The sequence below is a fragment of the Pseudomonas sp. A-RE-19 genome (assembly GCF_019956555.1).
Classification (GTDB): Bacteria; Pseudomonadota; Gammaproteobacteria; order Pseudomonadales; family Pseudomonadaceae; genus Aquipseudomonas.
The window spans coordinates 1-95,486 of sequence record NZ_JAHBDQ010000023.1 but is presented as its reverse complement, the minus strand read 5'-3'; the positions used below and the strand labels follow the sequence as shown (position 1 = coordinate 95,486).

The window sequence follows — 95,486 nt, the reverse complement described above, 5'->3', positions numbered from 1 at the left end:
GGCTTAACCAATGGACTGTGGGGGCGGGCAAGGGTTCTATTTTCGCTTGCGATGGGGGGAAAGATTTTTCCGGGAGGCAGGTGCGAAAAAGGGACAAGAAACGCCTGATGCCAGCCAGTTAAGGTGCGCAACTTGTGGGAGCGAGCCTGCTCGCGATGACGGCGGTACATTCAGCATCAATGTTGCCTGTCCCGCCACTATCGCGAGCAGGCTCGCTCCCACAGGGACTGTGGCGTCCTTAACTGACTGGCATTAGCCAAAATGCCCTTCTTTTTTTGCCGCGGTGTCAGACCGCTCTGGCCTGGGTCACCCGATCCACCAGATAGACCAGCCCGTGATAATCAATTCCACCGTGTTGCGTCAGACCAATCTCACAAGTACGACTGGTAGAAATCCCCTCACTGCATTGCTGTACCGCGTCCTTGAGCGTGCGTAACGAATGGGCATTCAACTCCGGGGTGGTGAAGCCCTTGTCACCGGCAAAACCGCAGCAGTGAATCCCTTCTGGAATGACCACGTTGTTACTGCACTTGCGCGCCAGATCGATCAACGCCTGGCTCTCGCCGAGATGCTGAGTGCTGCAGGTGACATGCACCGCGATGGGCGCTTGCTGGGGCGTGAAATCCAGACGATCCATCAAGTGAGTGCGGATGAAACGCACCGGGTCGTACAGGTCCAGCCGCACGTCGCCCAAATCCTGAACCAGCCGCAAGGTGCAGGGGCTGGTGTCGCAGTAGATTGGATCGAGGCCGCCACGACTGGCGTGCAGCAGCGCGCCAATCAGCTCCTGGCGTTTGTGTTCGGCCTGTTCGGCATAGCCTTTGGAGGCGAATGGCTGACCGCAGCAGAGGTTGTCCTGATTGTCTGGAAAAACTACCTGGTAACCGGCCTTTTCCAACAGGCCACGGGTTTTGTCGTACAGCGACATTTGCTCTTTATCCCCCGCCGCCGGCCCCATGACCCGCGACACGCAGGCCGCCAGGTACACCACCCGAGGTCGCTCATCCGACACCGTCGGGCTGAAGCGAATGGCTTTTTCCGGCTGCGGCATGGCGTTGGTCCATTGCGGAACCTGACCCTTGGACAACCGCGTCAGCGATGCCGAAAGCTTCGCCAGGCGTGGCGCTCCCAACAGCATCCGCGCACCGTTGGCCACATGCAGGGTGAAGCGCGCGCCTTGCAACGCGGTGGCGAAATTTCCTTCAAGCCAGTTAGCGGTTTTCGTATGCGTTGCCTTACGGCCGCGGAGCTTTTTCACCAGCTCACCGGTGTTGATGCCTACAGGACAGCGTTGTGCACACAGGCCGGTGGCGGCGCACGTATCGATGCCTTGGTATTCGTAGGCCTGTTCCAGTTCGGCGGTGTCTGTGCCAGCGCGTTTCTTCGCCTGGATGTCACGCCAGATCACGATGCGTTGGCGTGGGCTCAAGGTCAGGCCTTTGGACGGGCACACCGGTTCGCAAAAGCCACACTCAATGCACTTATCCACAATTTCATCGGCAGCGGGCAGTGGCTTCAGATGTTTGAGGTGGATCTGTGGGTCGTCGCTGAGCACCACATCCGGGTTGAGAATGCCGTTAGGGTCGAGCAGGCGTTTGAGCTGCCACATCAACTGGTAAGCATCGCTACCCCATTCCAGTTCGACGAAGGGCGCCATGTTGCGACCGGTGCCGTGTTCAGCCTTCAGCGAGCCGCCAAATTCAACGGCCACCAACTGCGCCACGTCGTCCATGAACGCCTGGTAGCGTGCGACTTCTTCCGCACTGTTGAAGCCTTGGGTGAAGACGAAGTGCAGATTGCCTTCCAGGGCGTGTCCGAAAAGGATCGCTTCGTCGTAGTGATGTTTGTCGAACAGCTCGATCAGGCGGTTGACGCCGCTGGCCAGTTGTTCCACCGGGAAGGTCACGTCTTCGATGATCACCGTGGTGCCGGTTTTGCGCACCGCGCCGACGGCGGGGAAGGTGTCCTTGCGGATCGCCCAGAGCCGGGCGTTTTCCACCGGGTCTTCGGTGAAGTCGACTTGTTTCTCCACCGGGAAACCCGTCAGTGACGCCATGATTTGCGCCAGTTGTTCCTGGAGCAAAGTGGAAGAGGCGGCGCGGGATTCGATCAGCAGGGCGCAGGCATTGGCCGACAGTTGTTGTACGAAAGCCGGCATGCCGGGCTTGTCCTGCACCGAGCGCAGGCTACGACGGTCCAGCAGTTCCACCGCCGACACTGGCTGGCTTTTCAGCACGGTGACGGCGTTGCAGCAGGTTTCCACATCCGGGAACACGATCAGCGCCGACGCCTTGTTCGGATGGTCGATCACCGTGTCGTAGGTCACCGTGCTGATGAACCCCAGCGTGCCTTCGGAGCCCACCAGCAAGTGGCTCAAGATATCCACAGGCTCGTCGAAATCCACCAGCGCATTGAGTGACAGGCCAGTGGTATTTTTCAGACGGTATTTGTGGCGAATTTTCGCAGCCAGTTCGACATTGGCGCGGGTCTCGCGGCCCAATGTCGCCAGACGCTCCAGCAGCTCGGCATGGCTCTCACGGAACGCCGCCACACTGGTGGCATCTTCGGTATCGAGACGGCTGCCATCGGCCAGCACCAGACGAATCCCGGCCAGCGTGTGATAGGTGTTCTGCGCCGTGCCGCAGCACATGCCGCTGGCATTGTTGGCGACGATGCCGCCGATTTTGCAGGCGTTGATCGACGCCGGGTCTGGGCCGATCTTGCGTCCGAACGGTGTCAGCCAGGCGTTGGCCTGGGCGCCGATCACGCCTGGTTGCAGGCGGATTTGCGTCCCCTGACCACGGATCTCGTGACCGTTCCAGTTGTCTCCCAGCACGATCAGTACTGAATCGCTGATGGCCTGGCCAGACAGGCTGGTACCGGCGGCGCGGAAGGTCACCGGGACCTGATCCCGTTGCGCCAGTTTGAGCAGCGCCACCACTTCATCTTCGGACTCGACGCGAATCACCAGCTTCGGAATCAGCCGGTAGAAACTGGCGTCGGTGCCGAAGGCCAACGTCGACAACGGGTCATCGAAACGTCGCGCTGCTGGAATCAGTTGCTGCGCATCTCGCAGAAAAGCCACAGGTAGACTCATTGGTCCTCCAGGATCAGAACCACCAGGTCTTTCGGGCCGTGGGCGCCGTAGGCCAGTATTTGTTCGATGTCGGCAGTCTTCGACGGGCCGGACACCAGCAAGGCGTTGGTCGGCATGCCTTGAGCCCATTCGAACTCTTGCTGCACCTGATAGAAGTTGTCGCGGATTTCACTGGCCTTGAGCAGGGCGAAATGCACCGGCGGCACCAGGCTCATCAAGCGCGGTTCTTCCCGCGTCGGCCAGAGAATCAGGCTACCTGTCGCGGCGATTGCGCCGAGGGTGGTGGTCAGGCTGGCCGGGGTGTCGTTGAACAACTCGGCTTTCCATTCCTCGACCGGACGGTCGTAGGCTTTGAGTGTCGGCAGAGCAGGATTTTTCGCCCAATGCTGAGTGACACGTTGACCGTGGGGTGTTGTCGGCGCAATCAACAGGCTCGGCAACTGGCGATCCCGCAGCAGTTGCGCCAGCAATTCGGGCCAGCCTTCTTTGGAGGTCAGATGAATTTCGGTGTGCACCGCTTCCATCAGTTTGCGCAGCTGCGGGATGCGTTGTTCTGGCGTGTAGGTGTAGGGCTCGGTCACCAGTTCGACATCGAAGTTGTCAGCCACCGGCGTGGTGCCCGTCAGACTGTTACGCAATTTGGCGAGGATGTTTTGCTTGGCGCTCATCAACGGTCTCCCTGTTTGGCCAAATGTTCGCGGGCCATGTCATGCAGTGAGCGGGCGGCGGGTTTCGGTGCGCTGTGGTTCTGGGTCCACGGGCCGACATTGCTCGGCGTCAGCGCGCGCAGGCGGGTGGCGAAGAAACCGAACAAGCGATAGAGCGTTGGCGAGCTGTTGAGCTTCGCCCAGGCGTTCCAGATAAACCGTTCTTTGCGCGAGAACTTGCTGCCCTGGCCGCGCATGACTTGATGCGGGCTGTCCGGCGCTTTGACGTTCTCTTCCCGTAGGCGACGCAGCAATGCGGGGATCGGAATTTTTACCGGGCAGACTTCACCGCAAGCGCCGCATAACGAAGACGCACTCGGGTGGTCGGGGACTTTTGCCAGGCCGACCATGTGCGGGGTGATGATTTTTCCGATAGGCCCAGGGTAAACCTCCCCATAGGCATGGCCGCCGATTCGGGTGTAGACCGGGCAATGATTCATACAGGCGCCGCAACGGATGCAGTTCAGGGTCTGGCGCAGTTCGCTGTCGGCAAACGCCTGGCTGCGACCGTTGTCGAGCAGTACCAGGTGCACTTCCTGCGGGCCGTCGAGCTCATGCTCCTTGCGCGGGCCGGAGATCATGTTGACGTAGGTGGTGATCGGTTGGCCGAGAGCAGAACGGGTCAGCAGCGATAACAGCGGTACGACGTCGCGCAGGTTTTCGACGACTTTCTCGATGCCCGTAACGGCAATGTGTACGGGGGGCACGGTGGTTGACATGCGCCCGTTGCCTTCGTTTTCCACCAGCAGCAGGGTGCCGGTTTCGGCCACGGCGAAGTTGACGCCGGAGACGCCGATGTCTGCTTCGAAGAATTTCTGCCGCAAGACTTTGCGACCGATCTGAATGAGTTGGTCAACGTCCTTGGTGTACTCCACGCCAAGTTTGTCGTGGAACAAGGACGCGACCTGACCGGCATTCTTGTGGATCGCCGGCATAATGATGTGTGAAGGCTTCTCGTGGTCGAGCTGGACGATGTATTCGCCCATGTCCGACTCCAGGCATTCAATGCCTTGAGCTTCGAGGACATGGTTCATCTCCATCTCTTCGCTGACCATCGATTTGCCCTTGATCACTTGCCGCCCCTCGTGAGCGCGGATGATCGATAAGACGATGCCATTGGCCTCGTCCACCGTTTCCGCCCAGTGCACTGTCACACCGTTGCGGGTCAGGTTCTGTTCAAGCTGCTCGAGCAAGTCGGGCAGCTTTGATAACGCACGGGCGCGGACAGCATTGCCCAGCACTCGCAAATGTTCTCTTTCATGGGCATCGCTGAAAGACGCTGCCCGTTTGCTCATCAGTGAATCCATCGCCGTGCGAAAGTTGTTTCGCAGTTGCGTGTCGGCCAAAGCCTTGTGAGCCCGGGCGCGAAAATCTTCTTCTACGGCAACCGTAGGAATAATCGTGGAAGTGCTCATCGGGCACCTCCGGTACGCTGCCACAGGAAACTGGCCAGATGCTGACCGCGTAACGCTTCCTGCTGTTTCTCCAACGAGCCATTGATGTTCATCAGGCAGCCGCAGTCGGCACTGAGTACCTTGTGTGCGCCGGATTCCTTCAACGCTCGGGTCTTGTCAGCCACCATTGCGCCGGAAATGTCTGGCATACGGACGCTGAAAGTCCCACCAAAGCCACAGCATTCACTTTCGTGGCTGTGGTCGACTCGCTCCACATTGCTCAACTGCGCCAACAACTCACGGCCATGCAGGTGGGTATTCATTTCACGGCGTGCCGAGCACGACGTGTGCAGCGCCACTTTGACCGGTTCGCCGCTGTCCTTGAGCTGCACCTTGCAGACAAACAGCAGGAACTCGGCCAGCTCATACGTCCGGGCGGCCAGGGTCTGAACCTGTTTCAGCGTTTGCGGTTCGTCCTTGAACAAGTCGGCGTAGTGCTCGCGCAACATGCCCGCGCAAGAACCCGATGGCACCACCACCGGATAATCCCCGGCAAACAGCGCCAGTTGCGAGCGCGCCACGGTCCGGGCCTGTTCGGTGTAACCCGAGGTGTAGGCCGGTTGCCCGCAGCAGCTCTGCCCTTGCGGGTATTCGACACGAATGCCTTCGCGTTCCAGCAGGTGGATCGCGTCCATCCCGGCTTCGGGGTAGAACAGATCCACCACGCAGGTCCCGAACAAATAGACCCGTGACGGTTTTTCGCTGGGGTATTGCCGAGGCTCGGGCAGTGGCGGGGCGACGCGGGTCGCATTCGGCACAGCGTTGTAAAAAAGCTCGCTCATCAGGCGTGTCTCCGGGTGGTCCCGGTTATCCGTCCGCTGAGGCTGCTGAATATAGAGAGGGAAGCTTTCAGCAGCCTTGCAGACCCGGTTGTGAATAGCGGACGCCGGGGGCGTAACCCGGCGTCGGTTTTTTCCGTATTGCGTGTAGTTCTTAGTGCACCAGCATGCCGGTGAACCAGTAAGCCTGAGCCAACGTGATCAGGCCGACGATCGTTGCAAAGAATAGGCTGTGCTTGAGGGTGAAGCGGAACAGATCCGATTCCTTGCCCACCAGACCGGTCGCGGCGCAGGCCACGGCGATCGATTGCGGCGAGATCATCTTGCCGGTCACGCCGCCGCTGGTGTTTGCTGCCACCAACAAGGTGTCGTTAACGCCGATCTGGTGCGCGGTGGTCGCTTGCAGCGAACTGAACAGCGCGTTGGACGAGGTATCGGAGCCGGTCAGGAACACACCGAGCCAGCCGAGGAATGGCGAAAAGAACGGGAACGCCGCGCCAGTGGCTGCCAGTACCAACGCCATGGTCGATGACATACCCGAGTAGTTGGTGACGAAGGCGAAGGCCAGCACCATGCCGATGGACAAAATCGGCCAGCGCAGCTCGTAGAACGTTTCTTTTAAAGTGGTAAGACCAGTTTTTATATTGATCTTCAGCACCAGCATCGAGATCAGCGCGGAGAAGAAAATCGCCGTGCCGGTCGCGGAAACCGGATCGAGTTTGAACACCGCCGGCATCGCCGTCGGGGCCGTCACGATCGGGGCGACCTTGATCACCATTTGATCCAGATGCGGGATGGCGAAGTTGAACACCCAGCTATACATCGAGCCGCCTGCGGCAAACATGGCCTTGAACGGTTTCAGCGTCCAGATGGTGACCAAAACGGTGAGGATCAGGAACGGCGACCAGGCTTTGAAAATTTCCCCCAGGCTGTATGGCGAGGCCACGGTGGTGCGCGGTTGGCCGAAACCACCGGCGCTGGCCACCACGGAAGCCGAGACGGCACCGACGATGTGCGCGCCTGCAGCGCGTTTTGGCTGCCAGATTTTCAAGAACAGGGTCAGGGAAATCAGGCTGACCAGTGCCGAGGTGATGTCCGGCAGTTCCGGGCCGATGAAGTTCGAGGTGAAGTACTGGGTGACGGCGAAGCTCAAGCCGGCCACCAGTGCCGCCGGCCAGGTTTCACGGACGCCGCGCAGGCCATCCATCATGAACACCAGCCAGAACGGCACGAACAGCGACAGCAATGGCAGCTGGCGACCGGTCATGGCGCCGATCTTGAACGCGTCGATGCCGGTGACTTGCCCGGCGACGATGATCGGAATCCCCAATGCACCGAAGGCTACCGGCGCGGTGTTGGCAATCAGGCACAGGCCGGCGGCGTACAGCGGGTTGAAGCCCAGCCCTACCAGCAGCGCGGCGGTAATCGCTACCGGTGCGCCGAAACCGGCTGCACCTTCCAGGAATGCGCCGAAGCAGAAGCCGATCAGCAACACTTGCAGGCGCTGGTCGTCGGTGATCGACAGCACCGAGCTGCGGATCACTTCGAACTGGCCACTTTTGACCGTCAGTTTGTAGAGGAACACCGCTGCCACGATGATCCAGGCAATCGGCCACAAGCCGTAGGCGAAGCCGTATCCGGCTGCCGCGAAGGCCATATCGACCGGCATCTGGAACGCAAAGATTGCCACGGCAATCGACAGCGCCAGGGTAATGCTGCCGGCCACGTGGCCTTTGAGGCGGAACACGGCCAAAGCCAGGAAGAAAAATACGATGGGGATGACGGCCGCGAGTGCGGACACGCCGAGACTGCCGAGCGGGCTGTAGAGCTGTTGCCAGGTTTGCATATGGGGTGGCCCCTAATTGTTGTTGGTCAGGCACTGGTCAGCGTTCTTGGATAATTGGTAATACCAATTTACAATCGCTGTTGGCTAGGGTAAAAGCCTTGGAGGCGGTGTGTCAATTTGCCGCCCTAAAACTTTTGTCGAATGAGCGGTGCAGAACGCATCTGATCTGTTCGATCAAACGTCGCCTGGCAGGTGCTGGCTCAGCGCTGATAGGCCAGAATAGAGAGCCCGGCGAGCCGCCGGGATCGTGGAGAATTGAGTGATGGGGTTTGATCAGATTCGGCAGCGCCGTTTGTCTGACGATATTGTCGAGCAGCTCGAAGGGATGATTCTCGAGGGCACGTTGAAGGCCGGCGAACGTCTGCCGGCAGAGCGAGCATTGGCTGAGCAGTTCGGCGTGTCACGCCCTTCGTTGCGCGAAGCGATTCAGAAACTGGCGGCCAAAGGGCTGCTGGTCAGCCGTCAGGGCGGTGGCAACTACGTGGTGGAATCTCTGGGTTCGACATTCAGCGATCCACTGTTGCATCTGCTGGAAAGCAACCCCGAGGCCCAGCGCGATTTGCTGGAGTTTCGCCATACCCTGGAGGCCTCTTGTGCTTACTACGCGGCATTGCGTGCCACGGACGTGGATCGCGAGCGCCTGACCGCAGCCTTCGATGAACTGCAGGATTGCTATACACGGCATGACGAAGTGAGTCGGGTGGAAGAAGGCGCGGCGGATGCGAAATTTCATTTGGCGATCGCCGAGGCCAGTCATAACGCAGTATTGCTGCACACCATTCGCGGCCTCTTCGACCTGCTCAAGCGCAACGTGGTGACCAACATCGGTGGCATGTACAAACAGCGTTCCGAAACCCGCGACATGCTGATCGCGCAGCATCGGGAGTTGTATCTGGCGATTATCGAGGGCAGGGCAGAGCAGGCGCGGGAAGTTTCCAGTCGGCACATTTTGTATGTGCAGGAAGTGCTGGAGGAGGTGCGTCAGGAAGTGCAGCGAATGGCTCGGGCCGAGCGGCGCAAGGGGATGTGATCGTTTTTAATGCAAAAGATCGCAGCCTGCGGCAGCTCCTGCATCGATCGCGTTTCAACCCGATTCATCGGGTGTACACAACTTCGTAGGAGCTGCCGCAGGCTGCGATCTTTTCGCTGACGCCACAAAACTCAGGCCGAAAGATTAATCTTCCTTGCCCTTGTTTCGCACCGCACGCTGCAACTCGCGACCGGCATCGCGCTCGCGTTCGGTATCACGCTTGTCGTATTCCTTCTTGCCCTTGCCCAGAGCAATCTCGCACTTGACCATGTGCTTGCTCCAGTACCAGGACAGGCACACGCAGGCGTAGCCTTTTTGCTGCACGGCGGCGGCCAGCTTTTCCAGCTCGCGCCGGTTGAGCAGCAATTTTCGGGTGCGGGTCGGATCAGCGATGACGTGGGTGCTGGCGGTCATCAGTGGCGTAATGTGGCTGCCGAGCAGCCAGGCTTCGCCATCCTTGAGCAGTACGTAGCTGTCAACCAGTTGCAGCTTGCTTGCCCGCAAACTTTTTACTTCCCAGCCGGCCAGGACCAGACCAGCCTCGAACTTATGCTCGATGAAGTAATCGTGTCGCGCCTTTTTGTTTTGCGCGATGGTCCCTGTTGGGTGTTTCTTCTGTTTAGCCATAGGGGCGGCATTATAGGGAGTTGCACGCGAGTCGGCTACGGTGATGCTGCGTGCTTGAGCAGGTTGATTGAATCCCGGACAATGCGGCCTCTTTTTTGAACGCTTGGGCGTGATAACGATGTCGACAGACAAGGTTTCTGTCCACGGCAGTTGGGCTAGCCGCTGGGTCTTCATACTCGCCGCGACCGGTTCGGCCGTGGGGCTGGGTAGTATCTGGAAATTCCCCTACATGGTCGGCGTCTACGGTGGCGGAGCCTTCGTGCTGATGTTCCTGGCCTGTATCGCGCTGATCGGTATGCCCGTGATGCTGGCCGAAACCCTGATCGGCCGTCGCGCACGGCAGAGCCCGGCCAACGCCTTGAAGGTTCTGGCGCTGGAAGCGGGGCATTCGGCGAAATGGTCCTGGGGCGCATTTGCCGGGATGATCACGGCGTTGCTGATCCTGTCTTTCTATAGTGTGGTCGGCGGTTGGTCGCTGGATTACATCATTGATATGGGACGCGGCGACTTTCAGGGTGTGACACCTGATCAGGTTGGCGCCTACTTTGGTGGTGTGATTGCCGATCCATGGCGTCTGACACTTTGGCATACAGTTTTTATGCTGCTATCGGCCGTGGTGATCGCCAAGGGTGTGGTCGCCGGGCTTGAGCGCAGCTTGCGAATCATGATGCCGCTGCTGTTCGTGATGATCCTTGTTCTGCTGGGCTACAGCATGACCACGGGCCATTTCATGGAAGGCGTGCATTTCATGTTCGACTTTCATCCGGAAAAAGTGCTCGACGGCTTGCTGCCGGCGATGGGGCACGCTTTCTTTTCTCTGAGCGTGGGCGTCGGTTCGATCATGATCTACGGTGCTTACATGCCGAAGAGTTCGTCGATTTCCGGGACCGTGGTTGGCGTGGCACTGCTCGATACCTTTGTTTCCCTGGTGGCGGGTCTGGCATTGTTTCCGATTGTGTTCGCTGCCGGCTTGAACCCGAGCGAAGGCCCTGGCCTGATGTTTGTCAGTCTGCCATTTGCCTTTGGTAACGTAGCGTTCGGCCAGTTGATGGGCGTAGTGTTTTTTGTACTGGTAGCGATTGCGGCCTGGAGTTCGGCGATTTCCCTGCTCGAACCGATGGTGGCTTACCTGGTCGAGCGCACGAAGATCAGCCGCGCCTGGATCACCTTCTGGCTGGCATTCACTTGCTGGTTTTTCGGTTTGGGTACCGTGTTTTCCTTCAATATCTGGAAACAAGCCAAGTTTTTCGTGAACGAAGGCGGGTTGTTCCACCTCTACCAATGGGGGGCAACCGGTGGCCTGGATTTCTTTGGTGTGATCGATTTCTTCACCTCGCGGATCATGCTGCCACTCGGTGGTTTGTGTTTCGTGGTGTTTGCGGGTTGGGTGATGGGGCGTGAAGCGGTACGCGACGAGTTGTCGATCCGCCGTCCGGTGCTGTTCGCCCTGTCCCTGTTCTTGATGCGCTATGTGGCGCCCATCGGCATTCTCGTAGTGTTTGCCGCCCAGCTGTGGAAGTGACGCTGACATGACGACACACATTCAACGTTCGGCCCTGCTGCCGTATCCGGCACAAGCGCTTTATGACCTGGTCAACGACGTGGCCCGCTATCCGGAATTCCTGCCGTGGTGCTCATCGGCCGAAGTTCTGGAAAGCTCGCCTGAACAAATGCGCGCGAGCCTCGGTATCGCCAAGGCGGGTCTCAGTCAGCATTTCGTGACGCGTAACGCCCTGGTGCCCGGGCAATCGATCGAGATGAACCTTGAGGCGGGTCCGTTCAATCAGTTGCACGGTATATGGGTATTCAAGCCGTTGGGCGAGAAGGCCTGCAAGATCACTCTGGACTTGTCGTTCGACTACGCCGGGCCGCTGGTGCGTGCGACGCTGGGACCTTTGTTCAATCAGGCCGTAAATACGCTGGTGGACGCATTCTGCCAGCGCGCCAAACAGATGTATGGTTGAGGTCATGATCGAGATTGAGGTGGTGTATGCCGCGGTGGATCGTCAGGTGCTGCGGACAGTGGCCGTGTCGATGGGCACGACGGTGCGGGATGCTCTGCTTAAGTCCGGTTTGAACGCCGAATTTCCCGAGTTGGATTTGGCCAGTTGTCCTGCAGGGATCTTCGGCAAAGTGATCGCTGAGCCGGCCATTCGCCCGGTCCAGGCTGGGGATCGTATCGAGATTTACCGGCCGCTGCTCGCCGATCCAAAAGAGGTTCGGCGATTACGCGCTGCCAAGGCTGCCGAGGCTAAAGCCCGGAATCAGTGATTCGGTAAACGCCAGACGATAAAAAACCCGGACATGCCGGGTTTTTTATTGCGTCGCAAATTATTGCGGCGAGGTTTCCAGCGGTTCTGGTGTCGGGACTGGAACGGTTTCTACGTTGTCCACGTCCTTCTGGATCTGGTCCAGCAACGAACCTGGCTTGACCGGTTTTTCTGGCTTCGGCTTCTCGGCGTTTTCTGCAGGCGCAGTCACGGTAGTGCCGCCTTCCTTACCGAGAATGGCCTCGTCACGGCTCACGCCCGGCATGAAATCGCCAGAGAGGCTGACAAGTTGGTCATTTGGGTTGAAGATAACGCTAATGCGTTCCTGTTGGCGTTCACCACCACCTGGTTGCAGGCTATACAGGTAATCCCAGCGATCGGCATGGAACGTGTCGGTCAGCAGAGGGTTGCCCATGATAAACCGTACTTGCCGGCGGGTCATTCCCGGGCGTAACTGGTCTATCATGTCCTGCGTGACGACATTGCCCTGCTGGATGTCGATTTTGTAAACCCCGGGGAATGAACAACCGGCGAGTGCGAGCAGTCCCACAAAGGTGAAACTGGTTAGCAAGAGCTTGGTGTTTTGCATCGGTGGGCGACTTCCACTATCTTGGCTGGGACAACGTAAACGCCGATCATACCCGCATTAAGAGAAGCTGCGAAGCAGCATCGCGAGAAAGCTGACCATGGTTGAAAATAGCGAACTACGCAAAGCCGGCCTCAAAGTGACCCTTCCACGGGTCAAGATTCTGCAAATGCTCGATTCCGCCGAGCAACGCCACATGAGTGCCGAGGACGTCTACAAGGCGCTAATGGAGGCTGGTGAGGACGTCGGTCTGGCCACGGTTTACCGTGTTCTGACTCAGTTCGAGGCAGCTGGCCTTGTGGTGCGGCACAACTTCGACGGAGGCCATGCGGTCTTCGAGCTGGACGACGGCAAGCATCACGACCATATGGTCAATGTCGAGACCAGTGAAGTGATCGAATTCTTCGACGAAGAGATCGAGCGGCTGCAGAAGGCAATCGTCGACAAGTATGGCTTCGAGATGGTTGATCACAATCTTGTGCTGTACGTGCGCAAGAAAAAGTAAGCATGTCGCGCGAACTTCAGGTTCGCGAAACGAACGAAGGCGACCCCAGGGTCGCCTTCGTGCTTTCTGCCGTTCTTAAGTTTTCGCGGTAACGACCATTTTCTTCGCGTGCGCCAGCGATTCCTTGGTGAGGTCGATGCCGCCCAGCATCCGTGCCACTTCTTCGACACGATCAGTCTTGCTCAGTTTGGAGACGGCCGTATGCGTGGCGTCTTCGCCGCGGACCTTGTGTACAAATAGATGTTGATGCCCCTGCGCCGCCACTTGTGGCAAGTGAGTCACGGTCAGAACCTGCCCGCGTTCGCCGAGGCGTCGCAGCAACTGGCCGACAATCTCGGCGGTAGGGCCACCGATGCCCACGTCCACTTCGTCGAATACCAGGGTCGGTACGCGTGAGGTCTGTGCGGTGATCACCTGAATCGCCAGGCTGATGCGCGACAGCTCGCCGCCCGATGCCACTTTTGCCAGGGCTTTCAAGGGTTGCCCCGGGTTGGCGCTCACCAGCAGTTCGACCTGTTCGAGTCCGTTAGGCAGCAGTTCATCGCTGCTGTTGGGGCGCAGCTCAATACTGAAGCGGCCACCGGGCATTCCCAGGCGCTGGATTTCCTGTTCCACGGCGCTGGCCAGACTGCTTGAGGCTTGATGACGCAGGTCGCTCAGTTCCCGAGCCTTCTCCTGATAATGCCGGGCGTAGGAGGCCAGTTCGTCGCTCAGTCGTTCGATGGATTCATCGTTGGCATTCAGGCTTTCGATTTCATCGAGTAGCTTCTGCTGCATCTCGGCGACTTCGGTTGGCTGGATGCGGTGTTTGCGTGCCAGGGTGTAGATGGCGTCGAGGCGCTCTTCCAGGTACTGAAGGCGTGCCGGGTCGGCGTCGAAGTTGTCGAGAAAGCGGTTCAGCTCGCCCACGGCTTCTTCAACCTGAATTTGCGCGCTGGTCAGCAGGCTGCTGGCTTCACCCAGGGCGCCGATCGAGTTGTTCACGCTCGATAAGCGGTTGAGGCTGGCAGTCAGTGCGTTCAATACATTGCCGGAATCACTTTCGCTGCATTGTTCGACGACTTGTCGGCAAATGCCCAGCAGGGTTTCGGCGTTGGTCAGGTTCTTGTGTTCCTGTTCCAGCTGCTCCAGCTCGTTTTCACCAAGGCCGAGGTTTTCCAGTTCTTCGAGTTGATAGCTGAGCAACTGATGACGAGCACGCTGTTCGTCGCCGGAGTTGGATAGGCGTTCCAGTTCCTGGCGGGTCTGGCGCCAGCGTTGGGCGGCCAGTTGCACCTGGCGGGCCAGGTCCGTGGCACCGGCGTATTCGTCGAGCAGGCGGCGGTGAGTATCGGTTTTGAGCAGCGATTGGTGTTCGTGCTGGCTGTGGATGTCGATCAGCAGCTCGCCCAGGGCCTTCAGGTCGCCGAGGGGGCAGGGGGTGCCATTGATGTAGCCGCGTGAGCGTCCTTCGGCGGTGATCACTCGACGCAGAATGCACGGCCCGTCGCTCTCGAGGTCGCGCTCGGCCAGCCAGGCGCTGGCTTCCGGAATGTCGATCAGGTCGAAAGTGGCCAGGATATCGGCCTTGTCGGCACCCGGGCGGACCACGCCGTTGTCGGCGCGATCGCCCAGGGTCAGGCCAAGGGCGTCGAGCATGATCGACTTGCCGGCGCCGGTTTCCCCTGTGATCACACTCATCCCGCGATCGAGTTCGAGATCGAGATGTTCAACGATGGCGTAGTTGTGTACGGACAGGTGCACCAGCATAAAGGCCGCTCCCAGGCTTTAGGTCTGGTTATTTATACAGTGTTTTGTTTCTGGCTGACAATGCCTCCTCTTAGGTCGATTTGCTTGAGAGAAAGAAATTCTTAGCGCGGCAAGGAATGACAATGCAGCTGTTTTTTGTAGGGTTAATCATCAAATAGCCCTTGAAGCTGAAATTTGCGGCCCCATATACCGGGGCAGAAGCGCGAGTTGAGCTCGCGGACGATATTGGAAGGAGAAATCTATGGCTGACGAACAGACAGTGGATACGCAAAATCTAGACGCCAACCAGGGCCCCGAGGCTTCGGGTGAAGACCTGGCGGCTCGTGTACAAGTGCTCGAAGAGCAATTGGCTGGTGCGCAGGATCAGGCTTTGCGTGTAGCCGCCGATCTGCAGAACGTCCGCCGTCGTGCCGAGCAGGACGTTGAAAAGGCTCACAAATTCGCCCTGGAAAAGTTCGCTGGCGACCTGCTGCCGATCATTGACAGCCTGGAGCGCGGCCTGGAGCTGTCCAGCCCTGACGACGAAAACATTCGTCCGATGCGTGAAGGGATCGAACTGACCCTGAAGATGTTCCAGGACACCCTGAAGCGTTATCACCTGGAAGCGATCGACCCTGAAGGCGAACCCTTCAATGCTTCGCACCATCAGGCGATGGCCATGCAGGAGAGTGCCGACGTCGAACCCAACAGCGTGCTCAAGGTGTTTCAGAAGGGCTACCAGCTCCACGGTCGCCTGTTGCGCCCGGCCATGGTCGTGGTCAGCAAGGCACCTGCTCCGGTTTCGCCTTCGATTGACGAGCAGGCTTGAAATTAGCCGCAAGGCCCCCATTTAGAAGTCAAGCGTTTAAGTGCTACCGCAGTTAGCCACCACTGCTGCGGCATCCAAATCCAAAGTTTCGGGAGAGTGAACATGGGCAAAATTATCGGTATCGACCTGGGGACTACCAACTCCTGCGTCTCCGTGCTGGAAAACGGCAAAGCCAAAGTTATTGAAAACGCTGAAGGCGCGCGTACCACGCCGTCGATCATCGCTTACGCCAACGACGGTGAAATCCTGGTTGGCCAGTCGGCCAAGCGTCAGGCAGTGACCAATCCGCATAACACCCTGTACGCGGTGAAGCGTCTGATCGGTCGTCGTTTCGACGAAGAAGTCGTACAGAAAGACATCCAGATGGTCCCTTACAAGATCGTCAAGGCTGACAACAGCGACGCCTGGGTTGAAGTGAACGGCCAGAAAATGGCGCCGCCACAAATCTCGGCCGAAATTCTGAAGAAGATGAAGAAGACCGCCGAAGACTACCTCGGCGAGCCAGTGACCGAAGCGGTAATCACCGTTCCGGCCTACTTCAACGACAGCCAGCGTCAAGCCACCAAAGATGCCGGTCGCATCGCGGGCCTGGACGTTAAACGTATCATCAACGAACCAACCGCGGCCGCATTGGCCTACGGTATGGACAAGGCCAAGGGCGATCACACCGTGATCGTTTACGACTTGGGCGGCGGTACTTTCGACGTTTCCGTGATCGAAATCGCAGAAGTCGATGGCGAGCACCAGTTCGAAGTGTTGGCCACCAACGGTGACACTTTCCTGGGCGGTGAAGACTTTGACATTCGTCTGATCGACTACCTCGTCGACGAATTCAAGAAAGAAAGCGGCATGAACCTCAAGGGTGACCCGCTGGCCATGCAGCGCCTGAAAGAAGCCGCTGAGAAAGCCAAGATCGAACTGTCCTCGAGCCAGTCGACCGACGTGAACCTGCCGTACATCACTGCAGACGCTACCGGTCCTAAGCACTTGAACGTGAAAATCTCCCGCGCCAAGCTCGAAGCGCTGGTGGAAGATCTGGTTCAGCGCACCATCGAACCTTGCCGTATCGCCATGAAAGATGCCGGTATCGAAATTGGTGCGATCAACGACGTGATCCTGGTCGGCGGTCAGACCCGTATGCCACTGGTTCAGAAACTGGTGACTGACTTCTTCGGTAAAGAAGCCCGTAAAGACGTCAACCCTGACGAAGCTGTTGCCATGGGTGCTGCTATCCAGGGCGCGGTATTGGCTGGTGACGTGAAAGACGTCCTGCTGCTCGACGTCAGCCCGCTGACCCTGGGTATCGAAACCATGGGCGGCGTGATGACCGCGCTGATCGAGAAGAACACCACGATTCCTACCAAGAAATCGCAAGTGTTCTCGACTGCCGACGACAATCAGGGCGCAGTGACCATTCACGTCCTGCAAGGTGAGCGTAAGCAAGCCGCACAGAACAAGTCCCTGGGCAAGTTCGACCTGGCCGAGATTCCACCAGCACCACGTGGCGTGCCACAAATCGAAGTGACCTTTGACATCGACGCCAACGGCATTCTGCACGTAGGCGCCAAAGACAAGGCCACCGGCAAGACTCAGTCGATCGTGATCAAGGCCAACTCCGGTCTGTCCGAGGAAGAAATTCAGCAGATGGTTCGCGATGCTGAAGTGAACGCTGAAGAAGACCGCAAGTTCGAAGAGCTGGCCAGTGCCCGTAACCAGGGCGATGCTTTGGTTCACTCGACGCGCAAAATGGTCGCTGATGCTGGCGACAAAGTGAGCGCTGAAGAGAAGACTGCAATCGAAGCCGCTGTCGTTGCCCTGGAAACCGCCATCAAAGGCGACGACAAGGCCGCTATCGAAGCCAAGGTTGAAGAGCTGTCCAAGGTCTCTGCGCCAGTCGCTCAGAAAATGTACGCTGACCAGGCTCAACCAGCTGAAGGCGCGGCACCGAAAGGTGAATCGGCTGAAAAGGCTGACGATGTTGTCGATGCCGAGTTCGAAGAAGTCAAAGACCACAAGTAAGTTGTTGGTCGCCCGGTTGACTGCCTTCAGGCGGTGACTGGTAGGATGTCGCCGCGCGGGAGCTTGCTCCCGCGTTGGCGTGTCTGGAGTAAGCGAATTTTTACAGCATGCGACAACGCTCGGATGCTGGCGGTACGGTCGGGAATGCTCCTGCTTTTCGGCCCACGGATACCGCATCGAATCAAAGACCAGGATCGTTGAATTGACGTGAGTTGGGTCCGGGCCTGTATTGGGGCTCAACGAGTTTGGCGAGGCTCAGGAGAGGTTTGCCGAACGTCCTTAAGAGTGCAAAGACTTATGGCAAAGCGTGACTATTACGAAGTATTGGGTGTTGAGCGTGGTTCAAGCGAAGCGGACCTGAAAAAGGCCTACCGTCGCCTGGCGATGAAGCACCACCCGGACCGTAATCCCGATGACAAAGCGTCGGAAGATATGTTCAAAGAGGCCAACGAGGCCTATGAAGTGCTGTCCGATTCCAGCAAGCGCGCAGCCTATGACCAATACGGTCATGCCGGTGTCGACCCAAGCATGGGTGGCGGCGGTGCCGGATTTGGCGGTCAGAACTTCTCCGACATCTTTGGCGATGTCTTCAGCGACTTCTTCGGTGGTGGTCGCGGCGGTGCCCGTGGTGGTGCCCAGCGTGGCAGCGATCTGCGTTACACCCTGGAGCTGAACCTGGAAGAGGCGGTGCGCGGCACGACCGTCAATATCCGGGTTCCGACACTGGTCAACTGCAAACCGTGCGACGGCTCGGGTGCCAAGAAAGGCTCTTCGCCGATCACTTGCCCGACCTGTGGTGGTATCGGTCAGGTGCGCATGCAGCAGGGCTTCTTCTCGGTGCAGCAAACCTGCCCGCGCTGCCATGGTCAGGGCAAGATCATCTCCGACCCATGCGATTCCTGCCACGGCGAAGGCCGTGTCGAAGAGTACAAGACCCTGTCGGTGAAAGTGCCGGCCGGTGTCGATACCGGTGATCGTATTCGTCTGTCTGGCGAAGGCGAGGCGGGTGCGCAGGGTGGTCCGACTGGCGATCTGTATGTGGTGATCAATGTGCGCGAGCACGCGATCTTCCAGCGTGACGGCAAGCATCTGTTCTGCGAGGTGCCGATCAGCTTCGTCGACGCAGCGCTGGGTGGCGAGCTGGAGATTCCGACCCTTGATGGTCGGGTCAAACTGAAAATCCCTGAAGGGACTCAGACCGGCAAGCAGTTCCGTGTTCGCGGCAAAGGCGTTGCGCCGGTACGCGGCGGTGGCGCTGGCGACCTGATGTGCCGCGTGGCGGTCGAAACCCCGGTCAACCTGGGTCGTCGTCAGCGCGAATTGCTGGAAGAGTTGCGTAGCTCCCTGGCGGGCGACAACAGCCATTCTCCGAAAACCACCGGTTGGTTCGAAGGCGTGAAACGCTTCTTCGGCGATTTGTAAGGAGTCGGCATGCGACGTATAGCTGTGATGGGCGCTGCCGGGCGCATGGGCAAGATTCTGGTCGAGGCGGTGCAGCAGCGCGCGCCGCTTACCGGTCTGACGGCTGCCATTGTGCGTCCTGGCAGCACGTTGATTGGCGTGGATGCCGGTGAGCTGGCGTCGCTGGGGCGAATCGGTGTGCCGTTGTCCGGTAAGCTGGATGCGGTGGCTGATGAGTTCGATGTGCTGATCGACTTCACGCTCCCTGAAGTCATGCTGAAAAACCTGGCGTTCTGCCGTAAGGCGGGCAAGGCCATGGTGATCGGCACGACGGGATTGGACGCCGCGCAGAAGCAGTTGCTGGTCGAGGCGAGCAAAGATATTGCGATTGTGTTCGCGGCCAATTTCAGTGTCGGTGTAAACCTGTCGCTGAAGCTGCTCGATATGGCGGCTCGTGTGCTGGGTGATGACGCGGATATCGAAATCATCGAGGCCCATCATCGGCACAAGATCGATGCGCCTTCAGGTACGGCCCTGCGCATGGGTGAAGTGATCGCCAATGCGCTGGATCGTGATCTGCAGAAGGTCGCGGTCTATGGCCGTGAAGGTCATACCGGAGTGCGCGAGCGTGAAACGATCGGTTTTGCCACGGTTCGCGGTGGTGATGTGGTCGGTGATCATACGGTGCTGTTTGCCTGTGAGGGCGAGCGACTGGAAATCACGCACAAAGCCTCCAGTCGCATGACCTTTGCCAAGGGCGCGGTACGTGCAGCTTTGTGGCTGGACGGTCGCGAGCCAGGCCTCTACGACATGCAAGACGTACTCGAACTGCGTTAAGATGCCCCCGAAACCGGGTTCAAACATAGCTTTGAGCCCGGTTTTAAACCGCCAAGCGACGTCCTGTCGCATTCTCCGGCCTTTAGGGCTCATTGGCGGTAGACCAAAATTGCCTTTTTCTGTAAGCTACAGCTTTAGTGTGTCCACTAAAAGCGCGCAGAATAATTCGGTGAAGAAGCGGGGTGACGTGTCCATACGTCACTCCGCTTTTTTACAACCTGCGATCGCCCTTTCAGGCTTTATTTACGGGAGGTCTTCTTGACTAAGCCAGCCATACTCGCCCTTGCTGATGGCAGCATTTTTCGCGGCGAAGCCATTGGAGCCGACGGTCAAACCGTTGGTGAGGTGGTGTTCAACACCGCAATGACCGGCTATCAGGAAATCCTTACCGATCCTTCCTACGCCCAACAGATCGTTACCCTGACTTACCCGCACATCGGCAACACCGGCACCACGCCGGAAGACGCCGAGTCCGACCGCGTCTGGTCCGCTGGCCTGGTCATTCGTGACCTGCCGCTGGTTGCGAGCAACTGGCGCAACACGATGTCACTGTCCGATTACCTGAAAGCCAACAATGTGGTGGCAATCGCCGGTATCGACACCCGCCGCCTGACACGCATCCTGCGTGAGAAAGGCGCACAGAACGGCTGCATCATGGCCGGTGACAACATCTCCGAAGAAGCCGCCATCGCCGCCGCTCGGGGCTTCCCTGGCCTCAAAGGCATGGACCTGGCAAAAGTCGTCAGCACCAAAGAGAAGTACGAATGGCGCTCGACTGTCTGGGATCTGAAAACCGACAGCCACGCAACCATCGAAGCCTCCGAGTTGCCGTACCACGTGGTGGCCTACGACTACGGCGTCAAGCTGAACATCCTGCGCATGCTGGTCGAGCGCGGTTGCCGCGTGACCGTGGTGCCTGCTCAGACTCCGGCCGCCGAAGCGCTGGCACTGAAGCCGGACGGCGTGTTCCTGTCCAACGGCCCGGGTGACCCTGAGCCTTGCGACTACGCGATCCAGGCCATCAAGGACGTGCTGGAAACCGAGATTCCGGTATTCGGTATCTGTCTCGGCCACCAGCTGCTGGCTTTGGCTTCCGGCGCCAAGACCCTGAAAATGGGTCATGGCCACCACGGTGCCAACCACCCGGTCCAGGATCTGGATACCGGTGTAGTGATGATCACCAGCCAGAACCACGGTTTTGCGGTAGACGAAGCGACCTTGCCAGCCAACGTCCGGGCGACCCACAAATCGCTGTTCGATGGCACCTTGCAAGGCATCGAGCGTACCGACAAGAGCGCCTTCAGCTTCCAGGGTCACCCTGAAGCCAGCCCTGGCCCGAACGACGTAGCGCCACTGTTTGATCGCTTCATCAACGAAATGGCCAAGCGACGCTAATCGCTCGCCCTGATGTAGCGAAGCCTGAGGGCGGTCCCGAAACCGGCGGCCCCCTCAAGGCTTCAGAGATTGAACAAGACGGCTTGCCGACTGACCTGCGGATTTGAGTGACAACCCATGCCAAAACGTACAGACATTAAAAGCATCCTGATTCTCGGCGCTGGCCCGATCGTGATCGGCCAGGCCTGCGAATTCGACTACTCCGGCGCCCAGGCCTGCAAAGCCCTGCGCGAGGAGGGTTACCGCGTCATCCTGGTGAACTCCAACCCGGCGACCATCATGACCGACCCGGCCATGGCCGACGCCACTTACATCGAGCCGATCAAGTGGCAGACCGTTGCCAAGATCATCGAAAAAGAACGCCCGGACGCGCTGCTGCCAACCATGGGCGGCCAGACCGCTCTGAACTGCGCCCTGGACCTGGAGCGCGAAGGCGTTCTGGAGAAGTTCGGCGTAGAAATGATCGGTGCCAACGCTGACACCATCGACAAGGCCGAAGACCGTTCGCGCTTCGACAAGGCGATGAAATCCATCGGCCTGGACTGCCCGCGTTCGGGTATCGCCCACAGCATGGAAGAGGCCAACGCGGTTCTCGAGCGTCTGGGCTTCCCGTGCATCATTCGTCCGTCCTTCACCATGGGCGGCACGGGTGGCGGTATCGCTTACAACCGTGAAGAGTTCGAAGAAATCTGCGCCCGCGGTCTGGACCTGTCGCCGACCAAAGAGCTGCTGATCGACGAATCCCTGATCGGCTGGAAAGAGTACGAGATGGAGGTTGTCCGCGATAAAAAGGACAACTGCATCATCGTCTGCTCCATCGAAAACTTTGACCCGATGGGCGTGCACACCGGTGACTCGATCACTGTTGCGCCAGCACAGACCCTGACCGACAAGGAATACCAGATCCTGCGTAACGCCTCCCTGGCGGTATTGCGCGAGATCGGCGTGGAAACCGGCGGCTCCAACGTCCAGTTCGGTATCTGCCCGGACACTGGCCGCATGGTCGTGATCGAGATGAACCCGCGGGTATCCCGTTCTTCGGCCCTGGCGTCGAAAGCCACCGGCTTCCCGATCGCCAAGGTCGCGGCGAAACTGGCCGTCGGCTACACCCTCGACGAGCTGTCGAACGACATCACCGGTGGCAAGACCCCGGCGTCCTTCGAGCCGTCCATCGACTACGTCGTCACCAAGCTGCCACGCTTCGCCTTCGAGAAATTCCCGAAAGCCGACGCACGCCTGACCACTCAAATGAAGTCGGTCGGTGAAGTCATGGCCATCGGCCGGACCTTCCAGGAATCCCTGCAGAAAGCCCTGCGCGGCCTGGAAGTGGGCGTTTGCGGCCTGGACGAGAAGCTCGATCTGAGCAACCCGGAAAGCATGAGCATCCTCAAGCGCGAACTGACCGTGCCGGGCGCCGAGCGTATCTGGTACGTCGCTGACGCGTTCCGCGCCGGTCTGTCGGTCGAAGACATCTTCGGCATGAACATGATCGACCCGTGGTTCCTGGTGCAGATCGAAGACCTGATCAAGGACGAAGAGAAGGTCAAGACCCTGGGTCTGGCCAGCATCGACCGCGACATGATGTTCCGCCTCAAGCGCAAGGGCTTCTCCGACATGCGTCTGGCCAAGCTGCTGGGCGTGACCGAGAAGGCCCTGCGTCGCCACCGTCACAAGCTCGAGGTTTACCCGGTCTACAAGCGCGTTGACACCTGCGCGGCCGAGTTCGCCACCGACACCGCCTACCTCTACTCGACATACGAGGAAGAGTGCGAAGCAGCGCCATCGGGCCGCGACAAGATCATGATCCTCGGCGGCGGTCCAAACCGTATCGGCCAGGGCATCGAGTTCGACTACTGCTGCGTACACGCGGCACTGGCCCTGCGCGAAGACGGTTACGAGACCATCATGGTCAACTGCAACCCGGAAACCGTTTCCACCGACTACGACACCTCCGATCGCCTGTACTTCGAACCAGTGACCCTGGAAGACGTACTGGAAATCGTCCGCGTCGAGAAGCCAAAAGGCGTGATCGTCCAGTACGGCGGCCAGACTCCGTTGAAACTGGCTCGCGCCCTTGAAGAAGCCGGCGTGCCGATCATCGGCACCAGCCCTGACGCCATCGACCGCGCCGAAGACCGTGAGCGCTTCCAGCAGATGGTTGAGCGTCTGAACCTGCGTCAGCCGCCAAACGCCACCGTGCGCAGCGAAGACGAAGCGATTCGTGCCGCCGCCAAGATCGGTTACCCGCTGGTGGTGCGTCCGTCCTACGTACTGGGCGGCCGTGCGATGGAAATCGTCTACGAAGAAGAAGAGCTCAAGCGCTACCTGCGTGATGCGGTGAAAGTGTCGAACGACAGCCCGGTGCTGCTCGACCACTTCCTCAACTGCGCGATCGAAATGGACGTGGATGCGGTCTGCGACGGCACCGACGTGGTGATCGGCGCGATCATGCAGCACATCGAGCAGGCCGGCGTTCACTCCGGTGACTCCGCGTGCTCCCTGCCGCCGTACTCGCTGCCTGCGCATATCCAGGACGAGATGCGCGAACAGGTCAAGAAAATGGCCCTGGAACTGGGCGTGGTCGGCCTGATGAACGTTCAGTTGGCGCTGCAAGGCGAAGACATCTACGTCATCGAAGTCAACCCGCGCGCTTCCCGTACCGTACCGTTCGTCTCCAAGTGCATCGGTGTTTCCCTGGCGATGATCGCGGCTCGCGTGATGGCCGGCAAAACCCTGAAGGAAATCGGCTTCACCAAAGAAATCATTCCGAACTTCTACAGCGTGAAAGAGGCGGTGTTCCCATTCGCCAAATTCCCTGGCGTGGACCCGATCCTGGGCCCAGAGATGAAGTCCACCGGTGAAGTGATGGGCGTGGGCGACACCTTCGGCGAAGCCTTTGCCAAAGCCCAGATGGGTGCCAGCGAAGTGTTGCCGACTGGCGGTACCGCGTTCATCAGCGTGCGTGACGATGACAAGCCGCTGGTTGCAGGCGTGGCCCGTGATCTGATCAACTTGGGCTTCGAAGTGGTCGCCACTGCCGGTACTGCCAAGCTGATCGAAGCCGCAGGCCTGAAAGTGCGTCGTGTGAACAAGGTGACCGAAGGTCGTCCTCACGTGGTCGACATGATCAAGAATGACGAAGTCACCCTGATCATCAACACCACTGAAGGTCGTCAGTCGATTGCTGATTCCTACTCCATTCGTCGTAATGCCCTGCAGCACAAGATCTACTGCACCACTACCATTGCTGCTGGCGAAGCTATCTGCGAAGCGTTGAAGTTCGGTCCCGAGAAGACCGTGCGCCGCTTGCAGGATCTACACGCAGGATTGAAGGCATGATCAAATACCCAATGACCGTTCAGGGCGCGAAAGCCCTGGAAGAAGAACACGCTCACCTGACCAAGGTCGTCCGTCCGAAGCTCAGCCAGGACATCGGTACGGCCCGCGAGTTGGGTGACTTGAAAGAAAACGCCGAATACCACGCTGCTCGCGAGCAGCAGGGTATGGTCGAGGCGCGGATCCGCGACATCGAAGGCCGCATGCAGAACGCGGTGATCATCGATGTCACGACTATTCCTCACACCGGCAAAGTGATTTTCGGCACCACCGTTGAAATCGCCAACGTCGAGACGGATGAAAGCGTCACTTACCACATCGTGGGTGAGGATGAGGCTGACTTCAAACTCGGCAAGATTTCGGTGGGTTCGCCATTGGCCCGCGCCTTGATTGCCAAGGAAGAGGGTGATGTGGTCGCCGTGAAAACGCCAGGTGGCGTTATCGAGTATGAGATTGTCGAAGTTCGCCACATCTGAAAGAAGGCGCCCGCTACGTGCGGGCGCCATGCTTTGGCAGCTAACCCAAATGTTGTGGGTTGGCGGCGTGTGGTTGTTGCACATCGGTCTGCTGCCGGTGCTGGGGCGAATAGGCCTGGCACCGCTGCTGATCGACGAAATCGCAGGCACGCTGAATGCGCTGATGGTGGGATTCGCCACGGTGTGCGTGATTTTTCAGGTTTTGGTGCTGGTTCAGGCCGAGAGCCTTGCCAGTCTATGGCGGGATATTCGCGGGCAGCTGCTGCTGATGGCGTTGTACGCGTGTGCGATGTATTTCGCTGTGCGCTTCGGTTGGCCGGAGGCGGTACATTGGCAGCTGTTCAGCTATCTTGTCCTGGGATTTTCCGGGTTGGTGCTGGTGATGCAGCCGGTGCCCGGATGGGGTGTCAGGGCGCGCGAAGCACACCCTGATCCTTGCCATCACTTGAAGCGATGAACGTTCGACAGTTGCTTGTTGACGCTGAAGTTCTTGCGGTAAATCAGTGCCATCTTGCCGATGACCTGAACCAGATCCGCTTTGCCGGCCTTGCACAGTTCTGCAATGGCCGCCAGGCGCGATTCGCGATCGAGGATGTTGAGCTTGATTTTGATCAGCTCGTGATCCGCCAGCGCGCGTTCAAGTTCGGCTAACACACCTTCAGTCAAACCGTTGTCAGCCACAATCAAAACTGGTTTCAGATGGTGGCCAATGGATTTGTACTGTTTCTTCTGCTCTTGAGTGAGCGGCATAATCTGACCCCTGCGTCTGATCTTGTAAAAAGCGGCGGCCAGTTTACCCGAGCGAGTCCGGGACCGCCCAGTTAATCACGACCCGTTTTATTTTCGAGGTGGCCCGTGGCCCGTTCCAAGACAAGTCTTAAATGGCTGCAAGAGCATTTCAACGACCCATTCGTGAAAATGGCGCAAAAAGACGGGTATCGCTCCCGTGCCAGCTACAAGCTGCTGGAGATTCAGGAAAGGGATCGTTTGATCCGTCCGGGCATGAGCGTGATCGACCTGGGCGCCGCCCCGGGTGGCTGGTCCCAGGTGACCAGTCGTCTGATTGGTGGGCAAGGCACGCTGATCGCTTCCGACATCCTGGAAATGGACAGCATCCCCGATGTGACCTTCATTCAGGGCGACTTCACCGAGGACGCCGTGCTGGCACAGATCCTTGAGGCGGTCGGAAATAAGGAAGTAGACCTTGTGATTTCCGATATGGCCCCCAATATGAGTGGACTGGCATCTGTTGATATGCCGAGATCGATGTTCCTGTGCGAGTTGGCGCTGGATCTTGCGACTCGGGTGCTGAAGCCGGGTGGTGATTTTTTGATCAAAATCTTCCAGGGTGAAGGTTTCGACGAATACCATAAGAGCGTGCGCAAGCAGTTCGAAAAGGTCACGACGCGCAAGCCGAAATCGTCGCGCGATCGTTCCCGTGAGCAGTACTTGCTGGGCCGTGGTTTCCGTGGTCGCAGCGAGGAGTAAGAGGTTTTTCGACCGGGGTGATAGGTTTTTCGTATTTCGCCCCGTGAGCATTAGCGAATATTGTGTAGAAAGTGTTTCACAAAGGGTTACAGACGGCGCCTGCCAGAGCCGTAGGTAATGTAGTAAGTTAGGCCGGTGAATATCATGCGAAGCGCGCGCCATTAGCGGAGCTTGCTTCAGAGGGTAGTTAATTGAACGATATGGCAAAGAATCTGATCCTGTGGTTGATCATCGCGGCTGTCCTGGTGACGGTGATGAACAACTTCTCCAGCCCTAACGAGCCGCAGACCCTCAACTATTCCGACTTCATCCAGCAGGTCAAGGATGGCAAGGTCGAGCGCGTAGCGGTTGATGGCTACGTGATTACCGGCAAGCGCAACGATGGCGACAGCTTCAAGACCATTCGTCCGGCAATCCAGGACAACGGTCTGATCGGCGACCTCGTGGATAACCACGTCGTGGTCGAAGGCAAACAGCCTGAGCAGCAAAGCATCTGGACTCAACTCCTGGTCGCAAGCTTCCCGATCCTGGTGATCATCGCCGTCTTCATGTTCTTCATGCGGCAGATGCAGGGCGGTGCGGGTGGCAAGGGCGGGCCGATGAGCTTCGGCAAGAGCAAGGCGCGCCTGCTCTCCGAAGATCAGGTGAAAACCACTCTGGCTGATGTTGCCGGTTGCGACGAAGCCAAGGAAGAAGTTGGCGAGCTGGTCGAGTTCCTGCGTGATCCGGGCAAGTTCCAGCGTTTGGGCGGTCGCATTCCTCGTGGCGTGCTGATGGTCGGTCCTCCAGGTACCGGTAAAACCTTGATCGCCAAGGCGATTGCCGGCGAAGCCAAAGTGCCGTTTTTCACCATTTCCGGTTCCGATTTCGTCGAAATGTTCGTCGGTGTCGGTGCCAGCCGTGTTCGTGACATGTTCGAGCAGGCCAAGAAACACGCGCCATGCATCATTTTCATCGATGAAATCGACGCCGTCGGTCGCCATCGTGGTGCCGGCATGGGTGGCGGTCACGATGAGCGCGAACAGACGCTCAACCAGTTGCTGGTGGAAATGGACGGTTTCGAAATGAATGACGGCATTATCGTCATTGCTGCGACCAACCGTCCCGATGTACTGGACCCTGCGTTACTGCGTCCGGGTCGTTTCGACCGTCAGGTCGTGGTCGGTCTGCCGGATATCCGTGGTCGTGAGCAGATTCTCAAAGTCCACATGCGCAAAGTGCCAATGGGTGACGACGTCGCCCCAGCCGTGATCGCCCGTGGTACACCTGGTTTTTCGGGTGCCGACCTGGCTAACCTGGTAAACGAGGCTTCGCTGTTCGCAGCCCGTACGGGCAAGCGCATCGTCGAGATGAAAGAGTTCGAACTGGCCAAGGACAAGATCATGATGGGCGCTGAGCGCAAATCCATGGTCATGTCCGAGAAAGAGAAGCAGAACACCGCTTACCATGAAGCGGGCCACGCTATCGTCGGTCGCGTCGTGCCTGAGCATGATCCGGTCTACAAGGTGTCGATCATTCCGCGCGGTCGCGCACTTGGCGTGACCATGTTCCTGCCTGAAGAAGATCGCTACAGCCTGTCCAAGCGTGCGTTGATCAGCCAGATCTGCTCGCTGTACGGCGGTCGTATCGCTGAAGAGATGACCCTGGGTTTCGACGGCGTCACCACGGGTGCGTCCAACGACATCATGCGTGCCAGCCAGATTGCACGGAACATGGTGACCAAGTGGGGGTTGTCGGAAAAACTCGGTCCGTTGATGTACGCCGAAGAAGAGGGCGAAGTGTTCCTCGGTCGTGGCGGTAGTGGTCAGCATGCCAGCTTCTCTGGCGAGACAGCCAAGCTGATCGACTCCGAGGTGCGCAGCATCATTGACCAGTGCTATGGCACGGCCAAGCAGATCCTCACAGATAACCGTGACAAGCTTGACGCCATGGCGGATGCCTTGATGAAGTACGAGACGATCGATGCCGATCAGATCGATGACATCATGGCGGGTCGCTCACCTCGCGAACCTCGTGACTGGTCTGGCGGCAGCGATACATCCGGTACGCCTCCGGCGGTGCAGAATGGGCGTCCGGAAACCCCCATCGGTGGCCCGGCTGCTGACTTATAAGGCTTGAAATGACTTTTGTTCAGTCCTCAACCCGGTTGCCTTGCGGCAACCGGGTTCTTGATTTGGCCCAGGCGCATGTCATGGGTATTCTCAATGTCACTCCCGACTCCTTTTCTGATGGCGGCCGATACAGTCAGCTGGATGCGGCCCTGCGTCACGCCGAGGCGATGGTGGTGGCCGGCGCAACGCTGATCGACGTCGGTGGCGAATCGACCCGGCCCGGCGCCAGGGCGGTTTCGCCACTTGAGGAGCTGGAGCGTGTAGCGCCCATCGTCGAGCGCATTCATCGTGAACTCGATGTGATTATCTCGGTCGATACCTCCACGCCGGCGGTCATGCGTGAAACTGCAAGGCTGGGAGCGGGGTTGATCAATGACGTGCGTTCGTTGCGCCGAGACGGAGCCCTGGATGCAGCAGCGGCCACCGGCTTGCCGGTGTGCCTGATGCATATGCTCGGCGAGCCGGGCGACATGCAGGACGATCCGCATTATCAGGATGTTACGAAAGAGGTCGGCGAGTTTCTCGCCGAACGCATGGTCCAGTGTGCGTCGGTGGGTATCCCCGCAGAGCGGATCATCCTCGATCCGGGCTTCGGTTTTGCGAAAAACTTGCAGCACAACCTGAGCTTGTTCAAGCACATGGAGGCCCTTCATGCCTTGGGGCGGCCCCTGTTGGTCGGGGTATCGCGAAAGAGCATGATCGGGCAGGCCTTGAATCGGCCGGTGGGAGAGCGCCTGCATGGCGGTCTGGCGCTGGCGGCGCTGGCTTTGGTCAAGGGCGCGCGTATATTGCGCGTCCACGATGTGGCCGAAACGGTCGACGTGGTGCGGATGATCGCTGCTGTAGAATCAGCCGAATAAGAATGATGGAGTACTTATGAGCAAGAAATATTTTGGCACCGACGGCATTCGTGGTCGGGTCGGTCAATACCCGATTACTCCTGACTTCATGCTCAAGCTTGGCTGGGCTGCAGGCATGGCGTTCCGCAGCATGGGGGCCTGCAAGGTGCTCGTGGGCAAGGACACCCGAATCTCCGGTTACATGTTCGAGTCGGCGCTTGAGGCCGGGCTCACATCGGCAGGTGCTGACGTAATGCTTCTGGGGCCGATGCCGACGCCGGCTATCGCCTATCTGACACGTACCTTTCATGCCGAAGCGGGCATCGTGATCAGTGCGTCGCACAATCCTCATGACGATAACGGCATCAAGTTTTTCTCCGGAAGGGGCACCAAGCTCCCGGACGAAGTCGAGCTGATGATCGAAGAGCTGCTCGATACCCCGATGACCGTGGTTGAATCGAGCAAGATCGGCAAGGTATCGCGAATCAACGACGCCTCGGGCCGTTATATCGAATTCTGTAAGAGCAGCGTTCCGACCGGCACCAGTTTTGCCGGCCTGAAGATCGTGATCGACTGCGCCCACGGTGCGACCTATAAAGTGGCGCCTAGTGTGTTCCGTGAGTTGGGGGCCGATGTCGTTGTGCTTTCGGCTCATCCAAATGGCCTGAACATCAATGAAAATTGCGGCTCGACTCATATGGGGCCGTTGCAAGCCGCCGTATTGGCTGAGTACGCTGATTTGGGCATCGCCTTTGATGGTGATGGTGATCGAGTCCAGATGGTCGATCACACCGGTGCTGTCGTCGACGGCGATGAGTTGCTGTTCATCATCGCTCGTGATCTGCATGAGCGCGGCAAGTTGCAGGGCGGCGTGGTCGGCACGCTGATGAGTAACCTGGGGCTGGAATTGGCCCTGGCGGATCTGGCGATTCCTTTTGTGCGCGCCAATGTTGGCGACCGCTACGTAATCTCCGAGTTGCTGGAGCGCGATTGGCAGGTGGGAGGTGAAAACTCGGGGCACATTGTCTGCTTCAGTCATACCACCACCGGTGATGCGATCATTGCTGCGCTGCAGGTGCTGATGGCGCTGAAAACGCGCTCGGAAGGCCTGGCTCAGTCTCGTCAGGCGCTGCGCAAGTGTCCTCAGGTGCTGATCAATGTGCGGTTTGGCGGTGGTGCGAGCCCGCTCGAGCATCCGACAGTCAAAGCGGCCAGTGACCGTGTCACCCAGGCGATGGCCGGTCGTGGGCGCGTGCTGTTGCGCAAGTCCGGGACAGAGCCGCTGGTACGAGTCATGGTCGAGGGCGAGGACGAAATGCAGGTTCGCGGTTACGCCGAAGAGCTGGCAAAACTGGTAACTGAAGTTTCTGCCTGATTTCGGCTTGCCAGCCATGATTGTGTTGGGTAACATCTGCGCCCACTTTGACCGACGAGGTACAGCATGCGTCGCCCTATGGTAGCTGGTAACTGGAAGATGCACGGTACCCGCGCCAGCGTCGCTGAGCTGATCAACGGCCTTCGTCATCTGGCCTTGCCGAGCGGTGTTGATGTCGCGGTATTCCCGCCTTGCTTGTATATCAATCAAGTGATTGATGGCTTGGAAGGTAAGTCGATTTCGGTCGGCGCGCAGAACTCTGCGGTGGAATCCATGCAAGGTGCATTGACCGGTGAGGTTGCGCCGAGTCAGTTGGAGGATGCAGGTTGTTCCCTGGTGCTTGTCGGGCACTCCGAGCGCCGCCAGATCATGGGCGAGCAGGACGGAATGCTGATTCGCAAGTTCGCAGCGGCACAGGCATGTGGCTTGATTCCGGTGTTGTGTATAGGGGAAACCCTTGAGCAGCGTGAAGCCGGGAAAACTCTTGAGGTTGTCGGGCGTCAGCTGGGCAGCATCATCGAGGAGCTGGGTGTTGGTGTCTTTGCAAAGGCAGTAATCGCTTACGAGCCGGTCTGGGCCATTGGCACCGGGCTGACTGCTTCGCCGCAACAGGCGCAGGATGTGCACGCAGCCATTCGCGCTCAGTTGGCGGCAGAGAATTCTGAAGTCGCACAAGGTGTGCGGCTTCTATACGGCGGCAGCGTGAAGGCGGCCAATGCGGTCGAACTGTTCGGCATGCCGGATATCGATGGGGGGCTCATTGGTGGAGCTTCCCTGAATGCAGATGAGTTCGGTGCGATTTGTCGCGCCGCGGGAAACTGAAAAAATGCTGGAAACAGTCGTAGTCGTTTTTCATCTGCTGGGTGCATTGGGCGTAGTTGCTCTGGTTTTGCTGCAGCAGGGTAAGGGTGCGGATGCTGGCGCGTCTTTCGGAGCAGGTGCTTCAAATACTGTGTTCGGAAGCCAAGGTTCCTCTACCTTTCTTAGTAAGTTTACTGCTATACTTGCCGCCGGTTTCTTCATAACCAGCTTGGGGTTAGGTTACTTTGCTAAAGAGAAGGCTCATCAGCTGACTCAAGTAGGTTTGCCAAATCCAGCAGTGTTGGAAGTTCCAAAGCAAAAACCGGCTTCTGATGATGTCCCGGTGCTTCAAGAGCAAAAGTCGGCTACTCCAGCGACTGACGTGCCTCCAGCTCAAGAGCAGAAGTAAGAAGAGTTTCAAACGTAGTATTGCCGAGGTGGTGGAATTGGTAGACACGCAACCTTGAGGTGGTTGTGCCCATAGGGTGTAGGGGTTCGAGTCCCCTTCTCGGTACCAATTATCAGGAGAGCCCGCTGTTGCGGGCTTTCTTGTAGGTGGAAGGTTACATTGACCCTGTCAGGGATCGGTCGTATACTTCCGCCCCAGCTTTGTCGCGGGGTGGAGCAGTCTGGTAGCTCGTCGGGCTCATAACCCGAAGGTCGTCGGTTCAAATCCGGCCCCCGCAACCAGTTTAAGGAGCCCCTTTTAAGGGGCTTTTTGTTAGCTGGACACTTTCTACGCCGCTATTCGACGGCGTTTCAAGGATGGGCGTTTCGCCCATTTTTTTATTTTGCACAGCATGCACATACATGCACGAGGGGGTTCAGGTGTCGAGCAAGCTAGAAGAGTTGCAGGCCTTGCTGGCCCCGGTGGTCGTGGCCCTAGGCTATGAATGCTGGGGTATTGAGTTTTCGGCTCAAGGTCGCCACTCAATGTTGCGCGTTTATATCGATAAAGAGGGCGGTGTGCTGGTGGACGATTGTGCCATCGTCAGCCGCCAGATCAGCGGTGTACTGGATGTTGAAGATCCTATCGCTGTTGAATATACCCTTGAAGTTTCCTCGCCTGGCATGGAACGCCCACTGTTCACTATTGAGCAGTTTGCAAAATTTGCCGGTGAACAAGTGAAGATCAAGCTGCGCTCGCCTTTTGAAGGCCGACGCAACTTTCAGGGCCTTCTGCGCGGTGTAGAAGAGCAGGACGTCGTGGTGCAGGTTGAAGACCATGAGTTCCTGTTGCCGATCGATATGATCGACAAGGCCAACATTATTCCCAGTTTTGACTGAGACGCGGATCCCGCGGATCCAATGGCTTGCGAAAGGCGAGGCGTACGATGAGCAAAGAAGTACTGCTGGTTGTTGAGTCGGTATCCAATGAAAAGGGCGTACCGGCAAACGTAATTTTTGAAGCGCTGGAGCTGGCTCTGGCCACTGCTACCAAAAAGCGTTTCGAGGACGAAGTCGATCTGCGTGTGGAAATCAATCGCCACACCGGTGCTTACGAGACATTCCGTCGCTGGACGGTCGTCGAAGAAGCAGACCTGGACGATCCGGCCATCGAAACCTGGCCGAGCAAGGTTGCCGAAACGCATCCTGGCGCCAAGGTCGGTGACGTTGTCGAAGAAAAGATCGAATCCATCGAGTTCGGCCGCATTGCTGCACAGACTGCCAAGCAAGTCATCGTGCAGAAAGTTCGCGAAGCCGAGCGTGCTCAAGTCGTTGACGCCTATCGCGAGCGCCTGGGAGAAATCATCTCCGGCACCGTGAAGAAAGTCACCCGCGACAACGTGATCGTCGATCTGGGCAACAACGCTGAAGCGTTGCTGGCCCGTGAAGACATCATCTCTCGCGAAACTTTCCGGGTTGGCGTGCGTCTGCGTGCGCTGCTCAAGGAAATCCGCACCGAGAACCGCGGCCCGCAGCTGATCCTGTCGCGTACCGCGCCGGAAATGCTGATCGAGTTGTTCCGCATCGAAGTGCCGGAAATCGCCGAAGGCCTGATCGAAGTAATGGCTGCGTCCCGCGACCCGGGTTCGCGCGCCAAGATCGCGGTCCGCTCCAAGGACAAACGCATTGATCCGCAAGGCGCTTGCATCGGTATGCGCGGTTCGCGCGTCCAGGCAGTGTCCGGCGAGTTGGGCGGTGAGCGTGTGGACATCGTCCTGTGGGACGATAACCCGGCTCAGTTCGTGATCAATGCAATGTCGCCGGCTGAAGTGGCGGCAATTATCGTTGACGAAGATGCCCATGCAATGGACATCGCCGTTGGCGCAGACAATCTGGCTCAGGCCATCGGTCGCGGTGGTCAGAACGTGCGTCTGGCTAGCCAGTTGACTGGCTGGACCCTGAACGTGATGACCGAATCGGACATCCAGGCTAAGCAGCAAGCAGAAACCGGCGACATCCTGCGCAACTTCATCGACGAGCTGGAAGTCGACGAAGACCTGGCACAGGTGCTGGTAGATGAAGGCTTCACCAGCCTGGAAGAGATTGCCTACGTACCGTTGGAAGAAATGCTCAACATCGACGGCTTTGACGAAGAAACCGTCAACGAGCTTCGCGCTCGCGCCAAGGATCGTTTGTTGACCAAAGCCATCGCTACTGAGGAAAAGCTGGCAGACGCCCATCCGGCCGAAGACCTGCTCTCGCTTGAGGGTATGGACAAGGATTTGGCGATGGAACTGGCGGTGCGCGGCGTAATTACCCGCGAAGACCTGGCCGAGCAGTCTATTGACGACCTGCTCGACATCGACGGCATTGACGATGATCGTGCCGGCAAGTTGATCATGGCCGCCCGAGCCCACTGGTTCGAGTAATTAGGCGCGGCCTGAGGAGAGAAGTGCATGACGCAAGTCACGGTGAAACAACTGGCCGATGAGGTCAAAACACCGGTAGAGCGCCTGTTGCAGCAGATGCGTGAGGCAGGTCTGCCGCACACCGCCGCCGAAGAACATGTGACTGACAGTGAGAAGCAATCTTTGCTGACTCACTTGAAAAGCAGCCACAAGGCGAAAGTGGAAGAACCACGCAAGATTACACTGCAGCGTAAAACCACCAGCACCCTGCGTGTTGCTGGCAGCAAAAGCATCAGTGTTGAAGTTCGCAAGAAGAAAGTTTTCGTTCAGCGCAGCCCGGAAGAAATCGAAGCCGAGCGCAAACGCGAACTGGAAGAACGTCGCGCAGTAGAAAATGCTGCACGTCAGAAGGCTGAAGAAGAAGCCAAGCGTCGCGCCGAAGAAGAAGCGCGTCGCCAGCCTGCTGCTGCGCAAACCGCTACGAACGACGCTGTTGCAGCACCTGCTGCAGTTGCCGAGCCAGTACGCGAAAGCGCACCGGTTGTGGCTGCTGCACCAGCACCGTCTGCTGACGTTCGCAACAAGCAGAACGAACAGCGCCGTCCGGACAAACCACGCGCCGACGATAGCAATCGTCGTGGCAGTGGCGATGGTGAGCGCAAAAACGCTCCGCATCGTGCTTCGGTCAAGGAAAAAGCGCCTGCTCCACGCGTTGCCCCACGTACTACCGACGAAGAAAGCGATGGCTTCCGTCGTGGTGGTCGCGGCAAGGCCAAGCTGAAGAAACGCAACGCTCACGGTTTCCAGAGCCCAACCGGCCCTGTAGTGCGCGAAGTGAAGATCGGCGAGACCATCACTGTTGGCGATCTCGCCCAGCAGATGTCGGTCAAGGCAGCTGAAATCATCAAGTTCATGTTCAAACTGGGTACTCCAGCGACCATCAACCAGGTACTGGATCAGGAAACTGCCCAACTGGTTGCCGAAGAGCTGGGCCACAAAGTGACCCTGGTCAGCGACACTGCCCTGGAAGATTCCCTGGCCGAGTCCCTGAAGTTTGAAGGTGAAGCGTTCTCCCGTGCACCGGTTGTGACCGTAATGGGCCACGTTGACCACGGTAAGACCTCGCTGCTCGACTACATCCGTCGTGCCAAGGTAGCGGCTGGCGAAGCCGGCGGTATCACCCAGCACATCGGTGCGTACCACGTTGAAACTGATCGTGGCATGGTCACTTTCCTCGACACCCCTGGTCACGCCGCGTTCACCGCGATGCGTGCTCGTGGTGCCAAGGCGACCGACATCGTGATCCTGGTGGTTGCAGCGGACGACGGCGTAATGCCGCAGACCGTTGAAGCTGTCCAGCACGCCAAGGCTGCCGGTGTTCCGCTGGTTGTTGCCGTGAACAAAATCGACAAGCCGGGCGCCGATCTCGATCGCATCCGCAGCGAACTGTCGGTTCACGGCGTGACCTCGGAAGAGTGGGGCGGCGATACCCCGTTCGTATCGGTTTCGGCGAAAGTCGGTACCGGCGTGGACGAGTTGCTCGAAGCTGTCCTGCTGCAAGCTGAAGTTCTCGAACTGAAAGCGACTCCTTCGGCCCCAGGTCGCGGTGTTGTGGTTGAATCGCGTCTCGACAAGGGTCGTGGCCCGGTTGCTACCGTTCTGGTTCAAGACGGTACCCTGCGCCAAGGCGACATGGTGCTGGTCGGTTCGAACTATGGCCGCGTTCGCGCCATGCTCGACGAGAACGGCAAGCCAATTAAAGAAGCCGGTCCATCCATCCCGGTCGAGATCCTCGGCCTGGACGGTACCCCGGACGCTGGCGACGAGATGAGCGTAGTTGCCGACGAGAAGAAAGCCCGTGAAGTGGCTCTGTTCCGTCAAGGCAAGTTCCGCGAAGTCAAACTGGCCCGTGCTCACGCTGGCAAGCTTGAAAACATCTTCGAGAACATGGGTCAGGAAGAGAAGAAGACGCTCAACATCGTCCTCAAATCCGACGTCCGTGGTTCGCTGGAAGCGTTGAACGGTGCCTTGAACGGCCTGGGTAACGACGAAGTGCAAGTGCGTGTGGTCGGTGGCGGTGTCGGTGGTATCACCGAGTCCGACGCCAACCTGGCACTGGCCTCCAACGCTGTACTGTTTGGCTTCAACGTGCGTGCCGATGCCGGCGCTCGCAAGATCGTCGAGCAGGAAGGTCTGGATATGCGTTACTACAACGTGATCTACGACATCATCGAAGACGTCAAGAAAGCCCTCACCGGTATGCTGGGCAGCGATGTTCGCGAGAACATCCTGGGTACCGCTGAAGTGCGTGACGTGTTCCGTTCGCCGAAGTTTGGCGCGATCGCCGGTTGCATGGTTATCGAAGGTGTTGTTCACCGTAACCGTCCAATCCGTGTACTGCGTGAAGACATCGTTATCTTCGAAGGCGAGCTGGAATCCCTGCGCCGCTTCAAGGATGACGCTTCCGAAGTACGTGCCGGCATGGAATGCGGTATCGGCGTGAAGAGCTACAACGACGTCAAAGTCGGTGACAAGATCGAAGTCTTCGAGAAGGTTCAGGTTGCTCGCAGCCTCTGACTCGCGCACTTCAAGGGCCACGATGAGCCGCCGCATGCAGATGCGCGGCGCAACGTCCGGACTCTAAACGCAACGCCCGGTCTGGCTTTTGTCAGGCCGGGCGTTTGCCGCTTTCAGACCCCTCGGGTTTCACCGTGGGGCAGTAACAGGTAACAAGACATGGCAAAAGAATACAGCCGTACCCAACGTATCGGCGATCAGATGCAGCGTGAGCTGGCACAGCTGATCCGTCGTGAAGTCAAAGACCCGCGCGTCGGCCTGGTCACCATTACCGCTGTTGAAGTCAGCCGTGACGTCGGTCACGCCAAGATCTTCATCACCGTGATGGGGCAGGACAACGCCGAAGACATCGCGCAAAGCATCAAGGTGCTCAACTCGGCCGCCGGTTTCCTGCGTATGCAGCTGGCTCGCGAAATGAAGTTGCGCAGCGTTCCGCAGTTGCACTTCCATTACGACGAAAGCGTCGTGCGTGGCGCGCACCTGTCGGCCCTGATCGAGCGTGCGGTGGCTGAAGACAATCAGCACCCGGTAGCGGCTGAACCCGAAGACGCCAAGGAGTAATCGGTGGCTCAGGTCAAACGTATCCGTCGTAACGTCAGCGGCATCATCCTGCTCGACAAGCCGCTGGGGTTCACCTCCAACGCGGCGTTGCAGAAGGTCCGCTGGTTGCTCAATGCCGAAAAGGCCGGGCACACCGGCAGTCTCGATCCGCTGGCCACCGGCGTGCTGCCGTTGTGCTTCGGCGAGGCCACCAAGTTCTCGCAATACCTGCTCGATTCCGACAAGGGTTACGAGACTCTGGCGCAACTGGGCAAGACCACCACCACGGCGGATGCCGAAGGTGAAGTTTTGCTGGAGCGCCCGGTGACCGTTGGTCGCGCCGATGTCGAGGCTGTGCTGCCGAAATTTCGCGGTCAAATCAGTCAGATACCGCCTATGTACTCGGCGCTCAAGCGTGACGGGCAGCCGCTGTACAAGCTGGCCCGTGCAGGCGAAGTAGTGGAGCGCGAACCGCGTTCTGTTACTATTGCGCGCTTGGAATTGCTGGCCTTTGAAGGTGATACTGCGCGGCTGGCGGTGGATTGCAGCAAAGGCACCTATATCCGCACCCTGGTGGAGGATATCGGTGAGCAACTCGGTTGTGGCGCTTACGTGGCTGAATTGCGACGTACCCAGGCCGGGCCTTTCACGCTGGCGCAGACTGTCACGCTCGAAGAGTTGGAAGCGGTACATGCCGAAGGCGGCAACGAAGCGGTTGATCGCTTCCTGATGCCATCGGACAGCGGCCTGCTGGATTGGCCACTGTTGCAGTTCTCGGAGCACAGCGCGTTCTACTGGCTCAACGGCCAACCGGTACGCGCCCCGGATGCACCGAAGTTCGGCATGGTACGGGTACAGGATCACAACGGTCGCTTCATCGGTATCGGTGAAGTGAGCGAAGACGGGCGCATCGCGCCACGTCGACTGATTCGGTCAGAATGACCGGAACCGGCCTGTGTAACAGCAGGCTGGCGAGTGTGGCTGTTAACAGGCACGGTCACTACTCATTTATAGATACAGGGATTTGTCCCTGGCCTGTTGAAGCTGTTTCTTTGAAACAGTTTCCTGATAAAAGGATTGCCTCATGGCTCTCGACGTTCAAGAAAAAGCTCAAATCGTAGCTGACTACCAGCAAGCTGTTGGTGACACTGGTTCGCCAGAAGTGCAAGTTGCACTGCTGACCCACAACATCAACAAACTGCAAGGTCACTTCAAGGCCAACGGTAAAGATCACCACTCCCGTCGTGGTCTGATCCGCATGGTTAACCAGCGTCGTAAGCTGCTGGACTACCTGAAAGGCAAGGATCTGGGTCGTTATCAGGCTCTGATCGGTCGCCTGGGTCTGCGTCGCTAATCAGCGATTGCGCTAGAGGTTGGTTGTCTGTCGTGCATCAGTGGGTTTCCCGCTGGCGCATGGCAGGCTCCCAGCCTCAAGTTTTATCTGGATAGTCGTTTTACCCTGGACAGGCGTTGGGCCGATTCCCGACATTGCCCAAGAATTTCGCAAGAAGACAAGTTCCCCAAGAGCCACAAAAGAAGGTAGGACACCGTGAACCCGGTAATCAAAAAATTCCAGTTCGGTCAGTCGACCGTTACCCTCGAGACCGGCCGTATCGCCCGTCAGGCCTCCGGCGCAGTATTGGTCACCGTTGACGATGACGTCAGCGTATTGGTGACCGTAGTCGGTGCCAAACAAGCCGATCCAGGCAAGGGCTTCTTCCCTCTGTCCGTTCACTACCAGGAAAAGACTTACGCTGCCGGTAAGATCCCTGGCGGTTTCTTCAAGCGTGAAGGCCGTCCTTCCGAGAAAGAAACCCTGACTTCCCGACTGATCGACCGTCCGATCCGTCCGCTGTTCCCAGAAGGTTTCATGAACGAAGTGCAGGTTGTCTGCACCGTCGTTTCCACCAGCAAGAAAACCGACCCGGACATCGCTGCGATGATCGGTACCTCGGCTGCCCTGGCCATCTCCGGCATTCCTTTCGATGGCCCGATCGGCGCTGCCCGCGTTGCGTTCCACGAAAGCACCGGCTACCTGCTGAACCCGACTTACGAACAGCTGAAAGCATCGAGCCTGGACATGGTCGTTGCCGGTACTTCGGAAGCCGTGTTGATGGTTGAATCGGAAGCCAAAGAGCTGACCGAAGACCAGATGCTGGGCGCGGTACTGTTTGCTCACGACGAGTTCCAGGTTGTGATCAACGCTGTTAAAGAACTGGCTGCGGAAGCTGCCAAGCCGACCTGGACCTGGGCTCCACAGCCAGAAGCCACCGCACTGCTGGGCGCGATCCGTGCCGAGTTCGGCGAAGCGATCTCCCAGGCTTACACCATCACCGTCAAAGCCGACCGTTATGCACGTCTGGGCGAGCTGAAAGACCAGGTGGTTGCCAAGTTGTCCGGTGAAGAAGGCCAGCCTTCGTCCAGCGAAGTCAAAGCGGCTTTCGGCGAAATCGAATACCGCACCGTTCGCGAAAACATCGTTAACGGCAAGCCACGTATCGACGGTCGCGACACCAAGACCGTACGTCCGCTGAACATCGAAGTCGGTGTTCTGCCGAAGACTCACGGTTCGGCACTGTTCACCCGTGGCGAAACCCAGGCTCTGGTAGTCGCGACTCTGGGTACTGCCCGTGACGCACAGCTGCTGGACACCCTGGAAGGCGAGAAAAAAGACCCGTTCATGCTGCACTACAACTTCCCTCCGTTCTCGGTAGGTGAGTGTGGTCGCATGGGTGGCGCTGGTCGTCGCGAAATCGGTCACGGCCGTCTGGCCCGTCGTTCGGTTCAGGCCATGCTGCCTGCTGCCGACGTGTTCCCGTACACCATCCGTGTTGTGTCGGAAATCACCGAGTCCAACGGTTCGAGCTCCATGGCTTCGGTCTGCGGCGCTTCCCTGGCTCTGATGGACGCCGGTGTGCCGATGAAGGCGCCGGTTGCCGGTATCGCCATGGGTCTGGTTAAAGAAGGCGAGAAATTCGCCGTCCTGACCGACATCCTGGGTGACGAAGACCACCTGGGCGACATGGACTTCAAAGTAGCCGGTACCGCCAAAGGTGTGACCGCGCTGCAGATGGACATCAAGATCAAGGGCATCACCGAAGAAATCATGGAAATCGCTCTGGGCCAAGCCCTTGAAGCGCGCCTGAACATCCTCGGTCAGATGAACCAGATCATTGGCCAGTCGCGTACCGAGCTGTCGGAAAACGCTCCGACCATGATCGCGATGAAAATCGACACCGACAAAATCCGTGATGTCATCGGTAAAGGCGGCGCGACCATTCGTGCGATCTGTGAAGAAACCAAGGCTTCGATCGACATCGAAGACGACGGTTCGATCAAGATCTTCGGCGAAACCAAGGAAGCTGCAGAAGCTGCACGTCAGCGCGTTCTGGGCATCACTGCTGAAGCGGAGATCGGCAAGATCTACGTTGGCAAGGTTGAGCGCATCGTCGACTTCGGCGCATTCGTCAACATCCTGCCGGGCAAGGACGGTCTGGTTCACATCTCCATGCTGAGCGATGCTCGCGTCGAGAAAGTGACTGACATCCTGAAAGAAGGCCAGGAAGTGGAAGTGCTGGTACTGGACGTGGACAACCGCGGCCGTATCAAGCTGTCCATCAAAGACGTAGCAGCAGCCAAGGCTTCGGGCGTTTAATCACCCCCTTCGCCTGACCGCTTCAACGTTATAAAAAATGCCCCGCCGTGAAAACGGCGGGGCATTTTTTTGTGTGCAAGAAGATCAAAAGAATCGCAGCCTGCGGCAGCTCCTGCCCGAGATTGTGTTCAACCCCGATATGGCGGCATACATCGAATCTGTAGGAGCTGCCGCAGGCTCGGGCCGCGTTCGGACGATCTTTTGATTTTGTGGTGCGCGAAGTTGCCTGACTGCATAGCCAGTGCTAGGTTTAGCCCACCGCCCGTGTAGCTCAGCCGGTAGAGCAGCGCACTCGTAACGCGAAGGTCGCAGGTTCGATTCCTGTCTCGGGCACCATTTTCTTCTTCATTTCACCTTTCTGCTCAGGTCCTCGACGGTGCGCTTGAGCTGATCCATCGCGCGATCCTGATCGCTGATCTCCCGTTTGAGGCTGGAGATTTCGCTGTTGTTCGAGCTTGAGCTGGAGCCGCTGTTGCGCTTTAGCTCTTCCACTTGCTTGCCAAGATTATTCAGATCGCGTTCCTGCTCGTTGACCGTGCGCTTGAGGTCGTCAATCTCCTTGCTGCTGGAACTTGAGCTGGAACCGCTGTTGCGTTTGAGCTCTTCGATCTGACGGGCCTGCTCGCTGAGGGTGCGCTTCTGGCTTTCCAGTTCGGTGGCATTGGCCTTCACAGTTTTTTGCAGATTTTCCAGATCATCGATGCTGACGCTGGTTCTGACGAGTGTGTCCTTGCCGAATGAATTGTGGAGGGCGGAAATTTTGTCGGAGTACAACGCAGGGTCAGAGGTCACTTCGACAGCAGCTTGAGCCGCGCTGGCTAAAATCAGGCTGCCGAGCAGCAGGGTAGCGGTCGCAAGCTGGGCAGACAAAAGCTTGGAAAAACTGCGCATCACCGGGTTCCTTGTGAAGTGCCGATATGGCACATCGCTATGACTTGGGATTTCGACTTATGTTCCCAAGGCCTCCTGCACCTCATGCTCGTGGCTTTTTGTGGGATAGATGTAAAGACCCGTGTGAATCCTCGACAAAACGTCCTATATTCGTTGTCTGCATGAGCATCGCCCAGCAGTTTTCAGATGATCCCGAATGGTTCTGAAGGCCAGACAAACCGGGCTTCTAACGGTTTTTTGCGTCAGAGAGATCCTTGATGATCCAGATCCATCTTCCATTCCTCAGATCAGCGAGAACGCCATGACCGTTAAAGAATTGAGTCAAGAAGCCAGACACAAAGAAGCCCTCAAAATGTACGCGCTAGATGCGCACGAGTTGATGGAAGAGATCAAGGACTTGCCAGCCGACGATCAGAAAGACCAGATCCAGTGGGCGTTCGAGGATGAAGCAGAAGCTCAGGGCTTGCAGCCGTGGGAACTGACGCTCAAGTACACCTCAAGCCCGCAAGAGTACGAGGCTGCGCGCCTGGCGCTGCACAAGGAGGCGGCCGAGGTATTGGGCGTCGAGTGGGAAGAGTACTGCGAGATGAATAATCTGGTGGTCTGACCTGTGGGAGCGGGCTTGCTCGCGAAGAGGGCGTGTCAGTCGACGTAAATGTCGCCTGACACACCGCCTTCGCGAGCAAGCCCGCTCCCACATTTGAATCGGGCGTTTTCTCGATCAGAGGCTTAAACGCATCGACAGATCCACAGCCTTCACATCCTTGGTCATCGCACCAATCGAAATATAATCCACCCCGGTTTCGGCGATGGGCAGCAGCGTGCTTTCGTTGATACCACCGCTGGCCTCCAGTTTTGCCTTGCCGGCGTTCAGGCGCACAGCTTCACGCATGTCGTCCAGGCTCAGTTCATCAAGCATGATGATGTCGGCACCCGCCGCCAGGGCTTCTTTGAGCTCCGCCAGGTTCTCCACTTCGATCTCCACCGGTTTGCCCGGGGCGATCTTGTGCGCGGCCTTGATGGCCTCAGGGATGCCACCGCAGGCGGCGATATGGTTTTCCTTGATCAGGAAGGCGTCATACAAACCGATGCGGTGATTGTGGCAACCGCCGCAGGTTACGGCGTATTTCTGGGCCAGGCGCAGCCCCGGCAGGGTTTTGCGGGTGTCGAGCAGCTTCACCTGAGTGTCGGCGACGAAATCGGCCAGGTATTGCGCGCGAGTGGCCACGCCGGAAAGCAGTTGCAGGAAATTCAGTGCACTGCGTTCACCCGTCAGCAGCGAGCGTGCCGGGCCTTCAAGGTGGAACAACGCCTGATTGGGCTTTACCCGTTCGCCGTCACGCACCTGCCAATGAACCGCAACCCGCGGGTCCAATTGCCGGAAAACCGCATCGACCCAGGCGGTGCCAGCCATGACAGCCGCATCGCGGGTGATGATGGTGGCTTTGGCCAGGCGTTCGGCCGGGATCAGTTGCGCAGTGATGTCGCCGCTGCCGATGTCCTCGAGCAACGCACGGCGCACGTTGGCTTCGATTTCGGCGGTCAAATCGGCGAGACGTAGATTCGGCATAACGGGCTCCACAAACAAAGTGGCCCGATTATAGGGCCATGGTGCGAGGCAACCCAAGGCATCAACGGCCATTCCATCGTTCGCCAACCTGCATTTGGTCGATTTGCGCGAGCAATCAGCACTTGGCAAGGGTCTTTCATAAACGTCTATTTCCAAGGCAAGGGCAGAGTCTGCTGGCACAAGGAGAGTCTTTTGCAGATAATTCGCCTTGCATTTGACGTCATAGCTTTGACGTAACTTTGGATTCCCGATTATTGAATGACAACGGGTGCTGACTGTTCCCGTTGAGCGCCGGCTGTGTGGCCGGCGCACTCGATCTTTCTCACCGAACCGAAGAATCACCGTTTCAGGAGGCTTGGATGCACAACGACGGGAATGTAGTGCCTTTGCACAAGGCGACTACCGATCAGGCGAGTCACTCGCCGCTCGCCCGCCTGCCTGTGATTCTGCTTCAGGTTCGCGACAAGGCCGTTCAACAGCTCAAGCAGGATTTGCAGGCGCTGTTCGATAACGCCGACGACACCCTGTTTGAAATGGCCGATCGGGCCCGAAACGACGTCGAGCAAAACATCTTCTTCGAAGCCATGCGTGATCTGCGTCTCAAGCGCAAAAGTATCGAACGCGGTTTTCTCGAGCAATTCTGCGATGCTTTCGTCGGCCTCACGCAGCACGACACCTCTCACTCGGCCGTGCCTCGGGCATTGGCTTTCGATGCCTCGGCGCTGTTACCCAATGACGACATGGAGCGCAATGTGGCGGTGGAGGCCATGGTCGGCAAGGTGCTGAGCCGCGACGGTTTCGCCCTTGACCAACTCACCGCTCGACTCAGCACACTGCTGGGCAAGATGCTGGTCGAACAACACAATCCCATGGGCCCGACGCTGCTCTGCGAGTATTTTTTGCAGGCCGGTCGCAACCTGGGGATGGAGATCAAGGTCAAGCTGATCATCCTCAAGCTGTTCGAGCGCTATGTGCTCAGCAATGCTGATCAACTTTATGCCGAAGCCAATCAACTGCTGATCGCCACCGGCGTGCTTCCCGACCTCAAGCCCGCCCCGGCGCGACGTGCTACCGATCGGGCTGCTGCCAGTGTTGATGCCGATCTTGCCGAGGCAGGAGGACGCTGCGGCAGTCCCCAGGTCGACGACAGTGTGCAGGAGGTCTTCGCCGCCTTGCAGGAGTTGCTGTTCCATGTGCGTGGCAGCGTTGCGCCGACCCTGGAGGCCAGTGCCGAGCCTCAGCCCATTTCAACCCGCGACCTGATGCGCCTGCTCTCGCACTTGCAGCAATACGTGCCGGCGTTGGCAGCCCAGGACGACTTCGATCTGCGTAACCAGCTCGAACAACTGCTGACCCGGGTCAGCGTCAAGAGCGGCAAATCGCGCGTGGTCGGGGTGGCCGACGAAGACGTGATCAATCTGATCGCCATGCTTTTCGAGTGCATCCTCGATGACCGCAACCTGCCCGACTCCCTCAAGGCGCTGATCGGCCGTTTGCAGATACCGATGCTGAAAGTCGCGGTACTCGACAAGAGCTTTTTCAGCCGCGCCAGTCATCCTGCCCGGCGCTTGCTCAATGAAATCGCCGCCGCAGCCATGGGCTGGGGTCATTGCGATGCCCATGAGCGCGACAGTCTGTACCTGCGCATCGAGCAAGTCGTGCAGCGCTTGTTGAACGATTTTGTCGATGACCCGGCGATCTTTTCCGAGCTGCTGGCGGACTTTCTCGCCTTCACCAGTGACGAGCGCCGTCGCAGCGAATTACTCGAGCAACGCACCCGTGACGCCGAGGAAGGCCGCGCCAGGACCGAGTTGGCGCGTCAGCGCGTCGAGCAGGCGCTGAACCAGGCATTGGTGGGCAAGGTGCTGCCCCATGGCGTTGTGGCGTTTATCCAGGAGGCCTGGAGCAAAGTGCTGTTGCTGACCTGCCTCAAGCACGGTGATCAGTCCGCCGAATGGCACGCCGATGTGCAGACCATGGCGCAATTGATCTGGAGCGTGCAGCGCCATGACGAACCCGATGCGAGCCTGCGCTTGTTGTCGCTGGTGCCGGGGTTGCTCAAGTCATTGCGCGATGGGCTGAGCAGTTCGGCATTCGATCCGTTTGCCACCAGCGAGTTTTTCAGCGAGCTGGAGGTCTTGCACGTTCAACTGTTCGAACGTCCGGGCCAGAAAAATACACCTGACGGGCCGATGATGGTCGAAGTGCTGCAGGACATCGTGCTTCGAACCGCTGATGAAGGCCCGGTCGAAGCGACCTCGGTGCGTTTGCTGGAGAACGATGTCACTCTGCATCAAGTTGATCAGCTACGCCCGGGCTGCTGGGTCGAATTTCAGGAAGACGAGGAAAACACCCTGCGCTGCAAGCTGGCGGCGATCATTGAAGCCACTGGCAAGTACATCTTCGTCAACCGTACCGGGATGAAAGTGCTGGAGCACAGCCGTATCGGTCTGGCCCTGGAATTCCGCCGTGGTGCGGTGCGAACGCTGGACGACACCTTGCTGTTCGACCGGGCGCTGGAGTCGGTGCTCGGTAATCTGCGGCGTCTCAATCGCGGCAAGTGATCGCGCGCCGAGGGTCTATCGCGGCATACTGGGCGCCAACACAGTCTTCGTTGAAGGAACCTGTATGCAGTTGGACCCCGCGAGCGGTTGGTGTCAGGGTGTGCGCGTATGCCCCTCGCCCAACTTCAATGCGCGCCCCGAAGGCGAAATTTCCCTGCTGGTGATCCACAACATCAGTCTGCCGCCCGCGCAGTTCGCCACCGGCAAGGTGCAGGAATTTTTCCAGAATCGTCTGGATGTCACGGAACATCCCTACTTTGCAGGGATCGCTGACCTGCGGGTGTCTGCGCATTTTCTGATCGAACGTGACGGCACCGTCACTCAGTTTGTCTCTTGTCTTGAGCGTGCCTGGCATGCCGGCGTTTCGTGTTTCGAAGGACGGGACACCTGTAACGATTTTTCCGTGGGCATCGAACTCGAAGGCACGGATGATCTGCCGTTCACCGACGCCCAATATCAAGCGTTGACGGCCCTGACCCGACAATTGCAAAGCGCCTTCACCGGCATCACCGCACAGCGCATTTGCGGGCATAGCGACATCGCACCCGGGCGCAAGACCGATCCGGGACCGGCATTCGACTGGGCACGCTATCGCGCGGCTCTGGCAAAAGCCGATCTGGAAAAAGAGGAATAACAATGAGTTTTCTGGTGCTGCTGTTGGCGGTGTGGATCGAGAAGTTCTCGGCCCTGCGTCATCGGATTCAACGTGATGGCGGTTGGGTGCGGGAGCTGAGCAAGCTTGAGGCCAACCCACGCATGACAAACCGTCCGTGGCTGATACTGGTGGTGCTGGTGTTGTTGCCGGTGGCGCTGCTGGGTTTGCTGTTGGTGGTGCTGGAGCCGGTGGCCTACGGCTTGCTGGCGTTGCCGGTGCACCTGCTGGTGGTGATTTACAGTCTGGGCCGTGGTGATCTGCTGGCCGGCCTCGGGCCGTTTCGTGATGCCTGGCGCCGGGAAGACCTGCAAGCCGCCGCCCATGTGGCCAATCGCGACCTGGATATTTGCGCCGACAGCGGCGAGCAACTGCTGGAGCGGGTACAAGGGCATTTGCTGTGGGAGGCCTATCAGGGCTTTTTCGCGGTGATCTTCTGGTACTTCCTGCTGGGTCCGGTCGCGGCCCTGAGTTATCGACTGCTGGCGCTGGCCGAAGAGCATGGGCAGAACCCGGCGGTGGTCGAACGCGCCGCACAACTGCGTCACGCGTTCGATTGGGTGCCGGTGCGACTGCTGGCGGCGAGTTTTGCGCTGGTCGGCAACTTTGTCGCGGTCGGCCGGGTGATGCTGCACGAGCTGCTGAACTGGAACATCAGCGCCGTTCAGCTGATCGAGAAAGTCGGGCTGGTGGCGGGTGAAATTCCGGCGCCGGTGGTGGGGCCGGACGGCATCAACAGCCTGGACCGGATCTGGGAACTGCTGCTGCGCGCGGCGGTGCTTTGGTACGCCGGGTTTGCGTTGTGGACTGTTTTGTCCTGATTTCTGCTTTGAATCGAAAAGATCGCAGCCTTCGGCAGCTCCTACAGGGATCGTATGAATCTGTAGGAGCCCCCGAAGGCTGCGATCTTTTTCGTTAACCTTAAGTTACAAACCCCCCCATCGATTTAGGCTATACAGAGACAGCGCCAATAGTGGCTATCTGCTGTCTCTGCGCGCCTGCCATAAAAATAAGAAATCAAAGGGAGACTTCACAGTGAAGAGCTTGCTCTATCCTGCCGTCGCGCTGATGAACCGCCTGAGCTTCGGCATGAAGTTCAGCTTGATCAGCGTCCTGTTCCTCGTGCCCATGCTGGTGACCAACTTCTATTTGGTGCGCGATTCCTATCGCGAATTCCAGGGCACCCAGGTCGAACTGCAAAGCCTCGACCTGTTGGGCAGCGGCCTGAGCCTGCGCCGGGATCTGGAAACCCTGAACAACCTGGTGCAGATCAATGTCACCCTTGGCCAGTCCGGCAAGGCAGGCCATGTCGAATCGAATATCAGCGCTCTGGAGCAAAGCGTTCTGAGCCGTTTGCAAGGGCTGGCGGCGATGACCACTGACCCGGAACAAATCAGCTTTTTCGATGGCAAGCGCGATGAAATGATCGCGGCGTTCAAGGCTCAGCAAGCGGAAAATTCCCTGCAAAGCAAAAGTGCGCTGATCGGCAAGTTGCTCGGCAATGCGCAGATTTTCAGCCAGATCATCGCCAGTCAGGCCGGCCTGAGCCGCGACAGCCAGAGCGACATGCGTCAGTTGAGCGAACTCATCACCAACGTCACGCCGGCCGTCACCCAAACGCTCGGTGAGGGCCGGGCGATGGGGTCTTATTCGTTGGGGCAGGGCTTTCTCAATTCGGCGTCGAGTACCCGTTTCGATGAGTTGCTGGCGCAGATCGAAAAGCTTCAGGCCGAATACGGTCTGAAGTTGCAGGACACGCTGGGCTCCAGCAAAGCGGTGCATGAAACCCTGAGCGCTCAGGCTGAAAGCAGCAAGGCCTCCCTGAAAAAGGCCAGTGAACTGTTCGAAGAACACGTGGTGATGGCCGATACCCTCGATGCACCGTGGCAGGCCTTTTACGATCAGGTCACGGGCCTGATGGATCGGACCTATCAACTCAATGAAGCCACGCTGAAGTTTCTCGGCACCCAGTTGCAGCAGCGGCTGGAGCAGCACCGCACCCACATGGTCTTGCAGGTCGTGGCGCTGGCGCTGGTGTTTGTGTTGATTTTTTACCTCTACGGCGGTTTTTACGCCTCGACCCGCACCACCCTCAAGCGTCTTGGCGCGGTGATGGACAAGGTGGCGGCCGGTGACATGACCGTGACTTTCAGCGCCAACAGCCGCGATGAACTGGGCGAGTTGGGCGAGGTGTTTACCGGCACCGTAAAGAAAATCCACGACCTGATCGAGCGCGTGGGCCAGACCGTCAGTGAGGTCGAGCGCCAGGCCGGCCAGGTCGAAAGTGTGTCCGCCCAAAGCAACCAGGCGGTGGCGGGGCAACGCACGCAGATCGAGCAGGTCGCCACGGCGATGAACCAGATGTCAGCCACGTCCCTGGAGGTGGCGCGCAGTGCCGCGGCGGCTGTCAGCAGCGCTCACAGCGTCAACGACGAGACCATTAGCGGGCGCGGACTGGTGGAGTCCCAGCAGGGCAGCATCGCTGCACTGGCCAGTGAGATCGATCAGTCGGTGCGGGTGATTAATCAGCTGGCCAGTGACAGCCAGTCCATCAGCCGCGTGCTGGACGTGATCAAAAGCATTGCCGAACAGACCAACCTGCTGGCCCTCAACGCGGCCATCGAAGCCGCGCGCGCGGGCGAGCAGGGCCGTGGTTTTGCGGTGGTGGCGGACGAGGTCCGGACCCTGGCCAAGCGCACCCAGCAATCGACCGAAGAAATCGAGCAGATGATCACCAAGCTGCACAGCGGTGTCGGTGCGGCGGTCAAGGCGATGGGCACCAGCCATCAGATGGCCAACGGCACGGTCGGGCAGTCGGAAAAGGTCCAGCAGGCGCTGGAAAACATCCTCGGCGCGGTCGGCATGATCGTCGACCAGAACCAGCAGATCGCCGCCGCCGTAGAGCAGCAAACCGCCGTGGCTCACGACATCGACCAGAACATCGTCGAGATCAACCGCGCCGGCGAGCGTACCGCCGACGGCGCGCACCAGACTGAAAATGCCAGCCGAGCGTTGTCGGCGCAGGTGGTGGAGCTCAAGCAATTGATCAGCGCGTTCCGGGTTTGAAAAGCACCCCGGAACAAATGTGGGAGCGAGCCTGCTCGCGATAGCGGTGTGTCAGGCGACATCAATGTCGAATGTTAAACAGCCATCGCGAGCAGGCTCGCTCCCACAGGGGATGTGTGGGGCGACTGATTACCAGTTGAACAACCCACACGCATTAGCGGTGCTGGCGGCGGCCAGTTGTTCGGGGCTGATTGCCATGATGGCGGCCAGTGCTTCGCAGATCGCCGGTAAATGGGCCGGGCTGTTGCGTTGACCGGGGAACATGGCAGGGGCCATGTCCGGTGAGTCGGTTTCCAGTACCACCGATTCAAGGGGCAAACCGGCGAGCACACGGTGCATGCGCAGGGCTTGCGGCCAGGTCGCGGCGCCGCCGAGGCCGAGTTTGAAGCCGAGTTTGATGTATTCGCGAGCCTCTTCCTGGCTACCGGCGAAGGCGTGAATGATCCCCGCCCGTTTCAAGCGAAACCGTTTGAGCGTGGCGATCACCGCCGCATGGCTGCGTCGCACGTGAATCAGCGCCGGCAGATTGAAGTCTGCCGCCAGTTGCAGTTGGGCGTCGAACAGCGCTTGCTGGCGTTCACGATCCAGGGTCTGGATGAAGTAATCCAGACCGATCTCGCCCACCGCGCATAGCTGTCGATGGCCCGCCAGACGCGCCAGCCAGTCACCGAGCTCGGTCACATCCTCGGGGCGATGGTCATCCAGATACACCGGGTGCAAACCAAACGCCGCGTGCAGATCGGGATCGCTTTGCACCAGCTCCCAGACTCGCTGCCAATTGGCCTGATAAACCCCCAGCACCACCATCCGTCGCACGCCAAGGGCGCGGCTTTCGGCCAGCAGCGCCTGACGATCTGCGTCGAAGTCCGGAAAATCCAGATGAGTGTGGGTGTCGATCAGTTCCACGGCTCAGTCCTGAAGAATGCGCTGCTTGAAGGTCCGCGCGATGGCCTGCACGCCGGGTTGGTAATCGGCCTGTTCGATGGCGGCCAACGCCAGTTGCAGCGCCTTGTCGGCGATCAGCTGATGCTGCTGGGACATGGCGTTGACCGGCAGCGGCAGGAAATCCAGCAACTGCGTATCACCGAAGGTGCCCAGGCGTAGCGGGCGGGTTTTCAGCGGGAAGTCGTGCAAGGCATCGAACACGCCCTGAAGCAGCACGTAGGATGTCGTCACCAGCGCATCCGGCAAATGGCCCAGGCGCTGAAGCAACTCTTCCATCAATTGTTTACCGCACTCACGGCTGAACGACTCGCCGTGTTCGATCAACACCTCGCCTTTGAAACCGTTCAGCGCTTGCTTGAAGCCTGCGGCCCGTTCCTGGCTGATACTCAATTCAGGGCGGGCACCGATCAGCGCGATCTGCTTGGGCAGCGGGTTCAACAGACTGCGGGTGAGGTGCAGGCTGGCTTCGCGGTCGTCACTGATCACCGAGCAGAAATGCTCGGGTTCCATGACCCGGTCGATGGCGATGATGGGAATGCCTTTGGCTTGCAACTGGCGATAGCTGTCATCGCCGGCCGGCAGGCAACTGGCGACGATCAACGCATCGCAGCGCCGGGCGCGGAACAATTGCAGCAATTGCCGTTCACTGTCTGGCGCATCGTCGGAGCTGGCGATCAGCAGCTGATAGCCGCGAGCCCGGGCGCCTTGCTCCAGCAGTTTGGCAATTCGCGCGTAACTGGGGTTTTCCAGGTCCGGCAGAATGAACCCCAGGGTGCGGGTGTGCCGACTGCGCAGCCCGGCGGCCTGAGGGTTGGGTGTGAAGCCATGTTGTTCGACCACCGCCCGCACGCGCTCGACGGTGGCGCTGCTGATGCGTTGCTGTTCGGCCTTGCCGTTGATGACATAACTGGCGGTAGTCACGGAGACGCCGGCCAACTGTGCAATATCACTGAGTTTCAACCCGGTATTTCCTTGTTTTTTTCGAGCGTGCCCCGAGGTTTTCGCCAATCCTACCCGATTCGGGCAGACGACCATTGTGGCAGCACATCCGACAATTGGACTTCAAGGATGAGACATTATCGAGTAACGTGCCTAACATTCTAGATTAAACGTTTCAGCAGGCGTATTTTCTACGTTATAGGTCGCTTTGGTCGGTTCTGCCGCGAAACCGCCAAAACTGCCCCTGAAAAGGGTTTCCAAGCGCCTAAGCTGAATCAATCAAAACAATACCTGGCGTCACACGGCGCCAAAAAGGAGAAAGCATGCTCGAGCTCACCATAGAGCAGATATCCATGGGCCAGTCGGCTGTGGATAAAGCCACTGCCCTGCAACTGCTCGCTGATCGACTCGTGACCGATGGCCTGGTGGCCGACGGTTACCTTGCGGGCTTGCAGGCCCGGGAAGCCCAGGGCTCGACCTTTCTTGGCCAAGGAATTGCCATCCCCCACGGCACCCCGCAAACCCGCGATCAGGTGTTCGCCACCGGCGTTCGGCTGATGCAGTTTCCTGATGGCGTGGACTGGGGCGATGGCCAGATCGTTTATCTGGCCATTGGTATCGCCGCCAAATCCGATGAACACCTGCGCCTGCTGCAACTGCTGACCCGCGCCCTCGGTGAGACCGATCTGGGCCAGGCCCTGCGCCGCGCCAGTTCCGCCGAAGCCTTGCTCAAGCTGCTGCAAGGCGCGCCGCAAGAACTGGCGCTGGACGCACAGATGATCGGCCTCGGTGTGTCCGCCGATGATTTCGAAGAGCTGGTCTGGCGTGGTGCCCGTTTGCTGCGTCAGGCCGATTGCGTGAGCAACGGTTTTGCCGGCGTTTTGCAGCAGGTCGACGCGCTGCCGCTGGGCGATGGCCTGTGGTGGCTGCACAGCGAACAAACAGTGAAGCGTCCGGGCCTGGCCTTTGTCACCCCGGACAAACCCATGCGCTACCTCGGTCAGCCGTTGAGCGGGCTGTTCTGCCTGGCCAGTCTTGGTGAAGCCCATCAAGCACTGCTCGAACGCCTTTGCGCGTTGTTGATCGAAGGCCGTGGCCATGAGTTGGGCCGTGCCACCAGCAGTCGCGCGGTGCTGGAAGTCCTCGGCGGTGAGGTGCCGGCGGATTGGCCAAGCACACGCATTGCCCTGGCCAACGCCCACGGTTTGCATGCGCGCCCGGCGAAGATCCTTGCCCAACTGGCAAAAAGTTTTGAAGGCGAAATCCGCGTGCGCATCGTCGATGGTCACGACAGCGCGGTGTCGGTGAAGAGTTTGAGCAAACTGCTCAGCCTCGGCGCCCGTCGCGGCCAAGTATTGGAATTCATCGCCGAACCGACCATCGCCGCCGACGCCTTGCCGGCGTTGCTGGCAGCTATCGAAGAAGGCCTCGGTGAAGAAGTCGAGCCGCTGCCGGTCGTGAGCCAACAGCGCGAAGTCATCGCCGAGGTTGCCGAAGTGCTCCTCGCGCCGGCCTCCGGCAGTTTGATTCAGGCGATTGCCGCCGCCCCGGGGATCGCCATCGGCCCGGCACATATTCAAGTGCTGCAGATCATCGATTACCCGCTGCGCGGTGAGTCCGCCGCCATCGAGCGCGAACGCCTCAAGCAATCGCTGGCGGATGTGCGTCGCGACATCGAAGGCCTGATCGAACGCAGCAAGGCCAAGGCGATTCGCGAGATTTTCATCACCCATCAGGAAATGCTCGACGACCCGGAACTGACCGACGAAGTCGACACCCGCCTCAAGCAAGGCGAAAGCGCTGAAGCTTCGTGGATGGCGGTGATTGAAGCGGCCGCCAAACAACAGGAATCGTTGCAGGACGCCTTGCTCGCCGAACGTGCCGCCGACTTGCGCGACATTGGCCGTCGGGTGCTGGCGCAACTCTGTGGTGTCGAAACCCCGAGCGAACCTGATCAACCGTACATTCTGGTGATGGACGAAGTCGGCCCCTCCGACGTTGCGCGTCTCGATCCGACGCGTGTGGCCGGCATTCTCACCGCCCGCGGTGGTGCCACGGCCCACAGCGCCATTGTCGCTCGTGCCCTCGGTATTCCGGCGCTGGTGGGCGCCGGTGCCGCGGTGTTGCTGCTGAAACCGGGCACGCCGTTGTTGATCGATGGTCAACGCGGTCGCCTGCACGTGGACGCCGATGCCGCCACCTTGCAGCGCGCCACCGAAGAGCGCGATACCCGCGAACTGCGCTTGAAAGCCGCCGCCGAACAACGCCATCAACCGGCACTGACCACCGATGGCCACGCAGTGGAAGTGTTCGCCAATATCGGTGAAAGCGCCGGTGTCACCAGTGCGGTGGAGCAGGGCGCCGAAGGCATTGGCCTGCTGCGCACCGAACTGATTTTCATGGCCCACTCGCAAGCGCCGGACGAGGCGACTCAGGAAGTCGAATACCGTCGTGTCCTCGATGGCCTGGCCGGCCGGCCACTGGTGGTGCGCACCCTCGACGTCGGTGGCGACAAACCGCTGCCGTACTGGCCGATTGCCAAAGAAGAAAACCCGTTCCTCGGCGTGCGTGGCATTCGCCTGACCCTGCAACGTCCGCAGATCATGGAAGCGCAGTTGCGCGCCTTGCTGCGTGCGGCCGACAACCGTCCATTGCGAATCATGTTCCCGATGGTCGGCAGCGTCGATGAGTGGCGTCAGGCTCGGGACATGACCGAACGCCTGCGTCTGGAAATCCCGGTGGCGGATTTGCAACTGGGGATCATGATCGAAGTGCCGTCGGCCGCATTGCTGGCGCCGGTGCTGGCCAAAGAGGTGGACTTCTTCAGCGTCGGCACCAACGACCTGACGCAATACACCTTGGCCATCGACCGTGGTCATCCTACGTTGTCGGCCCAGGCTGACGGCTTGCATCCGGCGGTGCTGCAACTGATCGACATCACCGTGCGTGCGGCTCATGCTCATGGCAAGTGGGTCGGCGTGTGCGGTGAACTGGCAGCCGATCCGCTGGCGGTACCGGTGCTGGTGGGCCTGGGTGTGGATGAGTTGAGCGTGTCGGGCCGCAGCATTGCCGAGGTCAAGGCGCGCATTCGTGAACTCAGCCTGACCCAGACTCAAACCCTTGCCCAACAGGCCCTGGCCGTGGGCAGCGCGAACGAAGTCCGCGCATTAGTGGAGGCCCTGTAATGGCCAAGATCTTAACCCTGACCCTCAACCCGGCGCTGGACCTCACCGTTCAGTTGCCGCTCCTTACCCCCGGTCAGGTCAATCGCAGCGACGAAATGCACACCCACGCCGCTGGCAAGGGTGTGAACGTGGCACAGGTGTTGGTGGACCTCGGGCATCAGTTGACCGTCAGCGGTTTTCTCGGGGCAGACAACCTTCAGGCGTTCGAAACCCTGTTCGCCAAACGCGGTTTTACCGACGCGTTTATCCGCGTCCCCGGCGAGACCCGCAGCAACATCAAACTGGCGGAAAGCGATGGGCGCATCACCGACATCAACGGTCCTGGGCCGAGGGTCAGTGAAGCGGCGCAGCAGGCCTTGCTCGATCGTCTCGATCAGATTGCTCCAGGGCATGATGCGGTCGTCGTCGCCGGTAGTTTGCCTCGGGGGGTGAATCCTCAGTGGTTGCGGGAGTTGATCCAGCGCTTGAAAAAACGCGGTTTGAAAGTGGCGCTCGACACCAGCGGTGAAGCCTTGCGCGCAGCTCTGGCGGCTGGCCCGTGGCTGATCAAACCCAACACCGAAGAACTGGCTGATGCGCTGGGTTGCGAGGTGGTTTCCGTGGGCGCCCAAGCCGAGGCAGCGAGCCGCTTGCATGCCCATGGCATCGAGCACGTGGTGATTTCCGATGGTGCCGACGGGGTGAACTGGTTCAGTGTCGGTTCGGCCATGCACGCCACGCCGCCCAAGGTCTGCGTGGTCAGCACCGTCGGTGCGGGGGACTCGTTGCTGGCCGGCATGCTGCACGGTTTGCTCAGTGCCGATACGCCCGAACAAACCTTACGCACCGCCACCGCGATTGCCGCCATGGCCGTTACCCAGATCGGTTTTGGTATCGGCGACCCCGCGCAACTGGCGCACCTCGAACAGGGCGTGCGCCTGCGCCCCCTGACAGAACAATAAGAGGGTTTGCAATGAAATTAGCCATTGTTACGGCCTGCCCGAACGGCATGGTCACCAGTGTGCTGTGTGCTCGTCTGCTCGATGCAGCCGCCCAGCGTCAGGGCTGGAGCACCAGTGTCGAAGTCGTTGATGTAGCTCATCCGGAACGCCAACTGTCGGCTGCGACCATCGAAGCCGCCGAGTGGGTGTTGCTGGTGACCAGCGGGCCTGTGGATATGTCGCGGTTCGTCGGTAAACGCGTGTTCCAGAGCACCCCGGCCCAAGCCCTGCAAGATGTTGAAGCGGTGCTGCGTCGCGGGGTGGAGGAGGCCGAGGTTTACGTCGCGTCCGAAGCCACCGCCGAGCCGGCTGCGGTCGTTAAAAGTGCGCCGCGCCTGGTGGCCGTCACCGCGTGCCCGACCGGTGTCGCCCACACCTTTATGGCCGCCGAAGCCTTGCAGCAAGCGGCCAAGCGTCTGGGCTATGACTTGCAAGTGGAAACCCAAGGCTCGGTCGGCGCGCGCAACCCACTCAGCGCAGAGGCGATTGCCAATGCCGACGTGGTGCTGCTGGCGGCAGACATCGAAGTCGCCACCGAGCGGTTCGCCGGCAAGAAGATCTACCGGTGCGGCACGGGCATCGCCCTGAAACAAGCCGAAGCCACGCTGAACAAAGCCCTGGCCGAAGGCAAGCAGGAAAGCGCTTCGACCGGCGCCAAAGGCCCGGCCAAGCAAGAAAAGACCGGTATCTACAAACACCTGCTGACCGGTGTCTCGTTCATGTTGCCGATGGTGGTGGCGGGCGGTCTGATGATCGCCTTGTCCTTCGTGTTCGGCATCACCGCGTTCAAGGAGCAAGGCACGCTGGCGGCAGCGCTGATGCAGATCGGCGGCGAGACTGCGTTCAAACTGATGGTGCCGCTGTTGGCAGGGTACATCGCCTACTCGATCGCCGACCGCCCGGGCCTGGCGCCGGGGATGATCGGTGGTTTGCTGGCGAGCACCCTGGGCGCCGGTTTCATCGGTGGGATCATCGCCGGTTTCATCGCCGGCTATGCGGCCCAGGCGATCAACCGTTATGCACGTTTGCCGCAGAGCCTCGAGGCGCTGAAACCGATCCTGATCATCCCGTTGCTGGCGAGTCTGTTCACCGGTCTGGTGATGATCTACGTGGTCGGCAAACCGGTTGCCGGGATGCTCGCGGGGCTCACGCATTTCCTCGACAGTATGGGTACCACCAACGCGATTCTGCTGGGTGTGCTGCTGGGCGGCATGATGTGCGTCGACCTCGGCGGGCCGATCAACAAAGCGGCTTACGCGTTTTCGGTGGGGCTGCTGGCGTCGCAAAGTTATGCACCGATGGCCGCGACCATGGCCGCCGGTATGGTGCCGCCGATTGGCCTGGGCATTGCCACGTTCATTGCCCGACGCAAGTTCGCCCAGGCTGAACGCGAGGCCGGTAAAGCGGCGCTGGTGTTGGGACTGTGCTTTATCTCCGAGGGCGCCATTCCGTTTGCGGCGAAAGATCCATTGCGGGTGATTCCGGCGAGCATCGCCGGCGGCGCGCTGACCGGTGCGTTGTCGATGTACTTCGGTTGCAAACTCATGGCGCCGCACGGCGGGTTGTTCGTGATGCTGATTCCGAATGCGATCAACCACGCGCTGTTGTATCTGCTGGCGATCGTGGCCGGGAGTTTGCTGACGGCGGTGACGTATTCGGTGCTCAAACGGCCGGAAACGGTGGAGTTGGCGCTGGAACCGGCTAACGCTTAACAGCAAAAGATCGCAGCCTTCGGCAGCTCCTGCCCCGAATCTGTAGGAACTGTTGAAGGCTGCGATCTTTTTTCCTATCACCCCGACATCGAGGCAGGTCGGCGGCTTCATGACTTCAGTTTTTTGCATCAGTCTCTGAAACCTGGCAAGCCTTTGGACGCGCAATAGTCTTCGATTGTCTGCACGACTCCCTCCGGCGAGTCATCTGCTCCATCCTCTGGATAGAACAGCAAATCGCTCCCCGCTGGGTGCGGCACGATCTTGTTGAAGTGCTCCACCAACTTCCCCCGGTCTTCCTCTATTTCGGCATCGTCGATAGCGCCAATCAGCGCTTTGAATTCCTGTTTTGTGTAGTCGGCAAGATTGCTCTTAAAGTCCATTACTCGGCCCTCTGGGTACTACAGTTCTCCAGATCAAATTCTGAAACCCGGTAAGCCATGAGCGGCACGCCAATCCTTGAGTGTGCGGGTGATGCCTTCTGCCGAGTCATCGGCGTCGTCTTCCGGGTAGAAAATCAAATCAGAGCCTGCTGGGTGTTCACATATGGTGTTGAAGTGATGCACAAGCCTGTTTTCCTCCTCTTCGCTTTCCTCGTTTCCTATGATGCATTGAAGCAGCCTGATGAATTCTTCTTCCGTGTAATCTGAAACGCTGCTTTTCAGAGTCATTACCTGTCCTCCCTGTGAATCTCTGCGTGTCGTTTCGGCGTAACTATTGCGAGGTTGTCCACGTCATAAACCGCGCCCCCATTCTGGATATTCTCAATATGATGTATTTCGTAGCGAGAATTCTCCCCATTGTGTTCCAGCCTTTGGGCAAAGGGTGCTTTGCCGTTCAAGAGTTTGCCCTTGTTGGTTGGTTTGAACTGGCTGAGCAGCTCAGGATCGTTCCCAACGGCAGTCCAAAATGCCTTTCTGAAAGCGTCGAAGTCCCTAAACGTTTGTCCTCTTAACTGATCCGCAATCCGCGTTGGAATCGGAGCACCTAACCCGGTGTCAGCCCCAGCAAGCCAAATACCCGACACATCCTCGCCCACCCCCGTAACCCCACCGGGTTCATACCGGGCATTGAGCACGATGTAGATCGGCTCAAGCCCCGCATCCGCAGGGAACCAGATAATCGCATCCTGATACTCGGGTGGATGCTCCGGGTTCACCAGGACCTTGTTGGCCTGCTCGGTGGGCGGATACACCCAAATCGTCGGCAGCGGCGGGGCGCCTTCGAGGGCCGGGATGCGCGGTACCTCGTCGGGATTCGCTGCGGGTGTCCAGATCAGGCCGATGCCGTTGCCGATGTCGGCGACAAACTGTTCGCCTTCCTGGGTGGCCTTGATGACCGGGACAAATTCCCAGTCTTTTTTCCCGCCGGTGTAGAAGCCGTATGCGTTGACGGAGCCGTCCGGCAAGGTCCTCACGTTGAGGCGCACCCGGGTTCGTCCGGTATCCAGCTGCGCGTACTGTTCTTTCTTGTAGAAGGCGCTGTCGGGGGAAAGGCGGGTGTTCGGCATCAAGAGCGCGACGGTGCCGACCGCTGCAGTGGTTGCCACCGCCGTTGAACTTGTCAGCAGACCGAGGGCAAGCGAACCGCCGAGACGCTGAGCCAGGGTGTTGCCCGTGGTCGAGCCGGCCACCCATTTAAGCGGTATGCCTTCGGTGGTAATCGCCGCGCCAGTGCCCAGTACGGCCCAGGCCCCGTAGTCGGCCAGTCTCTCGACCGGGACAAACCCGGCGGGGTTGTGGTGATTGATGACGCCGTCGGAGAGGTTGCAGCTTTTGGCGAACACGCATCCTTTGGTGGCGGCTTGTTTGCGTTTTTCGGCTTGCCTGACGAGACGGTCTTCATACGTTTGTTGTCGGGCGAGCATGTCGTCGTAGGCTTTTTGTCTGGCATCACGCTCGGCCAGCTCAGTCGGGGTCATGTCTCGCAGGTAACGATATCCAATGCCCGAGCCGCCACCACCACCGCCATGTTCCCAGACTTGGGGTATGTCCTTGTTGCGAGCCATCGGTGTCCTTTTCTGCGTGTGGCTGGGAAAGCCGCAAACCTAACTGGGACGTTCAAGGGCTGGCGTTAGGACGTTTCCTAAAGGTGGTGCGGAAATTTCCTAATCCATGGCGTTACCTGGCTAGATCGCCAAGCCCTGGCGAGCCTGCTCGCGATGAGGCCATCACATTCAGCATTGATGCTGGCTATCAGACCGCTATCGCGAGCAGGCTCGCTCCCACAATGGATTTGTGGTGTTGGCAGATTTTTGTGTCATACCTGATTCATCCAGCCATGCTTAAGTTTTCTTTTTTCAGGGAGAGCACCATGAGCGAATTCGACCTCAGCCGTCGTCGTGTCATGCAAGCCGTTGGCGCCGGGCTGTTGCTGCCCGGCCTGGCGCCATCGGTGATTGCTTCGGTCAAGGATCGGCCGCTACTCACCGATGGCGTGCAGTCCGGTGACCTGTTGGGCGACCGGGCGATGATCTGGAGCCGTAGCGACCGTGCGGCGCGGATGGTGGTGGAATGGGACACGCGCAGCCTGTTCAGCAACCCTCGTCGATTCGTCTCGCCATTGGCCGATGCCCGTACCGATTTCACCGCCCGGGTCGAACTCACGGGGCTGCCCGCCGATCAGGCGATTTTCTACCGCGTGACTTTCGAAGATGCTCAGACCGGTGTCGCCAGTGAACCGTGGTTCGGTCATCTGCGCAGTGTGCCAACCGCCCGGCGGGATATTCGCTTTGTCTGGAGTGGTGACACGGTCGGTCAGGGCTTCGGCATCAACCCGGACATCGGCGGCATGCGCATCTACGAAGCGATGCGTCTGCGCCTTCCGGACTTTTTTATCCACAGCGGCGACACCATCTACGCCGACGGTCCCGTACCTGCGCAGCTCACAACAGAGAGCGGCCGTGTGTGGCGCAACCTCACCAGCGAAGCCAAGAGCAAAGTCGCCGAAACCCTCGACGACTATCGCGGCAATTACCGCTACAACCTGATGGATGAAAACATCCGCCGCTTCAACGCCGAGGTCCCACAGATCTGGCAGTGGGACGACCACGAAGTGGTGAACAACTGGTCGCCGGGCAAGCAACTGGATGAGCGCTACAAGAGCAAAGATATCCACAGCCTGGTGGGCCGCGCACGTCAGGCCTGGCTGGAATATGCGCCGATGCGCTTGCAGAGCGCCGATGACGGCGGGCGAATTTATCGCAAGCTGAGTTATGGGCCGATGCTCGATGTGTTCGTGCTCGACATGCGCAGTTATCGCGGCGCCAATGACGACAACCTCGGTGCCGCCAAGCCGTTTCTTGGTCGAGAACAATTGGACTGGCTCAAGCGTGAATTGAAAGGCTCCCAGGCCCAATGGAAAGTCATTGCCGCCGACATGCCCATCGGCCTCGGCGTGCCCGACGGTGAAGTCAGCCCCGGTGTGACGCGATGGGAAGCGGTGGCCAATGGTGACCCTGGCCCGGCTCAGGGCCGTGAAGTGGAGATCGCTGAATTACTCGGTTTTCTGCGGGCGCAGCAGGTGCGCAATTTCGTCTGGCTGACGGCGGATGTGCATTACTGCGCAGCGCACCATTACCACCCCGACCGCGCGGCGTTTCAGGACTTCGAACCGTTCTGGGAGTTTGTCGCGGGGCCGCTGAATGCGGGGAGCTTCGGGCCGAATGCGCTGGATAAAACCTTCGGCCCCGAAGTGGTGTTCGAGAAAGCGCCACCTTCGCAGAACACCTCGCCGTTTGCCGGGTTTCAGTTTTTTGGCGAGGTGAATATTGATGGGCAGACGGGGGAGCTGAGCGTCGTGCTGCGGGATCTGGATGGGGTGGGAGTGTTTGAGCGCAAGTTGCAGCCGGTGTGAGGCCGCACACTTTCCATGATCGATACCAAACCATTGTGGGAGCGAGCCTGCTCGCGATGACGGTTTTACATTCAACAATTCAGTTGGCTGTCAGACCGTAATCGCGAGCAGGCTCGCTCCCACAATTAATGGTGCGGTGTCAGTAGACGTCGCGGCGGTAGCGGCCCTGTTCGATCAGGCGGTCGACCTCTTCAATGCCCAGCAATTCGTTGAGCACGTGATCCACCCCTGAAGCCATCCCCTGCAAACTGCCGCAGATGTAAATCACGGCGCCATCGGCCAGCCATTTCTTCAGCTCGTCAGCAGACTCGCGCAGGCGATCCTGCACATAGATTTTCTCGGCCTGATCTCGGGAGAACGCCAGGTCCAGTCGTTCCAGATCCCCGGCAATCAACCATTCCTCAAGTTCATTACGGCACAGGTAGTCGTGCTCGCGATTACGCTCGCCGAACAGCAGCCAGTGGCGTTGCTGCCCGTCGGCAATCCGTGCCTTGAGCAAGCTGCGTAACCCGGCCAGCCCGGTGCCGTTGCCCAGCAGGATCATCGGCACTGGTTCGTTCGGCAGATGGAAGCCACTGTTGCGCCGCACCCGCAGGCTGATGCTGCTACCCACGGGCACATGTTCGGTCAACCAGCCGGAACCGATACCCAAGCTGCCGTCGGGACGCAGTTCCTGGCGCACGATCAATTCCAGCATGCTGTCGGCGGCGATCGAGGCGATGGAGTATTCGCGCAGGGCCAACGGTACCAGGGCGTCCGCCAGCGCTTGCGCGTGCAGGCCGACCAGATGAGCTCGGTTCTCGGGCAGTTGGCGGCTGGCGAGGGCTTGTGCCAGCGTTTGCGACAGGCCATCGAACTCAACCGTGGCCCGACCGTCAATCCCCAGGCCGTCGAGGAAATGCTCGATGGCCCACGAACAATTGCGCGGCAGCACTTCCACCCGATCACCGGCCAGCCAACTGCTGGTGGTGGGGGCGCTGAGACCCAGCAAGTACACGGGCGAACCGCTACTGTCCGGGTTCATCAATTCGCGGCGGGTCAGGGTCCAGTTGTCATAGCTTGGCGCTTGCCAGGTGTCCGCCGGCGCCTGTCCGGTCAGCAGGCCGAGTTGCTGCTGCCAGTGACGCAAGGCGTAAGGGTCGCCGCTGTCGACTTCCACCGGGGCGAACAGGGTCTTGCCGCCGTGCTCGCCCAGCCAGGTGTGCAAGCGGCGGGCGAAGCCGCAGAAGTGTTGATACTGGCGGTCACCGAGGCCGAGCACGGCATAGTTCAGGCGGTCGAAACTCAGCGCACGGCCCAGCACTTTGCGTTCGAATCCTCGGGCACTGTCCGGCGCTTGACCGTCGCCGAAGGTGCTGACCACAAACAGCGCGTTGCTGGAATCCTGCAGGTCCTGTTCGCTGACATTCGCCAACGGCTGCACCTTCACCGGTAACCCGGCGGCCTGCAATTGTCCGGCGGTCTGCCAGGCCAGTTGTTCGGCGAATCCGCTCTGGCTGGCGAAGCCGATCAACCATGCCGGCGCATCACTGCCCGGTTGCGCGAGGCCCTTGCGGGCGTCCTTGATCTGACGTTTCTTGCGTCGACGATCCAGGTACAACAACCAGCCCGTGACGAAAAACAGCGGCATGGCCAGCGCGGCGATTGTCAGGATGATCCGCCCGATCATCCCGAAATAACTGCCGACGTGCAGCGCGTAGATACTGGTCAGCAGCTGGGCCTTGAGGCTCTTGTCGCTGTAGCGCTCATGACGGCTGACGATGCCGGTAACCGGATCGAGGGTGATCTGGTTCAGCGCACGGTCGTGGGGGGAGTTTTTCAGCAGGTAGAACACGGTTGCCGGTTGCCCGGCCACGGGCGGCATCCGGACGTTGTAGGAGGAAAGACCAGGGCCGGCGGCGCTGTAGATGCTGCTCCACATCGCGGCGTAATCGGCAGTGGGGGCCGGGCCGCTTGGCGCAGGACCGCGACCAGAGCGCACCCGCTCGTTTTGCGGCGAATCGGAAAGCAGCCGGGTCAGGCCCTTGTTGTACCACTCGTACGACCAGGACAACCCGGTCAGCGCCGCGAAGAGGTAGAACACCAGGCACCAGGTGCCAGCCACCGAGTGCAAGTCCCAGTTGAAGCTGCGGCCCTTTTTCTTCCAGTCGAGGGTCAGCCAGACGCGCCAGCTTTTCCACTGGCGCGGCCAGCGCAGGTACAGGCCGGACAAGCAGAAGAACAGCAGAATCAGCGTACAGGCCCCAGTAATTTGCCGACCGCTATCGCCCATGGCAAGGAAGCGGTGCAGTTGCAGCATCAGGCCGAAGAAGTCCTGGCCGGTGGCGTCGCCCATGAACTCGGCGGTGTACGGATCGAAATAGCGCATCTGCCCACGGCGCTCGCCCGGCGGCGGGGTAAAGAACACCCGCGCGGCGTTGCCGCTGTCAGTCTCGACCCAGAGCATCGAGACTTTCTTGCCCGAAGCACCTTCGATTTTCTCCACCAGCTCGGCAGGCGGCAGTACGCCGGCAATCTGCTTCTCGACATGCAGCACAGAGGGGTTCAGCGCACGCAGGATTTCATCCTGAAACGATACCGCCGCCCCGGTGATGCCCATCAGGGCCAGGACCAGTCCGGCGCTGATGCCGAAAAACCAGTGCAACTGGAACAGGGATTTCTTCAACACGTTGCTCGCCTTGTTCGTTCAAAAGTCATCATCACGGCGCGCATTATGCCGTGAGTTGTCGAGAAGCATTCTTTTTTACACACAAAAGCCCCGATCACTTCGATGAACGGGGCTTTGGCCTTCACGCTTCCATGATCAGAAGTGGAAGTTGGCGCTCAGCAGGGCGGTACGACCCGCCGCCACGTGGGCGTAGTGCGTCTGGAACACCTGATCGAAGTAACGCTTGTCGGTCAGGTTCTGTACGTTGAGTTGCAGATCGACATTCTTCGTCAGGCGGTAGCTGGCCATTGCGTCGTAACGCCAGTAGGACGGGATCTCCACCGAGTTGGCGACGTTGCCGAACTGGGAATCGACGAAGGTTGCACCGGCGCCGACGGTCAATTTGTCCGGCACCAGGTCGTAGGTCGACCAGAATGTGAAGTTGTTCCGTGGGGTGCTTGGCATGTGGTTGCCTTCATCGGCGGCGAGGGTGGTTTTGACCACTTCGCTGTCCATGTAGGTGTAGCCACCGAAGACTCTCCAGTTACGGGTCAGCTTGCCGGTGTAGGTCAGTTCCAGGCCATTGACCTGCTGTTCGCCGTCCAGCACTTGAGTGGTGCCGCCGTCCGGATCGTTGATACGCGCGTTGGTTTTCTCGGTGCGGAACAGCGCGGCGGTCAACGACAGGTCGTCACCGAAGAAGTCCCACTTGGTGCCGATTTCGTAGTTGCGATTTTTTTCCGGGTCCAGATTACTGTTGTTCGCCGCCAGCTCCAGGCCACCGTTGCCGCTGGTTTCGCCGGCCGGGTTGCTGGACGTCGAGTAGGCGGCATAGACGCTGCCATTAGGCAACGGGTTGTAGACCACGCCGATCTGGTAGTTCACCAGGTCGCTGGTGTTCTCACGGGAGAAACTGCCCGCTGGAGTTGTGCTGCCAGCGTTGGCGAAACCGCTGGATTCGACCTGGTAGTTGTCATAACGCAGGCCCAGGTTCAGGGACCATTGCTCGTTGAACTTCAGGGTGTCGAACACGTAGGCCGCGGCGGTCTTGGTGTCGGTGTCGGTGAAGGCTTTGCTGTCGGTGATCGTACCGTTCCAGTTATCCCCAGGCGTCGGGTTGTACAAACTGGTGCAGTCGCCGGAGGTGAACAGGGTACCGTTGCATCGGGTGCCGCTGGCGGTGGAGGTCAGGGTGTATGGACGGTTGTGGGTGTCCTGATAGGAAAACTCAAGACCGGTCACCAGACTGTGTTCGATAGCGCCAGTGTTGAATTTGGCGCTCAGGTCGGTCTGGTTGACCCAGCCGCTGGACGTCGAGTTACGGCTCTTCGCGCCACGGTAAGCGCTGCCGTTGGCCACGTTGCCCTTGCTGTCGTCCGGGTTGGTGACGATGTAATCCAGGGTCGAACGGGACATGCGGAAGCTGTTCGACACGGTCAGGTTGTCGTTCAGATCGTGTTCGATCTTGATGGTGCCGCTGTCGTTACTGGTCTGGCGATAGTCGCGACCGGTGAGGCCGTAGAAGTTGTCGCGGTTAACGTTGGCCGGCTTGTCGACGTTGTACTTGCTGCGGTTGGGGCTTGAGGTCAACGGGATGCCGTAGTCGGGCATGTCGTCGGTCTCGACGTGATAGTAGCCGACGGTCAAGCGGGTGTCGGTGCCCAGGCCAAACGCGAAGGACGGCGCCACGCCCCAGCGACTGACGTCCACGGCATCACGGCCGGCAACGTTGGCTTCGTGCTTCATCAGGTTCAGACGCACGGCCGAGGTGTCGGTCATCTGCTGGTTCAGATCGAGGGTGGTGCGCTTGGTCTGGTCCGAGCCCCAGGTGAAGCCGCCATTGTAGGAATTGCCCAGCCTGGCGGTCTTGCTCACCAGGTTCAGGCTGCCCCCGGTGGAACCGGCGCCGGTGAAAGCCGACCCCGGGCCCTTGCTGACTTCGATCGATTCAACGTTGAAGATCTCGCGGCTCTGGGACGCCGGGTCGCGCATGCCGTCGACGAAGGTGTCGCTTTCGGCGTTGAAGCCGCGAATGATCGGACGATCGCCGGCCGGGTTACCGCCTTCACCAGCGCCGAAGGTGATGCCCGGAGTGGTGCGCAGGGCGTCGACCAGGCTGGTGGCGCCGGTGTCGCGAATCACTTGTTGCGGAATCACGGTGACGCTTTTCGGCGTCTCGCGCAGTGGCGCGGTGTACTTCCTGGAGGCCGAGGTATCGGTCTTGTAGGAAGCATCATCCTGCTCGCCCACAACGCTGGTCGCGTCCAGGGAAATCGCATTGTTGGGTGCTTTTTCGTCGGTCTTCTCGGCTGCGAAAGCCATGTGGCCTGCAGAGCCGGCAGTGATTGCCACGCCAATTGCAGACGCAAGCAAACGCGGTGAACCGACGGGTAACTGTAGTTGTTGGCGTGACATGTGAATTCCCCTCCCCAAGGATTTGAGGCCGCGGAATATAAGGTAAATAAGTATTTGTATCAATTGCGAAGTATTGCTATTTGAGAGAAATTTACATTCTTCACAATTGACCTTTACGGTTTTTGCGGTTTCATTCGTCTCTCGGGTTTTACAATGACAATAAGAATCAATACCATTAGTATCCCTTTGCCTTCAGGTGTCTTTCCATGTTGCTGCACATTCCCGGCGTGTTCGCGAAAGACGAAGTGCAGCGCATTCGCGAGGCCCTGACGCAGGCGGATTGGGCCGATGGAAAAATCTCCGCCGGTTACCAGTCGGCCAAGGCCAAGCACAATCTGCAGCTGCCTGAAGGGCATCCGTTGGCCAAGGAAATCGGTGCCGCGATGCTCGAACGGTTGTGGAAAAATCCGCAGTTCATGTCAGCGGCATTACCGCACAAGGTCTTCCCTCCGTTACTGAACTGTTACACGGCCGGTGGCAGTTTCGACTTCCACATCGACAACGCCGTGCGTCAGCCCAAGGGCAGCATCGAGCGGGTGCGCACCGACCTGTCGGCGACGCTGTTCTTCAGCGAACCGGAGGACTACGACGGCGGCGAGCTGGAAATCCAGGACACCTTCGGCACCCAGCGCGTGAAGTTGCCGGCCGGCGACATGGTCCTGTACCCCGGCACCAGCCTGCACAAAGTCAACGCCGTCACCCGCGGCACCCGTTACGCCTCGTTTTTCTGGACGCAAAGCCTGGTGCGTGAAGACAGCCAGCGCGCCTTGCTGTTCGAGATGGACGGGGCGATTCAGCAGATGACCCAGGACATGCCCGACCATCCTTCACTGATCCGCCTGACCGGCACCTATCACAACCTGCTGCGTCGCTGGGTCGAGGTGTAAGGCATGAGTTTCCAACTGCGTCGCGAGGAAGTCCTCGACGGCGACCACCTCAAAACGATGCTCAACGAAAGCCCGGCGCGCGCAGCCCAGGCGATTCTGATCGCCGCCCGTGAAGGCGTTCTCGATGCTCAGGCATTGCTCGGACAGATCCTGCTGGACGGGCGAGGGATTGAGCAGGATCAGCCGCTGGCTGTGCGCTGGTTCGAGATTGCCGCTCAGCACGGACATCTGATGGCGCGCAACATGCTGGGTCGTTGCCATGAACATGGCTGGGGTAGCCCGGCGGACGTTGCGATTGCCGCGCGACATTATCGAATTGCGGCAGAAGCGGGACTGGATTGGGCGATGTACAACCTTGCCAACCTGCTGGCCACGGGTCGTGGCGTGATCGGGGATCAGGCGCAAGCTCTGACCCTGTATCGTCGCGCCGCCGAACTCGGTCATGCCAAATCGATGAACCTGTTGGGGCGGTATCTGGAGGAAGGTTCGATCTGTTCGGTCGATTCTATGGCCGCACACGACTGGTATCGCCGTTCCGCTGAAGCCGGGGATTTTCGTGGCCAGTTCAGTTACGCCAGCATTCTGGTTGACCAGACAAGGATGGCAGAGGGGCTGGCCTGGTATCGCCGCGCGATGCTCGGCGGAAACCTTGCGTTTCTGAAAGTTGCGACCCAGACATTGATGAGTTCGACAGACCCGCGTGTTCAGGCGTTGGCCGGGGAATATCAACTAAGGTCGCAGTTGTTAAGCAACTCTTTGAGCGTTCATGTTGCCTGATATTGGCTTGACGGTAAGTGCTGTTGAGTCTGGTTTTTTCGAGTTGCAGTGTTTGTTTGCTGTTTTTTATTGATAAATACATTTGGATTCAAGTTGGGGCTTTCAGATTTTTATTTTTTTGAATAGTCTTTGTTTGAGAGTAAAGGCTGTTTCAGGTCTTCATTCTTTTTGATTTTTTACTTTATTTACTAATTAATGGAATAATTATGTCTAACGATTTTTTGTGGGGGGATGCGTTAAAAAACGCAACGCCAGAAGAAGTAGTAAAGTTTGCCGTTGAAGCACCAAAGCTGTTTGCTGACGGTTCTGTCGGAGTGCTTGATGGGGCCACCCGTGACTCGGGGTTGTTGCTGACCAAAAAACAGATCATTGATCTGCGCAAATATGAGGCAGCAGGCCTGGCATTGCCCTATACCCTGGATGATGTCACAGACTATCTGCGCTTTGGTGCCGGTCAGAACGGTGGTTCAGGACTGAATCCCGCGGACTTTCTGACCACGTTCCTGAATACCAGAAATCATGCCAAACGCTGGTCGCCCTTGCGTGAGCGGATCATGATGACGGGCCGTGGTCTCAAGGATTTTGCCAGCAGCATGTTGACTTATGGCGCTTCGATGAAGGAGGTCTACAACGAAGTAAAAGCCTCCGGTCTTTTAGACAAGCACAACATCAAGACGCTGGAACAGTTGAAGCAACTTGAGCTTGAACTGGGGGACAAGTTTCCAGGCATTGAACTGGAAGACGACACCGTCAGTACACTCAATTATTACCTGGCGCGTATCTTTGAAAAAATCGATTTCAATCTGGAAACGGTGGGAGGTATCAAGAAAGACCTTGATCTGTTTGGCTATGACCTGCGCGAACACGTCCTGCCAGGCATAAAACTTAGGGTTGGTCTCATTGAAAATAGCTCTTTGGCTGAAGAAATTAAACAGCTCAAAGTGGTGATCGATGAGCGTGCAAAAGAAATCGATATCAAAAATACCGAGTACAAGGCCGCTGTTCAAGAAGCATTGAAGGCCGCCGCCGGGATGAACATCGCCGGGCTTGCGATGGCCATTTACATGGGGGTGGAAGCGGAAAACATCCGCGCCCGGCGCAACGAACTGTACGCCCAACAAGAAACGGACATTCAGACGCTTACCAGCAAGAACCAGACCCTGGGGTCGCTGGCGCGGGTCAAGCATGATCTGCAAAGTCTGATGATTGTAGCGATCGATGCCGATGTCGCCACACAGAACCTGATGCATGTCTGGAGCGTTCTGCATCTGTGCATCAAGAATTCTACGGGCGCGGTAGGCCGTATCAATGATGCATTGAGTCTCAGGATTTTCATGACTGAGTTTGAAGAAGTGGTTGGTCCATGGGAGCAGATCAAATCGGACTCGGACAAGCTGATTGAGGTCTTCAAAGCGGCGGACGAAGAATACGAGCGTAATTACGGCAAAACTTTGCGTGCAATGGCGTTCACCCCATCGCTCCAGCAAATCTACCCGCCACTCGACCTGGCTACGTTGAAGGTTAGCCATGCCCAAATGAGCGAGCATCGCACACAAGCGGAAATATGGCGGGTAAAGCTGAATTACCTGCCCGATCTGTTTGATCGCTTTAATCGACTCGTCCAAGGCGTCGGCCGGGGTGCGATGGAACTGCAGAATGCGGCGCTTGAAAGCAGTAATGAACTGAAAGTCAATCTTCGACGTCTGGACAGGCTCGAGGAAGCGCTCGAAGAGGAAAACGACGCCCAGGAAATCGAAGCGATCAAAGCTGAGCGCCAACAGCTATTGAACCAGGTTGCAGACGTCATTGGCTTGCAAGGCACTCAGGTTCGCAAGTGCCTGAAAGAAATCAGTGATGCGTTCGACCCGCGATTGACGCTGGGTTACATCAGCGATTTTGAACGTGATGAGGTGCAGGCAAAAGCAGAAGTCGTCGTCCTGAAGGGACAATTGGTGGCCCTCAAGGAAGAGCGCAAGAGTGTGATCGATGCGATCGACATTCTGGAAAAAAACGGCATTGAAGAGCTGGGTAAGGATATTGGGCTGACAATCGATAAGGTAGTAGCGCTGGGGCTGGCCCCGCCACAAGTCCAGTTGGTAATGTTCGCGATTGATCAACTCAAAAAGACCATCGGTGATATCGGCAAGGGCATCCGTTTTCTGGACATGGTTCGTGAAAGCGACAAGTTGCAAGAAAGAATCGCGACCCTTGACCAGGAAATCGATCTTCAAGACGGTGTCGTCAGTGCCGCGGCCGGCAAGATCAAATACCTGCAAGCCATTCACTCGATTGAAGAACAACGCAAGGTTTACGTAGAGAGCTACAGTCCGGCGATTAGCGCTTTTGAGAAATACCTGGCCGCTACCGACAAGGATTCGTTTACCGATGACGACCTTCGCAGCGCGGCGTTCAAAGAACAAGCGAAATTGTTCATTGCATTCCTTAATCCTGTTTCCGTCCCTAACCGCTAAGTTGGGCTGAACATTCCATCTAACCGTGTTGATCGAGGTGTCTTGTCACACTTCGGTTAACACGGCTGGCCTGACGATACCTGATCGTTGGCTATTGATGGTTTGCCATGATGAGGGAATACAAATGCTTGATTATTTACTGGCAGAAAAGAACTTCGTTTCACTGAAACAGTACGTTGACCTGTTAAATGATCTACCGGATGTTCTGGCGAAAATAGAAAACTTTTCCGACGCCTTCAAGCGGTCGGGACATTCCATGTTGCAGCCACCCAATGCCCAGACCTTGATACGGACGGCAAGAGCTAATGCGGCCAACTGGCAGCTGATCATTTGCACGATGCCTCAGTTGGGCGAACTCACGGCTCGGGTCGTTAGGGATATCGACAGTTTCAGTCAAGAGTTTCGTCAGATGGCCGAGGACCGTGCCAAGCGCAAATTACCACTCTCGGCCATTGATCCTGGACAGTTCAGCGTGGTCAGGTCCCCTGAATGGGGCGGAGCGCCCCGCGCCGATGTGGTAGAGGTTATTCGAGAGCTTGCGTCACGCCTGGAACACTGTCGGCAGATGACGGCACAGTTCAAATCGACGGTGCGTAGCGTCGGTGAAACGATTCATAGCATTTTTGTTCGATTCATTGAATCGCTCAATTTGCCAATATGCGCATGCCACGGCGGTAACACCAAGATTGAGGTCTATTACAGCCTGGGCCGGATGGGGCTTCCAAACATGCAGTACGATCCGGATAAAAGCTATTCCGAGCAAGAACGCCTGGAGATGGCGAGGGATCATTTCGAACGTTTGATCGGTCTTTACCGTGGTACGGGGGGGGCGGTAAACAATCTGAGCGACTTCTGCTATCGACTGACGTATATCCTGGATGAAGCCGGGAGGGAGTTTGCAGCCAGTCATCCTGCGCAAACTGTGTCACGTGCCAAGTACTCGTTGAGTCTTGTCGACCATTCAATTCTTGAAGTGAAGTCGATGTCTGAACAGCTGATTAAAATGTCGAAACAACAAAAGTAAAAAAAAGCCCATGACTCGTCATGGGCTTTTTGCGTTGCGGGTGCAGCGCTTACACGTAAAACGACTTCAGCGGCGGGAAGCCATTGAACTCAACCGCGCTGTAACTGGTGGTGTAAGCACCGGTCGACAGCCAGTACAAACGATCGCCGATCGCCAGGTTCAGCGGCAGGCCGTACTTGTAGTTTTCGTACATGATGTCGGCGCTGTCGCAGGTTGGGCCGGCGATAACGACTTCTTCCATCTCGCCTTTTTTCTCGGTCCAGATCGGGAACTTGATGGCTTCGTCCATGGTTTCGATCAGACCGGAGAATTTGCCCACATCCGTGTACACCCATCGCTCGACGGCGGTACGGGATTTACGCGCAACCAGTACCACTTCGCTGACCAGGATGCCGGCGTTGGCGATCAGCGAGCGGCCTGGCTCCAGGATGATTTCCGGCAGGTCGTCGCCGAAGTCTTCCTTGAGGAAGCGGATGATTTCTTCAGCGTAGGTTTCCAGGCTGTTGGTGCGGGTGATGTAGTTGGCCGGGAAGCCACCGCCCATATTGATCAGCTTCAGGTGGATGCCGTCTTCTTCTTTCAGGCGTTCGAAGATCACTTTGACCTTGGCGATCGCCGCGTCCCAGACGCTGATGTCGCGCTGTTGCGAACCGACGTGGAAGGAGATGCCGTACGGCACCAGGCCCAGGTCGCGAGCGAGGATCAGCAGGTCCATGGCCATGTCGGTCTGGCAACCGAATTTGCGCGACAGTGGCCAGTCGGCGGTGGTCGAGCCTTCGGTCAGGATGCGCACATAGACTTTCGAGCCGGGAGCTGCCTTGGCGATGTTGCGCAGGTCCGCTTCGGAATCGGTGGCGTACAGACGCACGCCCTTCTCGTAGAAGTAGCGAATGTCTTTGGATTTCTTGATGGTGTTGCCGTAGCTGATGCGATCCGGGCCGACGCCCTGGTTCATCACTTTGTCGAGCTCGTAGATCGAAGCGATGTCGAAGTTCGAGCCTTTCTCTTTGAGCAGGTCGATGATTTCCACGGCCGGGTTGGCCTTGACTGCGTAGTAGACCTTGGCGAATTCGAAACCGGCGCGCAGGTCGTCATAGGCCTGGCTGATCATCGCGGTGTCGATCACCACGAACGGGGTTTCTTGTTTGTCGGCGAAGGCCTTCATTTTCTGGAAGGTATCGCGCGCGAAATAGTCTTCGACGTTGATCGACATGCTGGGAACTCCTACTGGCAAACTGAAATTAACAATGGGTGCAAATGAACGTCCTCCGTATCCCCACTTTGGTTCGCCTACTTCCCAAGGCATGTCGCCGAAAGCAAAAAGGCCGCGGGAGGCAGTGCTTTCCCTTGGCCTTGCTGTCTCGTCGTCAGTACTTGAGCCGGATGGATCGTTTCCAGCATGGACGTTCGGCGCGAACTTTAGGGCGTGAGGGGCTTGAGATCAACAAAAAATGTCGCGTTTTTGCATGCTTCCGTCGTGTGGTCCCGGTTAGCTACTGATGTAGCTGACCTGCGTGACAGTGTGATGTTCCCCTGGAACTGATTTTGGTGCGGCAGAAGGTCAGGATTCGGGAGCTTGGCATCCCGGAGAAATTGCCGGCAAATCGTCAGCAAGAACTGGATTGGTTCTATTGGCTATAACTGTTCTGATTTTTATTCGGAAGTAGTCTTCTGATTTCGCCTGTACCTGTTAGTTCTGACAGTAGACAGTGTTGGTTAATTGTTGAATACTCGTTTTGAAAGTTGCTCATAGGTAATGGGTAACTATTCGAAAACTTAATGGACGGTTCTTGGGAGTTGCTCGGGTGGACAGTTAATTGTTTGCAGGTGTTTGTTCGTCTGTGAATTAAGTAATTGCTTGCCTGCTGAGAATTATATAAAGGAATATTCTCATGTATATTTGCTCAGTTAAATCGCTGTTGCGGGCTGCTGCGTGTTTGTTTTTTGTATCAGCTTCTTCATGGTTACAGGCAAGTGCCGGTAATGATGTGGCTACGTTAATGACGTATTACTACAATTTTACGCCGAGAGACTGTGGCAACGGCAGGCTGGCCTCCAACTGCTCTGGCCTGATGCTCAGGGGCACCGACAGTGGCAAGGGTTTCCATGTATGGAATCCCAGTCCGGCGTCGGTAAAAAGTGGTGGCGTTTCGGTATCCTACTTAAGGAAAGATGCTGAGTACCAGGATCTGGGATTGCTTAAAAATAATGGATTTGTGCTCAAGCCCAATGATTTCTTGGCCGGGGGCGAAGCCAAGATCAATGTGAAGTGCGCTTTTCCTATTGATGCCTGGACTGACTACAGGACGGAACAGGGGTGTGTTGATAATGGCAACACCGCGGAAAAAGAAAAAACTTGCCAGGATATGGGGATTACCACCGCTGATGCCTGGTTCAAGGATTACCGTCGCGTCAGCAGTAATCATCAAAAACAATGTGGCTTCGTCATGGAAGACCGTGGCAGCTTTAATAAAGGAGACGCCTTCTATCAATTCCTTAAGTCGCGAGCATTGATAAAGGATGAGTCGATGCAAACGCAGACCGAATTGCGTGTAGCGACTTGGGAGCAGGATTTGCAGCCGCACCTCCCGATCCTGGCTTTTATTTACACTGGGCTTTCCGGCCTGAAACTCGCGCAAGGCGATCAGAAGGATTGGTACGACGCTACCCTGGCGAAAACCGGCAAAGGCGATTGGATACCGGTGATTGCCGTCAAGCTTCCTAAAACCACAGCGCAGGATGCGACGTTTACCTACAACACCAGCGACCAGGGGATTCCACCCGGAGACGCAGACAACGGGTCATGCGATAAGTACATCGAGAAAACCGAGTGGGACGAGAAGTACTTCGAGCCCGACATGAAAAAAATTATTCCCTCTCTGAAGGCAACACCGACGGTTTGCGGTAGAACCATCGGGCCGGACAAAACCAACGTAGCCTATGCGCAATTGTTTAACCTTGCAGCCAATAGCAAGAACTGGAATTGGGGGCATGACGGCGGCAGCATGCGGCGGCAGTTCTCGTGCCATGTGGCCGATCCGAGGATCGCTCAGGACAAACCCACCTGGAATCTGGAGCCCGCACGCCCTTATGTATCGCATGAAGAGGCCGTAAACATGGATTGCAATCCACGCTGACCTCTCGGTATTGCGATAAGGACTTAATAAAAGAGCAGCCGGGCGCGGGTTTGATAATCCGCGCCCTGACTGTCGCGAGGGGCGTCAGGCCGTGGCTGCCTGCTCAACCACTTCAGCCGGCGAAACAATGCTGGTCTTGCCCCCACGGGACTTGCCGGAGCTCAAGTACTCGGCAATCGATTCCTGAGTCACTTCACCCAGGAACACCCGCTCGGCGTCCATCACTGGCAACCACGAGCGGTTGAACTCGTACATGCGCGACAACAGGATGCGCAAATGCTCGTCGTACGCCGCCGTGGCGTTGAACTCGCGCACATACTGTGCGCATGTGCCGGTCTGACGGTGCAGGTCGCGGCGTCGTACATAACCCATCGCCTTGTTGTCGGCGCAAGTCACCACCACGTAGCGACGGTCCAGTTCGTCCATCAGTTCCAGGGCTTCGGTCACCGGGGTTTGCGGGCTGACCGAGGGCGCGTTGTCCGCCGCGTCTTCAGCTTTGACCAGCAACAGACGCTTGAGGGTGCTGTCCTGGCCGACGAAGTTGCTGACAAAATCGTCCGCCGGGTGCGCGAGCAGGGTGTCCGGGTGGTCGATCTGCAGCAGTTTGCCCGCGCGGAAAATCGCAATCTTGTCGCCGAGCTTGATGGCTTCGTCGATGTCGTGGCTGACCATGATCACGGTCTTGTTCAGCGCTCGCTGCATCTCGAAGAATTCGTTCTGGATCATCTCGCGGTTGATCGGGTCGACTGCGCCGAACGGTTCGTCCATCAACAATAACGGCGCATCCGCCGCCAGTGCGCGAATCACGCCGATCCGTTGCTGCTGACCACCCGACAGTTCGCGCGGATAGCGAGTCAGATATTGCTTGGGCTCAAGCTTGATCATGCTCATCAGTTCGCGGGCGCGGTCGTGGCATTTCTGTTTGTCCCAACCCAGCAGGCGCGGAACGATGGTGATGTTTTCCTCGATGGTCATGTTCGGGAACAGACCGATCTGCTGGATCACATAACCGATGTTGCGGCGCAGAGTGACCGCGTCGAGGTCGGTGGTGTCTTCGCCGTTGATCAGGATCTTGCCCGAGGTCGGTTTGATCAGGCGGTTGATCATTTTCAGCGTGGTGCTTTTGCCGCAGCCCGATGGCCCGAGGAACACACAGATCTCGCCTTCATTGACGGTCAGGCTTACCGAGTCCACGGCTTTCACATCTTTGCCGTTGCTTTGGAAGGTCTTGCTGAGGTTTTGAAGTTCGATCATTTCAGGAGTCCAGGTAGGGGGTGTTCGCCGCAAATGGTGGAGCGCGTTGGAGCTGTGATCCCGCCGGGCAAGGCGTGGGACGCAGGAAATGTCGTTTCCTTTTCAAGTCCCGCAACGCAGCCCGGCGGGATCACAGCTCCAACCCGGAGGGCCGTGCCCCACAAAGCGCAATCCGTCGTTGCTCGTCGTTCATTTGAAGAAACCAAATCTCTCTCCTCGCGCCTAGTCTTGCGCTTTGTGGGGCGACGGCGCGCCCGCCATTTGCGGCGAACACCCCCTACTCGTCAGCGTGCGTTGCAGCCATTGCAGAAGCAGGTCGGCGAAGATGGCCAGGAGACTGACCAGCACGGCGCCGACGATCAGCATCGACATGTCGCTGCGGCTGATGGAAGCGAGAATGAGTACACCGAGGCCACCGGCGCCGATGGTCGCGGCGATGGTCATCACACCGATGTTCATGACCACGGCGGTGCGTACACCGGCAAGAATCACCGGCACGGCAATCGGCAGTTCGACCATGCGCAGGCGCTGTCCGAAGGTCATGCCGATGCCCCGCGCTGCTTCGCGAATGCCCGGTTCGACGCTGGTCAGCGCCAGGTAGGTGTTACGCATGATCGGCAGCAACGAGTACAGAAACACGGCGGTGATCGCCGGCATCGGGCCCAGGCCCTGGCCGAATTTCGAGTAGAACGGCAGCAACAGGCCGAACAGCGCAATCGACGGCACGGTCAGCAGCACCGTGGCGCTGGCTTGCAAGGGGCCGGCCAGCGTCGGGAAGCGCGTCATCAGGATGCCCAGCGGCACACCGACCACAATCGCTAACGTCACCGCGATGCCGACCAGGGTGATGTGCTGCCAGGTCAGGTGCAAAACCTGCGGCCAATCGAGATGGGAAAAGGCGTTGAGAAATTCCATGTCTTTTTCTCCTCTGCCTTATTGAACAGACAGCAGTGGATGTTGGCGCAGGAAATCGGCGGCAACGGATGAAGGACTCTCGTGATCGACATCGACCCGCGCGTTCAGCTGGCGCATGGTGGCGTCGTCGAACAGCTCGGCCAGTGGCTTGAGTTCTTCGGCGAGTTTCGGGTGGGCGTCGAGGTAAACCTGACGCACCACCGGCGCGGCGGTGTAGTCCGGGAAGTAATGCTTGTCGTCTTCGAGCAACTTGAGCTTGAAGGCGTTCAAACGACCGTCTGTGGTGTAGACCAGACCGGCGAACACCTGGCCGTTGCGCAGGGCGGTGTAGACCAGCCCGGCATCCATCTGGCGGATGTTGTTGCGGGTCAGGTTCATGCCGTAGAGGTCGACCATGCCATCGAGACCGTCGGAACGGTTGGCGAACTCGGTGTCCAGGGCGACGAGGTGATGGGTCTTCGCCTCAGCCTGCAGCACCGTGTTCAGCTCGCTCATGGTGTTGATCTGCGGATAAGCCTTCGCGGTGTTTTCCGGCAGGGCCAGGGCGTAGGTATTGCTGAACTTCGACGGCGTGAGCCAGACCAGGCCTTTTTTCGCATCGAGTTCTTTCACCCGGGCGTAGGACTGCGCGCTGTCGAGCTTGTCGGTGACGTGGTTGTAGGCCACCAGCGACACGCCGGTGTATTCCCACATCAAATCCAGCTGACCACTTTCGTGGGCGCTGCGGGCCAGGTTGCTGCCCAGGCCGCCGGTCACTTGGGTGTCGTAACCCTTGGTGCGCAGGTATTGGGAGGTGATTTCCGCCAGCAGGGTTTGTTCGGTGAACACCCGGGCGCCAATACGGATCACGGGTTTTTCAGCGGCTTGGGCAAATCCTGCGAACAGCAGAACGCAGCCTAGTAAAAAGCTTGATTTCTTCATGTTGATTCCTTTGCCGAGGCTTAAGACGGGCGCAGGCCGCGTTCGAGCCAGAGGCGGCTGGCGAGTGTCACCAGACCGTCGAGCAGCAAGGCCAGCAGGGCGGTGCACGCCGCGCCGAGCAGCAGTTGCGGCTGATTGTTCAGGGCGATGCCAGGGAAAATCAGGCTGCCCAGACTGTTGGCGCCAATCAGGAACGCCAGCGGTGCCGTACCGACGTTGATCGCCAGCGCCACGCGCACGCCACCGATGATGATCGGCACGGCGTTTGGCAGTTCTACCCGCCACAGCACCTGAGTCGGTGTCATGCCGATGCCGACGGCCGCTTCCTTGAGCGAACCCTGGACGTTTTTCAAGCCTTCATAGGTGTTGCGCACAATCGGCAACAGCGAGGCGAGGAACAGGGCGAAGATCGCGGGGCCGCTGCCGATGCCGAGGATACCCAGGGCGATCGCCAGTACGGCGAGAGGCGGCACGGTGTTGCCGATGTTGAAGATCTGCATGAAACGTTCGGCGCGGCCAACCATGGTCGGGCGGCTGAGGAAGATGCCGGCGGGGATGCCCACAATGAGGGCGGCCAGCATGGAAACGAGGACGAGAATCAGATGAGCTTGCAGGTAAAACAACAAATCGTCGCGGTACTGTTCGATCGTGTTGATGCCAATCCAGTGGACCAGCAGGGCCAGAAGGGCGACGACAACCGCACCTCCTATCAGCCCTTTGCCATAGCGAATAGCCACAGGCGGACTCCTTTGTTCAGTCGGCGGACGCAGTCCCGTGTGGCATGCCATTCCTGGCTGCCGGGACAAAACGTTCGCGAGAAGCAGCTCTATCAATGCCGGTAAAACGGCATGAAATCGAGCCATAAGCGCAGCCTCGTCAGGCTAACTTGCTGATTTTTCGACCCTGACGAATAGCCGTAACAGGGGAGTGGACGCCTCCACGCTCCGAAAGGTTCCCATCTGAAGCAGCATTTGGCCACCCCTAATGTGCTCAACGGTTCGGTTATTCGATGAAGTTGGGCTATAATCGCGGCCCTTTTTGAATCACCTGCCAGGCGATTTCCCATGACCAAACAGGCCGCCGAAGTCGCGAAACGCCGCACTTTCGCCATTATTTCCCACCCCGATGCCGGTAAGACCACCATCACCGAGAAACTCTTGCTGATGGGCAAGGCGATTGCGATTGCTGGCACGGTGAAGTCCCGTAAATCCGACCGCCATGCCACCTCCGACTGGATGGAAATGGAAAAGCAACGGGGTATTTCCATTACCACGTCGGTCATGCAGTTCCCGTATCGCGATCACATGATCAACCTGCTCGACACCCCGGGCCACGAAGACTTCTCCGAAGATACCTACCGCACCCTGACGGCGGTGGACTCGGCCTTGATGGTCCTCGACGGCGGTAAGGGTGTCGAGCCACGGACCATCGCGCTGATGGACGTCTGCCGCCTGCGTGACACGCCGATCGTCAGCTTCATCAACAAACTCGACCGTGACATCCGCGACCCGATCGAACTGCTCGACGAAATCGAAGCGGTCCTGAAGATCAAGGCTGCGCCGATCACCTGGCCGATCGGTTGCTACCGCGACTTCAAGGGCGTTTATCACCTCGCCGACGACTACATCATTGTCTACACCGCCGGTCACGGCCACGAGCGCACCGATGTGAAAATCATCGAGAAGCTCGACTCCGACGAAGCCCGCGCGCATCTGGGCGATGAGTACGATCGCTTCGTTGATCAGCTGGAACTGGTGCAGGGCGCCTGCCACGAATTCAATCAACAGGAATTCCTCGACGGCCAACTGACGCCGGTATTCTTCGGTACCGCACTGGGCAACTTCGGTGTCGATCACGTGCTCGACGCCGTGGTCAACTGGGCACCGAAACCGCTGGCCCGTGTCGCCAACGAGCGCACCGTGGAACCGGTTGAAGAGAAATTCACCGGCTTTGTGTTCAAGATCCAGGCGAACATGGACCCGAAACACCGCGACCGTATCGCCTTCATGCGAATCTGCTCCGGCAAGTACGAAAAGGGCATGAAAATGCGCCACGTGCGCACTGGCAAGGACGTGCGGATCGGCGACGCGCTGACGTTCTTCTCCTCCGAGCGTGAGCAACTGGAAGAAGCGTTTGCCGGCGACATTATCGGCCTGCACAACCACGGCACCATCCAGATCGGCGACACCTTCACCGAAGGCGAAGTCCTGGGCTTCACCGGCATCCCGCACTTCGCGCCGGAACTGTTTCGCCGCGTGCGCCTGAAGGACCCGCTGAAATCCAAGCAACTGCGTCAGGGCTTGCAGCAACTGGCGGAAGAAGGCGCGACTCAAGTGTTCTTCCCCGAGCGCAGCAACGACATCATCCTCGGCGCTGTCGGTGTGCTGCAGTTCGATGTGGTCGCCAGCCGCTTGAAAGAGGAATACAAGGTCGAGTGCTCCTACGAGCCGATCACCGTCTATTCCGCACGCTGGATCGAATGCAGCGACAAGAAGAAGCTTGAGGAATTCACCAACAAGGCGGTGGAAAACCTCGCCCTCGACGGCGGCGGTCACCTGACCTACCTGGCCCCGACCCGGGTCAATCTGGCACTGATGGAAGAGCGCTGGCCGGACGTGAAATTCCGTGCGACGCGTGAGCATCATTAAACGCTGAGTCGTGACACCCAACAGCCCACTGTGTACACAGTGGGCTTTTTTTTGTTCATTGAACGGGCCCGAGCCGATTACCGGGTAAGGTTTTTCTGTAGGCCTTTTCTCATGTGTCCGTAGCTTGACTCTAATTTTCCGATATCGGCGTTTTTACTCGCGACAACGAATTCGTTGAGGTCTAGGGTTCAGGGGACATTTCGCAAGCAGCGACTTTCCACCTGCAGGAGCACAAGGAACCCATGGCATGACTGGTCGGCTCATTCATCTGTTTCGGCTGGATGGCTACTTCTGTCCAATGGCCTGGATGCTTGCCGCGTTGCTCTTCATCAATCGATTGAGCGCCATGGTCAAACTGTTCATGGCGTTGTACCTGCGTCAGGAACTGGGGCTCGCGATTGAAACCGTTGGCTGGTTGTTATCCGGTTACGGGGCCGGCTTGCTGATAGGGTCAATGGTGGGCGGACTGCTGAGTGATCATTTCCCCACGGCACGGCTCACCGCTGCGTTGTTTTTTGTCTCGGCATGGGTACTGGTCTTGTTGGGGGTGGTCACCGAGGTGCCTTTGCTGGCTGGCTTGCTGCTGTTCAGCGGTGCACTCGATGGTGCGATTCGTACGCTGCATCAGCGGTTGATCATGGAATATTGCCTGGTTGCGCAACGCCCTCGTGCGCAGTCATTGAGTCGCGTTGCCAGAAACCTGGGTATGGCGGTCGCCGGAGTGGTGGGTGGGGGTCTGGCGCAGACTGATTTTCGCTGGGTGTTTTTTGTCAGTGCGGCCATGACGCTGTTGGCATTGCTCTGGTTTGTCCGCACGACGTGGCATCGACCGGTGCTGAAGCCGGATGAGACGCCCGATACGGGCACGGGCACAGGCGTGCCCTATCGTGATCGGCCATTCCTTTGGCTACTGGCGGCAGCGGTCCTGCTCGGAATGGCGTTCGACACGGTCTACAGCATGCTGGGCAACTATCTGCATGATTACTACCGGTTGAGCACTGAAGCCATCGGCTGGCAGTTCGGGCTCAACGCGATGCTGGTGGTGGGGTTGCAGATTCCGCTGTCCCATTGGGGCGAACGGTGGGGTTCACGCCGGCAATGGGTGGCGGGCAGCCTGCTGCTGGCGGTCGGGCTCGGTATGTTGCCACTGGGTTCCGGTCTGTTTTACGCCTGCCTGTCGACGGTGGTCTGGACACTGGGGGAAGCCCTGTTCATGCCGCCTCTGAATGTGCTCGTCATGCAGCATGCGCAAGCCGGAAAAAGCGGTCAGTACTTCGGCCTGTTTTTCATGTGCTGGAGTACGAGCGCGCTGTTCTCGCCGGTGCTTGGGGGTCAGCTCTACGGCCATTTCGGCGGGCATAGCGTCTGGCTTGCCAGCGCAGCGCTGTCGCTGCTGTCCATACCACTGATTTATCAAGCGACTCGTTTGTCGGGGCAGCAAAGGGCTCTTCCCTCAGCGCGCGGCGAGCCCGCTTCACTTAGCTGATCTGGTTATAGGCATTATTCAAAACCAATCTCCCCACCCAAGGCATTTCCCGTTCATCGTTAGCGTCCTATATGGAGAACCACGCTGATCGGGACTAGATTGGACTCAGCGCCGGTCAGGCATCTCCATGCTTCACCAACAAGAGGATGGAATCAGCTATGAGCATTTTTCAACGCATTGTGTTGTTGCTTAAGGTTTTGGTGATGCTGTCCCTCGGCACGTCAGCGGCGGCGTGGGCAGAGTGCCAGAACCACGGTGAGCAGGCCTCGAGCGGGCAAGGCGTGCACAGCGAGATGATGATCGCGGCGTCCGAATCGGAAGGCGATGACTCGACCACTGACGACCCAGACAGCGAGGATAGTGAGGACGACACACAATCGTAAATGGCGGACAAAAGAAAACCCCTCCTGCCGGACTGATGCGCAATCTGGCGGAAGGGGTTTGGTCAACTCGGTAAAAACGCGCCCCGGCAACGCAGGCGCGTTTTTTTATGCCGCGCCGTCGAGGAATTGCTCGGCGTAGTGGCAAGCCACCTGGCGGGTGTCGAGCAGGCGCAGGGCCGGCTCTTCGACGCTGCAGCGCTCGGTCGCGTACGGGCAGCGCTTGTGGAAGGCGCAGCCGGACGGCGGGTTCAGCGGGTTCGGCAACTCACCGACGATCTTGATTTTCGGTTTGTCCGGATCCGGGTGGATGGTCGGCGTGGCCGACAACAGCGCCTGGGTGTATGGGTGCAGAGGACGGGTGTAGATGTCCTCTTTCGGGCCCATTTCCACCGGACGACCGAGGTACATCACCATCACGTGATCGGCAACGTGACGCACCACGGCCAGGTTGTGGGAGATGAATACGTAGGCGGTGTTGAACTCTTGCTGTAAATCCATGAACAGGTTGAGTACCTGCGCCTGGATCGACACGTCCAGCGCCGAGGTCGGTTCGTCCGCCACCAGCACTTTTGGTTGCAGCATCATCGCGCGGGCCAGGGCAATCCGCTGGCGCTGACCGCCGGAGAACATGTGCGGATAGCGCTGGTAGTGCTCGGGACGCAAGCCCACCTGTTTCATCATCGCCTGGACTTTTTCGCGACGTTCCGAGGCGCTGAGGTTGGTGTTGATCAACAGTGGCTCTGCAAGCTGATCACCGATTTTCTGCCGTGGGTTCAGCGACGCGTACGGGCTTTGGAACACCATCTGCACGTCTTTGCGCAGTTGCTTGCGCTGAGCCTTGTCGGCGCCGGTGACTTCCTGCCCGGCGATTTTCAAGGAACCGGAGGAGGGCTCCTCGATCAGGGTCAAGGCACGGGCCAGGGTAGATTTTCCGCAACCCGATTCGCCCACTACGGCGAGGGTCTTTCCGGCTTCCAGTTCGAACGACACACCGTTGAGGGCGCGTACGGTTGCATGGCCCTTGAACAGGCCGCGAGACACTTCGTAGTGACGGGTCAGGTTTCGGGCGGTTAGTACGACGGCCATTACGCCACCTCCTGATTCAGCGGGTAGAAGCAGCGGGCGAGGCTGTTGCTTTTCGGGTCAAGGGCCGGACGCTGCACGCGGCAGTTGTCCTGCACGTACGGGCAGCGCGGCGACAGCAGGCAGCCTTGCGGGCGGTCGTAACGACCGGGAACGATGCCCGGCAGCGTTGACAGGCGCGCGGCACCCAGGCTGTGTTCAGGAATGGCCTTGAGCAGCGCTTCGCTGTACGGGTGCGCCGGCATGTCGAACAGTTGTGGCACCTGACCGACTTCAACGGCCTGGCCGGCGTACATCACGCACACGCGCTGAGCGGTTTCGGCCACGACCGCGAGGTCGTGAGTGATCAGCACCAGGCCCATGTTCTGCTCTTTCTGCAGGGCCAGCAGCAGGTCCATGATTTGCGCCTGAATCGTGACGTCCAGTGCGGTGGTGGGTTCGTCGGCGATCAACAGTTTCGGTTCGCCGGCAATCGCCATGGCAATCGCCACACGCTGGCTCATACCGCCGGAGAGTTGGTGCGGGTAGGCGTCCATACGGCTGGCGGCGCCCGGGATTTCCACTTTTTCGAGCAGTTCGATGGCGCGCTTGCGGGCTTGCTTGCCGGACATTTTCAGGTGCAGGCGCAGCACTTCTTCGATCTGGAAACCGACGGTGTAGCTCGGGTTCAGCGCGGTCATCGGGTCCTGAAACACCATGGCCAGGTCTTTGCCGACGATTTGCCGACGCTGACGGTTGCTCAGCTTGAGCATGTTCTTGCCATCGAAATTCAGGGCGTCGGCGGTGACGATCCCCGGATGCTCGATCAGGCCCATCAGCGCCATCATGGTCACGGACTTGCCGGAACCCGATTCGCCAACGATGGCCAGCACTTCGCCCTTGTCCACGGAAATGTCGAGACCGTCGACCACCGGAACGGCATTCTTGTCGCCGAAGCGAACGTTGAGATTCTTGATTTCTAACAGTGACATTTGAATCTCCTCAGGCGGCGTTCTTGAGTTTCGGGTCCAGCGCATCGCGCAGGCCGTCGCCCATCAAGTTGATTGCCAGCACGCTGAGCAAAATGGTCAAACCAGGCAAGCTCACCACCCACCAGGCGCGTTCGATGTAGTCGCGAGCCGAAGCCAGCATGGTGCCCCACTCAGGGGTTGGCGGTTGTACGCCAAGGCCGAGGAAGCCCAGTGCCGCGGCATCGAGAATCGCCGAGGAGAAACTCAAGGTCGCCTGAACGATCAGTGGCGCCATGCAGTTGGGCAGCACGGTGATGAACATCAGGCGCGGCAGACCGGCACCGGCCAGGCGCGCGGCGGTCACGTAGTCGCGGTTCAGTTCGCCCATCACCGCGGCGCGGGTCAGACGAACATAGGACGGCAACGAAACTACGGCGATGGCGATAATGGTGTTGATCAGGCCAGGGCCGAGGATGGCGACAATCGCCACAGCCAGCAGCAACGACGGCAGGGCCAGCATGATGTCCATCAGACGCATGATGGTCGGGCCGAGCACGCGCGGGAAAAAGCCGGCGAACAGGCCCAACAGGATGCCCGGAATCAGCGACATCACCACCGACGACAAGCCGATCAGCAGGGACAGGCGCGAACCGTGGATCAGCCGCGACAGCAGGTCGCGACCCAGTTCATCGGTGCCCAGCAGGAACTGGATATGTCCATTTTCCAGCCAGGACGGCGGGGTCAGCAGGAAGTCGCGAAATTGCTCGCTCGGGTTATGCGGCGCGACCCAAGGGGCGAATAGCGCGCAGAAAATCACCAGCAGCATGAACATCAGGCCGGCAACGGCACCTTTGTTCTTGGAAAACGCTTGCCAGAATTCTTTGTACGGAGACGGATACAGCAGGCTTTGATCGACTGCTACCGATGTAGTGAGAGTGGTCATGGTCTTGATCTCAGCGCTGATGACGGATGCGTGGGTTGGCAAAGCCGTAGAGGATGTCCACCACGAAGTTGACCAGAATCACCAGGCAGGCGATTAACAGGATGCCGTTCTGCACCACGGGATAGTCCCGTGCGCCAATGGCTTCGATCAGCCATTTGCCGATGCCCGGCCAGGAGAAGATGGTTTCGGTCAGGACCGCACCGGCCAGCAGCGTGCCGACTTGCAGCCCGACCACGGTCAGTACCGGAATCAGCGCGTTACGCAGACCGTGAACGAACACCACGCGCGACGGCGACAGGCCTTTGGCGCGGGCGGTACGGATGTAGTCTTCGCGTAGCACTTCGAGCATCGACGAACGGGTCATCCGCGCGATCACCGCCAGCGGAATGGTGCCGAGTACGATGGCCGGCAGGATCAGGTGATGCAGGGCATCGAAGAACGCCCCGACATCATCGGCCAGCAGCGTATCGATCAGCATGAAGCCAGTGCGCGGCTCGATGTCGTAAAGCAGGTCGATCCGCCCGGACACCGGGGTCCAGCCCAGGCTCACCGAGAAGAACATGATCAGGATCAGGCCCCACCAGAAGATGGGCATCGAGTATCCCGCCAGGGAGACGCCCATCACCCCATGGTCGAACAGGGATCCTCGCTTGAGTGCCGCGATCACCCCGGCCAGAAGGCCCAGGACTCCGGCGAACAACAGGGCGGCCGAGGACAGTTCCAGGGTCGCGGGGAATAGAGAGGTGAACTCGGTCCAGACGCTTTCCCGGGTACGCAGGGATTCGCCAAGGTCGCCGTGGGCCAACTTGCCGATGTAATCCAGGTATTGGGCATACAGGGGTTTGTTCAGACCTAGGCGTTCCATTGCCTGAGCATGCATTTCGGGGTCGACTCTACGTTCGCCCATCATTACTTCCACGGGGTCGCCTGGAATCATGCGAATCAACGCGAAAGTCAGCAAGGTGATGCCGAAGAACGTGGGGATCAATAACCCCAATCGGCGGGCAATAAAACTAAACATCTTGTGTGGTACCTCATCAGCCGGTTAGGCGTGCCCGGCAGCGCTGGGGTCAGCGATGCCGGGCGTTTCTTATCTACTTCACCTGGGTGGTGGCGAAGTTATTCGTGGTGAGGGGGCTAATGTGATAGCCCTCTACGTTGTTGCGCATTGCAGTGAACATTCGGGTGTGCGCCATGCTGATCCACGGCTGGTCCTGATTGAAAATGACCTGGGCCTGTTCGTAGAGCGCCGTGCGTTCGTCCGGGTTCACTTTTGCCCTTGCTTCGTCGATCAGTGCCTGGAACTTTTCATTGCACCAGCGAGCGTAGTTTTCGCCGTTCTTGGCGGCCTCACAACTGAGCATAGGCGTCAGGAAGTTATCCGGGTCGCCGTTATCACCCGCCCAACCGGCGGACACCATATCGTGCTCGCCGTTTTTCGCGCGCTTGAGCATTTCGCCCCATTCCATGACACGAATATCGACCTTGATCCCGACCTTGGCCAGATCTGCCTGCATCATTTGTGCGCCGAGCATCGGATTAGGGTTGGTCGGGCCGCCGCCGTTACGGGTGAACAGGGTGAACGCGGTGCCTTCCGGTACACCGGCTTCCTTGAGCAGGGCGCGAGCCTTGTCGAGGTCGCGAGGCGGATTGGTCAGTTTATGGTTGTAGCCCAGAAGGGTGTCCGGGTAGGGGTTGACCGCCACGGTCGCATTGCCTTTGCCGAACAGCGCGTTGACATAAGCTTCTTTGTCGAACGCGATGTCGATCGCTTTGCGCACCCGCACATCACTCATGTACTTGTGAGTGGTGTTCATGGCGATGTACGAAACGGTCATCGCGTTCAGTTCGTCGACCTTCAGTTTCTCGTCTTTCTTGATGGTCGGGATGTCATCCGGTTTCGGATACAGCGCGATCTGGCACTCGTTGGCCTTGAGCTTTTGCAGGCGCACGTTGTTGTCGGTGGCGATCGCCAGAATCAGCGAATCAGCCGGTGGTTTGCCACGGAAGTAGTCCGGGTTGGCCTTGAAGCGGACCTGAGCGTCCTTGGCGTAACGCTGGAAAACGAACGGGCCGGTGCCGATTGGCTTGCTGTTCAGGTCGCCGGTCTTGTTCGCCTTGAGCAACTGGTCGGCGTACTCGGCGGGGAAGATCGAGGAGAAGGCCATGGCGATGTCGGCCAAAAACGGCGCTTCGCGGCGGGTCAGGGTGAATTTGACCGTGTTGTCGTCGACCTTCTCGACGCTTTTGAGCAGTTCTTTGAAGCCCATGCTTTCAAAGTACGGGAAGCCCACGCTCGACAGTTTGTGCCACGGGTGGTTCGGGTCCAGCTGACGCTGGAAGCTCCAGACCACGTCGTCGGCATTCATGTCGCGGGTCGGCTTGAAGTAGTCGGTGGTGTGAAACTTGACGCCTTTGCGCAGGTGGAACGTGTAGGTCAGACCGTCCTCGCTGATGTCCCACGACTCGGCCAGTGCGGGGATCACTTCAGTGGTGCCGGGCTTGAAGTCCGCCAGACGATTGAAGATGGTTTCGGCCACCGCATCGGCTGTGACTGCAGTCGTGTACTGGACCATATCGAAGCCTTCCGGGCTGGCTTCGGTACAGACCACCAAGGGTTTGGCCGAGACGCCAACGGCGACACTCAGCAACGCGGCAGCGATGGCCGCTCGTAGGGGAAGCATTTTCATCTAGAGCCCTCTGCAATCGGTTGAACAGAAAAGCCAGGCGGCCGACTCGTCATGAGTCAGCCGCAGGCGTGCGTTTTACAAAATGTTGAACGGGATGGTGGTCACGAGACGGAACTCGTTGATGCTGCCATCCGCCTGGTTTTCGCTGGCGCGGTGAGCGGTGTAGGTTGCGCGAACAGTGGTGGCCTTCAGCGGGCCGCTCTGCAGGGCGTAGGTCGCACCGATACCGTATTCGTAATGGGTTTCGCCATCCTGGGCCTGGATACCGTCGTAACCCTTGCCGGCTACGCCTTCATTGCCGGTGTAGTGAGTACCGTCGATGCCCCAGCCGCGAGCCTGGTAGATGTTGAACTTCAGGCCTGGTACGCCGTATTCAGCCATGTTCAGACCGTAGGCAATCTGGAAGGACTTCTCGTTCGGGCCGTTGAAGTCCGACAGCAGGGAGTTGGCCAGGTAGATGCCGTTGGTTTCGTGCAGGTAGTCGAAGTACTCGTTACCGTTCACTTCCTGGTAGGAGAAGGTCAGGCTGTGGGCCTGGTGAGTCAGGCCGAACGACAGGGAGTAGGTGTCGTTGTCGATTTTGCCTATGAGGGCTTTACCTTCTTCCTGGGTTTTGTAGTAGTTCAGGCCGGTGGTCAGGCTCAGGACCTGGCTGTCGCCCAGCACATGAGTGGCGCCGAAGTAGTACTGGTTCCAGATGTCTTCGGCCTGGGTCGCCCAGAGGCTGGTGGTCAGGCTGGCGAATGGGGTGTAGGTGATACCGCCGGTGTAGACGTGATCGGTTTCAACGATGCCGTTGGCGTATTCGGTACGGAATTTACGCTGGCTTTCTTCGGTACGCGGAGAGTTGCGATCGAAGGTGGCCAGGTCGAAAGCCAGGTTGTTCAGCTCTTCGCTGTGGATGGCCACACCTTCGAAGCTCGAAGGCAGCGCACGGTTACCGATGACATCGACCATCGGGCTGCTGAAGTTCATGCGGCCAGCGGTCAGGGTCGTGTTGGAGACACGGGCCTTGACGTTGGCCAGGCCCAGTTTGCTCCACTGGCCGACGGCATCGCCGCCTTCTTCGGTCAGGGTACGGTTGTTGCCCGCGCCAGGACGGGTACCCGGTGCACCGCCGTTGTTGGACGCCAGATCCTTGCGATCACGATCCAGAGCGATGGCGTTGTAGGCTGCCACTTCGGTGCTGAAACCTACGGTGCCTTGAGTGAAGCCGGAGTTGTACTTGAGGATGGTGCCCTGAACCCAGTTGATACGACGATCAGTCGGGGTCGATACACCGTCTTTCTTGTAGCTGAACTTGGCGCCGCGCTGCAGCTGCTCGTTGGCGTACCAGTTACGCGTGCTGCCAGTGATCGACTGCCCTTCGACGAAGCCAGTGGCTTCACTCTGAGCACTTTTCTCATTCACGGTAACCGGGGTAAAAGCCTGGCTCTGGGTTTCTGCGTACGCCGTGGCGGTTACGCTGCTGATGGCCAAGGCCAGTAACGCGGTGCTGCTCAGTTTCATGGGTGAAGCTCCTTTCTTTCTTTTTTAATGCCGGTTTTTTTGGTGATCCGGCTATTGGTTTAGAACTCGTTAAAGGCATCGCAAACGTTTGCTGTAGGCCGAATTGACGAATTACGGCAATACGCTTGCGTGAGGGCGAAATTCGCCCCCTGCGTTTCTGGCTAATGGGTTATTGGTTCAGGCTGACACCCGAGAACACGTTGCGACCGAAGGGGCTGACCTTGAACCCTTCGACTTTGGCGCTCAACGGCTGGTTGACCGTCGAATGGGCGACCGGCGTGATGGGTACCTGCTGCTTGAGGTACTGCTGCGCCTGTTTGTAGAGCTCGGTGCGCTGGCCGCGATCGGTCACGACCTTGGCCTGTTTGATCAACTTGTCGTAGGCCGGATCACACCACATGGAATAGTTGTTGCCGCCAATGGCATCGCAGCTGTACAGCGTGCCGAGCCAGTTGTCCGGATCGCCGTTGTCACCGGTCCAGCCGATCAGGCTGATGTCGTGCTCGCCGTTCTTGGTGCGCTTGATGTACTCGCCCCATTCGTAGCTGACGATCTTGACCTTGAGGCCGATCTTCGCCCAGTCGGCCTGGAGCATTTCGGCCATCAACTTGGCGTTGGGGTTATACGGACGCTGGACCGGCATGGCCCAGAGGGTGATTTCGGTGCCTTCCTTCACGCCGGCAGCCTTGAGCAGTTCCTTGGCTTTTTCCGGGTTGTAGGCGGCGTCTTTAATGGTGTCGTCGTAGGACCATTGGGTCGGCGGCATGGCGTTGACCGCCAGTTGACCTGCGCCTTGGTACACAGCGTTGAGAATGCTCTGCTTGTTCACCGCCATGTCCAGCGCCTGACGCACTTCGAGTTGGTCGAACGGTTTGTGCCGCACGTTATAGGCGATGTAACCGAGGTTGAAACCGGGCTTCTCGATGAGCTTGAGTGTCGGGTCGTTTTTCAGCGCGGTCACGTCGGCGGGGCGCGGGTGCAGGGTGATCTGGCATTCGTTGGCTTTGAGCTTTTGCACGCGCACCGAGGCGTCGGTGTTGATGGCGAAAATCAGGTTGTCGAGCTTGACCCGGCTCGGGTCCCAGTACTGTTTATTGCCGCTGTAACGGATGTTGGAATCTTTCTGGTAGCTCTTGAACACGAACGGCCCAGTGCCGACCGGCTTCTGGTTGATGTCGCTCGGTTTGCCTTCGGCCAGCAGTTTGTCGGCGTACTCGGCGGACAGAATGGCGGCGAAGCTCATGGCGATGTTCTGGATGAACGCGGCGTCGACACTGTTGAGCGTCATCACCACGGTCAGCGGCCCGGTCTTCTCGACCTTGGCGATGTTCTTGTTCAGGCTCATCCCGTTGAAATACGGAAATTCGGTGGGATAAGCCTTACGGAAGGGTTGCTGCGGATCAAGCATGCGATTGAAGGTGAACAGCACGTCATCGGCGTTGAAATCGCGGGTCGGCGTGAAGTATTTGGTCGTGTGAAACTTCACCCCTTCGCGCAGGTGAAACGTGTAGGTGAGGCCGTCCTCGGAAATATCCCAGCGGGTTGCCAGGCCTGGTACGACGTTGGTGGCGCCTTTTTCAAACTCTGCCAGTCGGTTGTACAGCGGTTCGGCGGCGTCGTTATCGGTCGCAGTGGTGTACTGCGCCGTGTCGAAACCGGCGGGGCTGCCTTCTGAGCAGAACACCAGGCTGTTGTTGGCGGCCTGGCTGATGGAAGTGGCGGCCAACAGACCGGTGCCCAGCAATGCGGATAAAACCAAGGTATGGCGCATAACGCTCCCTCTTTTTTTAGTGTTGTGCAATGCGCCGCGATCCCTTCAGGGGGACGTGATGGCTGCATTGAGCCCAAACCCGTGCCTCTGGCAAACCGAGAGCTCACGCAGAAGCTGGTCAGAACCCGACGGTAGGGGCCGTGGGTCTGGCAGTAAATGCGCTGAGTCCTAAAGACTCGTAGGAAAAGGCAACGCGTCCTAACCCCTGGCTGTGAGAGACAGCGGATTTGGATGTAGGCTAATTCCCATCGTCTCGGCAGAAAAAACGGCGACGTCAAAGACGTCGCCGTTGCCAGAGCTTATTTGCTGACGCTGACGCCGTAGAAGGAGTTCAAGCCAAACGGGCTGATCTTGAAGTCCTGCACGTTGTCGCGCATGGGTTGGAACACCGTCGAGTGAGCGATAGGTGTCATTGGAACGGCGTCTTTGAGGACGTGTTGCGCCTGTTTGTACAGTTCGGTGCGCTTGGCCTGGTCGGTAGTGCGCTTGGCTTCCTTGACGATGCCATCGAACTTCTTGTCGCACCACTTGGAGAAGTTGTTGCCCTGCAGCGAGTCGCAGCCGAACAGTACGTTCAGCCAGTTGTCCGGGTCACCGTTGTCGCCGCTCCAGCCAATCAGCATCGCGCCGTTTTCGCCGCCTTTGGAGCGCTTGATGTACTCGCCCCACTCATAGGTCACGATCTTGGCTTTGATACCGATCTTGGCCCAGTCGGATTGCAGCATTTCGGCCATCAGTTTGGCGTTCGGGTTATACGGACGCTGCACCGGCATCGCCCACAGGTTGATCTCGGTGCCTTCCTTGATGCCGGCTTCCTTGAGCAGCGCTTTGGCTTTCTCAGGGTTGTATGGCGCATCCTTGATCGTGGTGTCGTAAGACCACTGGGTCGGTGGCATGGCGTTGACGGCCAGTTGGCCTGCGCCCTGGTAAACCGAATCGATGATCTGTTGCTTGTTGACGGCCATGTCCAGTGCCTGACGCACTTTCAGTTGGGCCATCGGGTTCGGCTTGTCGTCACCCTTGATCTTGTCCATCACGTTGTAGGCGATGTAACCCAGGTTGAAACCAGCCTGGTCAGGCACCTTCAGGGTTTTGTCTTCCTTGAGCGCCTTCAGGTCGGCCGGGCGTGGGAACAGAGTGATCTGGCACTCGTTCTTCTTCAGCTTCTGGATACGCACCGACGGGTCGGTGGTGATGGCGAAGATCAGGTTGTCGATCTTGACGTCGTCAGGCTTCCAGTAGTCCTTGTTCCCGGTGTAGCGGATGTTGGAGTCTTTCTGGTAGCTCTTGAACACGAACGGCCCGGTGCCGACCGGCTTCTGGTTGATGTCGGCGGCTTTGCCTTCCTTGAGCAACTGGGCAGCGTATTCGGCGGACTGGATCGAGGCGAAGCTCATGGCCATGTTCTGGATGAACGCGGCATCAACTTCTTTGAGGGTGAACTTGACGGTTTTGTCGTCGACTTTATCGATCTTGGTGATGTTGGTGTCCATCCCCATGTCGGTGAAGTACGGGAATTCAGTCGGGTACGCTTTGCGGAACGGATCATCCTTGTTAATCATGCGATTAAAGGTGAACAGCACGTCGTCGGCGTTGAACTCACGAGTCGGCTTGAAGTACGGGGTGGTGTGGAACTTGACGCCTTCACGCAGGTGGAAGGTGTACGTCAGGCCGTCATCGGAAATGTCCCACTTGGTCGCCAGGCCAGGAATAACGGCGGTGCCGCCGCGCTCGAACTGAGTCAGGCGGTTGAACATGGTTTCTGCTGAGGCGTCGAAGTCGGTTCCGGTGGTGTACTGACCAGGATCAAAACCGGCCGGGCTCCCTTCGGAGCAAAACACCAGGTTAGTCGCAGCGACGGCGAAAGGTGCGCTGGCTAATAAGCTTGCGCCGACTAAAAACGGAATGACCGCGTGTTTAAGCATGGTGGCCTCATGATTTGTTGTCATTTTTGGAATTAGAGGACGACCTCGTGAGTCGACCTGCGGATACTTATGCAGGGGCCATACCCAATGCAAGATCCTGAATGGCTCCAAGCCTTAAACAGTGGCACGAACGTACCTTAATGTCGCATATGTATAAATACTGATGTATTTGACCGTTTGCGCAGGTTTTTTACGGTGCGAATGGTGCACCAACACGGGGCGGCCAGGGCATCTGGCGCACCCGGTTGGCGCCTGGTGTTACTTATTTATACCCACTCCATAGAAGGGTGTGAGGCCGAACGGGCTGATCTTGAAGTCGGTCACTTCTTTGCGCAGTGGCTGGAACACCGTCGAGTTCGCAATCGGGGTGATCGGCACCTGTTGCTTAAGGATTTGCTGTGCCTGTTGGTACAGTTTGACCCGCTGCTGTTTGTCCGTGGACACCTTGGCTTGCTGCACCAGCTTGTCGTAAGCCGGGTCGCACCACTTGGCGTAGTTGCTGCCTTTCACCGCGGCGCAGCTGTAGAGCACGCCGAGCCAGTTGTCCGGGTCACCGTTGTCGCCGGTCCAGCCGTAGATCATCACGTCGTGTTCACCATTCTTGGCGCGCTTGATGTACTCGCCCCATTCATAGCTGACGATGTTGGCCTTGATCCCGACTTTCTCCCAATCCTGCTGGATCATCTGTGCCGACATCCGCGCGTTGGGGTTGGAGGCGCGTTGCACGGTCATGGCCCACAAATTAATAGTGGTACCGGGTGCAACCCCAGCTTCTTTCAGTAGCGCGCGGGCTTTGGTCGGGTCGTGCGGCGCATCTTTGATGGTCGGGTCATAGGACCATTGGGCCGGTGGCAAGGCGTTCTGCGCCAGTTGCCCGGCACTCTGGTAGACCGCCTTGATAATCGCCGGTTTGTCGATGGCCATGTCCAGCGCCTGACGCACCTTGAGCTGGTCCAGCGGCGGGTGGGTCACGTTGTAGGCGAGAAAGCCGAGGTTGAAACCGGCTTGCTTGAGCACGATCAGGTTCGGGTCTTTCTCCATGACTTCGATGTCCGCCGGGCGCGGGTAGCCGCTGACCTGGCACTCGCCGGCCTTGAGTTTCTGCAAGCGCACCGCGGCGTCGGGTGTGATCGAGAAAATCAGGTTGTCGAGTTTCACGTCCTCGGGTTTCCAGTAGGCCTTGTTGGCGGCGTAGCGGATCTGCGAGTCCTTTTGATAGCGCTTGAACACGAATGGGCCGGTGCCGATCGGTTTCTGGTTGAGATCGGCGGCTTTGCCTTCTTTCAACAATTGCGCGGCGTATTCGGCCGATTGCACCGAGGCGAAGCTCATGGCGAGGTTTTGCACGAACGCGGCGTCGACGTTGTTCAGGCTGAAGCGCACGGTCTGGTCGTCGAGTTTGTCGATGCTTTTGATCGTGGTGTTCAAGCCCATGTCGGTGAAATACGGCGACTCGGCGGGGTAGGCCTTGCGGAATGCATTGTCCGGGTCGAGCAGGCGCTGGAAGGTGAACAAGACGTCGTCGGCGTTGAAGTCGCGGGTCGGGGTGAAGTAGTCGGTGGTGTGGAATTTCACACCGTCGCGCAGGTGGAAGGTGTAGGTGAGGCCATCTGCGGAGACGTCCCACTTTGTTGCCAGACCGGGTTCGATTTCGGTGCCGCCGCGTTTGAATTGGGTGAGGCGGTTGAAGACGGTTTCGGCCGAGGCGTCGAAGTCGGTGCCGCTGGTGTATTGACTGGGGTCGAAGCCGGCGGGGCTGGCTTCGGAGCAGTAGACCAGGGTGGTGGCGGCTTGGGCCAGTGGTGCGGTTGTGGCGAGGGCGAGAGCGAGCAGAAGTGGTTTGACGGTGGTTCTTTCCATGGAGTCCCCGAGGGCTTGGCGGCGGTATTTTCCTGAGAGTAGCGTTGTTGGCGGGATTGGCGGAAATATCCGTTTGTAAGGGAGACCCCTCTATCTCGGCATATTCAAGCGGGTTGTTGGCCTGGCGACCTTCTAGCCGACCAATCTATCGCGGATGTACACAACCCCGCGTAGGAGCTGTCGAGTGAAACGAGGCTGCAATCATTTGACGTTGATTTTCAAGATCAAAAGATCGCAGCCTCGTTTCACTCGACAGCTCCTACAGTCATCCGTGTCAGATGAGCATTCGGCGTCAGACGTGAGATTGATCGTTCGAAGGCGGCGAGGCAGC

76 protein-coding genes, 3 tRNA genes and 1 pseudogene are annotated in these 95,486 nt (G+C 58.6%); 48 read left to right on the top strand and 32 right to left on the bottom strand.

Going from position 1 to position 95,486, the window contains the following annotated elements:
- Window positions 1–286 precede the first annotated feature (286 nt).
- The 5 genes from KGB14_RS16890 to KGB14_RS16870 all read right to left on the bottom strand — a co-directional run bounded on the left by KGB14_RS16890 (window position 287) and on the right by KGB14_RS16870 (window position 7,883).
- Complete coding sequence (locus KGB14_RS16890; protein ID WP_223487900.1) at window positions 287–3,097, bottom strand: FAD-binding and (Fe-S)-binding domain-containing protein; 2,811 nt, start codon at window positions 3,095–3,097, stop codon at window positions 287–289.
- Window positions 3,094–3,765 (bottom strand): lactate utilization protein C, encoded by a 672-nt coding sequence (locus KGB14_RS16885; RefSeq protein ID WP_223487899.1) that lies wholly within the window; start codon window positions 3,763–3,765, stop codon window positions 3,094–3,096. Before KGB14_RS16885 ends, KGB14_RS16890 begins: the two co-directional genes overlap by 4 nt.
- Window positions 3,765–5,219 (bottom strand): LutB/LldF family L-lactate oxidation iron-sulfur protein, encoded by a 1,455-nt coding sequence (locus tag KGB14_RS16880; protein WP_223487898.1) that lies wholly within the window; start codon window positions 5,217–5,219, stop codon window positions 3,765–3,767. The genes KGB14_RS16885 and KGB14_RS16880 overlap by 1 nt, the downstream gene beginning before the upstream one ends.
- Entirely contained in the window at window positions 5,216–6,040 is an 825-nt protein-coding gene (locus tag KGB14_RS16875) for a (Fe-S)-binding protein (protein WP_223487897.1), read from the bottom strand. The genes KGB14_RS16880 and KGB14_RS16875 overlap by 4 nt, the downstream gene beginning before the upstream one ends.
- 151 nt (window positions 6,041–6,191) lie before the next feature.
- On the bottom strand, window positions 6,192–7,883 hold the full coding sequence (locus KGB14_RS16870; RefSeq protein ID WP_223487896.1) for a lactate permease LctP family transporter: 1,692 nt from the start codon (window positions 7,881–7,883) through the stop codon (window positions 6,192–6,194).
- Window positions 7,884–8,145: 262 nt separating this feature from the next.
- Between KGB14_RS16870 and KGB14_RS16865 the strand changes: the two genes are divergently transcribed.
- Window positions 8,146–8,913, top strand: a complete 768-nt coding sequence (locus KGB14_RS16865) for a GntR family transcriptional regulator (protein WP_223487895.1) — start codon at window positions 8,146–8,148, stop codon at window positions 8,911–8,913.
- Window positions 8,914–9,057: 144 nt separating this feature from the next.
- Here KGB14_RS16865 and smpB read toward each other — a convergent pair whose 3' ends face one another.
- Window positions 9,058–9,540 carry an SsrA-binding protein SmpB gene (smpB, locus tag KGB14_RS16860; protein WP_007900551.1) on the bottom strand — a complete coding sequence of 161 codons (483 nt, stop codon included), beginning with the start codon at window positions 9,538–9,540 and terminating at the stop codon, window positions 9,058–9,060.
- Window positions 9,541–9,658: 118 nt separating this feature from the next.
- Between smpB and KGB14_RS16855 the strand changes: the two genes are divergently transcribed.
- Genes KGB14_RS16855 through KGB14_RS16845 form a run of 3 tightly spaced genes read left to right on the top strand, consistent with a single transcriptional unit; the run spans window position 9,659 to window position 11,811 of the window.
- Entirely contained in the window at window positions 9,659–11,062 is a 1,404-nt protein-coding gene (locus KGB14_RS16855; protein ID WP_223487894.1) for a sodium-dependent transporter, read from the top strand.
- Window positions 11,063–11,069: 7 nt separating this feature from the next.
- On the top strand, window positions 11,070–11,504 hold the full coding sequence (locus KGB14_RS16850; RefSeq protein WP_223487893.1) for a type II toxin-antitoxin system RatA family toxin: 435 nt from the start codon (window positions 11,070–11,072) through the stop codon (window positions 11,502–11,504).
- Window positions 11,497–11,811, top strand: coding sequence for an RnfH family protein (locus tag KGB14_RS16845; protein ID WP_223487892.1), 315 nt, complete (start codon window positions 11,497–11,499; stop codon window positions 11,809–11,811). Before KGB14_RS16850 ends, KGB14_RS16845 begins: the two co-directional genes overlap by 8 nt.
- Window positions 11,812–11,871: 60 nt before the next feature.
- On the opposite strand, the gene KGB14_RS16840 is transcribed toward KGB14_RS16845, so the two are convergent.
- The gene (locus tag KGB14_RS16840) at window positions 11,872–12,399 is read right to left on the bottom strand and encodes an outer membrane protein assembly factor BamE (protein ID WP_223487891.1); all 528 of its coding nucleotides are present in this window, start codon (window positions 12,397–12,399) and stop codon (window positions 11,872–11,874) included.
- 97 nt (window positions 12,400–12,496) lie between these two features.
- Between KGB14_RS16840 and fur the strand changes: the two genes are divergently transcribed.
- Window positions 12,497–12,901 (top strand): ferric iron uptake transcriptional regulator, encoded by a 405-nt coding sequence (gene fur, locus KGB14_RS16835; RefSeq protein ID WP_003197684.1) that lies wholly within the window; start codon window positions 12,497–12,499, stop codon window positions 12,899–12,901.
- A gap of 75 nt (window positions 12,902–12,976) precedes the next feature.
- On the opposite strand, the gene recN is transcribed toward fur, so the two are convergent.
- Window positions 12,977–14,650, bottom strand: coding sequence for a DNA repair protein RecN (gene recN / locus KGB14_RS16830; RefSeq protein WP_223487890.1), 1,674 nt, complete (start codon window positions 14,648–14,650; stop codon window positions 12,977–12,979).
- A 241-nt stretch (window positions 14,651–14,891) separates the two neighbouring features.
- Between recN and grpE the strand changes: the two genes are divergently transcribed.
- The 8 genes from grpE to KGB14_RS16790 all read left to right on the top strand — a co-directional run bounded on the left by grpE (window position 14,892) and on the right by KGB14_RS16790 (window position 25,379).
- Window positions 14,892–15,458, top strand: coding sequence for a nucleotide exchange factor GrpE (grpE, locus tag KGB14_RS16825; RefSeq protein WP_038978898.1), 567 nt, complete (start codon window positions 14,892–14,894; stop codon window positions 15,456–15,458).
- Between the two features lie 102 nt (window positions 15,459–15,560).
- On the top strand, window positions 15,561–17,477 hold the full coding sequence (gene dnaK / locus KGB14_RS16820) for a molecular chaperone DnaK (protein WP_223487889.1): 1,917 nt from the start codon (window positions 15,561–15,563) through the stop codon (window positions 17,475–17,477).
- A gap of 297 nt (window positions 17,478–17,774) precedes the next feature.
- A complete protein-coding gene (gene dnaJ / locus KGB14_RS16815) occupies window positions 17,775–18,899 on the top strand; it encodes a molecular chaperone DnaJ (RefSeq protein WP_007900528.1) in 1,125 nt (374 codons plus the stop codon).
- A 9-nt stretch (window positions 18,900–18,908) separates the two neighbouring features.
- Window positions 18,909–19,715, top strand: coding sequence for a 4-hydroxy-tetrahydrodipicolinate reductase (dapB, locus tag KGB14_RS16810; protein ID WP_223487888.1), 807 nt, complete (start codon window positions 18,909–18,911; stop codon window positions 19,713–19,715).
- 258 nt (window positions 19,716–19,973) lie between these two features.
- Window positions 19,974–21,110: a glutamine-hydrolyzing carbamoyl-phosphate synthase small subunit gene (carA, locus tag KGB14_RS16805; RefSeq protein WP_223487887.1), complete on the top strand. Its 1,137-nt coding sequence runs from the start codon at window positions 19,974–19,976 to the stop codon at window positions 21,108–21,110.
- 117 nt (window positions 21,111–21,227) lie between these two features.
- Window positions 21,228–24,449: a carbamoyl-phosphate synthase large subunit gene (carB, locus tag KGB14_RS16800; protein ID WP_223487886.1), complete on the top strand. Its 3,222-nt coding sequence runs from the start codon at window positions 21,228–21,230 to the stop codon at window positions 24,447–24,449.
- A complete protein-coding gene (gene greA, locus KGB14_RS16795; protein ID WP_223487885.1) occupies window positions 24,446–24,922 on the top strand; it encodes a transcription elongation factor GreA in 477 nt (158 codons plus the stop codon). Before carB ends, greA begins: the two co-directional genes overlap by 4 nt.
- Window positions 24,923–24,950: 28 nt before the next feature.
- Window positions 24,951–25,379, top strand: coding sequence for an MFS transporter (locus KGB14_RS16790; RefSeq protein WP_223487901.1), 429 nt, complete (start codon window positions 24,951–24,953; stop codon window positions 25,377–25,379).
- Here the strand turns inward: KGB14_RS16790 and KGB14_RS16785 are convergent.
- On the bottom strand, window positions 25,364–25,672 hold the full coding sequence (locus tag KGB14_RS16785) for a YhbY family RNA-binding protein (RefSeq protein ID WP_007900503.1): 309 nt from the start codon (window positions 25,670–25,672) through the stop codon (window positions 25,364–25,366). The genes KGB14_RS16790 and KGB14_RS16785 overlap by 16 nt on opposite strands.
- Before the next feature lie 105 nt (window positions 25,673–25,777).
- Between KGB14_RS16785 and rlmE the strand changes: the two genes are divergently transcribed.
- From rlmE to KGB14_RS16700, 17 genes are all read left to right on the top strand, one after another.
- Window positions 25,778–26,410 (top strand): 23S rRNA (uridine(2552)-2'-O)-methyltransferase RlmE, encoded by a 633-nt coding sequence (rlmE, locus tag KGB14_RS16780; RefSeq protein ID WP_201114939.1) that lies wholly within the window; start codon window positions 25,778–25,780, stop codon window positions 26,408–26,410.
- 200 nt (window positions 26,411–26,610) lie between these two features.
- Entirely contained in the window at window positions 26,611–28,521 is a 1,911-nt protein-coding gene (ftsH, locus tag KGB14_RS16775; protein WP_223487884.1) for an ATP-dependent zinc metalloprotease FtsH, read from the top strand.
- Between the two features lie 8 nt (window positions 28,522–28,529).
- Window positions 28,530–29,381: a dihydropteroate synthase gene (folP, locus tag KGB14_RS16770; protein WP_223487883.1), complete on the top strand. Its 852-nt coding sequence runs from the start codon at window positions 28,530–28,532 to the stop codon at window positions 29,379–29,381.
- Between the two features lie 16 nt (window positions 29,382–29,397).
- Window positions 29,398–30,735 carry a phosphoglucosamine mutase gene (glmM, locus tag KGB14_RS16765; RefSeq protein WP_223487882.1) on the top strand — a complete coding sequence of 446 codons (1,338 nt, stop codon included), beginning with the start codon at window positions 29,398–29,400 and terminating at the stop codon, window positions 30,733–30,735.
- 66 nt (window positions 30,736–30,801) lie between these two features.
- Window positions 30,802–31,557 carry a triose-phosphate isomerase gene (gene tpiA, locus KGB14_RS16760; RefSeq protein ID WP_223487881.1) on the top strand — a complete coding sequence of 252 codons (756 nt, stop codon included), beginning with the start codon at window positions 30,802–30,804 and terminating at the stop codon, window positions 31,555–31,557.
- A 4-nt stretch (window positions 31,558–31,561) separates the two neighbouring features.
- Entirely contained in the window at window positions 31,562–31,945 is a 384-nt protein-coding gene (secG, locus tag KGB14_RS16755) for a preprotein translocase subunit SecG (protein ID WP_201194393.1), read from the top strand.
- A 22-nt stretch (window positions 31,946–31,967) separates the two neighbouring features.
- Window positions 31,968–32,053 (top strand) — tRNA-Leu (locus KGB14_RS16750).
- A gap of 96 nt (window positions 32,054–32,149) precedes the next feature.
- Window positions 32,150–32,226 (top strand) — tRNA-Met (locus KGB14_RS16745).
- A gap of 138 nt (window positions 32,227–32,364) precedes the next feature.
- A complete protein-coding gene (gene rimP, locus KGB14_RS16740; RefSeq protein ID WP_010463487.1) occupies window positions 32,365–32,823 on the top strand; it encodes a ribosome maturation factor RimP in 459 nt (152 codons plus the stop codon).
- 47 nt (window positions 32,824–32,870) lie between these two features.
- Complete coding sequence (nusA, locus tag KGB14_RS16735) at window positions 32,871–34,352, top strand: transcription termination factor NusA (RefSeq protein WP_007900474.1); 1,482 nt, start codon at window positions 32,871–32,873, stop codon at window positions 34,350–34,352.
- A gap of 27 nt (window positions 34,353–34,379) precedes the next feature.
- Complete coding sequence (gene infB, locus KGB14_RS16730; protein ID WP_223487880.1) at window positions 34,380–36,908, top strand: translation initiation factor IF-2; 2,529 nt, start codon at window positions 34,380–34,382, stop codon at window positions 36,906–36,908.
- A gap of 159 nt (window positions 36,909–37,067) precedes the next feature.
- Window positions 37,068–37,469: a 30S ribosome-binding factor RbfA gene (gene rbfA / locus KGB14_RS16725; protein ID WP_007942872.1), complete on the top strand. Its 402-nt coding sequence runs from the start codon at window positions 37,068–37,070 to the stop codon at window positions 37,467–37,469.
- Window positions 37,470–37,472: 3 nt separating this feature from the next.
- Complete coding sequence (gene truB / locus KGB14_RS16720; protein WP_223487879.1) at window positions 37,473–38,390, top strand: tRNA pseudouridine(55) synthase TruB; 918 nt, start codon at window positions 37,473–37,475, stop codon at window positions 38,388–38,390.
- Between the two features lie 142 nt (window positions 38,391–38,532).
- Window positions 38,533–38,802: a 30S ribosomal protein S15 gene (gene rpsO / locus KGB14_RS16715; RefSeq protein WP_003176135.1), complete on the top strand. Its 270-nt coding sequence runs from the start codon at window positions 38,533–38,535 to the stop codon at window positions 38,800–38,802.
- A gap of 195 nt (window positions 38,803–38,997) precedes the next feature.
- Window positions 38,998–41,103 carry a polyribonucleotide nucleotidyltransferase gene (gene pnp, locus KGB14_RS16710; protein WP_222589742.1) on the top strand — a complete coding sequence of 702 codons (2,106 nt, stop codon included), beginning with the start codon at window positions 38,998–39,000 and terminating at the stop codon, window positions 41,101–41,103.
- Window positions 41,104–41,140: 37 nt separating this feature from the next.
- Window positions 41,141–41,308, top strand: coding sequence for a hypothetical protein (locus KGB14_RS16705; protein WP_223487878.1), 168 nt, complete (start codon window positions 41,141–41,143; stop codon window positions 41,306–41,308).
- A gap of 55 nt (window positions 41,309–41,363) precedes the next feature.
- Window positions 41,364–41,439 (top strand) — tRNA-Thr (locus KGB14_RS16700).
- A 9-nt stretch (window positions 41,440–41,448) separates the two neighbouring features.
- Here KGB14_RS16700 and KGB14_RS16695 read toward each other — a convergent pair.
- Window positions 41,449–41,994: a hypothetical protein gene (locus KGB14_RS16695; RefSeq protein ID WP_223487877.1), complete on the bottom strand. Its 546-nt coding sequence runs from the start codon at window positions 41,992–41,994 to the stop codon at window positions 41,449–41,451.
- 301 nt (window positions 41,995–42,295) lie between these two features.
- Here KGB14_RS16695 and KGB14_RS16690 point away from each other — a divergent pair, with 301 nt between their 5' ends.
- Window positions 42,296–42,601 (top strand): DUF6388 family protein, encoded by a 306-nt coding sequence (locus KGB14_RS16690; protein WP_223487876.1) that lies wholly within the window; start codon window positions 42,296–42,298, stop codon window positions 42,599–42,601.
- A 114-nt stretch (window positions 42,602–42,715) separates the two neighbouring features.
- Here KGB14_RS16690 and nadC read toward each other — a convergent pair whose 3' ends face one another.
- Entirely contained in the window at window positions 42,716–43,564 is an 849-nt protein-coding gene (nadC, locus tag KGB14_RS16685) for a carboxylating nicotinate-nucleotide diphosphorylase (RefSeq protein WP_223487875.1), read from the bottom strand.
- Window positions 43,565–43,923: 359 nt separating this feature from the next.
- On the opposite strand from nadC, the gene KGB14_RS16680 reads away from it, so the two are divergent.
- The 5 genes and pseudogenes from KGB14_RS16680 (at window position 43,924) to KGB14_RS28665 (ending at window position 49,846) form a co-directional block, all read left to right on the top strand.
- The gene (locus KGB14_RS16680; protein WP_223487874.1) at window positions 43,924–46,128 is read left to right on the top strand and encodes a DUF1631 domain-containing protein; all 2,205 of its coding nucleotides are present in this window, start codon (window positions 43,924–43,926) and stop codon (window positions 46,126–46,128) included.
- A 64-nt stretch (window positions 46,129–46,192) separates the two neighbouring features.
- Window positions 46,193–46,762 (top strand): 1,6-anhydro-N-acetylmuramyl-L-alanine amidase AmpD, encoded by a 570-nt coding sequence (gene ampD, locus KGB14_RS16675; protein WP_223487873.1) that lies wholly within the window; start codon window positions 46,193–46,195, stop codon window positions 46,760–46,762.
- Window positions 46,763–46,764: 2 nt separating this feature from the next.
- Entirely contained in the window at window positions 46,765–47,601 is an 837-nt protein-coding gene (ampE, locus tag KGB14_RS16670; protein ID WP_223487872.1) for a regulatory signaling modulator protein AmpE, read from the top strand.
- 247 nt (window positions 47,602–47,848) lie between these two features.
- Window positions 47,849–48,988: pseudogene (locus tag KGB14_RS28670) on the top strand (HAMP domain-containing protein); the annotation flags it as partial.
- 144 nt (window positions 48,989–49,132) lie between these two features.
- Window positions 49,133–49,846, top strand: a complete 714-nt coding sequence (locus KGB14_RS28665; protein ID WP_411740789.1) for a methyl-accepting chemotaxis protein — start codon at window positions 49,133–49,135, stop codon at window positions 49,844–49,846.
- 129 nt (window positions 49,847–49,975) lie between these two features.
- Here KGB14_RS28665 and KGB14_RS16660 read toward each other — a convergent pair whose 3' ends face one another.
- Together KGB14_RS16660 and cra are read right to left on the bottom strand one after the other, a co-directional pair.
- Complete coding sequence (locus tag KGB14_RS16660; RefSeq protein WP_223487870.1) at window positions 49,976–50,752, bottom strand: TatD family hydrolase; 777 nt, start codon at window positions 50,750–50,752, stop codon at window positions 49,976–49,978.
- A gap of 3 nt (window positions 50,753–50,755) precedes the next feature.
- Entirely contained in the window at window positions 50,756–51,751 is a 996-nt protein-coding gene (cra, locus tag KGB14_RS16655; protein ID WP_223487869.1) for a catabolite repressor/activator, read from the bottom strand.
- Window positions 51,752–52,053: 302 nt separating this feature from the next.
- On the opposite strand from cra, the gene ptsP reads away from it, so the two are divergent.
- The 3 genes from ptsP to KGB14_RS16640 are packed head-to-tail and all read left to right on the top strand — an operon-like array spanning window position 52,054 to window position 57,607.
- Window positions 52,054–54,915 (top strand): phosphoenolpyruvate--protein phosphotransferase, encoded by a 2,862-nt coding sequence (gene ptsP / locus KGB14_RS16650; RefSeq protein WP_223487868.1) that lies wholly within the window; start codon window positions 52,054–52,056, stop codon window positions 54,913–54,915.
- A complete protein-coding gene (gene pfkB / locus KGB14_RS16645) occupies window positions 54,915–55,856 on the top strand; it encodes a 1-phosphofructokinase (RefSeq protein ID WP_223487867.1) in 942 nt (313 codons plus the stop codon). The genes ptsP and pfkB overlap by 1 nt, the downstream gene beginning before the upstream one ends.
- An 11-nt stretch (window positions 55,857–55,867) precedes the next feature.
- Complete coding sequence (locus KGB14_RS16640) at window positions 55,868–57,607, top strand: PTS fructose-like transporter subunit IIB (protein WP_223487866.1); 1,740 nt, start codon at window positions 55,868–55,870, stop codon at window positions 57,605–57,607.
- Between the two features lie 128 nt (window positions 57,608–57,735).
- Here the strand turns inward: KGB14_RS16640 and KGB14_RS16635 are convergent, their stop codons facing one another.
- The 3 genes from KGB14_RS16635 to KGB14_RS16625 are packed head-to-tail and all read right to left on the bottom strand — an operon-like array spanning window position 57,736 to window position 59,612.
- Window positions 57,736–57,987 carry a bacteriocin immunity protein gene (locus KGB14_RS16635; RefSeq protein WP_223487865.1) on the bottom strand — a complete coding sequence of 84 codons (252 nt, stop codon included), beginning with the start codon at window positions 57,985–57,987 and terminating at the stop codon, window positions 57,736–57,738.
- A 33-nt stretch (window positions 57,988–58,020) separates the two neighbouring features.
- On the bottom strand, window positions 58,021–58,275 hold the full coding sequence (locus tag KGB14_RS16630) for a bacteriocin immunity protein (protein WP_223487864.1): 255 nt from the start codon (window positions 58,273–58,275) through the stop codon (window positions 58,021–58,023).
- Window positions 58,275–59,612, bottom strand: a complete 1,338-nt coding sequence (locus KGB14_RS16625; protein WP_223487863.1) for an S-type pyocin domain-containing protein — start codon at window positions 59,610–59,612, stop codon at window positions 58,275–58,277. The genes KGB14_RS16630 and KGB14_RS16625 overlap by 1 nt, the downstream gene beginning before the upstream one ends.
- A 305-nt stretch (window positions 59,613–59,917) precedes the next feature.
- Between KGB14_RS16625 and KGB14_RS16620 the strand changes: the two genes are divergently transcribed.
- Window positions 59,918–61,459, top strand: a complete 1,542-nt coding sequence (locus KGB14_RS16620; RefSeq protein WP_223487862.1) for an alkaline phosphatase D family protein — start codon at window positions 59,918–59,920, stop codon at window positions 61,457–61,459.
- A gap of 139 nt (window positions 61,460–61,598) precedes the next feature.
- On the opposite strand, the gene KGB14_RS16615 is transcribed toward KGB14_RS16620, so the two are convergent.
- Window positions 61,599–64,127 (bottom strand): PepSY domain-containing protein, encoded by a 2,529-nt coding sequence (locus KGB14_RS16615; protein ID WP_223487861.1) that lies wholly within the window; start codon window positions 64,125–64,127, stop codon window positions 61,599–61,601.
- A gap of 135 nt (window positions 64,128–64,262) precedes the next feature.
- A complete protein-coding gene (locus KGB14_RS16610; protein ID WP_223487860.1) occupies window positions 64,263–66,521 on the bottom strand; it encodes a TonB-dependent receptor in 2,259 nt (752 codons plus the stop codon).
- Between the two features lie 206 nt (window positions 66,522–66,727).
- Between KGB14_RS16610 and KGB14_RS16605 the strand changes: the two genes are divergently transcribed.
- The 4 genes from KGB14_RS16605 (at window position 66,728) to KGB14_RS16590 (ending at window position 71,680) form a co-directional block, all read left to right on the top strand.
- Window positions 66,728–67,408 (top strand): Fe2+-dependent dioxygenase, encoded by a 681-nt coding sequence (locus tag KGB14_RS16605; protein ID WP_223487859.1) that lies wholly within the window; start codon window positions 66,728–66,730, stop codon window positions 67,406–67,408.
- Window positions 67,409–67,411: 3 nt separating this feature from the next.
- A complete protein-coding gene (locus tag KGB14_RS16600; RefSeq protein ID WP_223487858.1) occupies window positions 67,412–68,185 on the top strand; it encodes a tetratricopeptide repeat protein in 774 nt (257 codons plus the stop codon).
- A gap of 206 nt (window positions 68,186–68,391) precedes the next feature.
- Window positions 68,392–70,656 (top strand): alpha-xenorhabdolysin family binary toxin subunit A, encoded by a 2,265-nt coding sequence (locus tag KGB14_RS16595; RefSeq protein ID WP_223487857.1) that lies wholly within the window; start codon window positions 68,392–68,394, stop codon window positions 70,654–70,656.
- Window positions 70,657–70,780: 124 nt separating this feature from the next.
- Window positions 70,781–71,680 carry a hypothetical protein gene (locus KGB14_RS16590; protein ID WP_223487856.1) on the top strand — a complete coding sequence of 300 codons (900 nt, stop codon included), beginning with the start codon at window positions 70,781–70,783 and terminating at the stop codon, window positions 71,678–71,680.
- A 49-nt stretch (window positions 71,681–71,729) separates the two neighbouring features.
- Here the strand turns inward: KGB14_RS16590 and KGB14_RS16585 are convergent, their stop codons facing one another.
- Window positions 71,730–72,893 (bottom strand): type III PLP-dependent enzyme, encoded by a 1,164-nt coding sequence (locus KGB14_RS16585; protein ID WP_223487855.1) that lies wholly within the window; start codon window positions 72,891–72,893, stop codon window positions 71,730–71,732.
- Between the two features lie 679 nt (window positions 72,894–73,572).
- On the opposite strand from KGB14_RS16585, the gene KGB14_RS16580 reads away from it, so the two are divergent.
- Window positions 73,573–74,817 carry a DUF2599 domain-containing protein gene (locus KGB14_RS16580; RefSeq protein WP_223487854.1) on the top strand — a complete coding sequence of 415 codons (1,245 nt, stop codon included), beginning with the start codon at window positions 73,573–73,575 and terminating at the stop codon, window positions 74,815–74,817.
- A gap of 84 nt (window positions 74,818–74,901) precedes the next feature.
- On the opposite strand, the gene KGB14_RS16575 is transcribed toward KGB14_RS16580, so the two are convergent.
- The 4 genes from KGB14_RS16575 to KGB14_RS16560 all read right to left on the bottom strand — a co-directional run bounded on the left by KGB14_RS16575 (window position 74,902) and on the right by KGB14_RS16560 (window position 78,644).
- Window positions 74,902–76,071: a betaine/proline/choline family ABC transporter ATP-binding protein gene (locus KGB14_RS16575; protein ID WP_223487853.1), complete on the bottom strand. Its 1,170-nt coding sequence runs from the start codon at window positions 76,069–76,071 to the stop codon at window positions 74,902–74,904.
- 222 nt (window positions 76,072–76,293) lie between these two features.
- The gene (locus KGB14_RS16570) at window positions 76,294–76,986 is read right to left on the bottom strand and encodes an ABC transporter permease (protein WP_223487852.1); all 693 of its coding nucleotides are present in this window, start codon (window positions 76,984–76,986) and stop codon (window positions 76,294–76,296) included.
- An 18-nt stretch (window positions 76,987–77,004) separates the two neighbouring features.
- A complete protein-coding gene (locus KGB14_RS16565) occupies window positions 77,005–77,907 on the bottom strand; it encodes a glycine betaine ABC transporter substrate-binding protein (protein WP_223487851.1) in 903 nt (300 codons plus the stop codon).
- Between the two features lie 20 nt (window positions 77,908–77,927).
- On the bottom strand, window positions 77,928–78,644 hold the full coding sequence (locus KGB14_RS16560; protein WP_223487850.1) for an ABC transporter permease: 717 nt from the start codon (window positions 78,642–78,644) through the stop codon (window positions 77,928–77,930).
- Window positions 78,645–78,971: 327 nt separating this feature from the next.
- Between KGB14_RS16560 and KGB14_RS16555 the strand changes: the two genes are divergently transcribed.
- The 3 genes from KGB14_RS16555 (at window position 78,972) to KGB14_RS16545 (ending at window position 82,424) form a co-directional block, all read left to right on the top strand.
- The gene (locus KGB14_RS16555) at window positions 78,972–80,555 is read left to right on the top strand and encodes a peptide chain release factor 3 (RefSeq protein WP_223487849.1); all 1,584 of its coding nucleotides are present in this window, start codon (window positions 78,972–78,974) and stop codon (window positions 80,553–80,555) included.
- 247 nt (window positions 80,556–80,802) lie between these two features.
- Window positions 80,803–82,041, top strand: a complete 1,239-nt coding sequence (locus tag KGB14_RS16550) for an MFS transporter (RefSeq protein WP_223487848.1) — start codon at window positions 80,803–80,805, stop codon at window positions 82,039–82,041.
- A 158-nt stretch (window positions 82,042–82,199) separates the two neighbouring features.
- Complete coding sequence (locus tag KGB14_RS16545; RefSeq protein WP_223487847.1) at window positions 82,200–82,424, top strand: hypothetical protein; 225 nt, start codon at window positions 82,200–82,202, stop codon at window positions 82,422–82,424.
- Between the two features lie 105 nt (window positions 82,425–82,529).
- Here KGB14_RS16545 and KGB14_RS16540 read toward each other — a convergent pair whose 3' ends face one another.
- The 9 genes from KGB14_RS16540 to KGB14_RS16500 form a co-directional block, all read right to left on the bottom strand.
- Complete coding sequence (locus KGB14_RS16540; RefSeq protein WP_223487846.1) at window positions 82,530–83,510, bottom strand: peptide ABC transporter ATP-binding protein; 981 nt, start codon at window positions 83,508–83,510, stop codon at window positions 82,530–82,532.
- Window positions 83,510–84,478: an ABC transporter ATP-binding protein gene (locus tag KGB14_RS16535; protein WP_223487845.1), complete on the bottom strand. Its 969-nt coding sequence runs from the start codon at window positions 84,476–84,478 to the stop codon at window positions 83,510–83,512. Before KGB14_RS16535 ends, KGB14_RS16540 begins: the two co-directional genes overlap by 1 nt.
- A gap of 10 nt (window positions 84,479–84,488) precedes the next feature.
- Entirely contained in the window at window positions 84,489–85,400 is a 912-nt protein-coding gene (locus KGB14_RS16530) for an ABC transporter permease subunit (protein WP_223487844.1), read from the bottom strand.
- Between the two features lie 10 nt (window positions 85,401–85,410).
- On the bottom strand, window positions 85,411–86,421 hold the full coding sequence (locus KGB14_RS16525) for an ABC transporter permease subunit (RefSeq protein WP_223487843.1): 1,011 nt from the start codon (window positions 86,419–86,421) through the stop codon (window positions 85,411–85,413).
- A 73-nt stretch (window positions 86,422–86,494) separates the two neighbouring features.
- Window positions 86,495–88,090, bottom strand: coding sequence for an ABC transporter substrate-binding protein (locus KGB14_RS16520; protein WP_223487842.1), 1,596 nt, complete (start codon window positions 88,088–88,090; stop codon window positions 86,495–86,497).
- Between the two features lie 75 nt (window positions 88,091–88,165).
- The gene (locus KGB14_RS16515) at window positions 88,166–89,599 is read right to left on the bottom strand and encodes an OprD family porin (protein WP_223487841.1); all 1,434 of its coding nucleotides are present in this window, start codon (window positions 89,597–89,599) and stop codon (window positions 88,166–88,168) included.
- A gap of 169 nt (window positions 89,600–89,768) precedes the next feature.
- Window positions 89,769–91,370 carry an ABC transporter substrate-binding protein gene (locus tag KGB14_RS16510; protein ID WP_223487840.1) on the bottom strand — a complete coding sequence of 534 codons (1,602 nt, stop codon included), beginning with the start codon at window positions 91,368–91,370 and terminating at the stop codon, window positions 89,769–89,771.
- A gap of 299 nt (window positions 91,371–91,669) precedes the next feature.
- On the bottom strand, window positions 91,670–93,295 hold the full coding sequence (locus tag KGB14_RS16505) for an ABC transporter substrate-binding protein (protein WP_223487839.1): 1,626 nt from the start codon (window positions 93,293–93,295) through the stop codon (window positions 91,670–91,672).
- A gap of 258 nt (window positions 93,296–93,553) precedes the next feature.
- Window positions 93,554–95,155, bottom strand: coding sequence for an ABC transporter substrate-binding protein (locus KGB14_RS16500; RefSeq protein WP_223487838.1), 1,602 nt, complete (start codon window positions 95,153–95,155; stop codon window positions 93,554–93,556).
- Window positions 95,156–95,486: the final 331 nt, after the last annotated feature.

Bases quoted from the DNA above. Each gene is read 5' to 3' on its own strand.
- fur (WP_003197684.1), top strand. From the start codon at position 12,497: ATGGTTGAAAATAGCGAACTACGCAAAGCCGGCCTCAAAGTGACCCTT.
- nadC (WP_223487875.1), bottom strand. From the start codon at position 43,564: ATGCCGAATCTACGTCTCGCCGATTTGACCGCCGAAATCGAAGCCAAC.
- KGB14_RS16850 (WP_223487893.1), top strand. From the start codon at position 11,070: ATGACGACACACATTCAACGTTCGGCCCTGCTGCCGTATCCGGCACAA.
- KGB14_RS16535 (WP_223487845.1), bottom strand. From the start codon at position 84,478: ATGTCACTGTTAGAAATCAAGAATCTCAACGTTCGCTTCGGCGACAAG.
- smpB (WP_007900551.1), bottom strand. From the start codon at position 9,540: ATGGCTAAACAGAAGAAACACCCAACAGGGACCATCGCGCAAAACAAA.
- ampD (WP_223487873.1), top strand. From the start codon at position 46,193: ATGCAGTTGGACCCCGCGAGCGGTTGGTGTCAGGGTGTGCGCGTATGC.
- KGB14_RS16845 (WP_223487892.1), top strand. From the start codon at position 11,497: ATGGTTGAGGTCATGATCGAGATTGAGGTGGTGTATGCCGCGGTGGAT.
- KGB14_RS16625 (WP_223487863.1), bottom strand. From the start codon at position 59,612: ATGGCTCGCAACAAGGACATACCCCAAGTCTGGGAACATGGCGGTGGT.
- KGB14_RS16890 (WP_223487900.1), bottom strand. From the start codon at position 3,097: ATGAGTCTACCTGTGGCTTTTCTGCGAGATGCGCAGCAACTGATTCCA.
- KGB14_RS16570 (WP_223487852.1), bottom strand. From the start codon at position 76,986: ATGGAATTTCTCAACGCCTTTTCCCATCTCGATTGGCCGCAGGTTTTG.
- dapB (WP_223487888.1), top strand. From the start codon at position 18,909: ATGCGACGTATAGCTGTGATGGGCGCTGCCGGGCGCATGGGCAAGATT.
- KGB14_RS16690 (WP_223487876.1), top strand. From the start codon at position 42,296: ATGACCGTTAAAGAATTGAGTCAAGAAGCCAGACACAAAGAAGCCCTC.
- KGB14_RS16605 (WP_223487859.1), top strand. From the start codon at position 66,728: ATGTTGCTGCACATTCCCGGCGTGTTCGCGAAAGACGAAGTGCAGCGC.
- folP (WP_223487883.1), top strand. From the start codon at position 28,530: ATGACTTTTGTTCAGTCCTCAACCCGGTTGCCTTGCGGCAACCGGGTT.
- KGB14_RS16545 (WP_223487847.1), top strand. From the start codon at position 82,200: ATGAGCATTTTTCAACGCATTGTGTTGTTGCTTAAGGTTTTGGTGATG.
- tpiA (WP_223487881.1), top strand. From the start codon at position 30,802: ATGCGTCGCCCTATGGTAGCTGGTAACTGGAAGATGCACGGTACCCGC.
- dnaJ (WP_007900528.1), top strand. From the start codon at position 17,775: ATGGCAAAGCGTGACTATTACGAAGTATTGGGTGTTGAGCGTGGTTCA.
- KGB14_RS16865 (WP_223487895.1), top strand. From the start codon at position 8,146: ATGGGGTTTGATCAGATTCGGCAGCGCCGTTTGTCTGACGATATTGTC.
- ftsH (WP_223487884.1), top strand. From the start codon at position 26,611: ATGGCAAAGAATCTGATCCTGTGGTTGATCATCGCGGCTGTCCTGGTG.
- rbfA (WP_007942872.1), top strand. From the start codon at position 37,068: ATGGCAAAAGAATACAGCCGTACCCAACGTATCGGCGATCAGATGCAG.
- glmM (WP_223487882.1), top strand. From the start codon at position 29,398: ATGAGCAAGAAATATTTTGGCACCGACGGCATTCGTGGTCGGGTCGGT.
- KGB14_RS16580 (WP_223487854.1), top strand. From the start codon at position 73,573: ATGTATATTTGCTCAGTTAAATCGCTGTTGCGGGCTGCTGCGTGTTTG.
- KGB14_RS28665 (WP_411740789.1), top strand. From the start codon at position 49,133: ATGAACCAGATGTCAGCCACGTCCCTGGAGGTGGCGCGCAGTGCCGCG.
- KGB14_RS16620 (WP_223487862.1), top strand. From the start codon at position 59,918: ATGAGCGAATTCGACCTCAGCCGTCGTCGTGTCATGCAAGCCGTTGGC.
- KGB14_RS16785 (WP_007900503.1), bottom strand. From the start codon at position 25,672: ATGCCGCTCACTCAAGAGCAGAAGAAACAGTACAAATCCATTGGCCAC.
- KGB14_RS16855 (WP_223487894.1), top strand. From the start codon at position 9,659: ATGTCGACAGACAAGGTTTCTGTCCACGGCAGTTGGGCTAGCCGCTGG.
- carB (WP_223487886.1), top strand. From the start codon at position 21,228: ATGCCAAAACGTACAGACATTAAAAGCATCCTGATTCTCGGCGCTGGC.
- KGB14_RS16705 (WP_223487878.1), top strand. From the start codon at position 41,141: ATGCCCCGCCGTGAAAACGGCGGGGCATTTTTTTGTGTGCAAGAAGAT.
- KGB14_RS16880 (WP_223487898.1), bottom strand. From the start codon at position 5,219: ATGAGCACTTCCACGATTATTCCTACGGTTGCCGTAGAAGAAGATTTT.
- KGB14_RS16515 (WP_223487841.1), bottom strand. From the start codon at position 89,599: ATGAAACTGAGCAGCACCGCGTTACTGGCCTTGGCCATCAGCAGCGTA.
- nusA (WP_007900474.1), top strand. From the start codon at position 32,871: ATGAGCAAAGAAGTACTGCTGGTTGTTGAGTCGGTATCCAATGAAAAG.
- KGB14_RS16590 (WP_223487856.1), top strand. From the start codon at position 70,781: ATGCTTGATTATTTACTGGCAGAAAAGAACTTCGTTTCACTGAAACAG.
- KGB14_RS16885 (WP_223487899.1), bottom strand. From the start codon at position 3,765: ATGAGCGCCAAGCAAAACATCCTCGCCAAATTGCGTAACAGTCTGACG.
- KGB14_RS16600 (WP_223487858.1), top strand. From the start codon at position 67,412: ATGAGTTTCCAACTGCGTCGCGAGGAAGTCCTCGACGGCGACCACCTC.
- greA (WP_223487885.1), top strand. From the start codon at position 24,446: ATGATCAAATACCCAATGACCGTTCAGGGCGCGAAAGCCCTGGAAGAA.
- KGB14_RS16695 (WP_223487877.1), bottom strand. From the start codon at position 41,994: ATGCGCAGTTTTTCCAAGCTTTTGTCTGCCCAGCTTGCGACCGCTACC.
- KGB14_RS16530 (WP_223487844.1), bottom strand. From the start codon at position 85,400: ATGACCACTCTCACTACATCGGTAGCAGTCGATCAAAGCCTGCTGTAT.
- dnaK (WP_223487889.1), top strand. From the start codon at position 15,561: ATGGGCAAAATTATCGGTATCGACCTGGGGACTACCAACTCCTGCGTC.
- ptsP (WP_223487868.1), top strand. From the start codon at position 52,054: ATGCTCGAGCTCACCATAGAGCAGATATCCATGGGCCAGTCGGCTGTG.
- KGB14_RS16510 (WP_223487840.1), bottom strand. From the start codon at position 91,370: ATGCGCCATACCTTGGTTTTATCCGCATTGCTGGGCACCGGTCTGTTG.
- infB (WP_223487880.1), top strand. From the start codon at position 34,380: ATGACGCAAGTCACGGTGAAACAACTGGCCGATGAGGTCAAAACACCG.
- KGB14_RS16540 (WP_223487846.1), bottom strand. From the start codon at position 83,510: ATGGCCGTCGTACTAACCGCCCGAAACCTGACCCGTCACTACGAAGTG.
- KGB14_RS16525 (WP_223487843.1), bottom strand. From the start codon at position 86,421: ATGTTTAGTTTTATTGCCCGCCGATTGGGGTTATTGATCCCCACGTTC.
- KGB14_RS16610 (WP_223487860.1), bottom strand. From the start codon at position 66,521: ATGTCACGCCAACAACTACAGTTACCCGTCGGTTCACCGCGTTTGCTT.
- KGB14_RS16840 (WP_223487891.1), bottom strand. From the start codon at position 12,399: ATGCAAAACACCAAGCTCTTGCTAACCAGTTTCACCTTTGTGGGACTG.
- grpE (WP_038978898.1), top strand. From the start codon at position 14,892: ATGGCTGACGAACAGACAGTGGATACGCAAAATCTAGACGCCAACCAG.
- KGB14_RS16520 (WP_223487842.1), bottom strand. From the start codon at position 88,090: ATGAAAATGCTTCCCCTACGAGCGGCCATCGCTGCCGCGTTGCTGAGT.
- KGB14_RS16555 (WP_223487849.1), top strand. From the start codon at position 78,972: ATGACCAAACAGGCCGCCGAAGTCGCGAAACGCCGCACTTTCGCCATT.
- KGB14_RS16870 (WP_223487896.1), bottom strand. From the start codon at position 7,883: ATGCAAACCTGGCAACAGCTCTACAGCCCGCTCGGCAGTCTCGGCGTG.
- KGB14_RS16585 (WP_223487855.1), bottom strand. From the start codon at position 72,893: ATGTCGATCAACGTCGAAGACTATTTCGCGCGCGATACCTTCCAGAAA.
- recN (WP_223487890.1), bottom strand. From the start codon at position 14,650: ATGCTGGTGCACCTGTCCGTACACAACTACGCCATCGTTGAACATCTC.
- secG (WP_201194393.1), top strand. From the start codon at position 31,562: ATGCTGGAAACAGTCGTAGTCGTTTTTCATCTGCTGGGTGCATTGGGC.
- pfkB (WP_223487867.1), top strand. From the start codon at position 54,915: ATGGCCAAGATCTTAACCCTGACCCTCAACCCGGCGCTGGACCTCACC.
- KGB14_RS16505 (WP_223487839.1), bottom strand. From the start codon at position 93,295: ATGCTTAAACACGCGGTCATTCCGTTTTTAGTCGGCGCAAGCTTATTA.
- KGB14_RS16635 (WP_223487865.1), bottom strand. From the start codon at position 57,987: ATGGACTTTAAGAGCAATCTTGCCGACTACACAAAACAGGAATTCAAA.
- KGB14_RS16790 (WP_223487901.1), top strand. From the start codon at position 24,951: ATGCTTTGGCAGCTAACCCAAATGTTGTGGGTTGGCGGCGTGTGGTTG.
- KGB14_RS16595 (WP_223487857.1), top strand. From the start codon at position 68,392: ATGTCTAACGATTTTTTGTGGGGGGATGCGTTAAAAAACGCAACGCCA.
- KGB14_RS16630 (WP_223487864.1), bottom strand. From the start codon at position 58,275: ATGACTCTGAAAAGCAGCGTTTCAGATTACACGGAAGAAGAATTCATC.
- KGB14_RS16550 (WP_223487848.1), top strand. From the start codon at position 80,803: ATGACTGGTCGGCTCATTCATCTGTTTCGGCTGGATGGCTACTTCTGT.
- KGB14_RS16500 (WP_223487838.1), bottom strand. From the start codon at position 95,155: ATGGAAAGAACCACCGTCAAACCACTTCTGCTCGCTCTCGCCCTCGCC.
- ampE (WP_223487872.1), top strand. From the start codon at position 46,765: ATGAGTTTTCTGGTGCTGCTGTTGGCGGTGTGGATCGAGAAGTTCTCG.
- rpsO (WP_003176135.1), top strand. From the start codon at position 38,533: ATGGCTCTCGACGTTCAAGAAAAAGCTCAAATCGTAGCTGACTACCAG.
- KGB14_RS16575 (WP_223487853.1), bottom strand. From the start codon at position 76,071: ATGATCGAACTTCAAAACCTCAGCAAGACCTTCCAAAGCAACGGCAAA.
- KGB14_RS16565 (WP_223487851.1), bottom strand. From the start codon at position 77,907: ATGAAGAAATCAAGCTTTTTACTAGGCTGCGTTCTGCTGTTCGCAGGA.
- KGB14_RS16680 (WP_223487874.1), top strand. From the start codon at position 43,924: ATGCACAACGACGGGAATGTAGTGCCTTTGCACAAGGCGACTACCGAT.
- KGB14_RS16875 (WP_223487897.1), bottom strand. From the start codon at position 6,040: ATGAGCGAGCTTTTTTACAACGCTGTGCCGAATGCGACCCGCGTCGCC.
- KGB14_RS16640 (WP_223487866.1), top strand. From the start codon at position 55,868: ATGAAATTAGCCATTGTTACGGCCTGCCCGAACGGCATGGTCACCAGT.